The sequence below is a fragment of the Allobosea sp. 67-29 genome, from assembly GCF_001898115.1.
Taxonomy (GTDB): domain Bacteria; phylum Pseudomonadota; class Alphaproteobacteria; order Rhizobiales; family Beijerinckiaceae; genus Allobosea.
The window spans coordinates 355,440-469,246 of record NZ_MKSQ01000005.1; the positions used below are offsets into that span (position 1 = coordinate 355,440).

At 67.9% G+C, this 113,807-nt stretch carries 101 protein-coding genes and 1 riboswitch (2 of these 102 cut by a window edge); of the genes, 42 read left to right on the forward strand and 59 right to left on the reverse strand.

Translation table 11 applies throughout. The features are described 5' to 3' along the window. The 3 genes from BGO20_RS02275 to BGO20_RS02285 all read right to left on the reverse strand — a co-directional run. A protein-coding gene (locus tag BGO20_RS02275) for an ABC transporter substrate-binding protein (protein WP_291663113.1) crosses the window boundary here: on the reverse strand, positions 1–468 show its beginning. Its footprint begins 738 nt before the window's first position; only the first 468 of its 1,206 coding nucleotides appear in the window; the start codon lies at positions 466–468; its stop codon lies beyond the left edge, outside the window. Between the two features lie 63 nt (positions 469–531). Then, positions 532–1,278, reverse strand: coding sequence for an ABC transporter ATP-binding protein (locus BGO20_RS02280; RefSeq protein WP_291663114.1), 747 nt, complete (start codon positions 1,276–1,278; stop codon positions 532–534). Then, on the reverse strand, positions 1,265–2,035 hold the full coding sequence (locus tag BGO20_RS02285; RefSeq protein WP_291663115.1) for an ABC transporter ATP-binding protein: 771 nt from the start codon (positions 2,033–2,035) through the stop codon (positions 1,265–1,267). Before BGO20_RS02285 ends, BGO20_RS02280 begins: the two co-directional genes overlap by 14 nt. Before the next feature lie 410 nt (positions 2,036–2,445). On the opposite strand from BGO20_RS02285, the gene BGO20_RS02290 reads away from it, so the two are divergent. Further along, complete coding sequence (locus BGO20_RS02290) at positions 2,446–4,104, forward strand: caspase family protein (protein ID WP_291663116.1); 1,659 nt, start codon at positions 2,446–2,448, stop codon at positions 4,102–4,104. 147 nt (positions 4,105–4,251) lie between these two features. On the opposite strand, the gene bluB is transcribed toward BGO20_RS02290, so the two are convergent. The 5 genes from bluB to cbiE are packed head-to-tail and all read right to left on the reverse strand — an operon-like array spanning position 4,252 to position 8,599. After that, positions 4,252–4,863, reverse strand: coding sequence for a 5,6-dimethylbenzimidazole synthase (gene bluB / locus BGO20_RS02295; protein ID WP_291663117.1), 612 nt, complete (start codon positions 4,861–4,863; stop codon positions 4,252–4,254). Beyond that, positions 4,860–6,188, reverse strand: coding sequence for a cobyrinate a,c-diamide synthase (locus BGO20_RS02300; RefSeq protein WP_291663118.1), 1,329 nt, complete (start codon positions 6,186–6,188; stop codon positions 4,860–4,862). Before BGO20_RS02300 ends, bluB begins: the two co-directional genes overlap by 4 nt. Then, on the reverse strand, positions 6,185–6,949 hold the full coding sequence (gene cobM, locus BGO20_RS02305; RefSeq protein WP_291663119.1) for a precorrin-4 C(11)-methyltransferase: 765 nt from the start codon (positions 6,947–6,949) through the stop codon (positions 6,185–6,187). The genes BGO20_RS02300 and cobM overlap by 4 nt, the downstream gene beginning before the upstream one ends. Positions 6,950–6,962: 13 nt before the next feature. After that, positions 6,963–7,355 carry a cobalamin biosynthesis protein gene (locus tag BGO20_RS02310; protein ID WP_291663120.1) on the reverse strand — a complete coding sequence of 131 codons (393 nt, stop codon included), beginning with the start codon at positions 7,353–7,355 and terminating at the stop codon, positions 6,963–6,965. Further along, positions 7,352–8,599 carry a precorrin-6y C5,15-methyltransferase (decarboxylating) subunit CbiE gene (gene cbiE / locus BGO20_RS02315; protein ID WP_291663121.1) on the reverse strand — a complete coding sequence of 416 codons (1,248 nt, stop codon included), beginning with the start codon at positions 8,597–8,599 and terminating at the stop codon, positions 7,352–7,354. The genes BGO20_RS02310 and cbiE overlap by 4 nt, the downstream gene beginning before the upstream one ends. Here cbiE and BGO20_RS02320 point away from each other — a divergent pair. Next, entirely contained in the window at positions 8,598–9,362 is a 765-nt protein-coding gene (locus tag BGO20_RS02320; RefSeq protein ID WP_291663122.1) for a cobalt-precorrin-6A reductase, read from the forward strand. The genes cbiE and BGO20_RS02320 overlap by 2 nt on opposite strands. Here the strand turns inward: BGO20_RS02320 and cobJ are convergent. Genes cobJ through BGO20_RS02365 form a run of 9 tightly spaced genes read right to left on the reverse strand, consistent with a single transcriptional unit; the run spans position 9,305 to position 18,475 of the window. Further along, positions 9,305–10,096, reverse strand: a complete 792-nt coding sequence (cobJ, locus tag BGO20_RS02325; protein ID WP_291663123.1) for a precorrin-3B C(17)-methyltransferase — start codon at positions 10,094–10,096, stop codon at positions 9,305–9,307. The genes BGO20_RS02320 and cobJ overlap by 58 nt on opposite strands. Then, positions 10,093–10,833 (reverse strand): precorrin-2 C(20)-methyltransferase, encoded by a 741-nt coding sequence (locus BGO20_RS02330; RefSeq protein WP_291663124.1) that lies wholly within the window; start codon positions 10,831–10,833, stop codon positions 10,093–10,095. Before BGO20_RS02330 ends, cobJ begins: the two co-directional genes overlap by 4 nt. 3 nt (positions 10,834–10,836) lie before the next feature. Beyond that, positions 10,837–11,469, reverse strand: a complete 633-nt coding sequence (locus tag BGO20_RS02335) for a precorrin-8X methylmutase (protein ID WP_291663125.1) — start codon at positions 11,467–11,469, stop codon at positions 10,837–10,839. After that, positions 11,466–12,746, reverse strand: coding sequence for a precorrin-3B synthase (gene cobG, locus BGO20_RS02340; protein WP_291663126.1), 1,281 nt, complete (start codon positions 12,744–12,746; stop codon positions 11,466–11,468). Before cobG ends, BGO20_RS02335 begins: the two co-directional genes overlap by 4 nt. Next, a complete protein-coding gene (gene cobN, locus BGO20_RS02345) occupies positions 12,743–16,048 on the reverse strand; it encodes a cobaltochelatase subunit CobN (protein ID WP_291663127.1) in 3,306 nt (1,101 codons plus the stop codon). Before cobN ends, cobG begins: the two co-directional genes overlap by 4 nt. Before the next feature lie 9 nt (positions 16,049–16,057). Then, positions 16,058–17,113 (reverse strand): cobalamin biosynthesis protein CobW, encoded by a 1,056-nt coding sequence (cobW, locus tag BGO20_RS02350; RefSeq protein ID WP_291663128.1) that lies wholly within the window; start codon positions 17,111–17,113, stop codon positions 16,058–16,060. Positions 17,114–17,117: 4 nt separating this feature from the next. Then, positions 17,118–17,507 carry a DUF1636 domain-containing protein gene (locus BGO20_RS02355; protein WP_291663129.1) on the reverse strand — a complete coding sequence of 130 codons (390 nt, stop codon included), beginning with the start codon at positions 17,505–17,507 and terminating at the stop codon, positions 17,118–17,120. A 38-nt stretch (positions 17,508–17,545) separates the two neighbouring features. Next, positions 17,546–18,286, reverse strand: a complete 741-nt coding sequence (locus BGO20_RS02360) for a CbtA family protein (protein ID WP_291663130.1) — start codon at positions 18,284–18,286, stop codon at positions 17,546–17,548. Positions 18,287–18,298: 12 nt separating this feature from the next. Next, complete coding sequence (locus BGO20_RS02365) at positions 18,299–18,475, reverse strand: CbtB domain-containing protein (RefSeq protein WP_291663131.1); 177 nt, start codon at positions 18,473–18,475, stop codon at positions 18,299–18,301. A 37-nt stretch (positions 18,476–18,512) separates the two neighbouring features. Continuing rightward, a riboswitch (cobalamin riboswitch) is annotated at positions 18,513–18,698 on the reverse strand. Between the two features lie 87 nt (positions 18,699–18,785). On the opposite strand from BGO20_RS02365, the gene cobU reads away from it, so the two are divergent. Together cobU and cobO are read left to right on the forward strand one after the other, a co-directional pair. Beyond that, a complete protein-coding gene (gene cobU, locus BGO20_RS02370) occupies positions 18,786–19,292 on the forward strand; it encodes a bifunctional adenosylcobinamide kinase/adenosylcobinamide-phosphate guanylyltransferase (RefSeq protein ID WP_291663132.1) in 507 nt (168 codons plus the stop codon). Beyond that, the gene (gene cobO, locus BGO20_RS02375) at positions 19,292–19,900 is read left to right on the forward strand and encodes a cob(I)yrinic acid a,c-diamide adenosyltransferase (protein WP_291663133.1); all 609 of its coding nucleotides are present in this window, start codon (positions 19,292–19,294) and stop codon (positions 19,898–19,900) included. The genes cobU and cobO overlap by 1 nt, the downstream gene beginning before the upstream one ends. Before the next feature lie 12 nt (positions 19,901–19,912). Here cobO and BGO20_RS02380 read toward each other — a convergent pair whose 3' ends face one another. Next, the gene (locus BGO20_RS02380) at positions 19,913–20,809 is read right to left on the reverse strand and encodes a ketopantoate reductase family protein (protein WP_291663134.1); all 897 of its coding nucleotides are present in this window, start codon (positions 20,807–20,809) and stop codon (positions 19,913–19,915) included. 282 nt (positions 20,810–21,091) lie between these two features. On the opposite strand from BGO20_RS02380, the gene BGO20_RS02385 reads away from it, so the two are divergent. Together BGO20_RS02385 and BGO20_RS02390 are read left to right on the forward strand one after the other, a co-directional pair. Further along, positions 21,092–21,712 carry a TetR/AcrR family transcriptional regulator gene (locus BGO20_RS02385; protein ID WP_291663135.1) on the forward strand — a complete coding sequence of 207 codons (621 nt, stop codon included), beginning with the start codon at positions 21,092–21,094 and terminating at the stop codon, positions 21,710–21,712. After that, a complete protein-coding gene (locus BGO20_RS02390; protein ID WP_291663136.1) occupies positions 21,709–23,364 on the forward strand; it encodes an acyl-CoA dehydrogenase family protein in 1,656 nt (551 codons plus the stop codon). The genes BGO20_RS02385 and BGO20_RS02390 overlap by 4 nt, the downstream gene beginning before the upstream one ends. 7 nt (positions 23,365–23,371) lie before the next feature. Here the strand turns inward: BGO20_RS02390 and cbiB are convergent, their stop codons facing one another. Then, positions 23,372–24,349, reverse strand: coding sequence for an adenosylcobinamide-phosphate synthase CbiB (gene cbiB / locus BGO20_RS02395; protein ID WP_291663137.1), 978 nt, complete (start codon positions 24,347–24,349; stop codon positions 23,372–23,374). Here cbiB and cobD point away from each other — a divergent pair. From cobD to BGO20_RS02410, 3 genes are all read left to right on the forward strand, one after another. Continuing rightward, complete coding sequence (gene cobD / locus BGO20_RS02400; protein ID WP_291663138.1) at positions 24,348–25,376, forward strand: threonine-phosphate decarboxylase CobD; 1,029 nt, start codon at positions 24,348–24,350, stop codon at positions 25,374–25,376. The two genes, cbiB and cobD, sit on opposite strands and share 2 nt — an antisense overlap. 84 nt (positions 25,377–25,460) lie before the next feature. Then, positions 25,461–26,432, forward strand: coding sequence for a D-2-hydroxyacid dehydrogenase (locus BGO20_RS02405; RefSeq protein ID WP_291663139.1), 972 nt, complete (start codon positions 25,461–25,463; stop codon positions 26,430–26,432). A 116-nt stretch (positions 26,433–26,548) separates the two neighbouring features. Then, positions 26,549–27,766 carry an MFS transporter gene (locus BGO20_RS02410; protein ID WP_291663140.1) on the forward strand — a complete coding sequence of 406 codons (1,218 nt, stop codon included), beginning with the start codon at positions 26,549–26,551 and terminating at the stop codon, positions 27,764–27,766. A gap of 9 nt (positions 27,767–27,775) precedes the next feature. On the opposite strand, the gene BGO20_RS02415 is transcribed toward BGO20_RS02410, so the two are convergent. Both BGO20_RS02415 and BGO20_RS02420 read right to left on the reverse strand, forming a co-directional pair. Continuing rightward, complete coding sequence (locus BGO20_RS02415; RefSeq protein WP_298921658.1) at positions 27,776–28,318, reverse strand: hypothetical protein; 543 nt, start codon at positions 28,316–28,318, stop codon at positions 27,776–27,778. A 58-nt stretch (positions 28,319–28,376) separates the two neighbouring features. Then, positions 28,377–30,014 carry a GMC family oxidoreductase gene (locus BGO20_RS02420; RefSeq protein ID WP_291663142.1) on the reverse strand — a complete coding sequence of 546 codons (1,638 nt, stop codon included), beginning with the start codon at positions 30,012–30,014 and terminating at the stop codon, positions 28,377–28,379. 252 nt (positions 30,015–30,266) lie between these two features. Here BGO20_RS02420 and BGO20_RS02425 point away from each other — a divergent pair, with 252 nt between their 5' ends. Next, positions 30,267–32,306 (forward strand): NAD(+) synthase, encoded by a 2,040-nt coding sequence (locus BGO20_RS02425; protein ID WP_291663143.1) that lies wholly within the window; start codon positions 30,267–30,269, stop codon positions 32,304–32,306. A gap of 26 nt (positions 32,307–32,332) precedes the next feature. On the opposite strand, the gene BGO20_RS02430 is transcribed toward BGO20_RS02425, so the two are convergent. Continuing rightward, the gene (locus tag BGO20_RS02430) at positions 32,333–32,740 is read right to left on the reverse strand and encodes a carboxymuconolactone decarboxylase family protein (protein WP_291663144.1); all 408 of its coding nucleotides are present in this window, start codon (positions 32,738–32,740) and stop codon (positions 32,333–32,335) included. Between the two features lie 208 nt (positions 32,741–32,948). Next, a complete protein-coding gene (gene argC / locus BGO20_RS02435) occupies positions 32,949–33,923 on the reverse strand; it encodes an N-acetyl-gamma-glutamyl-phosphate reductase (RefSeq protein WP_291663145.1) in 975 nt (324 codons plus the stop codon). Between the two features lie 537 nt (positions 33,924–34,460). Between argC and BGO20_RS02440 the strand changes: the two genes are divergently transcribed. After that, the gene (locus tag BGO20_RS02440; RefSeq protein ID WP_291663146.1) at positions 34,461–35,150 is read left to right on the forward strand and encodes a L,D-transpeptidase family protein; all 690 of its coding nucleotides are present in this window, start codon (positions 34,461–34,463) and stop codon (positions 35,148–35,150) included. 107 nt (positions 35,151–35,257) lie between these two features. On the opposite strand, the gene BGO20_RS02445 is transcribed toward BGO20_RS02440, so the two are convergent. The 5 genes from BGO20_RS02445 to purU all read right to left on the reverse strand — a co-directional run bounded on the left by BGO20_RS02445 (position 35,258) and on the right by purU (position 42,107). Beyond that, on the reverse strand, positions 35,258–37,108 hold the full coding sequence (locus tag BGO20_RS02445; RefSeq protein ID WP_291663147.1) for an ABC transporter ATP-binding protein: 1,851 nt from the start codon (positions 37,106–37,108) through the stop codon (positions 35,258–35,260). Positions 37,109–37,229: 121 nt separating this feature from the next. Beyond that, on the reverse strand, positions 37,230–38,171 hold the full coding sequence (locus tag BGO20_RS02450; protein WP_291663148.1) for an ABC transporter permease: 942 nt from the start codon (positions 38,169–38,171) through the stop codon (positions 37,230–37,232). Continuing rightward, entirely contained in the window at positions 38,137–39,096 is a 960-nt protein-coding gene (locus tag BGO20_RS02455) for an ABC transporter permease (RefSeq protein WP_291663149.1), read from the reverse strand. The genes BGO20_RS02450 and BGO20_RS02455 overlap by 35 nt, the downstream gene beginning before the upstream one ends. A 147-nt stretch (positions 39,097–39,243) precedes the next feature. Then, positions 39,244–41,031, reverse strand: a complete 1,788-nt coding sequence (locus BGO20_RS02460) for a peptide ABC transporter substrate-binding protein (RefSeq protein WP_291663150.1) — start codon at positions 41,029–41,031, stop codon at positions 39,244–39,246. A gap of 212 nt (positions 41,032–41,243) precedes the next feature. Continuing rightward, on the reverse strand, positions 41,244–42,107 hold the full coding sequence (purU, locus tag BGO20_RS02465) for a formyltetrahydrofolate deformylase (protein WP_291663151.1): 864 nt from the start codon (positions 42,105–42,107) through the stop codon (positions 41,244–41,246). Between the two features lie 337 nt (positions 42,108–42,444). On the opposite strand from purU, the gene BGO20_RS02470 reads away from it, so the two are divergent. The 9 genes from BGO20_RS02470 (at position 42,445) to BGO20_RS02510 (ending at position 53,336) form a co-directional block, all read left to right on the forward strand. Further along, positions 42,445–43,245, forward strand: coding sequence for an SDR family oxidoreductase (locus BGO20_RS02470; RefSeq protein WP_291663152.1), 801 nt, complete (start codon positions 42,445–42,447; stop codon positions 43,243–43,245). A gap of 60 nt (positions 43,246–43,305) precedes the next feature. Beyond that, positions 43,306–44,304, forward strand: coding sequence for an inositol 2-dehydrogenase (gene iolG, locus BGO20_RS02475; RefSeq protein ID WP_291663153.1), 999 nt, complete (start codon positions 43,306–43,308; stop codon positions 44,302–44,304). Beyond that, positions 44,304–45,086 (forward strand): inositol monophosphatase family protein, encoded by a 783-nt coding sequence (locus BGO20_RS02480; RefSeq protein WP_291663154.1) that lies wholly within the window; start codon positions 44,304–44,306, stop codon positions 45,084–45,086. The genes iolG and BGO20_RS02480 overlap by 1 nt, the downstream gene beginning before the upstream one ends. A 104-nt stretch (positions 45,087–45,190) precedes the next feature. Further along, complete coding sequence (locus BGO20_RS02485; protein WP_440141980.1) at positions 45,191–46,228, forward strand: ABC transporter substrate-binding protein; 1,038 nt, start codon at positions 45,191–45,193, stop codon at positions 46,226–46,228. 267 nt (positions 46,229–46,495) lie between these two features. Then, positions 46,496–48,736 (forward strand): ABC transporter permease, encoded by a 2,241-nt coding sequence (locus BGO20_RS02490; protein WP_291663155.1) that lies wholly within the window; start codon positions 46,496–46,498, stop codon positions 48,734–48,736. Next, complete coding sequence (locus BGO20_RS02495) at positions 48,733–49,800, forward strand: ABC transporter ATP-binding protein (protein ID WP_465245983.1); 1,068 nt, start codon at positions 48,733–48,735, stop codon at positions 49,798–49,800. Before BGO20_RS02490 ends, BGO20_RS02495 begins: the two co-directional genes overlap by 4 nt. 160 nt (positions 49,801–49,960) lie before the next feature. Continuing rightward, positions 49,961–51,688, forward strand: a complete 1,728-nt coding sequence (locus tag BGO20_RS02500) for a Na/Pi cotransporter family protein (RefSeq protein WP_291663156.1) — start codon at positions 49,961–49,963, stop codon at positions 51,686–51,688. 131 nt (positions 51,689–51,819) lie between these two features. Beyond that, complete coding sequence (locus tag BGO20_RS02505; protein ID WP_291663157.1) at positions 51,820–53,079, forward strand: TIGR03862 family flavoprotein; 1,260 nt, start codon at positions 51,820–51,822, stop codon at positions 53,077–53,079. 35 nt (positions 53,080–53,114) lie between these two features. Beyond that, positions 53,115–53,336, forward strand: coding sequence for a hypervirulence associated TUDOR domain-containing protein (locus tag BGO20_RS02510; RefSeq protein WP_291663158.1), 222 nt, complete (start codon positions 53,115–53,117; stop codon positions 53,334–53,336). A 60-nt stretch (positions 53,337–53,396) separates the two neighbouring features. Here BGO20_RS02510 and BGO20_RS02515 read toward each other — a convergent pair whose 3' ends face one another. Beyond that, a complete protein-coding gene (locus tag BGO20_RS02515; RefSeq protein WP_291663159.1) occupies positions 53,397–56,840 on the reverse strand; it encodes a class I SAM-dependent DNA methyltransferase in 3,444 nt (1,147 codons plus the stop codon). A gap of 141 nt (positions 56,841–56,981) precedes the next feature. On the opposite strand from BGO20_RS02515, the gene uvrB reads away from it, so the two are divergent. Further along, positions 56,982–59,693 (forward strand): excinuclease ABC subunit UvrB, encoded by a 2,712-nt coding sequence (uvrB, locus tag BGO20_RS02520; RefSeq protein ID WP_291663160.1) that lies wholly within the window; start codon positions 56,982–56,984, stop codon positions 59,691–59,693. A gap of 30 nt (positions 59,694–59,723) precedes the next feature. On the opposite strand, the gene BGO20_RS02525 is transcribed toward uvrB, so the two are convergent. Together BGO20_RS02525 and BGO20_RS02530 are read right to left on the reverse strand one after the other, a co-directional pair. Beyond that, positions 59,724–61,235 (reverse strand): hypothetical protein, encoded by a 1,512-nt coding sequence (locus tag BGO20_RS02525; RefSeq protein WP_291663161.1) that lies wholly within the window; start codon positions 61,233–61,235, stop codon positions 59,724–59,726. Between the two features lie 217 nt (positions 61,236–61,452). Then, positions 61,453–61,950 (reverse strand): GNAT family N-acetyltransferase, encoded by a 498-nt coding sequence (locus BGO20_RS02530; RefSeq protein WP_291663162.1) that lies wholly within the window; start codon positions 61,948–61,950, stop codon positions 61,453–61,455. 224 nt (positions 61,951–62,174) lie between these two features. Here BGO20_RS02530 and arr point away from each other — a divergent pair, with 224 nt between their 5' ends. Continuing rightward, on the forward strand, positions 62,175–62,588 hold the full coding sequence (arr, locus tag BGO20_RS02535; RefSeq protein WP_291663163.1) for an NAD(+)--rifampin ADP-ribosyltransferase: 414 nt from the start codon (positions 62,175–62,177) through the stop codon (positions 62,586–62,588). 504 nt (positions 62,589–63,092) lie between these two features. Here arr and BGO20_RS02540 read toward each other — a convergent pair. From BGO20_RS02540 to BGO20_RS02565, 6 genes are all read right to left on the reverse strand, one after another. Further along, entirely contained in the window at positions 63,093–63,542 is a 450-nt protein-coding gene (locus tag BGO20_RS02540) for an NUDIX hydrolase (RefSeq protein WP_291663165.1), read from the reverse strand. Between the two features lie 120 nt (positions 63,543–63,662). Next, a complete protein-coding gene (gene nhaA, locus BGO20_RS02545) occupies positions 63,663–64,874 on the reverse strand; it encodes a Na+/H+ antiporter NhaA (protein ID WP_291663166.1) in 1,212 nt (403 codons plus the stop codon). A gap of 82 nt (positions 64,875–64,956) precedes the next feature. Continuing rightward, positions 64,957–65,310, reverse strand: coding sequence for a c-type cytochrome (locus tag BGO20_RS02550; protein WP_291663505.1), 354 nt, complete (start codon positions 65,308–65,310; stop codon positions 64,957–64,959). A 170-nt stretch (positions 65,311–65,480) separates the two neighbouring features. Beyond that, a complete protein-coding gene (locus BGO20_RS02555) occupies positions 65,481–66,296 on the reverse strand; it encodes an alpha/beta fold hydrolase (protein WP_291663167.1) in 816 nt (271 codons plus the stop codon). A 277-nt stretch (positions 66,297–66,573) separates the two neighbouring features. Next, entirely contained in the window at positions 66,574–67,269 is a 696-nt protein-coding gene (locus BGO20_RS02560) for a flavin reductase family protein (RefSeq protein ID WP_291663168.1), read from the reverse strand. Then, on the reverse strand, positions 67,266–67,973 hold the full coding sequence (locus BGO20_RS02565; RefSeq protein WP_291663169.1) for a GntR family transcriptional regulator: 708 nt from the start codon (positions 67,971–67,973) through the stop codon (positions 67,266–67,268). The genes BGO20_RS02560 and BGO20_RS02565 overlap by 4 nt, the downstream gene beginning before the upstream one ends. A 241-nt stretch (positions 67,974–68,214) precedes the next feature. Here BGO20_RS02565 and BGO20_RS02570 point away from each other — a divergent pair, with 241 nt between their 5' ends. The 7 genes from BGO20_RS02570 (at position 68,215) to BGO20_RS02600 (ending at position 76,579) form a co-directional block, all read left to right on the forward strand. Beyond that, the gene (locus tag BGO20_RS02570) at positions 68,215–69,783 is read left to right on the forward strand and encodes an ABC transporter substrate-binding protein (RefSeq protein ID WP_291663170.1); all 1,569 of its coding nucleotides are present in this window, start codon (positions 68,215–68,217) and stop codon (positions 69,781–69,783) included. Between the two features lie 110 nt (positions 69,784–69,893). Beyond that, complete coding sequence (locus BGO20_RS02575) at positions 69,894–70,886, forward strand: ABC transporter permease (RefSeq protein ID WP_291663171.1); 993 nt, start codon at positions 69,894–69,896, stop codon at positions 70,884–70,886. Then, the gene (locus BGO20_RS02580) at positions 70,876–71,835 is read left to right on the forward strand and encodes an ABC transporter permease (RefSeq protein WP_291663172.1); all 960 of its coding nucleotides are present in this window, start codon (positions 70,876–70,878) and stop codon (positions 71,833–71,835) included. Before BGO20_RS02575 ends, BGO20_RS02580 begins: the two co-directional genes overlap by 11 nt. A gap of 32 nt (positions 71,836–71,867) precedes the next feature. Beyond that, positions 71,868–73,067, forward strand: a complete 1,200-nt coding sequence (locus BGO20_RS02585) for an amidohydrolase family protein (RefSeq protein WP_291663173.1) — start codon at positions 71,868–71,870, stop codon at positions 73,065–73,067. 38 nt (positions 73,068–73,105) lie between these two features. After that, positions 73,106–74,569: an amidohydrolase family protein gene (locus BGO20_RS02590; RefSeq protein WP_291663506.1), complete on the forward strand. Its 1,464-nt coding sequence runs from the start codon at positions 73,106–73,108 to the stop codon at positions 74,567–74,569. Beyond that, positions 74,566–75,552 carry an ABC transporter ATP-binding protein gene (locus BGO20_RS02595; protein ID WP_291663174.1) on the forward strand — a complete coding sequence of 329 codons (987 nt, stop codon included), beginning with the start codon at positions 74,566–74,568 and terminating at the stop codon, positions 75,550–75,552. Before BGO20_RS02590 ends, BGO20_RS02595 begins: the two co-directional genes overlap by 4 nt. A 31-nt stretch (positions 75,553–75,583) precedes the next feature. Further along, entirely contained in the window at positions 75,584–76,579 is a 996-nt protein-coding gene (locus BGO20_RS02600; RefSeq protein ID WP_465245988.1) for an ABC transporter ATP-binding protein, read from the forward strand. A 115-nt stretch (positions 76,580–76,694) separates the two neighbouring features. On the opposite strand, the gene BGO20_RS02605 is transcribed toward BGO20_RS02600, so the two are convergent. Next, positions 76,695–77,126, reverse strand: a complete 432-nt coding sequence (locus BGO20_RS02605; RefSeq protein WP_291663176.1) for an OsmC family protein — start codon at positions 77,124–77,126, stop codon at positions 76,695–76,697. A 288-nt stretch (positions 77,127–77,414) separates the two neighbouring features. Between BGO20_RS02605 and BGO20_RS02610 the strand changes: the two genes are divergently transcribed. Beyond that, complete coding sequence (locus BGO20_RS02610) at positions 77,415–78,068, forward strand: alpha/beta hydrolase (RefSeq protein ID WP_291663177.1); 654 nt, start codon at positions 77,415–77,417, stop codon at positions 78,066–78,068. A gap of 117 nt (positions 78,069–78,185) precedes the next feature. Here the strand turns inward: BGO20_RS02610 and BGO20_RS02615 are convergent, their stop codons facing one another. The 7 genes from BGO20_RS02615 to BGO20_RS02645 all read right to left on the reverse strand — a co-directional run bounded on the left by BGO20_RS02615 (position 78,186) and on the right by BGO20_RS02645 (position 87,109). Continuing rightward, positions 78,186–79,841: an OFA family MFS transporter gene (locus BGO20_RS02615; RefSeq protein ID WP_291663178.1), complete on the reverse strand. Its 1,656-nt coding sequence runs from the start codon at positions 79,839–79,841 to the stop codon at positions 78,186–78,188. Between the two features lie 95 nt (positions 79,842–79,936). Next, complete coding sequence (locus BGO20_RS02620) at positions 79,937–80,209, reverse strand: formate dehydrogenase subunit delta (protein ID WP_291663179.1); 273 nt, start codon at positions 80,207–80,209, stop codon at positions 79,937–79,939. Beyond that, the gene (fdhD, locus tag BGO20_RS02625; RefSeq protein ID WP_291663180.1) at positions 80,206–81,048 is read right to left on the reverse strand and encodes a formate dehydrogenase accessory sulfurtransferase FdhD; all 843 of its coding nucleotides are present in this window, start codon (positions 81,046–81,048) and stop codon (positions 80,206–80,208) included. The genes BGO20_RS02620 and fdhD overlap by 4 nt, the downstream gene beginning before the upstream one ends. Continuing rightward, complete coding sequence (gene fdhF / locus BGO20_RS02630; protein WP_291663181.1) at positions 81,035–83,917, reverse strand: formate dehydrogenase subunit alpha; 2,883 nt, start codon at positions 83,915–83,917, stop codon at positions 81,035–81,037. Before fdhF ends, fdhD begins: the two co-directional genes overlap by 14 nt. Positions 83,918–83,927: 10 nt before the next feature. After that, a complete protein-coding gene (locus BGO20_RS02635; protein ID WP_291663183.1) occupies positions 83,928–85,493 on the reverse strand; it encodes a formate dehydrogenase beta subunit in 1,566 nt (521 codons plus the stop codon). Further along, positions 85,490–85,966, reverse strand: a complete 477-nt coding sequence (locus tag BGO20_RS02640; RefSeq protein ID WP_291663184.1) for an NAD(P)H-dependent oxidoreductase subunit E — start codon at positions 85,964–85,966, stop codon at positions 85,490–85,492. Before BGO20_RS02640 ends, BGO20_RS02635 begins: the two co-directional genes overlap by 4 nt. A gap of 228 nt (positions 85,967–86,194) precedes the next feature. After that, positions 86,195–87,109: a LysR family transcriptional regulator gene (locus tag BGO20_RS02645; RefSeq protein ID WP_291663185.1), complete on the reverse strand. Its 915-nt coding sequence runs from the start codon at positions 87,107–87,109 to the stop codon at positions 86,195–86,197. Positions 87,110–87,318: 209 nt separating this feature from the next. Here BGO20_RS02645 and BGO20_RS02650 point away from each other — a divergent pair, with 209 nt between their 5' ends. Further along, a complete protein-coding gene (locus BGO20_RS02650) occupies positions 87,319–88,350 on the forward strand; it encodes an LLM class flavin-dependent oxidoreductase (protein ID WP_291663187.1) in 1,032 nt (343 codons plus the stop codon). 205 nt (positions 88,351–88,555) lie between these two features. On the opposite strand, the gene BGO20_RS02655 is transcribed toward BGO20_RS02650, so the two are convergent. Further along, positions 88,556–89,053 carry an Lrp/AsnC family transcriptional regulator gene (locus BGO20_RS02655; RefSeq protein WP_291663188.1) on the reverse strand — a complete coding sequence of 166 codons (498 nt, stop codon included), beginning with the start codon at positions 89,051–89,053 and terminating at the stop codon, positions 88,556–88,558. 228 nt (positions 89,054–89,281) lie between these two features. Between BGO20_RS02655 and BGO20_RS02660 the strand changes: the two genes are divergently transcribed. The 5 genes from BGO20_RS02660 (at position 89,282) to BGO20_RS02680 (ending at position 94,820) form a co-directional block, all read left to right on the forward strand. Further along, a complete protein-coding gene (locus BGO20_RS02660; RefSeq protein ID WP_291663189.1) occupies positions 89,282–90,541 on the forward strand; it encodes a thiamine pyrophosphate-dependent enzyme in 1,260 nt (419 codons plus the stop codon). Positions 90,542–90,545: 4 nt separating this feature from the next. After that, complete coding sequence (locus tag BGO20_RS02665) at positions 90,546–91,562, forward strand: alpha-ketoacid dehydrogenase subunit beta (RefSeq protein WP_291663190.1); 1,017 nt, start codon at positions 90,546–90,548, stop codon at positions 91,560–91,562. Further along, positions 91,562–92,878 carry a dihydrolipoamide acetyltransferase family protein gene (locus BGO20_RS02670; RefSeq protein ID WP_291663192.1) on the forward strand — a complete coding sequence of 439 codons (1,317 nt, stop codon included), beginning with the start codon at positions 91,562–91,564 and terminating at the stop codon, positions 92,876–92,878. The genes BGO20_RS02665 and BGO20_RS02670 overlap by 1 nt, the downstream gene beginning before the upstream one ends. Positions 92,879–92,888: 10 nt before the next feature. Beyond that, positions 92,889–94,304 (forward strand): dihydrolipoyl dehydrogenase, encoded by a 1,416-nt coding sequence (gene lpdA / locus BGO20_RS02675; protein WP_291663194.1) that lies wholly within the window; start codon positions 92,889–92,891, stop codon positions 94,302–94,304. A gap of 108 nt (positions 94,305–94,412) precedes the next feature. Beyond that, positions 94,413–94,820 (forward strand): DUF983 domain-containing protein, encoded by a 408-nt coding sequence (locus BGO20_RS02680; RefSeq protein ID WP_291663195.1) that lies wholly within the window; start codon positions 94,413–94,415, stop codon positions 94,818–94,820. A 21-nt stretch (positions 94,821–94,841) separates the two neighbouring features. Here the strand turns inward: BGO20_RS02680 and BGO20_RS02685 are convergent, their stop codons facing one another. The 6 genes from BGO20_RS02685 to BGO20_RS02710 all read right to left on the reverse strand — a co-directional run bounded on the left by BGO20_RS02685 (position 94,842) and on the right by BGO20_RS02710 (position 99,648). After that, on the reverse strand, positions 94,842–95,576 hold the full coding sequence (locus BGO20_RS02685) for an amino acid ABC transporter ATP-binding protein (protein ID WP_291663197.1): 735 nt from the start codon (positions 95,574–95,576) through the stop codon (positions 94,842–94,844). Further along, positions 95,557–96,210 carry an amino acid ABC transporter permease gene (locus BGO20_RS02690; RefSeq protein ID WP_291663199.1) on the reverse strand — a complete coding sequence of 218 codons (654 nt, stop codon included), beginning with the start codon at positions 96,208–96,210 and terminating at the stop codon, positions 95,557–95,559. The genes BGO20_RS02685 and BGO20_RS02690 overlap by 20 nt, the downstream gene beginning before the upstream one ends. Continuing rightward, entirely contained in the window at positions 96,210–96,911 is a 702-nt protein-coding gene (locus BGO20_RS02695; RefSeq protein WP_291663201.1) for an amino acid ABC transporter permease, read from the reverse strand. Before BGO20_RS02695 ends, BGO20_RS02690 begins: the two co-directional genes overlap by 1 nt. A gap of 87 nt (positions 96,912–96,998) precedes the next feature. Next, on the reverse strand, positions 96,999–97,802 hold the full coding sequence (locus BGO20_RS02700; protein WP_291663202.1) for a transporter substrate-binding domain-containing protein: 804 nt from the start codon (positions 97,800–97,802) through the stop codon (positions 96,999–97,001). 70 nt (positions 97,803–97,872) lie between these two features. Beyond that, positions 97,873–98,850, reverse strand: a complete 978-nt coding sequence (locus BGO20_RS02705; protein WP_291663204.1) for a 2-hydroxyacid dehydrogenase — start codon at positions 98,848–98,850, stop codon at positions 97,873–97,875. A 36-nt stretch (positions 98,851–98,886) separates the two neighbouring features. Further along, complete coding sequence (locus BGO20_RS02710; RefSeq protein ID WP_291663206.1) at positions 98,887–99,648, reverse strand: GntR family transcriptional regulator; 762 nt, start codon at positions 99,646–99,648, stop codon at positions 98,887–98,889. A gap of 184 nt (positions 99,649–99,832) precedes the next feature. Here BGO20_RS02710 and BGO20_RS02715 point away from each other — a divergent pair, with 184 nt between their 5' ends. From BGO20_RS02715 to BGO20_RS02725, 3 genes are read left to right on the forward strand one after another with little or no spacing between them, the layout of a single operon-like run. Next, complete coding sequence (locus BGO20_RS02715) at positions 99,833–101,032, forward strand: mandelate racemase/muconate lactonizing enzyme family protein (RefSeq protein WP_291663208.1); 1,200 nt, start codon at positions 99,833–99,835, stop codon at positions 101,030–101,032. Between the two features lie 8 nt (positions 101,033–101,040). Beyond that, positions 101,041–101,808 (forward strand): SDR family oxidoreductase, encoded by a 768-nt coding sequence (locus BGO20_RS02720; protein ID WP_291663210.1) that lies wholly within the window; start codon positions 101,041–101,043, stop codon positions 101,806–101,808. Between the two features lie 54 nt (positions 101,809–101,862). Next, the gene (locus BGO20_RS02725) at positions 101,863–102,351 is read left to right on the forward strand and encodes an Lrp/AsnC family transcriptional regulator (protein WP_291663212.1); all 489 of its coding nucleotides are present in this window, start codon (positions 101,863–101,865) and stop codon (positions 102,349–102,351) included. A 15-nt stretch (positions 102,352–102,366) separates the two neighbouring features. Here BGO20_RS02725 and mgrA read toward each other — a convergent pair whose 3' ends face one another. The 3 genes from mgrA to BGO20_RS02740 all read right to left on the reverse strand — a co-directional run bounded on the left by mgrA (position 102,367) and on the right by BGO20_RS02740 (position 105,607). Further along, entirely contained in the window at positions 102,367–103,389 is a 1,023-nt protein-coding gene (mgrA, locus tag BGO20_RS02730; protein ID WP_291663213.1) for an L-glyceraldehyde 3-phosphate reductase, read from the reverse strand. Between the two features lie 94 nt (positions 103,390–103,483). Next, a complete protein-coding gene (locus tag BGO20_RS02735; RefSeq protein ID WP_291663214.1) occupies positions 103,484–104,914 on the reverse strand; it encodes an aldehyde dehydrogenase family protein in 1,431 nt (476 codons plus the stop codon). Positions 104,915–105,169: 255 nt separating this feature from the next. After that, positions 105,170–105,607 (reverse strand): Lrp/AsnC family transcriptional regulator, encoded by a 438-nt coding sequence (locus BGO20_RS02740; RefSeq protein WP_291663215.1) that lies wholly within the window; start codon positions 105,605–105,607, stop codon positions 105,170–105,172. Positions 105,608–105,735: 128 nt separating this feature from the next. On the opposite strand from BGO20_RS02740, the gene BGO20_RS02745 reads away from it, so the two are divergent. Beyond that, positions 105,736–106,794, forward strand: a complete 1,059-nt coding sequence (locus BGO20_RS02745) for an ornithine cyclodeaminase (protein ID WP_291663216.1) — start codon at positions 105,736–105,738, stop codon at positions 106,792–106,794. A 3-nt stretch (positions 106,795–106,797) separates the two neighbouring features. On the opposite strand, the gene BGO20_RS02750 is transcribed toward BGO20_RS02745, so the two are convergent. The 3 genes from BGO20_RS02750 to BGO20_RS02760 form a co-directional block, all read right to left on the reverse strand. After that, positions 106,798–108,027 carry a GTP-binding protein gene (locus BGO20_RS02750; RefSeq protein ID WP_291663217.1) on the reverse strand — a complete coding sequence of 410 codons (1,230 nt, stop codon included), beginning with the start codon at positions 108,025–108,027 and terminating at the stop codon, positions 106,798–106,800. A gap of 104 nt (positions 108,028–108,131) precedes the next feature. Continuing rightward, the gene (locus BGO20_RS02755; RefSeq protein WP_291663219.1) at positions 108,132–109,016 is read right to left on the reverse strand and encodes a LysR substrate-binding domain-containing protein; all 885 of its coding nucleotides are present in this window, start codon (positions 109,014–109,016) and stop codon (positions 108,132–108,134) included. Between the two features lie 40 nt (positions 109,017–109,056). Then, positions 109,057–110,310 carry an MFS transporter gene (locus BGO20_RS02760; protein WP_291663221.1) on the reverse strand — a complete coding sequence of 418 codons (1,254 nt, stop codon included), beginning with the start codon at positions 110,308–110,310 and terminating at the stop codon, positions 109,057–109,059. Between the two features lie 296 nt (positions 110,311–110,606). Between BGO20_RS02760 and ggt the strand changes: the two genes are divergently transcribed. Continuing rightward, positions 110,607–112,202, forward strand: a complete 1,596-nt coding sequence (gene ggt / locus BGO20_RS02765) for a gamma-glutamyltransferase (RefSeq protein WP_291663222.1) — start codon at positions 110,607–110,609, stop codon at positions 112,200–112,202. Between the two features lie 87 nt (positions 112,203–112,289). Next, a complete protein-coding gene (locus tag BGO20_RS02770; protein WP_362888808.1) occupies positions 112,290–113,303 on the forward strand; it encodes a Gfo/Idh/MocA family protein in 1,014 nt (337 codons plus the stop codon). Here the strand turns inward: BGO20_RS02770 and BGO20_RS02775 are convergent, their stop codons facing one another. After that, a protein-coding gene (locus tag BGO20_RS02775; RefSeq protein WP_291663225.1) for a Gfo/Idh/MocA family protein crosses the window boundary here: on the reverse strand, positions 113,304–113,807 show its 3' end. It continues 642 nt past the right edge of the window; the window shows 504 of its 1,146 coding nt (coding positions 643–1,146); its start codon lies beyond the right edge, outside the window; its stop codon occupies positions 113,304–113,306. It abuts the gene before it with no gap.

The window sequence follows — 113,807 nt, forward strand, 5'->3', positions numbered from 1 at the left end:
GGCGCCGCCGGTGCCCTGCGCCAGCGCGTAGGTGTCGTAGGTCCAGTGGATCGTGTTCGGGGTGCAGGCCTTTCCGGTCAGATCGGAGGTGCCCGCCCCGGAGTTGATCATGATCTTGTTCTTTTCCTTGGTGATCTGGCTCACGGCCAGCGCCACCGAGGAGGTCGGCACGTCGAGGATGAGGTCGACGCCGTCCTGGTCGTACCACTGCCGGGCGATGGTCGAGCCGACATCCGGCTTGTTCTGGTGGTCGGCCGAGACGATCTCGACCTTGATGCCCTTGTCGGCCGCCTTGAAGTCCTCGACCGCCATCCGCGCGGCGATGACCGAGCCTTCTCCGGAGAGGTCCGCGTAGAGGCCGGAGCGGTCGTTGAGCACGCCGGCCTTGATCGAGATCTGTTGCGCGAAGGCCGGGCTCGCCAGCATGGCGGCGAGTGCGCTCGTCGCGAGGAACGTCGTGAGCTTCATCTTGGTTCTCCCTGCTGTGGATGCCGGCGTTTCCCGGCGTTTTCTGTTGCGGGGGTGAGCGGGTCAGACCCCGAGATAGCGGTGGAGCTTGTCGATGTTGGCGTCGAGCTCGGGATTGGGGATCATGTCGATGACCTTGCCTTGCTCGACGACGTAGTGCCGGTCCGCGACGGTCTGGGCGAAGCGGAAGTTCTGCTCGACCAGGATGATGGTGAAGCCTTCCTGCTTCAGCTCCGCGATGGTGCGGCCGATCTGCTCGATGATGACCGGGGCGAGGCCCTCGGTGGGCTCGTCGAGCAGGAGCAGATGCGCGCCGGTGCGCAGGATGCGCCCGATCGCCAGCATCTGCTGCTCGCCGCCGGAGAGCTTGGTGCCCTGGCTTCTCAGCCGTTCCTTGATGTTGGGGAACAGCGTGAAGATGCGCTCCAGCGAGAGCCCGCCGGGGCGCACCTGCGGCGGCAGCATCAGGTTCTCCTCGACCGAGAGCGAGGAATAGATGCCGCGCTCCTCCGGCACGAAGCCGATGCCGAGCCGGGCGATGGCGCGCGAGGGCAGGCCGATCGTTTCCGCGCCCTCCATCACGACCGAGCCCTTGCGCTTGCCGATCACGCCCATGATCGACTTCAGCGTCGTGGTCTTGCCGGCGCCGTTGCGCCCGAGCAGCGTCACCACCTCGCCGGGGGCGACGTCGAAATCGATGCCGTGCAGGACATGGGATTCCCCGTACCAGGCCTCGAGCCCGCGCACCTTCAACAGCGGCGCGCTGCCTGCCGCGGCCGCCGGGGCCGTCGCGGCTTCAGTGATGGCCATGGCCGCCTCCCGAGCCGATATAGGCCTCGACCACGCGCGGATCCTTGGAGACGGTGGCGTAGTCGCCTTCGGCCAGAACCTGGCCGCGGGCCAGGACGGTGATGCGGTCGCACAGCGAGGCGACGACCGAGAGATTGTGCTCGACCATCAGGATGGTGCGATCAGCCGAGACCTTGCGGATCAGCGCCTCGATGCGCTCGATATCCTCGCGCCCCATCCCGGCCATCGGCTCGTCGAGCAGCAGCATCTCGGGTTCGAGCGCCAGCGTCGTCGCGATCTCCAGCGCCCGTTTGCGGCCATAGGAGAGTTCGCCCGCGGTCAGATCGAGGAACGGCGTCAGCCCGACGGCCTCGACCAGATGCCTTGCCTCGGCGTCGAGAACTTTCAGGCTGCGTTCCGAGCGCCAGAAGTCGAAGGAATCGCCGCGCTTGCGCCGCTGCAGCGCGATGCGGACATTGGTCAGCACCGAGAGCTGGGGAAACACCGCAGAGATCTGGAACGAGCGGACCATGCCGAGCCTGGCGATCTCGGCCGGCTTCTCGCCGGTGATGTCGCGTCCGTTGTAGATGATCGTTCCTCGCGTCGGCGGCAGGAATTTCGTCAGCAGATTGAAGCAGGTCGTCTTGCCGGCCCCGTTCGGCCCGATCAGCGCATGGATCGAGCCGCGCTTCACCTTGAGGTCTACGCCGTTGACGGCGGTGAAGCCGGCGAATTCCTTGGTCAAACCTGAAGTCGACAAAATAATGTCTTCAGGCATGCCGGTTACAAGCCTTCATCAGCCCGGTCTTTCTTGATTTATCGTTTCCCCTTGCATGTCATGCTGCACCGCGCTCGCGGCATAAGTCAACGCTCCCCGGCGGCCCGAAGGCGGTTCGAAGGCCCTTCTCATCCCTTTGTCGTAGAGGGCCGCTCTCATGCGAATGGAGGATGCGCGGCGCGCACCCGCGCGCGCAACCTGCGCGCCGCTTTCCGGTGCCGCGCTGGCCATCCTTTGAACCCGTTGGCGGGGCGCTGCGACCAAGGGAAAGTCGGTTTACCGGTGGAAGCGATTGCGGTAGAAATGCGGCAGTCTTCGACCACCGCTATTTTGATATTTTAGTCGTGCCTGTCGCGCGAACGGCCGCCACCCGCCGCGTTCCGCGACTTGATTGAGCAGGGGAGGTTGTGGTGAGCTTCGCAACTCGGATTTCGGCGTTCCGTGCTCGAATGGCTGCGGCCTTTGCGCTGGTGCTCTGTGCTGTTGCGCTCGGTTCGCCCGCCCAGGCTGCCGTTCCCGAGCGCCGCGTGGCGCTCGTCATCGGCAACAGCGCCTATACGGCGGTGCCGCCCCTGGCCAATCCGATGCGGGACGCCCGAGGCATGTCGGCGGCGCTCAAGCGCCTCGGTTTCGATGTCGTCGAAGGCTACGACCTCAAGATGGACGACATGACCAATCTGGTGCGCCAGTTCGCCCAGAAGCTCGACGGCGCCAAGGCGGGCCTGGTCTACTATGCCGGGCATGGCATCGCCGTCGGCGACGAGAACTATCTCATCCCCGTCGACGCGACCCTGCGGTCCGAGGCCGATCTCGATTTCCGCGCCGTCAATGTGCAGCTCATCCTGCGCCAGATGCAGCGCGACGAGCGGGTCAACATCGTCATCCTCGACGCCTGCCGCGACAATCCCTTCGCCAGCCAGCTCGCTGCCCGCTCGCGCTCGGTCACCCGCGGCCTGCAGCCGATCGAGACCCAGTCCGCCTCCGGCATCCTGATCGCCTTTGCCACCGATCCCCGCGCGACGGCGCTCGACGGCGAGCGGGACGGCCACAGCCCCTTCACCGACGCGCTGCTGAAGCATATCGAGACGCCCGAGGTGTCGATCACCACGGTGATGGACCGCGTTCGCGCCGATGTATGGGAAGCGACCGGCAAGAAGCAGAAGCCCTGGACCAATTCCTCGATCATCGGCGAATTCAAGCTCAACCCGACGCTGAAGCTCGCCTCCGCCGATCCGACCGATGCCAGCACCGACGCCGCCAAGGCGATCAACGCGGCGGTCCCGACGCCCTCGATGCCGGCGGCGCCGGTCTTCGATCGCAGCCAGATCGACGTCAAGACCTGGGAGGCGGCCGAGCGCGGCAATTCGCCGGCCGACTACCGCGCCTATCTCGACGCTTTTCCTTCCGGCCAGTTCGCGACCTTCGCGCGCAATCGGCTGGCGAGCCTCGAATCGGCGGCTCCGCCGGCCAATGCGGCCAGCGCCGCCGCCGCCGCCGCTCCCGGCGTCACCGACGAGGCGTTGAAGAAGGAGACCGGAACGGCGCAGACCGAGACCGCGATGAAGCTCGACGCCAAGGGGCGCCGCGAGCTTCAGACCCGCCTTCGCGCCAGCGGCTTCCAGCCCGGCAAGCTCGCCGCCAAGTTCGGGCCGAGCCAGCGCCAGGCCATCCAATCCTGGCAGAAGTCGCGCGGCATTCCCGAGACCGGATTCCTCACCGCCTTGCAGGCGACCGCGCTGCGGGAGCAGAGCGAGCCGGCCTATCAGCGGCTGCTCGCCGATGAGGCCAAGGCCGCGGCGGAGAAGAAGACCAGGACGGTCGAGCGCAAGGGCTCCGCCACCCGCAAGGTCACCTATGAGGGCGACGAGATGTACCAGCGCGATGTCGCGCGCGAACGCGGTGTCGCCTATGAGGGATCCCCCGCCCGCCGCGGCACCACCAGCAGCGGCTATCAGGGCCGTGTCCGGACGCGCGGCGGCGATTCCGGCGACAGCACCGGTGCAGCGATTTTTGGCGGCATCGTCGGCGGCGTGTTCGGTGGCGCGATCGGCGGGGGCTTCCGTCGCTGACGGATCGTTATCCGTTCATATGATCCGGAAGGCCGGCCGTCGGGCCGGCCTTCTTCGTTTCTGCCGTTGCGCCGATACGCTTCGGCGCAGAGCCGGATCGCAACCGACTGATAGGTCGTGTTCATCTCCGCCAGCGCAGCTTGACGCTCAATCGCGCTCCCAGCCGGCCCTGACCAATTCGGGCACGTCGTTGTCCTCCTCCGGCCAGCCGATGCAGAGATAGGCGATCAGCTTCCAGTCCGGCGGCGGGCCGAGCGCCGCGGCGACCGCGCCGGGGTCGAGGATCGAGACCCAGCCGACGCCGAGCCCGTGCACGCGCGCCGCCAGCCAGAACTGCGTGATCGCCGCAACGACCGAGTAGTCCAGCATCTCCGGCATCGTCCGCCGGCCGAGCCCGTGCCCGCGCTCCGTGGCCTGGTCGCAGAATACGGCGAATTGCACCGGCGCCTCCCGCAAGCCTTCGAGCTTCAGGCGCGCATACAGCGCGGCCCGCTCGCCGGCATAGGAGGCGAGGGCATCGGCATGGCAGCGACGGAAGCTGTCCTGCACCGCCCTGCGCTGTTCCGGCGCCTCGACCGCAAGCCAGCGCCAGGGCTGCGAGTGCCCGACCGAGGGCGAAAGCTGCATCTGGGCCAGCAGCGCCTCGACCAGCCCGGCCGGGACCGGATCGCGCCGGAAGCGCCGGACATCGCGCCGCCAGCGCAGCAGTTCGGCGAATTGCCCGGCGAAGCCTGCGTCGAAGACCGGCGGCGCGCTCACCGCGGTTCCGCCACGGCGATGGCGTGGAAGAACGAGCCCGTCACCCGGCCGCGCCGGCTTCCTGCCGCCGCCGGAGGCGAGCCGTGCGGATCGCTGACAACGGCGAAGGGCGGGTCCTCACCTTGCGCGACGACGCTTGCGTAATGGAATTCATGGCCGGTCAGCACGGTGCCGGCGGCTCCGAGCGGGCCGTCCGCCTCCAGCACCGCGCGGCGATAGCCGAGATTCATCTTGCGCTTGGCGAAGGAGGTCTCGACCGAGAGCAGCCCCGCCATGGCATGGGCCAGGCCGTCCGCATCGGTGAGAGTCCGCCCGAGCACCATGTAGCCGCCGCACTCGCCATGGACCGGCCGGGACTGGGCGAAGCGGCGCAAGCCGTCGAGGAAGCAGCCGGCGGCCGCGATCGTGCCCGCATGCAGCTCGGGATAGCCACCCGGCAGCCAGCAGGCGTCGCAATCCTCCGGCGGGGCCTCGTCGGCGAGCGGCGAGAACGGCACCAGCACGGCGCCCGCCGAGCGCCAGCCGGACTCGACATGCGGATAGACGAAGGAGAAGGCGGCGTCGCGCGCGATCGCGATCCGCCGGCCAGGGGCCGGAAGCGGCGGGGTGTCGCGGCCGATGTTGGCCGGCAGCGTCGTTGCGCCGGTGGCTGCAATCACCGCATCGAGATCGACGGCCGCCGCGACGGCCTCTGCCAGCGCATCGAGCCTCGCATGCAGGTCGGCCGTCTCCCCGGCCTGCACGAGCCCGAGATGGCGCTCGGGCAGGATCAGGCCCGCCTCGCGCGGCAGCGCGCCGAGGACGGTGAGGCCGATGCGATCCATGCCCTGCCGCACGAGCCGCTCGTGGCGCGCGCTCGCGACCTTGTTGAGGATTACGCCGGCGATGCGGATGCGCGGGTCGTAGGCCTTGCAGCCGAGCGCGACGGCCGCTGCCGATTGTGCGGCCCCCGAGACGTCGATCACGAGGATCACCGGCCAGCCCGTCAGCGCGGCGATGTCGGCGCTGGCGCCGGTATGCCTGTCCGGCCCCGGCACGGCGTCGAACAGCCCCATCGAGCCTTCGGCGATGACGATGTCGGCAGCGCGCGCGGCCTCGCCGGCGATCCGCCCGAGCAGCCCGTCCGTCATCGCGTAGCTGTCGAGATTGGCGCTCGGTGCCCCGGTTGCGGCGGCATGGAAGGCTGGGTCGATATAGTCGGGCCCGCATTTCAGCCCGCGCACTGTCAGGCCGCGCCTGACCAGCGCACGCTGCAATCCGAGCGCGATCGTCGTCTTGCCGGAACCCGAACGCGGCGCTGCGATGAGAAGTCCGCGTCCGCTCATGCTCCGCCCCGCGGCCGGAAGCGGCGGTCGTAGTCGAGCGAATAGAGCGCGCTCTCGCCGAAATCCTCGGCCGCCAGTGCCGGCCCGACCAGGATCAGCGCCGTGCGTTCCAGCGCGCTCGCCCGGACCTGTTCGGCGATGCCGGTCAGGCTCCCGCGCAGAATGGTTTCGTCGGGCCAGCTCGCCCGGAACACCACGGCGACCGGGCAACCCGCGCCGTAGAAAGGCGTCAGCTCCGCCACGACCTGCTCGATCACATGGATCGAGAGATGGATGGCGAGCGTCGCGCCGGAGGCGGCGAAGGTTGCGAGCGTCTCCATCTCCGGCATCGCGGAGGCGCGGCCGGAGGTCCGCGTCAGGACCAGCGATTGCGCCACGCCCGGCAATGTCAGCTCGCGCTTCAGCGCGGCGGCGGCGGCGGCGAAGGCCGGCACGCCCGGTGTCACCGTATAGGGGATGCCGAGCGCGTCGAGCCGGCGCATCTGTTCGCCGCAGGCGCTCCAGATCGAGAGATCGCCAGAATGCAGCCGTGCCACATCCAGTCCGGCGCGGTGCGCCGCTTCCATCTCGGCGACGATGGCATCGAGCGCGAGCGGGGCCGTGTCGACGATGCGGGCGCCGGGCGGGCACCAGCCCAGCATCGCCTGCGGGATCAGCGAGCCGGCATAGAGGCAGACGGGCGCGGCTGCGATGAGATCGCGCCCGCGCAGGGTGATGAGATCGGGTGCGCCCGGGCCGGCGCCGATGAAATGGATGGTCATGCGCAGCGCTGTGTCACGTTGTTGTCCTGGCCAGCGCGCAGGTGACGCGCCCCGTCGCGATCCGCGGCTGCACCAGCTCGCCGCCGGGACCCGCCGCCGCGAGCGCTGCGGCTTCCGCCACCGAGCCGACGCCGTAGAGCGCGGCGATCCGGGTCGAACGGGTCGCGCAGGCGGCTTCGAAACCCTTCAGCGCCTCGTCCGGTACCGCGACGAGCTCTGCCGAACGGGCCGCCGCCGCCGCGACCATGCCGGCCTCCGCGGCGCGGCTCGCCAGCGTGGCGAAGCGTGGCGTGGCCGCGCCGGCGAGCCCCGCGATTGCCAGCGCCTCGTCGAGGCAGGCGAGGATGTCGGCGGCTTCGGTGCCGGGCCTGATGCCGATGCCGGCGACGAGGCGGCCGGTGCTCAAGGCTTCTCGACCCGCCACTGCGTCACCGGCATGGCCGGGCGCCAGCCATGCTTGCCGCCGACGGGTGCGAGGCGGTCGATCGAGATCCGGCGCAGCGAGCCGCCATGCGCGGCGTGCAGCGCCGCGAGCCTGGCCTCGCCCTCAATGGTGACGACATTGGCGACGAGCCGCCCGCCCGGCTTCAGCGCCGTCCAGGCGGCCTCGAACAGGCCGTCCTCCGTCAGTCCGCCGCCGATGAAGACGGCATCGGGCGCCTCGCATCCCGCGAAGCCGGCCGGCGCTGCACCCTGCACCTCGATCGCCAGCCCGCCGAGTTCCAGCGTGTTGCAGGCGATGCGCTCGGCCCGGTCGGCGCGCGCCTCGAAGGCGACGGCCCGGTTGCGGAGGTGGCGCTGGCACCATTCGACGGCGATGGAACCGGAGCCCGCCCCGACATCCCAGAGCAATTCGCCGGCGCGCGGGGCCAGAGCCGAGAGCGTGATGGCGCGGATTTCGGATTTGGTGATCTGCCCGTCATGGGCGAACCATTCCTCGTCGAGTCCCGGCGCCAGCGGCAGGACGCGCGAGTCGTGGGTGGCGGCGACCTCCACGGCGATCAGGTTGAGCGGGACGATGTCGTCGAGGGCGAAGGCGTCGGCGCGAGTCTCGCGGATGCGTTCCTGCGGCCCACCGAGCGATTCCATCACCACGATCCGGCTGGCACCCATGCCGCGTGCCGTCATCAGCTCGGCGACGGCGCGCGGCGTCGTCTCGTCCCAGGAGAGGGCAAGGATGCGCGCTTCCGGCTGGAGATGCGGCACGATGCGATAGAGCGTGCGGCCATGCAGCGAGACCAGCGCGCAGTCCTCCTGTGGCCAGCGCATCCGGGTGCAGGCCATCGAGAAGGAGGAGAGCTGCGGGATGATCCGCATCTCCGCGGACGGGATCGCCCGGCTCAGGCTGTTACCGATGCCGTAATGGAATGGGTCGCTGGTCGCGAGCACGCAGACCTTGCGGCCGCGCTCCCGGAGGATCTGCGGCAGGGCGTTGCGGAAGGGCTGCGGCCAGGGACGCAACTCGCCCGGCACGGAGCCGACCAGCGCGATATGCCGCTCGCCGCCGAAGACGATCTCAGCCTGCTCGAGCGCGACCAGCGCCTCGCGGCACAGGCCCGTCGCGCCGTCCTCGCCGAGGCCGACCAGCGTGAGCCAGGGCGCATCTTGCCGGCTCGACAGCGCATCCGATTCACGTAACATTGTCGTCATGACCGTCCTCATCCTTGGCGGAACGAGCGAAGCTGCTGCGCTTGACCAGCTTCTCGCTGAGCAGGCACCGGACATTCGCGCCATTATCTCGCTGGCGGGCCACACCGTCGATCCCCGCCCGACGAACCTGCCGGTGCGGATCGGCGGCTTCGGCGGCGTCGAGGGTCTCAGGCGCTATCTGGTCGAGGAGGGCATCGTCGCCGTCGTCGATGCGACGCATCCTTTCGCCGCCGTGATGCCCTTCAACGCCGAGCATGCCTGCAAGGCCGAAGGCGTGCCGCTGCTCGCCATCCGCCGCGACTCCTGGAAGCCGCGCGCCGGCGATCGCTGGAAGTCCGTGCCCGATATCGCGGGCGCCGTGCGGGCGCTGGGGGACGAGCCTCGCCGTGTCTTCCTGACCGTCGGCCGGCTCGAACTGCCGGCCTTCGCCGACGCGCCGCAGCATCGCTATCTGGTGCGCGCCATCGAGCCGATCGGCGACCGCCTGCCGGTGCCGCATGTCGACGTCATCCAGCAGCGCGGCCCCTTCGACGCCGACGACGAGGAGGACCTGATGCGCCGGGAGGGGGTCGAGATCCTGGTCAGCAAGAATTCGGGCGGGCCGGCGACGGTCGGCAAGCTGACGGCGGCGCGCCGGCTCTCGCTGCCGGTGGTGATGGTGGAGCGCCCGCCCAAGCCCGCTGTCGAGACCGTCGATCATATCGATCAGGTCCTGCCCTGGCTGGTGGCGCAGGGCATCTTCGCCACCGAACGCGGCGTGTAGACGTAAGGCGGCCGGCCCTCGCGCGCGATCAGGCGCGTGCTCGATGCCCCGATCATGACCAGCGTCGCCATGTCGGCCGTGCTCGCGGCCGTCACAGCTTCTGCCAGCGTCAGGATGCGCAGGCTTTCGTCCGGCCGGCCGACCGCGCGGGCGAAGAGCACCGGCGTCTCGGGTGAACGCTGTTCGGCCGCCAATTCCAATGCCTTGCCGAGCTGCCAGGGCCGCGCCTTCGAGATCGGGTTGTAGAGGCAGATCACCAGATCGGCCGCGAGCACGGCCCGGAGCCGCGTGGTCACGACCTCCCAGGGCTTCAGGTTGTCCGAGAGCGAGATCGCGCAGAAATCCCCGCCGAGCGGGGCGCCGGCCCGTGCCGCCGCCGCGAGCATGGCGGTGATGCCGGGCTCGACGGTGATCGGGATGTTCAGCCATTCCCGCGGTCCGGCTTCCAGCGCCTCGAACACCGCTGCGGCCATGGCGAAGACGCCGGGGTCTCCACCCGACACGACCGCGACCCGGCGGCCATCTGCTGCCAGATGCAGCGCATGGGCGGCCCGCTCGACCTCGACGCGGTTGTCGGAGGCGTGCTTCGTCAGCCCCACCCGCTCGGGCACCCGGTCGACATAGGGGCCATAGCCGACGATGTCGGTCGCGGCATCGAGCGCGGCCTGCGCAGCCGGCGTGATCCACTGCGCCGTGCCCGGCCCGAGCCCGACGACGATGAGCGAGCCGCTCACAGCCGCCGCCCTTCGCCAGGTACCAGCACCATGGCGAAATAGGGTGCCTCGTCATCGGCCTTGTCGGCGAGGCGGGCGACCAGCTGCCGCGCCATCGTCGCGCGCTCGACATAGATCGCCCGCTCTTCCAGCCCGGCGGCGATCAGCGCGCGGCGCACCTTCGGGAGGTTGCGGCCGAGCTTCATGATCACCGCTGCGTCGGTATCGGCGAGTCGTCGCGCGAGCTCGGCTTCCGGCAGCGTGCCGGGCAGAACGGTCATCACGTCATCGCCCCAGGTGATCGGTGCGCCGGCCTCGCCCCAGGCGCCGGTCATGCCGGTCACCCCGGGTACGACCTCGGTCGGAAAGCGATGGGCAAGCCGCCGCCACAGATGCATGAAGGAGCCGTAGAAGAACGGATCCCCGTCGCAGAGCACGGCCAGCGTTCGCCCGGCCTGCATCTCCACGGCCAGCCGCTCGGCGGCCTCTTCGTAGAACGCGGCGATCGGCCCGTCGTAATCGGGCTCGCCGACGCTGGCCTCGGTCGTCACCGGGAAGCCGAGTTCGATCTCGCGGGCCGGATCGGGCGCGATGATCGCGTCCGCCGTGCTGCGGGCATTGCCGCGCCGGCCGCGCTTGCAGAAATGCACCAGCCGGTCGGCCGTGGCGATGATCTCGCGTGCCCTGACCGTCATCAGGTCCGGCGCGCCCGGCCCGAGTCCGACGCCGTAGAGCAGGGTCCTGTTCGTCCCGCTCATGGTTTATTCCTTGTCCTGCGCCAGCGCGTTGACGGCTGCTGCCGCCATGGCCGAGCCGCCGCGGCGCCCATGCACGACGAGGAAGGGCACGCGCCCGTCCTGCGCCAGCGCCTGCTTCGATTCCGCCGCGCCGACGAAGCCGACGGGAATGCCGATCACGGCAGCCGGTTTCGGCGCGCCGGCATCGAGCATCTCGAGCAGGCGGAACAGCGAGGTCGGGGCATTGCCGATGACGACGACGGAGCCGGCGAGTCGGGGCTTCCACAATTCCATCGCGGCGGCCGAGCGGGTCGTGCCCATCTGCGCCGCGAGCGCCGGCACCTGCGGGTCGTCCAGCGTGCAGATCACCTCGTTCTCAGCCGGCAGGCGCGCGCGCGTCACGCCATTGGCGACCATTTTTGCGTCGCAGAGGATCGGCGCGCCGCCCTGCAGCGCGGCCCGTGCGGCTTCCGCGAAATCGGCCGACATCTCGACGTCCTTGGGCAGGTCGGTCATGCCGCAGGCATGGATCATGCGCACCACGACGCGCTCGGCCGCACCGCCGAAACGGGCGAGATCGGCCTCGGCGCGGATGATGGCGAAGGAGCGCTCGTAGATCGCCGCGCCATCCTGGATGTAGTCGTATGCCTTGCTCAATCCCGCGATCCCGTCGAACGCGCGGCCTTCAGCCGGGCGTGAATGTCCTGTCCGGGCTGCAATCGCGTGAGCAGCGTCGCGAGGTCAAGCGTCGCGACCGGCTTGTCCCGCGTGGTGCCGCCCAGAACGATGTCGTAGCCCCCGTCCCGCCCGACCAGCGTCAGGTCGGCCGCAGCGGGATGGGCGCAGGCCTTGATGCAGCCGGAGACATGCAGCCTCACGCCTTGCGCGATCAGTCCGGCGGCGGCGTCGGCAAGCCTGGCCGCATCCGTCATGGTCGGCGCCTCGGCGCGCGAGCACGCCGGGCTGCCGGCGCAGGCCTGCACGGAAAGGCGCGGATCGTCGTCGCGCGTGATCAGCCCGAGATCGTCGGCCAGTGCCAGCAGGTGTTCGGCCTCGGCGCGGTCGAGATCGCGGAAGGCGAGCCCGCGCCAGGGCGAAAGCCGGATTTCGGCAATGTCCTCGGCAGAACCCAGCCTGTCGAGCGTCGCTGCGTCGCAACGGCCGAAAGGCAGGCCGATGACCGCGGCGAAACGATCGCCTTCCGCTGCGAACAGCCCTGCGCGCCTGGGCGGCATCCGCGGCGCCGGAGCGGCGGCTTCAGGCAGAGAGCTCAGGCTCGCCAGGGCTTCGGGCGCGAGGTCGCGCAGGCGGCGGGGGCAATCGGGTGCGGCCCGGCGCAGCGCCGCGAAGTGGCGCAGGGCGGTTTCGACCGCTGGAGCGGCTTCCGCCTCGGCAATCGGGCCGCGCCAGAGGCGATCTCCGAGGCACAAGGCCGCGCGCCCGGCCGCGACGCCGACGAGCCGGATGTCGCAGGGGAATTCATCCAGCGCCTGCGCGCCGCCATCGTCGAGGACGACGCTAAGCTTGGCCGGCAAACCGGATACGGCACAGGCGCGTGGCTCGATCTGCGCAGCCAGCGCTGCGGCGTCGATGCGAGCGGTCGGGCTCCACCCTGCCAGCGGCGAAACCAGCGTCACGCGCTGCGGCCCGTCGCCCGCATGCTCCTCGACGAGATTCTCCGCCAGCAGGCGCTCGACCAGCAGCGGATGGCTTTCGGCCCTCACGCCGCGGATCTGCAGATTGGCGCGGGCCGAGATCTCGATGAGGCCGTTGCCGTGCTCGGCGGCCAGCGTCGCGATCCGCCGCAACTGCACAGGCGTCAGCCTCGCGCCGGGCGGATGCAGCCGCACCAGCCAGCCGTCGCCGGTCTCCATCGGCCTCAGCGTGCTCGGGCACCAGCCTCGCCGCAATGCGTCTTTGGGAAGCGCGCTCATTCCGCCGCCTCCCTTGCCAGGAAGGCGCCGACCGAATTGCGCCGGCTGGTCCAGAGACCGCGCCGCGCCGCTTCGGCCAGCCGCGAGCGGATCGAGGCGGCGGCCGGCGCGTTGGCCGCTTCCAGAGCCGCCCAGACCTGCGGATCGGCGCAATAGGCCTGGAACACCGCGTCGAACAGCCCGTCCGCGACGGCATCCGTGCTCGCGGCGAAGACGAAGAGCGTATCGACCGCCTCGGCCAGTTCCGCCGCGCCGCGCCAGCCATGAGCAAGTTGGGAGGCGATCCAACGCGGGTGTGTCAGGCGGCCATGGACGATGCGGGCGATGTCCTCCGCCAATGTGCGGGCCTTCGGTGCCTCCGGCTGCGAACTATCGAGGCTGTAGAGTGCCGGATCGGCGCCGAGCGCCTTCGCCGCCGCCGCGAGCCCGCCGATCACGTCGGCAGCGCTGGTCGCTTCGAGGATGTCGCGCCCGGCCGTGTCGCTGACATGGATGAAGGCGTCGGAAGCGCGGATGCGATCCGTGAAGCCGGCATCGGCGCTGCCAACGCCTTCGGTCCCGCTATAGGCGTGGTCGGAGGCGGCGAGGTAGGCGGCGCCCAGCTCCTCGCGTCGCGTCCAGTCGCCGTCGAGAGCGCGATCGGCCATGGCCGCGCCATAGCGGCCGGGCGCGGCTCCGAAGATGCGGGCGCCATGCTCACCGCGGCGGCGGGCGGCTGCCGGCTCGTTCCAGCCGTCCGGCTCGTCCAGCGCAGCCACTGCGCGCGCCGCCTGGTCGATGAGGGCGATCTGGCCGGGGAAGGTGTCGCGGAACGTGCCGGAGATGCGCACCGTCACGTCGAGCCGCGGATGGGAGAGCTTCGGCTGCGGGACGATGCTGAAGCCGGTGATGCGGGTCGAGGCACTGTCCCAAAGAGGCTCGACGCCCATCAGCGCCAGCGCATGGGCGATGTCCTCTCCGCCGGAACGCAGGGTCGGGGAGGCCCAGAGGTCCATCACGATCCGGCGGGGATAGTCGCCATGATCCTGAAGATGGCGCGACACCACCGCCTGCGCCGCCAGGCGGCCGAGCCGGGCGGCGGCCCGCGTCGGGATCGCGCGCGGATCGAGCGTCGAGAGATTGCGTCCGGTCGGCAGCACGTCGGGCCGGCCGCGATGCGGCGAACCGGCCGAACCGGGCGGGACGAAGCGGCCATCGAGCGCGGCAAGCAGGTTCTGGCGCTCGTTGCGGGCGGAGAACGGGTCGAGTTCGGACTGTCCGAAGATATGCAGCCCGTCGCGGAAGGGCAGTTCGGCGATGTCGCAGAGATGGGCGTCGAGACGCGTCAGGGCCTCGTTCATCTCGGTATCATCAGCGACGCCGCAGGAGGCGGCGAGCCCGCTCGCCTCGGCCCGCGCCCGGATCTCGGCCGCAACGATATCGGCGCGACGCGGATCGAGCACCTGCGCCTGTGAGAACTCCTCGACGAGGTCGCGCAGCAGGGCGGTTTCGCCGGCCGCTTCCGCCTCGGCCAGTGGTGGCGGCAGATGCCCGAGCGTGACGGCCGAGAGCCTTCGCTTGGCGGGCGCCGCCTCGCCGGGATCGTCGACGACATAAGGGTAGATCACCGGCAGCGCGCCGGTGGCGAGCCGCGGCCAGCAGCCGGCCGACAGCGCCACCGCCTTGCCCGGCAGCCATTCCATCGTGCCGTGCGTGCCGAGATGGATCAGCGCGTCGACGGCCTCCACCTGGCGCAGCGCGAGATAGAAGGCGAGGTAGCCGTGCCCCGGCGGGGCGTCCGGATCGTGATAGCGCGCCTTGCGGTTGGGGCTCGCATCGCGTGGCGGCTGCAGGGCGACGGTGAGGTTGCCGTGGCGGACGGCGCGGAAATGGAAGGCGCCGTCACGGTGGGCCGGGTCGGCTTCCGGCGCTCCGTGGCTGGCGACAAGCGTTTCGCGGGCGGCGGCGGGGATCGTATCGAGCCAGTTGCGATAGGCAGCGAGCGGAATGCTGAGGCTGACCGGACCAGTCGTCAGGGCAGCCATGAGAGCCTGACCATCGGGCCGAGCCTCACCGACCTCGTATCCCGCTTCCGCCAATAGCTCCCGGATCGCCGTCACGCTTGCCGGCGTGTCGAGCCCGACGGCGAAACCGGCCCGCCCGCCGCGCGCGGGGTAATCCGACATCACCAGCGCCAGCCGCCGTTCCGCGGCGGGCTTCCGAGCCAGCGCGATCCAATTGACCGCCAGATCTGCCAGGGCAGTGATGCCGTCAATATCGGGCACGAGCTGCCGAGTGGAGAGGCCGGTTGCCAGGTCGTTTTCTTCGGCCTTGAAGGCGACTGGAATAGCGCCGATGCGCCCGTCGAATTCCGGCAGGGCCACCTGCATGGCGAGATCGGTGGCCGACAGGCCGCGCGGGGACGCCTCCCAGGCTTCGCGCGGGCTGCCGACCGGTACTGCCTGCAGGATCGGGCAATCGGCACTGTCGAGTACGAAATCGGCGCCCTCGCGAGCCGAGAAGGCGGTGGTGGTGACGATCAGGGCCGGCTTACGTGTCGCGATCAGCGCGGCGAGTTCGGCCGTGACGACCGGGTCCTTCAGGCTGGTCAGCGCGAGTGGGAGCGGGGCGAGGCCGCGTGCGCTCAGCGCAGCGGCAATCGCCTCGCCCATGGCGGTGTCGCCGGCCGCAACGCCTGAACGGTAGAGCAGGATTGAAACAAGCGGTTGGTCATTGGGCGCCGCGGCAAGCGCCTCGCGCCAGGGCAGGGGCGTACCCTCTGGGCCGAGTGCGAAAAGGGATGGCAGCGGGAGCGGCGCCAGTTCTGCGACGTCGGCACTCTGCGCCAGGTAGCTGTCTATCCGCTCCAGCAACCGCCGCATGTTTTCGGCGCCACCGCCTGCCTGAAAATAAGCCAGCAACTCACTCGCGAACTCCGCCGCCACTGTCGCATGCTCGCCGAGCCGCGGGTCGTCGCGCTCGTCGCCCGGCAGGATCGCAAGCGGAAGGCCGCGCTCCCGGCAGGCCGCCCCGAGCTGCTCGATGCCGTAGCGCCAGTAGTCGAGCCCGCCGAGGCAGCGCACCAGCACGAAGCGGCAATGCGCGGCGGTCTTCTCGATCAGGAAATCGACCGAGAGCGGATGTTTCAGGCGTCGGAGTGGCGCGAGCCGCACCGACAGGCTGCTGCTGCCTGCCGCCACCGCCAGCGCCGAGAGGTCGCTGTCGGTGAAGGACAGGACGAGCACATCTCCCGGTGGCAGGGCGAGATCGACGGCGTCTTCGCCGTCGTCGAGCCTGATCTCGCTGGTCGGGAGAAGGTGCATCGGCCGATGTTACGCCCCCGCGAGAGCCGCTTCCACGGCCTTGAGGTCGAAGCCCTTGAGGCCGATCACGGTGAGGCGGCCGTCGCGCGCTTCGCTCGCGCCCCAGGCCCGGTCGAAATGATGCCCGACGCGTCGGCCGACGCCCTGCACCACGAGCCGCATCGGCTTGCCCGGCACGGCGGTGAAGCCCTTGAGGCGCAGCACACCCTCGGCCTCGGCCGCCCTGGCGACGCGCGCCGTGAGCTCTTCCGGTGTGAGTCCCGCCGGCAGCGGTACGGCGACCGAGTCGAAATCGTCATGATCGTGGTCGTGCTCGCCTTCGCCGTGATGCGAGGGGCGGGCGGCGAGATCGTTCTCGGCGGCGGCGCCGAGGCCGACGATCAGCGCCGGCTCGACCTTGCCATGGGAGGTCTCGACGATCTTGATCGCCTTGGGCAGGTGCTCGGCGATCTCGGCCTTGACCCGGGCGCGGCCGGCCTCGTCGACGAGGTCGCTCTTGTTGAGCAGGATCAGGTCGGCGCAGAGGATCTGGTCCTCGAACACCTCTTCCAGCGGGTTGTCGTGATCGACGGATGCGTCGCCCGCCTTTTGCGCCGCGAGCGCCTCCGGATCATCGGCGAACTGGCCCTCGGCGACGGCCGGGCCGTCGACCACCGCGATGACGCCGTCGACGGTGACGCGCGAGCGGATCGCCGGCCAGTTGAAGGCCGTGACGAGCGGCTTCGGCAGGGCGAGGCCGGAGGTCTCGATCAGGATGTGCTCGGGCGGGTTCGGCCGGTTGAGCAGCTTCTCCAGCGCCGGCACGAAATCATCGGCGACGGTGCAGCAGATGCAGCCATTCGGCAGCTCGACCACGTCCTCGTCGCTGCAGCCGGCGATGCCGCAGCCCTTGAGGAACTCGCCGTCGAAGCCGAGATCGCCGAATTCGTTGACGAGCACGGCGAGCTTCTTGCCCTGCGCGTTCTCAAGCAGATGGCGCACCAGCGTCGTCTTTCCGGCGCCGAGGAAGCCGGTGACGATGGTGCAGGGGGTTTTGCCCAGATGGGCGGTTTGCGGGGCGTTCATGATGTCATCCTTGCTGGCGCGCCGGCAAAGGCGGCACGCGCGCGACCACGCCCTTGCGGAAGGACTGCGGCCGCTCTTTCCAGGGAACGATGCCGTTGGCGCTGGCGGCATAGGCCTCCGCCGCGCCGACGATCTCGTCGAGATGGGTTTCTGTGTCGAGATCGCCGATCAGATAGGTCCATTTGCCGTCGGCCGCGAAGGCGACGGTGCAGGGCCGCTTGCAGACGGCGAGGCATTCGACGGGCAGCACGGGGATCGCGCTGCCCTTCGCTGCGAGCTGCGCGGTGAGACGCTCCGCGAGCGCCAGCCCCGGCTGGTCGTAGCCTTCCGGGAGATCGGCGCGCGCGCGGCGGCAGGCCGTGCAGACATGGATGGTGAGGTCGCCCTCGGACATGGCTTGCTTTCCGGGTGCGGTTTGGCCGCGCCCCTGCCTCAATGCGCAGCGGCGCGGCGGCTCATCCAAGGCCAGAGCGTGCCGACCGCGAAGGCGGTGACGAGCCAGAGCGCCGCCTGGATGCCGAGCGACAGCGCGGTGAAGTGCGCGGCGAGCTCGGCCGGCACCTTGCTCTCCGGTGTCGGTGCATGCGGCGCCCCGACGAGATGCGGCAGCAGGATCACGGCGATTGCCAGCAGCTTGAGCCAGGGCGCCTCGTAACGCAGGAACAGGAACAGCCCGATCGCCGTGGCGATCGCGGTCGCGAGCCACCAGAGCTGGCGCGCCTGCAGTGCGGCGGAAGCCGCGCCGGGCAGTTCCGGCGCGAGTCCCATGCCCGGCGCCAGCCCGAAGGCGAGGAAGCCGCAGGCGCCCCAGATCAGCGCGGTTCGCGGGTCGATCGTGTCGCCGGCGGCGAGCATGCCGGCGAGCAACAATGCGGCGAAGCCGATCGCGGTGCCGATCGTCGCGGCGCTGGTGAAGAGCAGGCGCTGGGCGCCGTCCTGCGGCTTCCATTCGTCATGCTCCGCGCCGGCGGCATGATCGTGGCCGCCATGGGCGAGGATGATCCGCGCCCCGCCGTCGAAGGCGGCATGCGCCGGCATCGGCGCGGCAAGAGCGCTTTCATAGGTTTCCGCCTTGAGGATCAGCGGAGTGGTGGTGAGGTGCTGGAGGGTGGCGACGATCAGCCCAGCCAGAAGCCCGGCCAGGATGCTGACCGTGAGAACACGCGTGACCATGATGGCTTTCCCTCAGTGGCAGGGAAAGGCGAGGCCGTGACGGGTGTCGTGCGCGGCGTTGTGGACGTTGGTCGAGGCCGCGAAGCCGGTGGTATAGACGAGCGCGATGCCGACGATCAGGGCCGCGGTGACGGCCTTGACGCGCTCCGAGACGCTGAGGGATGAGGTGGAAACCGAAGCGGTGTTCATTTGCGTTCTCCGTGGCCGCCCCGCCGGCAGCCGGTTGGATCGTTGCGGGTCGACGGCAGGTCTCCTGGCTCGCGGGTCCGATGTCTCGTGCCGCCTTCCCGGAGCGTTGGCTCCAGTGGCCGATGGCAAAAGACACCCGCTTACAGTTGCGGGGGCAGCCGCGGTCTCGCACCGCGTTCCCTTTTCACCTCCTCGCGGAGGCACCGTCGGGGAACATCATTAGCCATCGGCGCGTCGCTGTGCAATGCACGTTGGGCGTTCCTCGGGCGGAGCGATCGTGAAACCGACGGCGCATGCGATGCAGAGCGAAATGTCCCATCTCACCCTCGTTCTCGGCGGCGCCCGCTCCGGCAAGAGCCGCCATGCCGAGGCGCTGATCGAGGCGCTGCCGGCCCCTTGGAGCTATATCGCCACAGCGCAGGCCTATGACGATGAGATGCGCGAACGCATCGCCGGGCATCGCGCCCGCCGGCCGGATGGCTGGCAGACGGTCGATGCCCCGCTCGAACTGGCGGAGGCGCTCGCCGCCCAGCCGGCCGGCCGGCCGATCCTCGTCGATTGCCTGACGCTCTGGCTGACCAATCTCATCCTCGCCGAGCGGGATACCGCCGCCGCCTGCGAAGCCCTGGTCACCGCCTGCGAGCGCGTCTCGGCGCCGCTCGTGCTGGTCGGCAACGAGGTCGGGCTCGGCATCGTGCCGGACAACGCGCTCGCCCGCCGCTTCCGCGACGAGGCCGGGCGATTGCATCAGGCGCTTGCGGCGCGGGCCGCCAGCGTGGTCTTCATGGTCGCCGGATTGCCGATGCGAGTGAAGTGATGACCGAGACCGAAGACGCCGCCCGCCACAAGGCGAAGATGGAGAAGCGCAAGGCGGTGCAGGATGCCGAGGTCGCTTCGAAGACGCTGGAGAAGGGGCTTCTGATCGTCAATACCGGCCCTGGCAAGGGCAAGTCGACGGCGGCCTTCGGGCTGATCCTGCGGGCTCTCGGCCATGGCTGGCGCATCGGCGTGGTGCAGTTCATCAAGGGTGCCTGGTCGACCGGCGAGCGCAAGGCGCTCGAAGCCTTCGGCGATCAGGTGAGCTGGCACAGCATGGGCGAGGGCTTCACCTGGGAGACGCAGGACAAGGCCCGCGACATCGCCGCCGCCGAGCGTGCCTTCGCCAAGGCGAAGGAGGTGATGGCGGATCCGGAGATCAGGCTCTTGGTGCTCGACGAGCTCAACATCGCGCTGCGCTACGACTATCTGCCGCTCGCCGAGGTCGTGGCGACGCTGGCCGCCCGTCGCCCGGGCCTGCACGTCGTCGTCACCGGCCGCAACGCTAAGCCGGAGCTGATCGAGGCTGCCGACCTCGTCACCGAGATGACGCTGGTGAAGCACCACTTCGCCGCCGGCGTGAAGGCGCAGGAAGGCATCGAGTTCTAGCGCGGGCTTGGCTTACTCCCGGTTGCTCGCTTCCATCAGCTTGACGATCACGGTCAGCAGGCGGTTTGCCGGCGTCGCGATGCCGAGCCGTTCGCCGCTCGCGACGATATAGCCGTTGAGATGGCCGATCTCGGTCCGCTTGCCCTTGGCCAGGTCCTGAGCGGTCGAGGAGAGCTGATCGGGCATCGTCGCGGCCAGGCCGAGCACCTTCGCGAGAATGCCATCCGCGATCGGGACATGGCAGGCTCGCGCCACCGCGAGGCATTCCTCGACGATGTCCTTCATGGCGGCGGTCACGCCGTCCACGCCCATCATCCGGCCATAGGGCAGCTGGGGGATGGCGGAGAGCGCATTATAGGCGCAGTTCACGATCAGCTTGGTCCAGAGATCCTCGATGACGCGGTCGGAGACCTCGGCCTTGACGCCGGCCCGCCCGAACATGTCGGCAAGCGTCTGGCTCGTCGGGCCCGCGCCGATGACGAGTTCGCCCCGGCCGTGATGGCGGACATGCCCCGGCCGCGGCATCTCGGTCGCGACATAGACCGCCGTCGGCATCACAAGCCTGCCAAGGACCTCCTCCAGGCGCGCGGCATTGTCGACGCCGTTCTGCAGGCTCAGAATCGTCGCGCCCGGTCGCAGGTGAGGCGCCATCTCATGGCCGGCCGCGACGGTGTCGCCCGATTTGACGCAGAACAGGACCAGTTCCGCATCGTTGACCCCGGACGGCTCGGTGGTCGCCGTCACCGCGAGCGATTCGGTGAAGGCGGCCGTTTCCAGGACGAGGCCATGGTCCCGGACTGCGGCCACATGCTGAGGCCGCGCGATCAGCGTAACCGCGTGCCCGGCGCGCGCCAGCATGGCGCCATAGTAGCAACCGACCGCGCCGGCCCCCATCACAGCGATCTTCATCGGTTTCCTTCCCCGCTCACGAGACGCCAGTGTGGCATCCGCTCCGCCGCCACTCTATTCCATCGCCAGCCGTCGGCGGACGCATTATCCAGAGGCGGTGCGCGCGCCCGACAAGCGATGCGCGCAGTCTCGAGACCGAGCTGGCCGGGAGCTCCCGGCCAGCTCGGTCTCTCCGGCGGAGCCGCCGGCGCCGGCCACGGTCATTGTCCGCAGTACGCTTGACGGCCGCCGATTCTCTCCTCAGATTGAATTTGAATTCAGATTCAATCTTCGGGATGAGCCATGCCTGTTGCGGCACCGAGACAACTGCGCAAGCTCGGAAAGCGGGAGACGATCCTCTCCGCCGCCCGCGGCATCGTCTCGGAGGTCGGTTTTCAGGAGACGTCGATAGCGGCGGTCGCCACCGCCAGCGGCGTCTCGACCGGCAGCGTCTATTCCTATTTCGCCTCGAAGGCCGAGCTGATGGCGGAGATCGTCGCGGCGGTGTCGTCGCGCGAGCTTGCCGTGCTGCGCGAGATCGCCGCCAGCGATGCGCCCGTCGCCGGGCGCCTGACCGCCGCGGTCGAGGCCTTCGCCCGCCGCGCCTTTGCCAACCGCCGCCTCGCCTGGTCGATGATCGCGGAGCCCGCCGATCCGGCCGTCGACGCGACACGGCTCGACTATCGCCGCGAGATCGCCGGCATTTTTCGCGCGCTCGTCGTCGAAGGCGGAAGACAGGGCGTTTTCCGTACCGTCGATTCGGATGCCGCCGCGGCGATGATCGTCGGCGGCTTCATGGAGGCGCTGATCGGCCCGCTCTCGCCCGAGCGGCCGATCACCCCCGAGCGCGGCCGCGAGATCGCGACGGCCTTGGCCGATCTCTCCCTCGCCGCGCTGATCTCCCGCGAAGGACATACCGCATGACCACGCTCGATGCTTACGGCTACGACACCCATGAGGTGCTGAACCAGGCACCCGCGCTGGCGGATTACGACGCCTTCACCGCCGATCCGGCGCTCGGGTCGATCCTCGATACCTTCGGCGCCGGCTGGTTCCGCGAGCAGGCGAGCGTGGTCGGTGGTCATGTCGGCTCGCAAGCGGTGCAGGATCTGGCGCGGCAGGCCAATCGCAATCTGCCGGAGCTGCGCACCCATGATCGCTGGGGCCGGCGCGTCGACCAGATCGAGTTCCACCCCGCCTGGCACGGGTTGATGGGGCTAGCCATGCGCGACGAGTTCCATTCCTTGTGCTGGACTAGGCCGCGCCAAGGCGCGCAGGTGGCGCGTGCGGCCGTCTCCTATCTCTGGAATCAGGGCGAGAACGGCATCTGCTGCCCGCTCGGCATGACTTATTCGGCGATCCCCGTCCTGCAGCGCGATTCCGCGCGCTGGGCCGAGTTCGGCCGGCTGATTACCTCCACCGACTACGATGGGCGCCCGCTGCCGGCGGTGCAGAAGCGCGGCGGCACGGTCGGCATGGCGATGACCGAGAAGCAGGGTGGCTCGGACCTGCGCCAGACCCAGACAGTTGCCACCCGCAATGCCAATGGCACCTACTCCCTCACCGGCCACAAATGGTTCTTCTCCGTCCCGCATTCCGACGTGTTCCTGACGCTCGCGCGTACGGAGGAGGGGGTCTCCTGCTTCGTCGTGCCGGGCTGGCTGCCGGACGGCTCGCGCAACCGCCTGCAGATCCAGCGGCTCAAGGACAAATGCGGCAACAAGTCGAATGCCTCGTCCGAGGTCGAATTCCGCGGGGTGATCGCGCATCTGATCGGCGAGCCTGGTCACGGCATCCGCGCCGGGCTGGAGATGAACCACTATACAAGGCTCGATTTCGCCGTGGGTTCCGCCGGCTTGATGCGCCATGCGGTGGCACAGGCCGCGCATCACACGGCCCATCGCCGCGCTTTCCAGAAGGCGCTGATCGACCAGCCGATCATGACGAACGTGATCGCCGATCTCGCTCTTGAAGCCGAAGCTTCCGCCTGGCTCGCCTTCCGTTTCGTCCATGCGCTCGATCGCGAGGGCGGGAGCGAGGCCGAGAAGCTGATCGGCCGCATCGGCGCGCCCATCGCGAAGTACTGGAACTGCAAGCGCGCAACGCCGGTCGTGGTCGAGGCGCTCGAATGCCATGGCGGCAACGGCTTCATCGAGGACCATCTGATGGCGCGGCTCTATCGCGAGGCGCCGCTCAACGGCATCTGGGAGGGCACGGGCAATGTCGTCTGCCTCGACGTGCTCCGCTCGATCCGCCGCTATCCCGATTGCGTGCCGGCCCTGCTCGACGAGTTGCGCGCCGCCCGCGGCAGCGATCCGCGCTACGATGCCTTCCTCGCCGAGCTCGAGACCGATCTGGTCGATGTGCTCAGGCACGAGCATCTGGCCCGGCGCTTCGTCGAGCGCATGGCGCTTGGCCTGGCGGCCTCGCTCTTGATCCGCCACGCGCCGCCTGCGGTGGCTGACGCCTATGTCGCCTCGCGGCTGGCGGGCGGCTGGTCGGGGCATTTCGGCTCCCTGCCGCAGGGCACCGATCTGCAGGCGATCGCGCGACGTGCCGTGCCGGTGCCGGAATGAGACCGGCTCAGAGCAGCGTCACGGTCGTGAGCAGGGCTGCCAGAGCCCAGAGCAGCCCGCAGGAGCGCTTGTAGAGCGCGAGCGCCCGGCGGATATCGGCTGCATTGGCCTCGGTTCGGCCATCGCCCATCCAATGGTCCTCGATGCGGGTCTCGCCATAGACGCGCGGCCCGGCGAGCCTGAGGCCGAGCGCCCCCGCCATCGCCGCTTCCGGCCAGCCGGCATTGGGCGAGCGGTGCTTGCCGGCATCGCGCTTGACGGCCTGCCATGCGCCGGCCGCATCCGCCGATCGATCGAGCGCCGCCGAGGCGACGAGCAGCAGTGCCGTCAGTCGCGACGCCGGCAGATTGACGAGGTCGTCGAGACGCGCCGACGCCCAGCCGAAGGCGAGATGGCGTGGCGTGCGGTGGCCGATCATCGAATCGGCGGTATTGATCGCCTTGTAGGCGGCTATGCCCGGAAGCCCGCCGACGCCGAGCCAGAAGGCCGGCGCGACGATGCCGTCGGAGAAGTTCTCGGCGAGGCTTTCGATCGCCGCGCGCGACACGCCGGCCTCGTCCAGCGTCTGCGGGTTGCGGCCGACGATCATCGACACGGCCTTTCGACCGCCTTCGAGCCCCTCGCGCTCCAGTCCCTCGGCGACATCAGCGACATGCTCGTAGAGGCTGCGCTGGGCGATCAGCGTCGAGGCGGCGATCGCGAGCGGGAGAAGGCCGAGCGGACCGAAGGACAGGCACAGCTGCTGGGCGATAGCCGCCAGCGTGACCGTGACGGCCAGCAGCAGCGCCAGTGCGAGCACGCCCGCTGTTTTTCGGGTGAAGAAGGAGGCGGCCTCGCGGTTGAGCACACCGTCGAGCATGCCGATCAGCCTGCCGATCCAGGTGACGGGATGGCCGATTGCGGCATAGAAGCGCTGCGGATAGCCGAAGGCCGCCTCGATGGTCAGCGCGAGCACGAGCAGCGGCAGGCTGGCGGAGAGGTTCATGCGGGGCGCGGACGCGATCGTGGCTGATGACGGTATCTGGCATGGCGGCGATCTCGCCACGGCCCGCGCGCTCTTTCCGGAGGCGCCTCAGCCCTGGGTCGATCTCTCCACCGGGATCAACCCGATCCCCTATCCGCTTCCGGTGCTGCCGTTAAGTCTCTGGACGCGCCTGCCCGGCGCGGATGACGAGGCGGCGCTGATGGCCGCCGCCCGCGTGGCCTATCGCGTGCCGGACCACGCCGGCCTCGTCGCGGCCCCTGGCACACAGATCCTGATCGAGTTGCTGCCGAGGCTGGCCCCGTCCGGCCCCGTCGCCATCCTTGGTCCGACTTATGCTGAGCACGGCCACGCCTGGCGCAAGGCGGGCTTCGCCGTCAGCGAGACGGCCGTGCCGGGCGACGCCGCGACGATCGTCGTGGTCAATCCCAACAATCCCGACGGGCGCCTGTTGTCGCTGGCGGAACTCACCAGCTTCGCCGCGCAATGCGCCGCCCGGGGCGGCCTGCTCGTCGTCGACGAGGCCTTCGCCGATTTCACCCCCGAGACCAGCATCGTGCCGGATCTGCCGCCGGGAACGGTGGTGCTGCGGTCCTTCGGCAAGACCTATGGGTTGGCGGGCCTGCGGCTCGGCTTCGCCATCGGTGCGCCCGAACCGATGGTGCGATTGACGGCGGCGCTCGGCCCTTGGTCGGTCGCCGGGCCGGCCCTGCATGTCGGCGCGCAGGCGCTGGCCGATGCCGGCTGGCTGGCACGCGCCGGGCTGGAGCGTGCCCGCGACGCTGCTCGCCTCGACGCCCTGCTGGCGCCTCATGGCCGCATCGTCGGCGGCACCAGCCTGTTCCGGCTGCTGGAGACGCCGACCGCCGCGGCGCTCTTTGCCCGGCTCGGCCGCCAGGGCGTCTATGTTCGCCGCTTCCAGAACGCGCCGGACCGTCTGCGTTTCGGCCTGCCCGGCGACGCGGCCGGCTGGGTGCGCTTGCGGGAGGCGCTCGCCGCCGATGCGCCTGAGACATCGCCGTCAGCGTGAAGCTTGCATGCGGTGGACGCGGGGACAGCACCCGGCGCGCCGTCTAACGTCGCGAAAACACCGGATTCGGGAGGAACGGACGACATGACTTTCTTGCCAGCGGAGCGCGAGCTGACGATCGGCTTCGCCCATGCCGCCTATCAGATGCAGGACGAGTTCGGGACGCGCGGTCGCGCCGCGAGGAGCTTCGAGGTGCGCAGCCTGGACGAATTGCGCGAGCGCGCGCCGGAAGCCGATGTGCTGGTCGTCTCCGGCCTCTGGCGCAACGATCTGCTGCCGCGCCTGCCGAAGCTGCGCTTCATCCAGTCGATCAGCGCCGGCACAGACCAGTTCGACAAGGCGGCGCTGGCGCAGGCCGGCGTCCGGCTGGCGAGCGCGCAGGGCAGCAATGAACGGGCGGTGGCGGAGCACGCGATGTCGCTGATCCTGGCGCTGGCGCGGCAGCTGCATTTCGGCCGCGACAACCAGACCGCCCGGCACTGGCGCCCGATGATCGGCGACCGCGCCCGGCGCGAGGACGAGCTCGGCGGCAAGACGCTGGTCGTCGTCGGGCTCGGCCGCATCGGCCTGAGGCTGGCGAAGCTGGCTGGCGCCTTCGACATGCGCGTCATCGGCGTGCGCCGCAATCCGGAGGCGCACCCGCATGTCCAGGAGATCGTCAGGCCGGATCGCCTCGCCGAGGTTGTGGCGCAGGCCGATTTCGTCGCCCTGACCTGCCCGCTCACCCCCGAGACGGAAGGGTTGATTGACGCCCGCATCCTCGGCGCGATGAAGCCCTCCGCCTATCTCGTCAATGTCGCGCGCGGCAAGGTCGTCGACGAGGCGGCGCTGCTCGGCGCGCTGGCCGGCGGCGGCATCGCCGGAGCCGGGCTCGACTGCTTCCATGACGAGCCGCTGCCGCCGGATTCGTCGTTCTGGCGGATGCCGCAGGTGATCGTCACGCCGCACAGCGCCGGCGAGACGCGGCTCTACGAGCGCAACGTCGTCGATATTCTCCTCGAGAATCTCGACCGGTTGTCGCGTGGCGATGCCGACCTGCGCAACGGGCTCGTCTAGGGTCGTTTCGCAATTCCCTGAATCGCGAACGACCCTAGGCTCTTGTTTTATCGCATTGTCTTCACGCGAACCGGTTTTCACTTCGCTCGAAAATGCTCCATCAAAGGCCGACAGGCGTGCCGTCTTCTCATCTCTTCCGGCCGGGCGGGCCGCTGCTGATCCCGGCGCTCGGCGTGACGCAGATCTTCGGCTATGGCGCGCTCTACTACGCCTTCACCGTGCTGGCGCCGCGCATCACGGCCGAGTTCGGCTGGGCGCCGGAGTGGACCTTCGGCGGCTTCGCCGTCGGCCTGCTGCTCGGCGGGGCGGTCGCGCCCGTCACCGGCAGCCTGATCGACCGCTACGGCACGCGGCTGGTGATGACGCTGGGCTCGGGGCTGGCAGGCTTCTCCCTGCTGGCGCTGGCCGAGGCGCGCGGCCTCGCCAGCTACATCGCCGCGATGGTGGCGCTGCAGGCCGTCACCACCGCGGTCTTCTACGATGCCGCCTTTGCGGCGCTGACGCAGGCACGCGGCAGCGGGGCGCGCCGCGCCATCAGCCAGCTCACCCTGATCGGCGGATTCGCCTCGACCTTGTTCTGGCCGCTGACCAGCGCGCTTCTCGGCCTGCTCGACTGGCGCGGTGTCTATCGACTCTACGGTCTCTCGCAGATCCTCGTCTGCGTGCCGCTGCATCTGGCTTTCCTGCCGGGACGCGTGCGCCGGCCCGTGTCCGCCGAAGCCGCCGTGCAGGCCGTGACGGAACCGGTGCCGGAGGTCGCTTATCTGGCGGGCGCATCGCGCCGTCGCGCCTTCCTGCTGCTGGCGCTCGCCTTCTCGCTGCAGGGCTTCGTCGTCTCGGCCATGGCCGTGCACATGCTCACGCTGCTGCGCGGCTTCGGCCTCGCCGCCTCGGTCGCCGTCGGCATCGGCGCGATGCTGGGGCCCTCGCAGGTCGCGGGGCGGCTGGTCGAGATGCTGTTCGGCCGTGCCGTGCCGCCGGTCACCACGGCCTGGGTTTCCGCCTGCCTGATGCCGATCGGCCTGCTGCTTCTGCTGGCGGGCGGGGCGCTGCCCCTCGTCGCCGGCGCCTTCGCGCTGGCCTTCGGCATCAGCATGGGGCTGAGCTCGATCGTGCGCGGAACGGTGCCGCTGCAGCTCTTCGGTCCCGTCGGTTTCGGCGCGATGATGGGCCGGCTCTCGGCGCCCGGCCTCGTCATCAAGGCGGCGGCACCGCTGGTCTTCGCCGTGGCGCTGGAGCGCGGCGGCGTCGTGCTCTCGACGCTGGTGCTGGTCGGGTTTTCCGCGCTGGCGGCGGTCGCGCTCTTCGTGCTCGCCCGCAGCCGCCCCGCCTGAAAGTCGGATTCAGGCCAGCATGGTGCGCCACCAGCGCCGCGCCGCATCGCGCGCCCGCATGGCGAAGCCATAGGCCGGCGTCGCCCTGACCCAGCCGAGCACCTTGTCGCGCACCCGCACCACCTGCCCCATGATCCAGGCGAACCAGCGATAGCTCAGGAGCTTCTCGCGCCCGGCGTGGTAGATGCGCTCGACGAAGACGAAGCTCATCAGATGCGCGAAGGCCGTCACCACCAGCCCGGCCCAGAACCGTCCATCCGCGAACAGCAGCAGGCCGACGAGCTTCAGCGGTTCGGCGATGGCGAAGGGGATGGCCAGCGCCAGCAGCACCAGCGGCCGCGGCAGGCCGGCGACCGCTTCCTCCAGCCGGCGCATGACGCGCAGGCCCGCGAGTTTTCGGATCAGTGGCCGGTAGAGCGGCCGCAGCAATTCGTCGAGGACGATGAAGACGGCGAGGACGAAGCGCAGCACCGCAAGCAGACCGCGAATGAGCGGGCCGCGCTCCGGGGCGGGCGGGGGTGGAAGAGGGTCGGACATCGCAGGGCGATACATAGGCGCGGATCTGCGGCGTTTCAAAGCCGGCGGCGCGGCGCCGCGACGAGCCGGCCCGTCACTCCCGTGCATCCTCCAGCATCATCGCCACGCCCTTCTCCGCGATCATCATCGTCGGGTTGGCGGTGTTGCCGGAGGTGATGGTCGGCATCACCGAGGCGTCGATGACGCGCAGCCCGGCGACCCCGCGAACCCGCAACCGCCCGTCGAGCACGGCGCGCGGATCGTCGTCGCGGCCCATCTTCGCGGTGCCGACCGGGTGGAAGATCGTGGTGCCGAGCTGGCCCGCGGCCTCCAGCATCTGCGCATCCGACTGCGTGGCTTCGCCCGGCAGGTATTCCTCCGGCCGGTAGCGAGCGAGCGGCGCCTGCGCCACGATCCGCCGGGTCAGCTTCAGTGCGTCGACCGCGACCCGCTTGTCCTCCTCGGTGTCGAGATAGTTCGGCGCGATCACCGGCGTGTCGTAGGGGTCGGCGGAGCGCAGATGGATGCTGCCGCGGCTGGTCGGCCTGAGATTGCAGACGCTCGCCGTGAAGGCGTCGAAGGGGTGCAGCCCCGAGCCCCAGCTGTCCAGCGAGAGCGGCTGGAAGTGGTATTGGAGGTTCGCCGTGGCGTAGTCCGGCGAGGATTTCGCGAAGGCGCCGACCTGCGACGGTGCCATCGTCAGGGGGCCGGTGCGCAGGGCCGCCCATTCCAGCGCCATCAACGGCCGGCGCCAGAGCTTGGCGTAGTCGCTGTTCAGCGTCCTGATGCCGTGGACCTTGTAGACCGGCCGGATCTGCAGATGGTCCTGCAGGTTCTCGCCGACCCCGGGCGCATCGACCAATGTCGCGATGCCGAGGTCCTGCAGCCGCGCGCCGGCGCCGATGCCCGAGCGCTCCAGCAGCAGGGGCGAGGCGACGGCGCCCGCCGACAGCACGACCTCGCCGCGCACCTCGACCCTGAGCTTTTCCGTGCCATGGGTGAATTCGACCGCCTTCGCCCGCCCCTCGGCGAAGACGATGCGCTCGACATGGACGCGCGTCTCCAGCCTGAGATTGTCGCGCTTGTCGATGACCGGCTTGACGAAGGCGTTGAAGGCCGAGAGGCGCCGCCCGCGCCGCTGGTTGACCTGGAAATAGGAGGAGCCGGTGTTGTCGCCGGTGTTGAAGTCCGGGATCTTGGCGATGCCGGCGGCCTCGGCCGCGTCGCGGATGGCGTCGAGGATGGCCCAGCGCACGCGCGGATGCTCGACGCGCCATTCCCCGCCGGCCTGGTGCAGGCCGCCGGGCGGCGGCGCGATATGGTCCTCGTGCTTGAGGAAATAGGGCAGCACGTCGTCCCAGCCCCAGCCGGTGAGGCCAAGCTGGCGCCAGCCGTCGTAATCGGCCGCCTGGCCGCGCATATAGACCATGGCGTTGATCGCCGAGGAGCCGCCGACGACCTTGCCCCGCGGATAGGCTAGGGCGCGGCCGCCCAGCCCGGCCTGCGGCTCGGTCTGGAACATCCAGTCGGCGCGCGGATTGCCGATGGCGAAGAGATAGCCGACCGGAATGTGGAACCAGATCCAGTCGTCCCTGCCGCCGGCCTCCAGCAGCAGGACCTTCGTGTCGGGATCGGCCGAGAGCCGGTTGGCGACGACGCTGCCGGCCGAGCCCGCACCGATGACCACATAGTCGAAGGTGCCGATCAGGCGGCGGTCGGAGGCGTCGGACATGGCGTTTCCCGGATGCGGCGGCTGTCCCGCCTTGTCGCCCTTCGAGGGATACCGCCTGCCCGCCGGGCCGGCAATCGCCATGGATTGCGACCTTCGCCCATGCGCGGATGGGCGGAGTGCCCGAGTTCCGCCGCGGTGAAGCCCATGCTGCCGCGTCGGCGCGGCCCTGCCGCGGCTCTCCTTGCCTCGCCCTGCGCCTCTGCGCGATAAGCGGCGAGGGCGGCCGGCTGCTCGCCGCCCGACGGAGTGTCCATGAGCTTCCGCAACATCTACGCCCAGGGCTTGGTCCGCATCGCCTGCGCGGCGCCGCGGCTGAGGGTGGCCGATCCCGCCTTCAATCTCTCCGAGACCCTCGCATTGTTGCGCCGGGCCGACGAGGGCGGTGCCGCGCTCTGCCTCTTTCCCGAACTCGGCCTCAGCGCCTATGCCATCGACGACCTGCTGCAGCAGAATGCGCTGCTCGATGCGGTGCGCGAAGCGCTGGCCCGGCTCGTCGAGGAGACGCGGACACTCGGCTGCATTGCCGTGGTCGGGGCCCCGCTCAGGGTCGACGGGCGGTTGTTCAACTGCGCCGTCGCGGTCCATCGCGGCCGCATCCTCGCCGCGGTGCCGAAAACCTATCTGCCGAACTACCGCGAGTTCTACGAGCGCCGCCAGTTCGCCTCGGGCGAGCGCGCCGGCACGCTCTATGTCGAGCTTTGCGGGCAGGACGTCCTCTTCGGCACCGACATCCTGCTGGCGGCGACCGATATCCCCGATCTCACCGTCCATATGGAGATCTGCGAGGACGTCTGGACGCCGATCCCGCCCTCCTCCTATGCGGCGCTGGCCGGCGCGACGCTGCTGCTGAACCTCTCAGCCAGCAACGTCACCATCGGCAAGTCGGAATGGCGCCATGCGCTCTGCAAGGCGCATTCGGGGCGCTGCATCGCGGCCTATGCCTATTCGGCTGCCGGGACGGGCGAATCGACCACGGACCTCGCCTGGGACGGGCAGGCGATGATCTACGAGAATGGCGCGCTCCTGGCCGAGGCCGAGCGCTTCGCCGCCGAGCCGCAGCTCATCCTCGCCGATATCGACCTCGAGCGGCTGGCGATGGACCGCATCCGCCAGAATACCTTCGGCGACAGCGCCGACCTGCATCGCGACAGGCTGAGCTTCCGCCGCGTCGAGTTCGCGCTCGACCCCGACCGCAAGAGCGATCTCGGGCTGGCGCGGGCGGTCGAGCGCTTTCCCTTCGTGCCGAGCGACGATGCCCGGCTGAACGAGCTCTGCTTCGAGGCCTACAACATCCAGTCGCACGGCCTGCGCAAGCGGCTGGAAAGTACGCGGATCGACAAGGTCGTGATCGGCGTCTCCGGCGGCCTCGACTCGACGCAGGCCCTGATCGTCGCGGCGAATACCTTCGACGCGCTCGGGCTGCCGCGCGAAAACATCCTCGCCTATACGCTGCCGGCCTTCGCCACCAGCAAGGGCACCAAGGACAATGCCTGGCGCCTGATGCGGGCGCTCGGCGTCACGGCCGAGGAGATCGACATGACGCCGGCCTGCCGGCAGATGCTGGTCGATATCGGCCATCCCTTCGCGCAGGGCGAGCCCGTCTATGACATTACGTTCGAGAACGTGCAGGCCGGCGCCCGTACCTCGGTGCTCTTCCGCCTTGCCAACAAGCACAACGCGCTGGTGATGGGCACCGGCGATCTCTCCGAGCTGGCGCTCGGCTGGTGCACCTATGGCGTCGGCGATCACATGTCGCATTACAACGTCAACGGCTCGGTGCCGAAGACGCTGATCCAGCACCTGATCCGCTGGGTCGCCCAGTCCGGGCGCTTCGGCAAAGACGCCTCGGCGGTGATGCTCGACATCCTCGCGACCGAGATCTCGCCCGAACTGGTGCCGGGCGAGGGCGACAAGCCGGCGCAGAAGACCGAGGATTTCGTCGGACCCTACGCGCTGCAGGATTTCAACCTGTTCTACACGACCCGCTACGGCTTCCGGCCCAGCAAGATCGCCTTCCTCTCCGAGCACGCCTGGAGCGATGCGACGAAGGGCGCCTGGCCGCCGAATATCGAGGCGGGCAAGCGCGTCGCCTATGATCTGCCGGTGATCAAGCGCTGGCTCGGCGTCTTCATCCGCCGCTTCTTCGAGACCAGTCAGTTCAAGCGCTCGGCCGTGCCGAACGGCCCGAAGGTCTCCTCCGGCGGCTCGCTCTCGCCGCGCGGCGACTGGCGCGCGCCGAGCGATGCATCGGCCGCGCCCTGGCTCAGGGATTGGGAACGAATTCCGGGTTAGGGCCGGGGTTTCTGATCGCAGAGCGCTCAGGCGCCTGCATCGGTGCCCGCGACCTCCGCGCAGTGCCGCAGCACCTCCGCTCCGGTCTCGTTCCAGGTGGTGATGCCGCCGGCCATGATGACCTGGACGAGCCCTTCTGCCAGCTCGGGCAAGGTAAGGCCGGCGCGGATCGCATTGGCGGCATGGTTGCGCGCGCCGGTCTTCTGGCCGATCAAGGTGTCGAGCAGCGCGAAGATCAGCTCCTTGGTCTTGAGATCGAGCGCGCCGCCATCGGGCCGGTCCCGCATGATCGCGCTGCGGATCAGGCCGTAGCCGGCGAAGGCAGCCGGGGCGTGCTCGGCCAGAAGCCTGAAATTGTCGGGCACCCGGCCCGAAGTGGCTTCGAAATTGGCGATGCCGGCCCGTGTCGCCGCATCGATCAGATCATCCCGCATCGTCGCCATCCATCCTGCGCCGCGTTCGGGCGCTCTGTCGTCGGGGCATCATGCCCCTTGGCCGGTTTCCATCAAGCCGGGCGCGAGCGGGCCAGGCACGGATGGGATCTCCGGCTCGGGCGACCGCCTGCGGCCCGCCGCGCCCCTGACGCAGAGCGGCGGTGAGCGGAGCTTGAGCCCGAAACGGCCGCTGCCGGCGTTCGCCCCGTCAGGGCCAGACCGGCAGGCCGTCCAGCCCGGCGGTCTCCGGCAGGCCGCAGATCAGGTTGGCGTTCTGCACCGCCTGGCCGGCCGCGCCCTTGCCAAGATTGTCGACCACGCCCATCGCGATCACCAGGTTGCGCTCGGGGTCGGCGGCGTAGCTGACGAATGCGAGGTTGGAGCCGGTCGCCCATTTGGTCTGCGGCGGCTTGTCGGTGACGCGGACGAACGCTCGCCCGGCATAGAAGCGCCGGGCCGCGTCGAGGCATTGGCCGGTGCTGGCGCGGCCGCGGCAATAGATGGTGGCGAGGATGCCGCGGGTCATCGGCACCAGGTGCGGCGTGAATACCAGCCCGGCCGCGCTGCCGCCGCTCAGCTGCTCGATCGTCCTCGCGATCTCGGGCATGTGGGTGTGCCTGAGCAGCCCGTAAGGCACCAGGTTTTCGTTGCTCTCGGCATAACCGAACTTGCTGTCGCCGCCCCGGCCGGCGCCCGAGATGCCCGTCTTGACGTCGATCACGATGTTGCCGGGCTCGATCAGCTTGTCGGCGAGCAGCGGCGCCAGCGCGGTCAGCGTCGCGGCCGGGAAGCAGCCGGGATTGGCGACGCGGGTCCGGCCCTGGATCTCGGCGGGCCAGATGTCGGCGAGGCCATAGGCCCACCCCTCGACATAGCGGTGGTCGCCGCCGATATCGACGATCTTCACCTCCGACGGGACGCGGGCCAGCGCCTCGGCCGAGGCGCCCGTCGGGAGCGAGGCGAACAGCACGTCGAGCTTCGGCAAGGCCGCAGGGTCCCATTTTTCGATCACCAGCCCGGCCAGACGGGCCGGCACACCGGGAAAGCGATCCACCAGGCGGCTGCCGGCACTGCTCTCCCCGGCGGCATAGACGAGCTCGAAGGAGGGGTGGCCCGCGATCAGGCGCAGCGCTTCGCCGCCGCCGAAACCGCTGATGCCGACAATGCCGACGCGAATGCTCATGGTGATGTCCTTGCTGGGTGCGGGCAAAAGAAAACCCCCGGGAGCCGAGGGCTGCGGGGGTTCGGGACGGCGGGTCGGGGTGGCCCTGGCGGCGGAAGCCTACGAAGAGGCCGCCACCGCGGTGAAGGACGCCGATCGACGCGCAGCGCGAGAAGCCGCCGCTTCGGGGCAGCGACGTCGGCGTCGATCGCAGAGCTTCGGGGTCCTGATCATGGTCGGCGACAGTGTCGCCACGCCCCTTCGCCGTCAAGCGGCATTCTCAGGCCCCCGCTTTCGGTCCGGCGGGCGCCGGGCGGGACGATCGCGCGGACGCAGCGGGCGCCTTGGCCATATTGATACCGCAATCTGACCTGCTTTGATGAGGCTGGCGAGACCATGTGGACGCGATCGGCCCGGGGGACGGACGGGTCGCGCAGCGGACGTCGCGACCTTGCCAGCCTCGCCATCTGGCGGCAATCTGCCTTCCGCAAGGACGTCCAGCGGGTGTAAGCCGGGGTGCTCCCTCGTCGGGCAACAGGACATAGGAAACTGTCAATCATGATCATGGACGGTAGGATTGCCGGCGCCGGCACGGACCGGCCTCGGGCGGGGCTGATCAGCCGCCGCTCGTTTCTGGTGGGCTCGGCCGTCGGCGTCGGTGCGCTGGGTCTGGCCGGCTGCGCCGGCGACGGCATGAGCCTCGCCGAGGCGCAGAAGCTCTACGGGCCGATGCCCGACGAGAAGTTCCCGATCCCGGCGATCGACGTCAGCAAGGTCGATCCTAAATATTTCCGCCGCACCGTCGCCTATGACAGCAAGGAGGCGCCGGGCACGATCGTCGTCGATCCGGCGAACTACTACGTCTACCGCATCGAGGGCGATGGCACCGCGACCCGCTACGGCGCCAATGTCGGCCGCGACGGCTTCCGCTGGAACGGCGACGCCTATGTCGGGCGCAAATCCGAATGGGCGACCTGGACGCCGCCGCCGGAAATGATCAAGCGCCAGCCCGAGGCGGCGAAGTATGCGCGCGGCATGCCGGGCGGCCTCGACAATCCGCTGGGCGCCCGCACGCTGCATCTCTATCAGAACGGCCGCTACACGCTCTACACGATCTATGCGTCGCTCGACGCCGACTCGATCGGAAACGGCATCACCAGCGGCTGCATCGGCCTGCTGACCCAGGACATGATCCACCTCTACGACCAGACCCCGGTCAAGACGAAGGTGGTCGTCCTGCCGGCCTGAGCTGACGGGCGCCGGCCGCTTTCGATCCGATTGCGGCCCTTTTCGAGGTCTGACGAAAAAGCCCGCGGCTCGCGCCGCGGGCTGATTTTTTCGGGGTCTGCGTAGGCTCAGGCGGCGATCGCGGCCGGATCCTTCTTCTCCCATTCCTCGCCCCAGATCATCACGGCGTGGCCGGGCGAGACCTCGCGATACTGGCGCACCGGCGGCTCGTAGTCCGGCGCGCGCACCGGGCTCTTGATCTCGTCGTTCGAAACCGGCCTCTTCTCCAGGCGCCGGGCCGGGTCGGCGATCGGCACGGCCGCCAGCAGGCGCTTGGTGTAGGGATGCTGCGGGTTCTCGAAGATCGCCTCGCGCGGGCCGATCTCGACGATCTCGCCGAGATACATCACCGCGACGCGATGGCTGACGCGCTCGACCACGGCCATGTCGTGCGAGATGAAGAGATAGCCCAGCCCCATGCGCGCCTGCAGGTCGAGCATCAGGTTGACCACCTGCGCCTTGACCGAAACGTCGAGCGCGGAGACCGCCTCGTCCGCCACGATCAGCCGCGGTTCGACCGCGAGCGCCCGCGCGATGCAGATGCGCTGCCGCTGGCCGCCCGAGAACTCGTGCGGGAAGCGGTTCGCCATGTCGGGCGACAGGCCGACGCGCTTGAGCAGATCGGCGACCTTGTCGCGCGCTTCGGAACGGCTGGCGAGGTTGTTGATCAGCAGCGGCTCGGCGATCGCCGTGCCGACATTCATGCGCGGGTTGAGCGAGGCGAAGGGGTCCTGGAAGATCATCTGCATGCGCTTGCGCTGCTCGCGCAGGTCATGCTGGTTGAGCTTCAGCACATCGACGCCGTCGAGCAGCACCGAACCGGCGATCGGCTCGATCAGGCGCATCACCGAGCGCCCGGTGGTCGACTTGCCGCAGCCGGATTCGCCCACCAGCGCCAGCGTCTCGCCGGCCTTCAGGCTGAAGGAGACGTTCTCGACCGCATGCACGCGGCCGCGGACGGAGGAGAGCAGGCCGCCGCGGATCTCGAAGCGCGTGGTCAGGCCGGCGACCTCGAGCACGGGGCGCTCGGCCTCCTTGACGGTATCGGGAACCTCGACCGGCACGTCGCTCTCGCCGGTGGTCTTGTCGACGACGGGGAAGCGCATCGGCCGGGCCTTGCCGATCATCGAGCCGAGCTTCGGCACGGCCGAAAGCAGCGACTTGGTGTAGGGCTTCTGCGGGTTGCGGAAGATATCGTCGGTCGAGCCTGTCTCGACCTGCTCGCCATTGTACATCACGACGGTGCGGTCGGCGATCTCGGCGACCACGCCCATGTCGTGGGTGATGAACAGGACGGACATGCCCTCCTCGTCCTGGAGCTGCTTGATGAGCTCGAGGATCTGCGCCTGGATCGTCACGTCGAGCGCGGTGGTCGGCTCGTCGGCGATCAGCAGCTTGGGCTTGCAGGCCAGCGCCATCGCGATCATCACGCGCTGGCGCATGCCGCCCGAGAAGCGGTGCGGATATTCGTGGAAGCGCGACTTCGCGGCGGGGATGCGCACCTTCTCGAGCAGGCGGATCGTCTCGGCCTCGGCCTCGGAGCGCGACAGGCCGCGATGCAGGATCAGCGCCTCGGCGATCTGGAAGCCGATGGTGAGCACCGGGTTCAGCGAGGTCATCGGCTCCTGGAAGATCATCGCGATCTCGTTGCCGCGGATATGCCGCATCTCGGAATCCGGCAGGGTCAGCAGCTCCTTGCCGTTGAGCTTGATCGAGCCCTCGATCTTGCTCGACTGCGGCGGGTTGAGCCGCATGATCGAGAGCGCGGTCACGCTCTTGCCCGAGCCGGACTCGCCGACCACCGCCAGCGTCTCCTTCGGCATGATGTCGAACGAGACGTTGCGGACGACCGACTTCCACTTCCCTTCCACGCGGAAGGAGGTCGTGAGGTTCGAAACGGTCAGGATCGGTGAGGTCATGGCGGGTCCTTCTCTAGAGCGTCACCGAGCGAAGCGAGCACCGGTCAGCATGAAGAAAATGCGTCAAAACAACAATTTGGAGCACTTCCGCGGGTCCGGGAAACGCGGAAGTGCTCCATGATCAGATCACGCGGCGCGGATCGAGCGCGTCACGCAGGCCGTCGCCGATGAAGTTGATCGACAGGACGGTGAGGAAGATGGCGGCGCCGGGGAACAGCGCCCAGTGCGGAGCGGTGTCGAGCTGATCCTTGGCGTCGAACAGCAGGCGCCCCCAGGTCGGGATGTCCGGCGGGAAGCCGAGGCCGAGGAAGGAGAGCGTCGATTCGGCGATGATCGCCGAGGAGACCTCGATCGTCGCGGCGACGATGACGGGCCCCAGCGCATTCGGCAGGATGTGATTGACCATCTGCCGCACCGTCGTGGCGCCCTGGGCGCGCGCGGCCTCGACGAACTCCTTCTCGCGCAGCGACAGGAACTGCGCCCGCACCAGCCGCGCCACCGGCATCCAGCGCAGGCCGCCGATGACGATGACGATCAGGACGAAGACGCCGCCCTCGACGCCGAAGACCGCCTTCAGCTGCTCGCGGAAGAGGTAGATGACGAGCAGCAGCAGCGGCAGCTGCGGCAGCGACAGGAACAGGTCGGTCACCCACATCAGGAACGGGTCGACGATCTTGCGCGACATGCCGGCCAGCGCGCCGATGATGACGCCGACCGTGGTCGCGACGACCATCGCCGCGAGGCCGACCGAGAGCGAGATCCGCCCGCCATACATCATCCGCGCCAGGATATCCTGGCCGAGGTCGTCGGTGCCGAAGGGATGCGCCCAGGACGGGCCCTGCAGCTGTGCCGAGAAGTCGATGTCGTTGATCGCCACGGGCCACAGCCAGGGGCCGATGACGACGCCCAGGACCAGGAGGGCGAGCACGACGGTGCTGGCCATGGCGAGCTTGTGCCGGCGGAAGCGGCGCCAGGTCTCGCGCCCCGGCGAAACCGCAGTCGCGGAGGCGGATGCCGCCACGGCCGGTTCAGCTGAAGGAGATGCGAGGGTCGAGCCAGCCATAAAGGATATCCGCGATGAGATTGAACAGAACGACCAGGCAGGCGAAGACGAAGGTCACGGCCATGATAACCGGTGTGTCGTTGGCGAGGATCGCGTCGATCAGCAGCGAGCCGATGCCGGGGACGCGAAAGATCTGCTCGGTGACGAGCGCGCCGCCGAAGACGGCGGGCATTTGCAGGGCGACCAGCGTCACCACCGGGATCAGCGCATTGCGCGTGATGTGGCGCAGCGTGACCTTGCGCTCGCTGAGGCCCTTGGCGCGCGCCGTGGTGACGTAGTCGAGCCGGATCACGTCGAGCACCGAGGAGCGCACGTAGCGCGTGTAGGAGGCCGCCTGGAACAGGCCGAGCACGGTGATGGGCATGATCGCCTGGCGGAACATCTCCCAGTACCAGCGCCAGCCCTCGGCCGCGATGTCTGAGCGGTAGACGAAGGGGAACCAGTCCAGCGTTACCGAGAACAGCAGGATGAACAGCAGGCCGGTGAAGAAGGTCGGCAGCGAGAAGCCGACGAAGGCCAGCGTGTTGGCGATCTGGTCGAACACCGAATAGGGCCGCGTCGCCGCGTAGATGCCGACAGGCAACGCGACGCACAGCGCCAGGATCTGCGAGGAGCCGACGACGAACAGCGTGGTCGGCAGGCGCTGCAGGATGAGTTGGTCGACATTGATGCGGCTGGCGAAGGAGAAGCCCCAGTCGCCATGCGCCATCGCGCCGAGCCAGCGCAGATAGCGCACCATGATCGGGTCGTTGAGGCCGAAGCTGGCGCGGATGGCCTCGCGGACCTCCGGCGGCACGTTCGGATTCGTCGCCATTTCCGAGAAGGGGTCGCCCGGCGCCAGCGCCAGGATCGTGAACAGGATCACGCTGATGCCGAGCAGGCTTGGAATGGCGATGAGAAGCCGCCGTATCAGATATGTTGCCATGTAGTTGTCTCTATGCGTGCGCGGCGAGGCCGTTGACCAAACGCCGGTTGCGACCGGCTAGCCCAACTGCCCTTTTCGGGCAGCCGGGGCAAGCCGGTGCGGTCGCCCTTCACACAGGGAAAGACCCCGGTGAAGGGCGTTCGAGGCTCAGGTGCGGTACCAGGCCGCGAGGTTCCAGGTGTCGACGTCCCAGCCCGAATGATCGTGCATGATGTTGTTCGCCGCCGCGGCCACGCGGGTGCGCGAGAGCAGCGGCAGGAGGACGTGGGCCTCGCAGAAGATCTCGTTGACCTTGATCAGCAGCGCGGCGCGCTTGGCCGGATCGAGCTCCTTCTGGGCGGCCTTGTAGGCTTCGTCGGCGGCCGGGTCGGAGTAGCGCGAGATGTTACGGCCCAGCCACTTGTTCTCCTTGTTGGCGATTTCCCAGGAGACGCACTGGTTGAGGAAGCGCTCCGGGTCCGGCTGCGGCTGGGTGGTGGTGTACATCTCCATGTCGACATACAGCTTGGTGTAGGTGTCGGGGTTGGCGACATCCGACGAGAAGAACACCGAGGCGGTGACCGACTTCAGCTCGAGTTCGATGCCGGCGCGCTGGCAGGCCTGCTTGATGATGGCCTGGGTCTTCTGGCGCGGGGCGTTGATCGAGGTCTGGAAGACGTATTTGAGCTTCTTGCCGTCCTTCTCGCGGACGCCGTCGGAGCCCTTCTTCCAGCCGGCCTCGTCGAGGATCTTGTTGGCCTTCTCGATGTTGAACTCGTATTTCAGCTTGGTCGACTTGAAGCGCTTCGGCTCGTTGACGAAGCTCGCGGTCGCGGTGCCGCCGCGGCCGTAGATGAACTTCTGCACCGAATCACGGTCGATCAGGTAGTTCATCGCCTCGCGCACCTTGGGGTCGCTCAGCGTCGGGTGCTTGGTCTTGACGCTGGAGCGCTCGCCGTCGACCTCGGTCCACGGATCGGTCGTGTTCAGGATGATGAACTCGATGTCGCCCGCGGGAACGGCGCTGACCTTGCCGCGTCCGCCGGTCTCCATGCGCTTGAGGACCTCGTCCTCGACCTGGAGGTTCCAGGCGTAGTCGTATTCGCCGGTCTGCAGCACGGCGCGCGCCGCCGAGACCGCGTCACCGCCGCCCTTGACCTCGAGCGTGTCGAAGAAGGGCTGGTTCTTGATGTGGTAGTCGGTGTTGCGCTCGCCGGTCAGGACGTCGCCCGGCTTGAACTCGACGAACTTGTAGGGGCCCGTTCCGACCGGTTTCAGGTTGTCGGGCGCCTCGCGCGACTTGGCGCCGACATAGTCGGCGAAGCGATGCTTCGGCAGGATCTGGCCGACGGTGCCGACGAAGGGGTCGGCCCAGAACGGCGTCGGCTGGGCGAAGATCACCTTGATGGCGTGGTCGTTGACCTTCTCGACCTTGATGTCCTTGTAGGAGCCGGTCGTGTAGGCGGCCGTCGCCGGGTCCTTGGCGTATTCCCAGGTGAAGACGACGTCGTCGGCCGTGAACGGCTTGCCGTCATGCCACTTCACGCCCTGCTTCAGCTTCCAGGTGACGCTGAGGCCGTCGGCGGAAAGCCCGCCGTTCTCCTTGGTCGGAACCTCGGCAGCGAGACAGGGGATCAGGTTGCCTTCCTTGTCCCAGCCGGCGAGCGGCTCGTAGAAGATGCGCGAGGCGATCTGGTCCTTGGTGCCCGAGGCGAAATGCGGGTTCAGCAGGGTCGGCGCCTGCCAGAGCAGCACCTTCAGCGGGCCGCCGCCGCCGGCCTTGGTCGGCTTGTACGGCAGCGTGGCATTGGCCATCGCCACGTCGTTCCAGACCAGGATCTGGCTCGCGATCGGTGCAGCGATGCCGACTGCGGCCATCCGTTGGATGAAGGAACGTCGCGACAGCGTGCCGTCCTTCACATCCGCGACGAGACCGCGGATCTGCTGCTCATTCATCGATTGCCTCCACCTTCAAAAAAACAAAAAGCATCCCCAGCGCTGGGCGCGCCATTTCTTCTGGTTGCTGCCCCAGCAAGGCATGGGCCAACGAAGGCGTCAACTGTGCGCCGCACAGTTTCTAGGCAGCTTTGCCCCCGCCGGGGAGAGCAGGGGCCCCGTGCAATCCCGTGTTTTGCAAAGAATGCGCCAATTGCGCAATTTTTTGCGAATCAGCCGGTGAAGACGACGGTTTTCTGCCCATTGAGCAGCACGCGGTCCTCGAGATGGTGGAGCACGGCGCGCGCCAGCACGCGGCGTTCGATGTCGCGGCCCTTGCGGACCAGGTCCTCGGGCGTGTCGCGATGCGAGATGCGCTCGACGTCCTGCTCGATGATCGGGCCTTCGTCGAGATCGGGCGTCACATAATGCGCCGTCGCGCCGATCAGCTTGACCCCGCGCTCATGCGCCTGGTGATAGGGCTTGGCGCCCTTGAAGCCGGGCAGGAACGAGTGATGAATATTGATGCAGCGCCCGGCGAGCCTGGCTGAAAATCCATCGGACAGGATCTGCATGTAGCGGGCGAGGACGACGAGGTCGGTCCGCGTCTCCTCGATCAGCCGCCAGATCTGCGCCTCCTGATCCAGCTTGCTCTGGCGCGTCGTCGGCAGGTGGTGGAACGGCAGGCCGCCGAGATCGGTCGAGGCGATGTGCTCGCGCGCGTGGTTCGAGACGATGCCGGTGATCTCCATCGGCAATTCGCCGATCCGCCAGCGATAGATCAGGTCGGCGAGGCAGTGGTCGAACTTCGAGACCAGCAGCATCACGCGCTTCTTCCGCGCCACCTCGCGCAGGCTGAACGTCATGGCGAAGCGCTGGGCGAGCTCGGTGACCGCGGCGGCGATGGCGTCATGCTGCCTGCCGCCCTCCAGCCGGTTGAACAGGACGCGCATGAAGAAGCGGTCGGTCTCGGTGTCGTCGAACTGTTGGGCGTCGAGGATATTGCAGCCGGCCTCGAAGAGCAGCGTCGAGACGGCGGCGACGATGCCGGGACGGTTGGGGCAGGACAGGGTCAGGATGGCGCTGTGGTCGAGCATGGCTGATGCCGCCGTATCGGCGGCCCTTCGGCAGGAATGGGACATGACGGCGGGTCGGCGGCGCGCGGCGCGCTGCCGTCAACCTCGCCCGCTCTCGGGCGTTGCGCAGGCCGGGATAAGCAGCGTTGCGGCCGGTGCCGTCGGGGGCATCGCAGGGGCTCCAGCGCGGCCGGGCCGGGCCGCAATCCTGCAACACCGTGCGGGCGCCGGCTTGTCAAGCGCGGGAGGCCCGCCGTCCTGCGCGGAACGGCTTGACTTCGCGGGGGCGAAAACGGAATATTTATTCCAACAAGTGGGAAACTAAAAAATTCCTGCCATTTCAGGGGAGAGCCGGCAGGTGCCGCAGACCGCAACCTTCAACCGCGGACTCGATGCGCGGGTGGCGATCGTCACCGGCGGCAGCCAGGGGCTGGGCGAGGCGATCGCGCGCGAATTCGCCGCCCGCGGCCTGCGCGCCGTCCTGCTGACGGGGCGCAACCGCGAGCGCGGCGAGGCCGTCGCCGCGAGCCTGCGCGCCGAGGGCTGCGAGGCGCTGTTCCACCAGGTCGATCTCGCCGATCTCGATGCTGTCAGGCAGATCGTCCCGGCCGCTGCGGCGGCCTTCAACCATGTCGACATTCTCGTCAACGCGGCCGGCGACACCGACCGCGGCACCATCTTCGACACCACGCCGGCGCTTTACGAGCGCATCATGGCGGTCAACCTGCGCGCGCCCTTCTTCCTGACGCAGGACGTCGCCGACCTGATGCGCCGGCAGGACATCCCCGGGGCCATCGTCAACATCCAGTCGATGTCGGCCCATGGCGGCCAGCCTTTCCTCTCCGCCTACAGCGTCTCGAAGGCGGCGCTGGCCGCTTTGACGAAGAACGCGGCCTATGGGCTGCTCAAGCACCGCATCCGCGTCAACGGCCTCAATATCGGCTGGATGGCGACCCCGGGCGAGGATGCGATCATGAAGCTGCGCCACGATGCCAGGGATGGCTGGCTCGACGAGGCCAACGCCTCGCAGCCCTTCGGGCGCCTGATCGACCCGCGCGAGGTCGCCAAGGCCGTGGCCTATCTCGCGTCGGACGAATCCGGGCTGATGACCGGCAGCAACATCGATTTCGACCAGACGATTCTCGGCGCGCACGACTAGCGTGCCGAGGCGGATCGCGGCAGGACGGCCGGTAGGCAGATCACGGGATTGAAGACGACCATGAAGATCGGATTGCTGGGCGCCGGCCGCATCGGGCGCATCCACGGTTTGAACGTCGCCGCGCGCGGCGATGCCGCGCTCGCCGCCGTCACCGACGCCATGCCGGAGGCCGCCGCCGCGCTTGCCGCAGCGACCGGAGCCAAGGCGACCGGCGCGGAGGCGATCCTTGCCGATCCGGCGATCGACGCCGTGTTGATCTGCACCCCGACCGACACCCATGCCGATCTGATCGAGCAGGCCGTCTCCGCCGGCAAGGCCGTGTTCTGCGAGAAGCCGGTCGATCTCGACGCCGCCCGCATCCGCCGCTGCCTCGCCACCGTCGAGAAGTCCGGCAAGCCGCTGATGATCGGCTTCAACCGCCGCTTCGATCCCAATTTCGCTGCGCTGGAGAAGCGTCTGCGCGAAGGCGAGGCCGGCGCGATCGAGATCGTCACGGTGATCTCGCGCGATCCGACTCCGCCGCCCGTCGATTATGTGAAGCGCTCGGGCGGGCTCTTCCGCGACATGATGATCCATGATTTCGACATGGCGCGCTTCCTCCTGGCCGAGGAGCCGGTCGAGGTCTTCGCGCTCGGCTCGGCCCTCGTCGACAAGGCGATCGGCGAGGCCGGCGATGTCGACACCGCCGCCGTTGTGATGAAGACGGCCTCGGGCAGGATCGCGCAGATCTCCAATTCCCGCCGCGCCACCTATGGCTACGATCAGCGCATCGAGGTGCACGGCTCGAAGGGCATGCTGCGCGCCGGCAATATCCACGAGACCACCGTCGAGATCGCGACCGGGCAGGGCTTCCGCGCCGACCCCGTGCAGAACTTCTTCCTGGAGCGCTATGCCGCCGCCTACCGCGCCGAGCTCGACGCCTTCATCGCCGCCTGCAGCGGCAAGGCAGCGGCCTCGCCGACCGGGCTCGACGGGCTCAAGGCGCAGATCCTCGCCGATGCCGCGACCGAATCCGCCCGGACCGGCCAGCCCGTCCGCGTCGATCTGGGAGACAGGTGATGACCCCGGCGGAACGTGATCTGCGCTATTATGCGGCGCTCGGGCTCGCCACCGAGGCGAGCCATCTGGCGCTGGGATATTTCAACAAGCGCGAGTCCCTCGGCACCACCATGAAGGGCGCGCAGGACTGGCTGACCGTCGCCGATGGCAAGGTCGAGGAATTCCTGCGCCGGCGCCTCTCCGCGCTCTTCCCGAACGATTCCGTCATCGGCGAGGAAGGCGGCGGCAAGCCGTCCGATGCGGTCTGGATTCTCGATCCGATCGACGGCACCGCGAATTTCGCCCATGGCGACCGCAACTGGTGCATTTCGATCGGCTTCCTGGCGAATCGCACGCCCGAGATCGGCATCGTTGCGGCGCCGGCGCTCGGCGAGGTCTACGCCGCCCGCCGCGGGGCGGGCGCGACGCTGAACGGCGAGCCGATCAGGGTTTCCGGCGCCAGCGACGTCGCCCGCGCCGCCTTCGAACTCGGCTGGTCGACCCGCGTGCCGGCCGAGCGCTATCTCGAGGTGATCGGCCGCGGCTATGCGGCTGGCGCCGCCGTCAAGCGTGCCGGCTCCGGCACGCTCGGCCTCTGCCACACCGCCTGCGGCTGGAGCGAGGGCTATGCTGAGCTCCACATCAACGCCTGGGACGTCGCGGCGGGCATCGTCATCGCCAGCGAGGCCGGCGCATACGTGAACGATTTCTTCGCTGGCGAAGGAATCGCGAAGGGCAACCCGATCCTGTGCTGCACGCCGGCACTGGCCCCGGCGCTGAGGGAGATCACAGGAATCGCTTAGCCGGCGCGTTATTTCGTTGATCTTTTTCGCGTGGTCGTTTCACTTTCGCATCAACCAGCAGAACCGGACGACAGAAGCCGGTCCACTCGATCAGGGAGGTTACCATGCAGTCCAAATCCTGGCTCAGGGCGGGGCTCTTCGCCGCGCTCGCAACGGCGGCCTTCGCCGCCTCGCCGGCCCGCGCTCAAGGGTCGCTCGTCATGTATTGCGGCGTCCAGGAGGAATGGTGCCGCGCCATGTCGAACGCCTTCGAGAAGGAAACCGGCATCAAGGTCGCGATGACCCGCAAGTCGGCGGGCGAGATCTACGCCCAGCTCAAGGCGGAATCCTCCAACCCCCGCGGCGACATCTGGTGGGGCGGCACCGGCGACCCGCATCTGCAGGCGGCCGAGGAAGGGCTGACTACCGAATACGAATCGCCGATGAACAAGGAGCTGCACGGCTGGGCCATCGACCAGTGGAAGGCCGCCAAGCACCGCTCGGTCGGCATCTATGCGGGCGCGCTCGGCTTCGGTTTCAACACCGAGCAGATCAAGGCCAAGGGCATCCCCGAGCCGAAATGCTGGGCCGACCTGCTCAACCCGAAGCTCAAGGACGACGTGCAGGTCGCCGATCCGAACTCGTCGGGCACGGCCTATAACCTGCTTGCCACGGTCGTGCAGCTGATGGGCGAGGACAAGGGCTTCGACTATCTCAAGGCCCTGCACAAGAACGTCAGCCAGTACACCAAGTCGGGCGCCGCGCCGGCCAAGGCCGCGAGCCTCGGCGAGACCGCCGTCGGCATCGTCTTCATCCATGACGCGGTGGTCTTCGCCGTGCAGGGCGACCCGATCAAGCCGGTCGCGCCCTGCGAGGGCACGGGCTACGAGATCGGCTCGATGTCGATCGTCAAGGGCGCGCGCAATCTGGAGAACGCCAAGAAGTTCTACGACTGGGCCCTGACCCCGGCCGCCCAGGCGCTTGCCGCTCCCGCGAAGTCCTATCAGGTGCCGTCGAACAAGGCCGCACCGGTGCCGCCGCAGTCGCCCAAGATGGATCAGATGAAGCTGATCAACTACGACTTCGTGAAATACGGCTCCTCGGCCGAGCGCACCCGCCTGCTCGCCAAGTGGGACAAGGAAGTCAAGGCGCTGCCGAAGTAAGGCTGCGTCTCTCCGGCGTGTTTCAGGACGATCCCGGAAACACGCCGTCATCCCGGGCCTGACCCGGGGTCCATGCCCGGACCTCCGTCGGATGCGCTCCGGCGTGGTTCCCGGATTTCCGCGGAGTTCATCCTTGGGCCGATCGGGGATCGGACCCGAGGGCCGCGTTCGGGATGACGCTGGACGTTCGGGTGCAGCACCAAGGCCGGGCCATGAAAGCCGGGGCAACCGGTTCGGGCCGACAGGAAATGTGAGGACAGGGCGACCATGGCGCCAGCGACGCGACTCGTGCTGCTGATCGGCTGGCTCGGCTACGCGCTGATGCCCTGGTACCTCGTCGAGGGCATGGGGCTGGCGGATTGGGGCTGGCTCGCCGCATACCCGTTCGGCAAGGCCGGCACGGCCCTGGCGCTCGTGCTCTCGGGCCAGGCGCCCTGGCTGCTGCCGCCTGGCCTCGCGCTCGTCGCTGCGAGCCTGTTCTGGGGCAGCGGCGACCGTCGGCGCACGGCCCGCGTGCTGATCTGGGCCGGCGTGCTCGGCCTGCTGCTGTTCTTCGCCCAGGCCTTCGCCATCGTGCTGAAGGATCAGGGCATTCCCTGGCTGGCGGCCCTGCTCGGCGGCGCCGGCGCGACGCAGCGCGGCATCGGCGGCGGCGCCTTCCTGACGCTGCTCTGCCTGCTCTTCCTGCTTTGCCATGGCCTTGCCTATCGCGGCGCCTGCCGCGGCGATCTCTTCACCGTTTCGACGATCGGCCTGATCGTCCTGCTGATCGGCATCTTCATCTTCTTCCCGGTCGCGATCATCCTGAAAAGCGCGCTGGTCGACCAGAGCGGCGCCTTCGCGCCCGCCGCCTTCGTCGAGGCCTTCTTCGATCCCGCGATCTGGGGGCTGGGCTGCGTCACCAGCAATACCAATTGCGGCGTCGCCTGGAACACGCTGATCCTCGCCGTGCTCTGCGGCGTCATCACCACGCTGCTCGGCCTGGCCTGCGCGCTCCTGATCCTGCGCACCGGCATGCCGGGCAAACGCATCATGCGAGCGCTGACGGTGCTGCCGATCATCACCCCGCCCTTCGTCATCGGCCTGGCGCTGATCCTGCTGTTCGGGCGCGCCGGCGCGGTCTCGACCCTGCTCTACGAATGGTTCGACATCCCGCGCTCGCGCTGGCTTTACGGCCTGCCCGGCGTGCTCCTGGCGCAGGTGCTGGCCTTCGCGCCGATCGCCTTCCTCGTGCTGATCGGCGTGGTGCAGGGCATCTCGCCAAGCCTCGAGGAAGCCTCGCAGACGCTCGGCGCCAAGCGCTGGCAGACCTTCCGCACGGTGACCTGGCCGCTGCTGCGCCCCGGCATCGCCAATGCCTTCCTGCTCGGCTTCGTCGAGAGCATGGCCGACTTCGGCAACCCGCTGGTGCTCGCCGGCAATTTCGAGGTGCTCTCGACCAAGATCTTCTTCGCGGTGGTCGGCGCCTCCTACAACCAGGGTCAGGCAGCGGTGCTCGCCATCGTCCTTCTGGCCTTCACGCTCGGCGCCTTCTGGATCCAGCAGCGCTGGCTCGGCGGCAAGTCGTACACGACGGTCACCGGCAAGGGCGATGCCGGCCTCCCCGTCCCGCTGCCGCGCCGCGTCTCCTGGCTCGCGACGGCGGCGATCGTGCCCTGGGTGGCGCTGACTCTGGTCATCTACATCGTCATCTTCATCGGCGGCTTCGTCCGCAACATGGGCCGCGACTACAGGCCGACGCTGGAGCACTACCGCACCGGCTTCGCCATCGACTTCAGCCACGGCCTCTACTTCGAGGGCTCGGCCTGGTCCTCCTTCTTCACCACGATCAAGGTTGCCGCGATCTCGGCGCCGCTGACCGCGCTGATCGGCCTGCTGACGGCCTATCTGCTGACCCGCCAGCGCTTCCGCGGCCGCTCGACGCTGGAATTCGCGACGATGCTCTCCTTCGCCATCCCCGGCACGGTGCTCGGCGTCGCCTATATCCTCGCCTTCAACGTGCCGCCGGTCGAGATCACCGGCACCGGGCTGATCCTCGTCATCGCCTTCGTCTTCCGCAACATGCCGGTCGGCGTGCGCTCCGGCATCGCCGGCCTCTCGCAGATCGACAAGAGCCTGGACGAGGCCTCGACCACCTTGCGGGCCCGCAGCTTCACCACGCTCTGGCGGGTCGTGCTGCCGCTGCTCAAGCCCGCTTTGGTCTCGGCGCTGGTCTATTCCTTCGTGCGCTCGATGACGGCGGTCAGCGCTGTGATCTTCCTGGTCTCGGCCGAGTACAACCTCTCCACCGCCTATATCGTCGGGCGCGTCGAGGCCGGCGAGTTCGGTCTCGCCATCGCCTATTCCTCGGTGCTGATCGTGTTCATGGCGCTCGGTATCGCCCTCATCCAGTTCCTCGTCGGCGAGCGCAGGCTCGGCCGGCGCAAGACCGGGGCCGGGAATGCGGCCGGGAAGGTTGCATTGTCCGGCTCGGTCGCCGACCCGATCACCCAGGGAGCAGCAAGTTGACCAAGGCCGGATCCGCTTCCGTCGAATTCCGCAACGTCTCGATGCGCTACGGCACGGTGACGGCCGTCGACAATGTCAGCTTCACCATCGAGCCGGGCCAGCTCGTGACGCTGCTCGGCCCCTCCGGCTGCGGCAAGACCACGACCCTGCGCATGATCGCCGGGCTGGAAATCGCCAGCGAAGGGCAGATCCTGATCGGCGGCAAGGACGTGACCAAGCTCTCGGCGGCCGACCGCGACGTCTCGATGGTGTTCCAGTCCTATGCGCTGTTCCCGCATATGAGCGTGCTCGAGAACGCCGCCTACGGCCCGACCGTGAAGGGGGTCGGCAAGGAGCAGGCCAGGCAGATGGCGCTGGAGAAGCTGGCGCTGGTCGGCCTCAAGGGCTTCGAGAGCCGCTACCCTTCGGAGTTGTCCGGCGGCCAGCAGCAGCGCGTCGCCGTGGCCCGCGCACTGGTGCTGGAGCCGCAGGTGCTGCTCTTCGACGAGCCGCTCTCCAATCTCGATGCGAAACTCCGCCGCCGCGTCCGCGAGGAGATCCGCGAATTGCAGCAGGGCCTCGACCTGACCGTGGCCTATGTCACCCACGATCAGGAGGAGGCGCTCGCCGTCTCCGACCGCATCATCGTGATGTCGAATGCGCGGATCGCCCAGCAGGGCGCCCCGCGCGAGCTCTACGAGCAGCCCGCCAACGCCTTCGTCGCCGACTTCATCGGCGACGCCAACCTGGTCGACGTCACGGTGAGGTCCGTTGCCGACGGCCGCGCCGAGGTCGGCATCGGCCCGGCCGTGCTCTCGTTGCCGGCGCGCGGCCTCGGCCCCGGCCCGGCGCGGGTCGCGATCCGGCCGGAGGCGCTGCTGCTCGGGCCGGCCGGCGAGGCTGGCGCCCTGCCTGGCACGATCCGCAAATGCGCCTATCTCGGCAACCACCTCGACATCCTGGTGGAGACCGAGGTCGGCGAGCTTTTCGTGGTGCAATATGGCGCCCGCGACCTGCTGGAACCGGGGTCTCCCGTGGCGGTTTCCTTCGCGACGTCGGGCGTGACGCTGATTCCGCCCGCCTGAGCCCGATCGAACGGCAAAACAGCGCGTGGGAACGCGGCAAATGCAGAAATTCTGCCGCATTCTCAGCACTTTCACTCTATATAGCTGTTGAGTTGGCTAATCAAAAATTGATAGATTTCGCCTAGCCTCACTCTCTGAATCGGGGAAAGACCGCACGGAAATGGCCACCAGCGAGAGCGCAACCAATATCCTGATCCATCTGGCCGGCGGCGTCGCGCTGCTGATCTGGGCGGTCAGGCTGGTGCGAACGGGGGCGATGCGCGCCTTCGGCTCGCAGCTTCGCCATGCCCTGCAGAGCTTCACCCGCAACCGTTTCGCCGCCTTCGGCAGCGGCGTCGTGGTGACCATGGTGCTGCAGAGCTCGACGGCGACGACGCTGCTGGTCTCCTCCTTCGCCGGTCAGGCCCTGATCGGCTCGGCCATGGCGCTCGCGGTACTGCTCGGCGCCAATCTCGGCACCGCGCTCGCCGCCTTCGTCATCTCGATGGATCTCGGCTGGGTCTGGGGCCTGTGCGTCGCCATCGGCGTCGCGATGTATCTGTCGAGCGAGGCGATGGAGCGGCCGCGCAACATCGGCCGCGTGCTGGTCGGCATCGGCCTGATCCTGCTCGCACTGATCGAGCTCAACACGGCTGCCGCGCCGCTGGCGCAGTCGCAGACCTTCCGCGTCATCCTCGGCGCCATCGGCTCCGAGCCGCTGCTGGCCGTGCTCGTCGCCATCGCCGCGACCTGGATGGTGCATTCCAGCATCGCGGTGATCCTGCTGGTCGCGACCTTCGCCGCCTCCGGGCTGTTCCCGCCCGCGACGGCGCTGACGCTGGTGATCGGCGCCAATCTCGGCAATGCGCTGATCCCGGTGCTGGACCAGCTCGGCGCGCCCGCCTCCCAGCGCCGCGCCGCCGTCGGCAATCTGCTGACGCGCCTGCTGCTGGCGCTCGCGGTCATGCCCTTCGTCGGCCCGCTCGCCGACTGGCTGACCAGCTTGCCGACGGCCGGCCCGCGCTTCGCCATCGAGTTCCATGTCGCGTTGAATCTCGTCGGCGCGCTGGTCTTCCTGCCCTTCGTCAGGCCGATCGCGCGGCTGGTCGAGCGCTTCATGCCGGGCCGGGAGGAGAAATCCGAGGCGGTGACGCCGCGCTATCTCGATCCCAACGCCCTCGACAGCCCGACCGAGGCGCTCGCCGGTGCGATGCGTGAGGCGCTCAGGCTCGGCGACCGCGTCGAGGTCATGCTGCGCGACACCATGACCCTGCTGGAGAAGGACGAGCTCAAGCTCTCCCGCGCCATCGCCCAGGCCGATGACGGGGTCGACACCATCCACGAGTCGATCAAGCTCTATCTCGTCAAGGTCTCGCGCAACGAGTTGACCGAGGAGGAGAGCCGCCGCCTGTTCGAGATCATCACCCTGATCACCAATCTCGAGCATATCGGCGACATCATCGACAAGAACCTGCGCGAGCTCGCCGAGAAGAAGATCCGCAAGCGCTACACCTTCTCGCCGGAGGGCCTGGCCGAGATCCGTGACTTCCACCATCGCGTCGCCTCGGCGCTGGCGCTGGCGCTCAACGTCTTCGCGACGCGCGACATCGTGCTTGCCCGCCAGCTCTTCGCCGACAAGGCCGCGATGCGTGAGGCCGAGCGCCAGGCCGCCGACAGCCATTTCCAGCGCCTGCGCTCGGGGCGGCCGGAATCGATCGAGACCAGTGCCATCCATCTCGACATCATCCGCGATCTCAAGCGCATCCACGGCCACATCGTCTCGATCGCCTATCCGATCCTGGAAAGCGCCAACGAATTGCGCGAAAGCCGCCTGCGCGACACCAAGGCGGCGGCCGAGCAGCGCGAGATGCCTGCCGTCCTGATCCCGGCCCCGCATTCGGGCGGATGAGGCCCGTTCGCCGCGGCGCCGATGGAAGCGGCGATGGCGGGCCTCTTCCCGCCGGACTTTCCCAGGATGAGAGGCCGGTCTAAAGCCAAGCCCTGCGGAAACGACATCGTCGCCAGAGGCCAGCGGAAAACATGCCCGACATCGCCATCATCGGCGCCGGCCCCGCAGGCCTCTTCGCCGCCGAGCGACTGGCCGCCGACGGGCATCGCGTCACGATCCACGAACGCATGGCCTCGCCGGCCCGCAAATTCCTGCTCGCGGGCCGCGGCGGGCTGAACCTCACCCATTCCGAACCGTTCGATGCCTTCCTGGCGCGCTATCGCGAGGCCGCCGGCTGGCTCGAGCCGGCGCTGCGCGCCTTCCCGCCGCAGGCCCTGCGCGACTGGGCCGACGGGCTCGGTGCCGAGACCTTTGTCGGCTCCAGCGGCCGCGTGTTTCCGCGCGCGATGAAGGCCTCGCCGCTGCTGCGGGCCTGGCTGCGCCGGCTCGAGGGCCTGGGGGTCAGGCTGGAGACCGGCCGGCTCTGGACCGGCTGGGACGAGACGGGCGCCCTGACCTTCAGGCTCGCCTCCGGCGAAACCGAAAGCATCCGCCCCGATGCGAGCTTGCTGGCGCTCGGCGGTGCGAGCTGGCCGCGGCTCGGCTCCGACGGCGGCTGGGTGCCGTTGCTGGCGCGGCGCGGCGTCGCGATCTCGCCACTGGCATCCGCCAATGCGGGCTTCACCGTCGCCTGGTCGCCGCTGATGCGGGAGCGCTTCGCCGGCCAGCCGCTCAAGCGCATCGTCGCCCGCTTCGCCGATGAGACAGCAGCCGGCGAAGCCATGATCGACGCGGGCGGCATCGAGGGCGGCGCGATCTATGCCCTGTCCGGCCCGCTGCGCGACGCCGTGCTGCACGAGGGCTTTGCAACGCTGCACCTCGATCTGCGGCCCGATCTCGCCGCCGAGGCGCTCGCCGCCCGGCTGGAGCGGCGCCGCAAGGGCGAGACGCTGAGCAATCATCTGCGCAAGGCGGCAGGGCTTTCCCCCGTAGCCGTGGCGGTGCTGCGCGAGGCGGCGGGAGCCGCTCTGCCGGCCGATCCACCGGCGCTCGCGGCGCTGGTGAAGGCGGTGCCGCTCCGCCTCGGCGCGCCGATGCCGCTGGAGCGCGCCATTTCCACCGCCGGTGGTGTCGCGGGTCAGGCGATCGATGCCGGCTTGATGTTGAAGAGCCTGCCCGGCGTCTTCGTCGCCGGAGAGATGCTGGATTGGGAGGCGCCGACCGGTGGCTATCTGCTGCAGGCGAGTTTCGCCACCGGCATGGCGGCCGCGAGCGGCATCGCGCTCTGGCTCGGCGGGAACCGGAGAGCAGGCGCGGTCCGGGCGTCTGCCGCCGAACCGCGGGCGAACTGACGCGTTACCGGCACGGCGGCATGGCGGAGCAAGGGATGAGCGAGCCTTTCGAGCCGGGGATCGAGGTGACGTGGCGCTGGGGCGCGCACCGCGCCTACGGGCGTGTGGAGCAGGTTTTCACCCGCCCGGTCAGCCGCACCATCAAGGGCGCGCGCGTGCGCCGCAATGCCTCGGACGAGAACCCGGCCTATCTGGTGACGCAGCCGAAGGGCGGCTACGCCCTGAAGTCGCATAGCGAGCTGGAAAGGCGCGGCTGAGGCCGGTCGCCGGCGCGGCCCCGCTCGCTTGGCCGGCTCTTGCGTAAGACGCGACCTGCCTCAGCCGGCGGCGCTGATCCTGCGGGCGAAGCGCCGGCCGGTTTCGACGGCGGAAATCTCACCGACGCGGGCCAGCGAGATCAGGATGTCGCGCACGGCACGCTCGACCTTTCGCCCCTGACGGAAATGCAGCGCGACGCTGCCGGCGTCGAGCGGAGCGGTTGCTCCGGCCAGCGCGCCGAGCACCGCGGCGACGCGGTCCACGGCATCCTGAGGAAAGGCGGGCTTGGCAGCAGCCTGCAGGACCGCCGGCAGGATCTCCGCCTCGACCTGTTCATGCTCGCCGCTCCTCGTCGCGTTGTCGTGGCGCGGGCGCTGGTAGTCGGGCCGCAGCCAGCGGACCTGCCTGCGCTCCTCGTCCTGCCGGCGCTGGCGATTGAGGGTCACGAGACGTGCCAGCACCTCTTCGTCGGGCAGCCCGGCCGGCCAGCCATAGGCGTCGGCGACGGCGTCGTCGATGGCCTGGTGATGCTCGTCCAGGATGAGGGCGAGCCCGCGGTCCCGGACACTCGCCTCGCGCGCGCTCAGGCTGCCGCGGGAGCGGATCGCCGCGCGCACATTGTAGAGCTTGGTGAGCGTGAGGTCGGGATGCCCGGCCAGCACCTGCTTGCGCAGCGCATCCAGCGCCTCCGCCGGCCGCCGGATCGCCTGCTTCTGAGCCTCGCTGGCCTCCGGAAAGGGAAAGGGGTCGAAGCAGCGGGATTTCGAGTAGCGGGGATCGTTGCCGATGCCGAGGCGGCCACCGGCGCGCAAGGCCCAGGCGACGTGGAACCGCGAGGAGAGAACGCCGAGATGGAACGCGTCCGACAGGGCGACGGCGACCAGCATGTTGTCGGGCAGGATCGAGGCGTCGAGGAACTGGAAGACGCGATGCTTCGCCGTCTCGACGGTGACGATGTAGCGCTGGAGATGGGCCAGGGCAGGCCGCAATGCCTGCCTCGGCTTGCCGAACAGCCACCAGCCCGCGCGGTACGCGGCCGCATCCTTCGTCGGCGAACGCCGGAACTGGGCTTCGCGCTCGCCTTGGACCGTTAGCATGAGATGCTGGTAGATCTCCGGAAAGCGCTCGCGCACGGCCTCGGCCGGGAGGTCGAAGAGATCGATGGCCAGGGCACCGCGGGGGCGTTCGGTCAGGTCGCGCCCGTTGCGATAGGGCCGGATATGGGCTTCCAGTCCCGGTCGTCGGCCGAGCCCGAGAGTCTCGGCTTCGGCAGGCGTCACGATGAAGCCGGCGCCGTGCAGCTTGACGCCCGGCGAACACAGCCCGGCATTGGCGCGCAGCGCCGCCGCGCGGGTGGCGTCGACGCCGACGGTCAGATCGGCATGGATGCGTCCGGCTCGCTCGGCAAGCCCGATCTGCGGCTGATCGCCGTCGAGCTCGGCTTCCGAGACGACCTCCAGCAGCTTGCCGTCATGGCTTCCGGCCTGCGCGACCGTCATGGCGATGCGTACGGCGGCGGCGTCCTTTCCGGTCTTCGTCCAGGGGTGGTCGGGAATCGCCAGCACCAGCGAGAGCGGTCGCTCGCCTTCAAGATGCCGCTCGACCGTCCGCCGCTGGAAGACCTGCGTGATCGAATTGGTGGTGACGAAGCCGAAGCGCCGCAGCTTTGTGCCCGGCCGTGTCAGAATGTCCGCGGCGCGGTCCCACCAGTACATCACGAAATCGGCGCTTTCGTTCATCTGCGGATGCGCCGCCCGAAGCGCTTCGGCATAGGAAGCGCCCAGCCGGGCGCGCAGATCCTTGCCGCCGATGAAGGGCGGGTTGCCGACGATGAACTCCGCCACCGGCCAGTCCGGCCGGCGCGGGTTGGGCCTGACCTCCCGGCCGTTGCGGACGCCGTAGAAGGGCCACTCATCCCATGTCAGCACCGCGTCGCGCTTGTGGATGTGGTCGAGCTTCTCGAGGATCGGTTCCCTGGGCGCGAAGCCGCGAGTTCGGAAATGCCATTGCAGATGCCCGATCCAGAGCACGAGATCGGCGATGGCGACCGCTCTGCGATTGGTCTCCATGCCGAGGAATTGCTGCGGCCCCACCGCGTGCCGGGCGAAGCCGCCGAGCGTCTCGGCGCTGCCGAGCTCGCTCGCCGCATCGAGTACCTCGCCCTCCAGCTTCTTCATGAGCTCCTGCGAGACATGGAGGAAATTCCCGGTGCCGCAGGCCGGGTCGAGCACACGCGTCGCGCACAGCGTCCGGTGAAAGCCCTCGACCAGCGCCAGCGCCTTCTTCGCGTCGCCGCCGTCGCGCGCCTGCTGCGCGGCGCCGAGCACCGCCCGCCAGTCCTCTCGCAGCGGCCCGATCACCGTCTCGACGACCAGCCGCTCGACATAGGCGCGCGGCGTGTAATGGGCACCGAGCCTGGCCCGCTCCTGCGGGTCGAGCGCCTGTTCCAGCAGCGTGCCGAAGATCGCAGGCTCGACCTCCTTCCAGTCGTGCTCCGCGGCGGCGAGCAATTCGCCGATCTCCGCGCGGCCGAGCGGATAGACCTTGGCCCCCTCGTAGAGCTTGCCGTTGAAGCGCTTCATGCGCTCGCGCACCGTGGTCGAGTAGGTTCCCTTGTCCATCGCCTGCCACAGCTCCGAGACCAGCGGCAGGAAGGAGTCGGGATCGTCGCGGCAGTCGCGCAGCAGCGTCTTGAAGGCATCCTTGCGGATCAGCCCGACATCCTCGGCGAACATCGTGAACAGGCAGCGCATCAGGAACAGCGCCACCTCCTCGGGATCATGGTCGCGTTCCAGCGCCTTCGACACCGCCGCCAGCCGTTCGGCAATGGCGCGGGTGACGCGCGCGGCATGGCGCGCCGGATCGAGCGCGAGCGGATCGCTCCAGATCGCGGCGAGGCGCTGGCGCACGGCCTCGTCGCGCAGATCGTCGAGATGGACGCGGTAGCTCTGCCGGTCGGGGAACTGGACGTAGTTCTTACCCTGCCCGGTGAAGTCGGCGTAGAATTCGAAGCAGTGGCCGACATCGCAGACGATCAGGAAGGGCGGCCAGCCATGCGAAGGCGGCAGCGCCTTGGCATAGTCCTCGGCCTGGCGCCGGGCGTTGAGCATCAGCACGTCCCAGGCGCGGTCGGCGCCGCGCCGTCCGCGCGGCCCGGCCGGCTCGGCGAAGGGCGGGGCGCCCCGGGCGGGCAGCAATTCCTTCGCCTGCCCCTTCCAGCGGCTCTGCTTCGCCTCCAGCACGAAGGCGCCCTTCTTGTAGAGGTCGATCCGTCCGGCGGTGTGCCCGCCCGCACCGTCGGGAAAGCGCACCGGGTACTCGAAGCGATAGCTGACCGCGGCGCCATCGCTGGTCGGCGGCTGCGGCGCCTCGACGCCGATCAGCCGGCACAGTTCGGTCAGGAACTGGGCATAGGCGGCGCGCTCCGCTCCCTCCGATACGCGCCAGCGGCCGATGAACGCCTCGACGTCATCCTCCGCCGGCGCAGGCATGCCCCCCGACATGGAACGGCTCCAGAGTTGTGGCAGCCGCATCTATGCAACTATAGGTTGTGAATTTCAATCCTGTCAACTCCTGTCATCATTCGCGCCGGCTCGCCGGCCTGCCCCCTCGCATCTCCGGCGGTTCCGCCCCATATTGCGGCCATGCCGAAAAGCTCCGACACCACCGCGACCAGGCCGAAGGCTGCCAAATCCCCGGCGAAGAAGCCGTCCTCGGCCCGCACCCCGAATTCCAAGGCGAGCAAGCCCGAGCTGAAGCCGCTCGAAGGCTATCTCGCCGATCTGCTGAACCCGGCGATCAACCGCGGCACGGCGGTGCCGGGTGGCGCCTCCGGCTTCAAGGACACGCCGCAGGCCGGCTACGAATCGAAGCCGAGCTATGCGCTGGAACGGCCGGGCGGCGAGGAGAGGCCCAAGCGCAAGCTCTCCAAGAAGGCGGATGGCGCCTTCATCGGCGCCGAGGGCGCGGCGGCCGCGACGGCGAGCTCGCTGCAGCATCTGCTGGAGACCGGCAGCCCCTTCATCCAGCCCGGCAAGCCCTGGACGCCGCACCGGCCGGAGCGCCCCGAGAAATCGGAAGGCGGCATCCGCTTTCAGATGAAGTCGGAGTTCTCCCCCTCGGGCGACCAGCCCACCGCGATCGCCGATCTCGTCGACGGCATCCGCCGGCAGGAGCGCGATCAGGTGCTGCTCGGCGTCACCGGCTCCGGAAAAACTTTCACCATGGCCAAGGTGATCGAGGAGACGCAGCGCCCGGCGCTGATCCTCGCGCCGAACAAGACGCTGGCGGCGCAGCTCTACGGGGAGTTCAAGAGCTTCTTCCCCGACAACGCGGTCGAGTATTTCGTCTCCTATTACGACTATTACCAGCCGGAGGCCTATGTCCCGCGCTCGGACACCTATATCGAGAAGGAATCCTCGATCAACGAGCAGATCGACCGCATGCGCCACTCGGCGACGCGCTCCCTGCTCGAACGCGACGACGTGATCATCGTCGCCTCGGTCTCCTGCATCTACGGTATCGGCTCGGTCGAGACCTATACGGCGATGACCTTCTCGGTGAAGCTCGGCGAGCGCATCGAGCAGCGCCAGCTCATCGCCGATCTCGTCGCGCTCCAGTACAAGCGCACCCAGCACGATTTCGCCCGCGGCACGTTTCGCGTCCGCGGCGACGTCATCGAGCTCTACCCGGCGCACTATGAGGACCGGGCCTGGCGCATCGGCCTGTTCGGCGACGAGGTCGAGTCGATCTCCGAGTTCGACCCGCTGACCGGCCAGAAGACCGGCGAGCTCGAATTCATCAAGGTCTACGGCAATTCGCACTACACCACGCCGCGCCCGACGCTGACGCAGGCGGTGAAGTCGATCAAGGAGGAGCTCAAGGCCCGCCTCGACGAGCTCAACCGAATGGGCCGCTTCCTGGAGGCGCAGCGGCTCGACCAGCGCTGCACCTTCGACATCGAGATGATCGAGGCCACCGGCTCCTGCAACGGCATCGAGAACTATTCGCGCTATCTCACCGGCCGCAAGCCGGGCGAGCCGCCGCCGACGCTGTTCGAATACCTGCCCGACAACGCCCTGGTCTTCACCGACGAGAGCCATGTCACCGTGCCGCAGATCGGCGGCATGTACCGGGGCGACTTCCGCCGCAAGGCGACTTTGGCCGAATACGGCTTCCGCCTGCCCTCCTGCATGGACAACCGGCCGCTGCGCTTCGAGGAATGGGACGCGATGCGGCCCCAGTCGGTGCATGTCTCGGCCACGCCCGGCGGCTGGGAGATGGAGCAGACCGGCGGCGTCTTCACCGAGCAGGTCATCCGCCCGACCGGGCTGATCGACCCGCCGGTCGAGATCCGCCCCGCCAAGCATCAGGTCGCGGACCTGCTGGACGAGGTCAAGGAGGTCACCGAGAAGGGCTATCGCACCCTTGTCACCGTGCTGACCAAGCGCATGGCCGAGGACCTGACCGAATACCTGCACGAGAACGGCGTGCGCGTGCGCTACATGCACTCGGACATCGACACGATCGAGCGCATCGAGATCCTCCGGGACCTGCGCCTCGGCGCCTTCGACGTGCTGGTCGGCATCAACCTGCTGCGCGAGGGCCTCGACATCCCCGAATGCGGCTTCGTTGCCATCCTGGACGCCGACAAGGAGGGCTTCCTGCGCTCCGAGACCTCGCTGATCCAGACCATCGGCCGCGCCGCCCGTAACGTCGACGGCAAGGTCATCCTCTATGCCGACCACGTCACCGGCTCGATGGAGCGGGCGCTGGCCGAGACCAACCGCCGCCGCGAGAAGCAGCTCGCCTACAATGCCGAGCACGGCATCACGCCGCAGACGATCAAGCGCGCCATCGGCGACATCCTCGGCTCGGTCTATGAGCGCGACCATGTCACGGTCGACAAGGGGCTGGTGGCGCCGGCCTCGGGCCACAACCTCAAGGCCGCGATCGCCGATCTCGAGAAGCGCATGCGCGAGGCCGCGGCCGATCTCGAATTCGAGACGGCGGCCCGCCTGCGCGACGAGATCAAGCGCCTGCAGGCGACGGAGCTGGCGATCTCGGACGATCCGCTCGCCCGGCAGGGCGATGTCGAGGCCTCCGCCGGCAAGTACAAGGGCGAGCGCAGCTACGGCTCCAGCGCCAACCTGCCGCCGACCCGCGCCCGCAAACCGACGGACGAGGACATGGGCCCGCATAACTGGGGCGGCGGCGAGGCCAAGCCGAAAGCCGGCGAGAAGCCGAACCCGCTGCTGACGGGCACCTCACGGGTGCGCAAGCCGACACTCGACGAGATGGGCCCGGTGCCGGAATCGCGGCCGAAGGGGGCGGGGGAGAGACGGCGGCGGAGGTAGCTGAATAAGTTCGGACCCCGTTGCTCTCTTCTAGTGCACGCGATCCGTAGGTTCGGACTCCTGCGCTGCCCGTTTTCTGATCTTCTCCAACAGAAATGCTGCGATTAAGCCGGGGGCCTTTCCTTCTTTTATGTCTTTAGATGGAATCAGCTTATCTGTTGGATTAAACGCCAGCTGTTCGAGTACAAGTGCTGCAATTTCCTGTTCGTATTCAGGTGCTTGCTTCTTGAAGCCTTCGACCGCAACGGCCATCGAGTATTTGTAGGCGTAGTGCTCTCTTAGACGAAATAATGACGAGTGGCGGATCGCCGCAAAAGACACTAGCCATGCCGCGGGAATAAGTATGGCGATTCGGGAAAATATTTGAGAGAGATACTGCCAGACATTTTGTGGAATTGGTTGGGCCTGTTGCAATGCGTCTGCAATTGATGGATATTGAATCTTTAGGAATGGTACTGCAATAGGAACCGTAACCGATGCAATAAGTGGTATTGATGATATTATTAGTATTAATATTCCGGCATAGAATGCTGACCTAGCCCAGAATAATTCCGAGGTCAGTTTGCGCTGCATTTTATCAAAATTCGAGGCGAGACCCGAAACCGTCGCGGACGACAACATCTGTGTCGATTTTTCGATCAGATTATCGACAGACATATCTTTGGCTTCGAGGGCTGAAATGAGGGCTCTAAGGCGGGTTTCTCCGTCGGCCGCGGCCTGATTTCTGCTATCTAGCTTTTTTTGAAACTCGACAAATTGCTCCGTGTAAGACGCTATATCACGGTCAAATCTCTTCGCTGACTCGACTATAGGGTCAATTTCGGAAATATGATTCGTTATTTTCCCTAGATAAGATGAAATTTCTGCCTCAGAAGAACGAGACTTATCCTTGAGTTCAATTATATCCGCGAGAGCAGATTCGGCGGCGGATTGTTTTTCGGATATATTTCGCTCTTGAGTGATTGCCTGTTTTTGCAAATTTCGCGCGTCTTTTAGAGTGTCGCTCGCCTCAGTGACGATGGTAGTTATCGCGGAGGAAGCGGATTGGAAGCTATAGCCAGACTTTGGCCTCAAAACAAATATAGCTCTATATGTTCTTTCAAGTAGAAGCTCTGTTCGATCAAAAATTGACTGAAACAAAGAAAGAAACTCTATGCTGTTCCCGTTTGTTGAAGAGGCATAAAAATTATCATAATTGAACGTGTTCAAGCCGCCGTTGCTCTTCACGTTATCGACAGCGGAGAGGATGTTATTAGCAGAAGATATCAATTCGGCGATCGAGGCATTTAACTCGACGAGGAAATGAAGCGGTGTTGTGTCAACATTCTGAGATTTCTCAACTTGATTAACGAGGCCGATGGCGGAAAATATCCGAGAAATTACGTCCGCGGTAGAGCTGTCTTTGTTTGGAATGATTTTCTTGAGGTTAAATGGAGAAGACGAGGCGTCAGTGAAATTATTAAGAGATTGAAGAAGTCTATTGTTAATTTCTCCCAATGCAGATGCAGTTTTTGTTATAGTCTGAAGCGATTGTTGCCTCACCTTAGTGACTCCCCAGTGCTGAAATTTTACTACTTATCACGCCTTCGGACGATTTGAGCAAGAATCCGATACGCTTAAGGCGCTCCCGCCTTTGAGTTGGGCTCGCGATCTCGATCTCTTTCTGCTTAACGCGGAGAATGAAAGTCAATCTGGAGAACCCCTCTCCCGGATGGGAGAGGGGTTGTCCTCGCGGTTCGGGAGGTTTGGAATCCCGGGCTCAGGCTCCGTCGAAAGCCGCGTGATAGCGCACCGTGCCGGCCGGCAGCTCCGCGCCGAAACCGAGGCGCATGAAGTACTCGGGCGGCACGCCCTCCAGCACCAGCGCCGGATCGTTGGCGAAGCCGAAGCGGCCGTAATAGGCGGGGTCGCCGAGCAGGACGCAGCCAGCGGCGCCCATTTCGCGCAGGCGCCGCAGGCCCTCGCGGATCAGCTCCGAGCCGATGCCGCCGCGCTGCCGGCCCGGCCGCACCGAGACCGGCCCGAGCCCGAACCAGCCGCGCTCCGCCCCGTCGATCGTCACCGGCGAGAAGGCGACATGGCCGACGATCCCTCCGTTTTCGACCGCGACGAGCGAGAGCGTCAGCGCCCCGGCCGCGCGCAGGCCGTCGACGATCGCCGCTTCGGTGCCGCTGCTATGCGGCGCCGTCGCGAAGGCCTCCGTGGTCAGGGCGCGGATGGCGTCGGAATCGGCGGGCTGCTCGGGGCGGATTTGCATGCGGTCTCCTGAACCGGCGCGATGCCATGCCGCCGGCCCGGCCGCACCGCCTGCGGCAGCCCGCGCGCAAGCCATTGCGCAGGATCGGCCTGCCGGGATTGTCGGGGAGGGCGGCACGGTCGGTCCCTGCCACCATCATCGTCTAACCCGGGACGGGGCTTGCGGCAAGCCGGGGGGGCTGGTCCATGAAGGCTGCCCCCGATTCGACCCAAGGGAGCAAGCCCATGTCGACCGTTGAAACCACCCTGCCGCAGCGCTTCTACCACGGCACCCGCGCCGACCTAAAAACCGGAGACCTGATCGTCGTCGGCCATGGCTCGAATTTCCGGGAGGGCCGGCCGCTCTCCTGGGTCTATTTCACCGCCACGCTCGATGCCGCGATCTGGGGCGCGGAGCTCGCCCGCGGCGCCGGGCAGCAGCGCATCTACATCGTCGAGCCGACCGGGGCCTTCGTCGACGATCCCAACCTGACCGACAAGAAGTTTCCCGGCAATCCGACGCGCTCCTATCGCTCGCAGCAGCCGCTGCGGGTCGTCGGCGAGGTGACGGACTGGCAGGGCCATCCGCCGGAGCAGCTGCGGCAGATGCGGGAGAACGTCGCCCGGCTGATCGCCGAAGGCGCCGAGATCATCGACTGAGAAACTTGTCCCCGCTCCTTCCGCCGCGCCTATGATCGCCGCACCTCGTCCCCGAGGGGCAGCCATCCGGAGGTATGCCGTTGGTGGGGGCGGGGGCGGCGCCTGCGGGTGGGGTTACGACCCACTCCCGGGAGGCTTCGGGGCACCGCCCTGGGGACATTACGATCCCTGTGCGAGGAGCTCGCTGGAAGGCTCGGCCGTGACGGATTGCGTAAGCGAGGGCGCGACAACCCGATGAGGGGAACTGGCGCCCGGACCCGCAGCTCCCGACCGGCCCGGCCGTATAAGCGCGGCCCGAAGACTTAAGAACGCCGGCAGGCGGAGCGCCACGGGGCGTGCGGAGGGTGGCTCAATCCTTCCGCGCCGCATCCTGGCTCAATGGAAGCGGCCCTAGACCCTTGCGCCTCGCGGCGCTCCGCTGCCCCTCATGACAGCCGAACGCGCCCCGGCGCGGGCGGGCGAAGGCGCTTGCGGCAAGGAAATGTCGTCCGGGCGCCGCGCCGCTCAGGCCGCGAGCGAGACCCGGCCTTCGAGCTTGCGCAGGGCGGTGCTGAGCTCGGGCTCGTCGACGATGTCGGCGGCGTCGGCGAGCTTGAACCAGTGCAGGTCGCGCTGGTGCTGTTCGCGGAAGGCGTCGAGCTGCTTCTCGACCTCGAGCAGGTAGAGCTTCACCTCGCACAGGGTGAAATGGTCGCTCATCCGCTTCCAGTAGCTGTAGCGCCCGGCCGGCTTCTCGCTGACGCGGCCGACCACGCCGGCCTCCTCATAGGCCTCGCGCGCGGCGGCGTCGCGGTCCTTGACGCCCTTCATCGGCCAGCCCTTGGGCACGATCCAGCGGCGCGTCGTCCGCGAGGTCACCAGCAGGATCTCCGTCGAGCCGTCGGCAGCGCGGCGGATCGGCATCGCAGCGATCTGCGACCGCTTCTCTCCCGTTTTCCGCTTGGCCTTCTTCATCGGCGCTGGGTGGTCCTTTCCGGGCGGCAGCTTCGTCCGGCGCCGAATCAGTCCGGCCGCCGGAACGAATAAATATTGCATCGGATCGCAAAAATGGAAGATGTGTTCTGCGAAATCACATCAGCTTTTCGATTCGTGCATCACGCGGTTGCGGACATCTTCCGGTTGCGCCAGCCGCAGCAGCAGCCAGCCGCCGACGCCGGAGAGCAATGAGCCGGCGAGCACGCCGATCTTGGTCTGGTCCTGCAGCGCGGCCGAGTCCGGGAAGGCGAGCAGCCCGATGAACAGGCTCATGGTGAAGCCGATGCCGCAGAGCAGGGCGATGCCGTAGAACTGCGCCCAGGAGGCCTTCGCGGGGAGGTCGGCGAGCCCAGCGCGGATCGCCAGCCAGCCGAAGCCGAAGACGCCGATCTGCTTGCCGAGGAACAGCCCGAGCATGATGCCGAGCGGCACGGCCTGGCCGAGCGTCGACAATCCGAGCCCGGCAAAGGAGACGCCGGCATTGGCGAAGCCGAAGATCGGGATGATCAGGAAGGCGACCCACGGATGCAGGCCGTGCTCCAGCCGGTGCAGCGGCGAGGAGGCGCTGTCGGGCTTGGCGGGCGAGGGTGTGAGCGGGATGGTCAGCGCCAGCGCGACGCCGGCCAGCGTCGCATGCACCCCGGATTTCAGGGTGAAGTACCAGAGCGCCGCCCCGAGCAGCAGATAGGGCGCGAGCCGGGCCACGCCGAGCCGGTTCAGCGCGACGAGTGCGACGAGCGTCGCAGCCGCGAGTCCGAGATAAAGGCCCGAGAGATCGGCAGTGTAGAAGATCGCGATGATGATGACCGCGCCGAGATCGTCGAGGATCGCCAGCGCCGTCAGGAAGATCTTGAGCGAGGCCGGCACGCGCGAGCCCAGCAGCGAGAGCACCCCGAGCGCGAAGGCGATGTCGGTTGCCGCGGGAATGGCCCAGCCGCGCAGCGTCTCGGGCGAGCCGAGATTGAAGCCGACATAGACCAGGGCCGGCGCGATCATGCCGCCCAGCGCGGCGAATCCGGGTAGAACGCGGCGGCTCCAGCTCGAGAGCTGTCCGTCCAGCATCTCGCGCTTGATCTCGAGGCCGACGAGCAGGAAGAACACCGCCATCAGCGCATCGTTGATCCAGTGCAGGACCGACAGCCCGAGCACATAGCTCTTCAGCACGCCGAAATAGAATGGCGCAGCCGGCGAGTTGGCGACGACGAGGGCGAGCGCGGCGACGACCATCAGGACGATGCCGCCGGCCGCTTCGCCATGCAGGAAGTCCCGCAAGGCGGAAAGGGGTTTCGTCCGGGTCGCGGGCGCGGCCATCAAGCTCTCCTTCGTCGATCAGACGTGGAGAGATACGACAGACGGCCGCGGATGACCAAGTTTGCCGATGCCGCAGCCGGATTCAGAGCTTCTTGCCGTCCTTGTCGAACTGCTTGAGGAAGGCGGTCAGATCCGCGATCTCCTTGTCGCTCTTGATGCCGGCGAAGATCATCTTGGTGCCGGGAATCTTGGCCTTCGGGTCCTTGATGTACTCGGCGAAGGTCGCCTCGTCCCAGGTCAGGCCGGAGGCCTTGTTGGCGCTGGAATAGCTGTAGCCGGCGACGGCGCCGGAATGCCGGCCGATCAGGCCGTTGAGCTCGGGGCCGACCAGGTTGCGCGCGCCCTCGCCGATCTGGTGGCAGGCGCGGCACTTGTTGAAGGCGCGCTGCCCGGCCTCGAGGTCCTGCGCCGCGGCGGGGCAGGCGGCGAGCGGCATGGCGAGCAGCGCCAGTGCAAGAAGGCTGAGGGGGGCTGCACGCATGGTCTCGTCCTCGGGCTCGTTCGGGTCGCGCTTCCCGCGGCCGCGGCGGCCCAGTCAGGAAGCCTTCTCGTTTAGGCCGCGCCGGCGCCGCTTGGACAGGGGGCCTTTCGCCGCGGGCGCCGGGCTCAGAGGTCGCCGATCCACTCCGCCACCGCGGCGGTGAAGATGTCCGGCCGCGACACCGGGAAGAGATGCCCGCCGGTCTCCATGATCGAGCGGCGGGCGCCGGGCAGCGCCGCGATCAGCGCCTCCTGGTGGTAGACCGGCACGACCATGTCGTCGCGCGCCCCCATCACCATGGTCGGCATCGGCAGGGCCTCGATCTCCGCCGTGCCGTCGAAGCCGAGCAGCGCGTCGATACGCTCGCGCATCACGGTCTGGGCCTGCTCGCTCGTCGGGGCGGCCTCGATGGCGTCGTCGTAGATGTGCCAGTTCGCCTCGATCCAGCGCGGTTGGTAGGCGCTGAGGATGGAGAGCGCCGCGAAGGCCTGCGGGTCGCAGCCGAGGATGGCGCGCCGCGCGCCGAACAGCGCGGTCATGTAACGGCAGGCCTTGAGCCAGCTGCCGCTGAGGATCAGGCCGTCGAGCCGGCCGGGCGCGAGCTTCGCCATCGCCTGGGCGATGCAGCCGCCCGTCGAATGGCCGAGCACCACGGCCCGGTCGAGCCCGGCCGCGTCGAGCACGTCCAGCCCGTCGCGGGCCAGCCGCTCGATGTCGCAGGGCGCCGCGCCGCGGCTGCTGCCGCCGATGCCGCGCTGGTCGAAGCGGATGATCTGGAAGGAGCGCCCGAGCGTCGCGGCGATGTCGGCCCAGAAGCCGGCGGTGCCGCTGAGGCCGCTGACCAGCAGCAGCGGCCGGCCATGGCCTTCGCGGAAGCCGTGGAGCGTGGCCCCGTCATCCGTCTCGGTGCGGAAGTCGATGATATCGGTGGTCGTCGTCATGTTTCACCCAACGGCCTGCGCCGCCCGTCGCGCGTTGCCCGCGCGTTCGAGAGCCCTGGACCGTCCTTCCCCCTCTTGCGGCGGGCAAGCCGCCCCGCTGTTCTCCGGCCCCGCTCCGCGGAGCGCTGCCGTCAGGTAAGGATGGCCCATGCGGCCCCCAGGGACCATGGCCTGAGCGGGAGGGGCGGGATGCTTTGGACGCAAGGCGGAAAGGGACTGGACTAACCGTTACGCATCCGTTGCATGCAGGGCGGTGTCCTGGCGGGCCTTGAGCCCGTCAGCGGCGGCGATTGGCGGCATCCGGGTCGGCGCGCCAGGTCGCGAGCGGCATGGTCGGCAGGTCGAAATAGTCACGCGTGGTCGCGTAGCCGTGGCCGCCCATCCGGCCGACGGCATCGAGCGCGGCGGGGTCGACATGCAGGCGCTCGTCGACGGTGTCGCCGCGGAAATGGGCATAGACGATCTCGCCGAGGATGATCTCGCGGGAGCTGCCGATGCCGAGCGTGGTGTGGTGGCGGCATTCGAAGGCGGCGGGCGCCTGGCCGATCCACGGGCACGGCACCTTCGCGCCCGGCATCGCGGTGAGCCCCGCCTCGGCGAGTTCGTCCGTGCCGGGCTCGAACGGCACGGCGCAGACGTTCATGCCGGCGACCAGCGCGTCCGAGACGATGTTGACGGTGAAGGCCAGCGTCTCGCGGATGTTGCGGCCGGTATCCTTCTGTGCGCCGGTCGGGCGGTATTCGACGCCGAGCGCGAGGATCGCCGGATCGGCGGAGAGGCAGTTGAAGAAGGAGAAGGGTGCGGCATTGACCTTGCCCTGGGCATCGACCGTCGTCACCAGCGCGATCGGCCGCGGCACGACGGCGCCGATCAGCAGCTTGTAGCGCTCGCGCGGCGAAAGCGCCGCGAAGTCGAAGGTGACGATGCCGGGGGCTTCCTCGGCGCGCGGCGTCTCGATCGTCTGCGCTGTCATGACGGGTTCAGTCCTTCGCTGAGGGCATAGGGCGCGAGCACGGCCCGGATGTCCGGCTCGACGCGGGGGGTGAGCAGCGCGCGCGTCACCACGGAGCGCAGATGGTGGTCCATCAGCTCGGCGGCGCGGGCGGCATCCCCGGCACGCAGGGCCTCGATAAGCTGGCGGTGTTCGGAGACGGCGCATTCGGAGGAGTGCGGCCGCCCGTAGATCGCCAGGATCAGCGAGCAGCGCGACGAGGATTCCTGGACATAGCGCAGCAGCAGGGCGTTGCCGGTCATCTCGGCGAGCTTGATGTGGAACTCGCCGGACAGCCGGATCGATTCCGGTCCGTCCTGCCCATGCGCCTTTTCCTCCTGGCGGACATGCGCCTCGAGTTCCGCCGCCTGTGCCGCGGTGAGGCGCCCGGCGAGATTTTCCGCGACCAGCCGCTCGAGCCCACGCCGGACTTCGAAGACGTCGCGCGCCTCCTCCAGCGTCGGATAGGCGACGGAGGCGCCCCGGTTCGGCTTGAGCTCGACCAGTCCCTCGACGGCCAGGCGGTTGAAGGCCTCGCGCACCAGGGTGCGGCTGACGCCGAGCTGCTCGCCGATCGAATCCTCCGGCAGCTTCATGCCGGGTTTGAGCGCCTGCTCGATGATCGCGCGCCGGAGCGCTCTGTATGCGGATTGCGCGCGCAATCCCGGAGTCCGCTGCTCACCCATGACGGCCTTTCCTCTTCGCGACGGGTCCTTGCCGGGGACCGTCAATGTCACGAGCCGTGGCTCCATTCCAGTTTCCGCTTGTGTTCAATAATCGTATACAATACGATCATCACATCGCATGCAAGATTGAACATTAATCGCACACGAGATGGCGCCTAAAGCGCCACGATGCGCAAAGAGGTGGCAGTGACGACCGTGCGGCTCGCTTCCGGGCCGCGCCGACAAGAAGGGGAGAGTTCCGATGAGAAAGGCCTGGTTGCTGGCGGCCGTAGCTGCCTTCGCGCTGAGCGGCGCAGCCGAAGCGAAGACGTTGAAATGGGGGGCCGGCCGCGAGATTGCGTCGCTCGATCCCTATTCCTACGGCGAGACCTTCACGCTGTCCGTGCTGAACCACGTCTATGAAGGTCTGGTGCGCTATACCGGCGACCTCAAGATCGAGCCCGCGCTGGCGCAATCCTGGGAGACGGTGACGCCGACGACCTGGCGCTTCCACCTGCGCAAGGGCGTCACCTTCCACAATGGCGACCCCTTCACGGCCGACGACGTGCTCGCCTCGCTCGCGCGCGTCTCCGACGATGCCTCGCCGCTGAAAGGCAACCTGCCGGCCTATAAATCCTCGCGCAAGATCGATGACTATACCGTCGAGATCGAGGTCAATGGCCCCTATCCGCTGCTGCTCAACGACCTCACCAACATCTTCATCTTCGACAAGAAGTGGCTGGAGGCGAACAACGCCCTGAAGCCGACCGATGTCGGCAAGGGCGTCACCGGCTATCCGACGGACCATGCCAACGGCACGGGGCCGTTCATGGTCGAGAGCCGCCAGCCCGACGCCAGGACGGTGTTCGTCAAGAACCCCGGCTGGTGGGACAAGCCGCAGCACAACATCGACCGCATCGAATTCATGCCGATCGCGTCGTCCTCGACGCGGGTCGCCGCGCTGCTGTCCGGGGAGATCGACTACACCAATGTCGCGCCGCTGCAGGACCTGCCGCGCCTGAAGGCCTCGCCGGAGGTCAAGGTGCTGCAGACCAACGAATTGCGCTCGGTCTTCTTCGCCCTGAACCTTCGGGACAAGCTGTTCGAAAGCGACGTCAAGGACAAGAACCCCTTCAAGGACATTCGCGTGCGCGAGGCGCTCTACCGCGCCATCGACATCGACGCCGTCCAGAAGCGCGCCATGCGCGGCCTCTCGCGCAACACCGGCGCGCTCGTCGCGCCGGCCATCCCCGGCTATGATCCGTCGCAGGACGCGCGCCCGTCCTTCGATCTCGGTGCCGCCAAGAAGCTGCTCGCCGAGGCCGGCTATCCGAACGGCTTCAGCTTCCAGATGAACTGCCAGAGCGACGCGCTGGTCAACGAGGAGGAGTTCTGCCAGGCGGTGGCCTCGATGTGGGCGCGAGCCGGGCTGAAGCCCAATCTCAGCATGGCGCCGCGCGCCCAGCAGACGCCGAAGCGCACCCGGGGCGATTTCGACGTCATCTCCTTCGGCTGGGCCAACGAGCCGATGATCGACGCCTATTCGCTGCTGGTGCAGGTCATCCATTCGAAGTCCGGCACGGCCGGCGTCTTCAACTGGGGCAACTGGGGCGATCCGAAGGTCGACGCGCTGATCGACCAGGCCGGCGTCGAGCTCGACACGCCCAAGCGCGTCGCGCTGATGAAGCAGGCGCTCAAGCTGGTGAAGGACGAGACCCTGTTCATCCCGCTGCACCAGCAGCCGATGGCCTGGGCCATGCGTGCCAATGTCGAGACGATGGTGCAGGCCTCCGACAACAAGCCCCGACTGTGGCTGACCAGGCTGAAGTGAGCGGCTGACGCACGTAACGTCTCTCAGTCCTCATCCTTCGAGCCGCAGGCACGATGGCCTGCTCCTCACGATGAGGGCTGAGAAACACTGGCTGAATCGGAGTTGTCCAGATGCCGGCCTTCCTCCTCAAGCGCTTCCTGAACGCCGCCGGCGTCATGCTTGCCGTGGCCTTCCTCGCCTTTCTGAGCTTCCGCTTCGTCGGCGACCCCGTCGACCTCATGCTGAACGAGCAGGCGAGCCAGCAGCAGCGCGACGAATTGCGGGCCCACCTCGGTCTCGACAAGGGCTTCGCGCTGCAATTCGCAACCTTCGTCAAAAACGCCGCCCAGGGCGATTTCGGCATCTCCTACCGCAATCAGCAGGATGTCTTCGCCCTGATCTCGGAGCGCTTCCCGGCGACCTTCGAGCTCGTCCTGGTCGCGACCTTCCTGTCGCTCGCCATCGGTATCCCGCTCGGGGTCTACACCGCGATCCGACGAGAGAGCCTGCTCGCCAAGGCCTTGCAGTTCGGCTCGGTGCTCGGTGTCTCGCTGCCGAGCTTCGCGCTGGGCATCATGCTGATCCTGGTCTTCTCGGTGACGCTGCAATGGCTGCCGGCCTTCGGCCGGGGCGAGGTGGTGAAGCTCGGCTGGTGGAGCACCGGCTTCCTGACGCCGTCCGGCCGCGCCGCGCTGATCCTGCCCGGCATTACCCTTTCGGTCTTCCAGGTCACGCTGGTGATGCGGCTGGTGCGGGCAGAGATGCTCGAGACCATGCGCACCGATTTCATCCGCTTCGCCCGGGCGCGCGGCCTGCCGGCCCGCTCGATCCATTTCGGCCATGCCCTGCGCAACTGCCTGATGCCGGTCATCACCGTCACCGGCCTGCAGATCGGCAATCTCATCGCCTTCGCGCTGGTCACCGAGACGGTGTTCCAGTGGCCGGGCATGGGCATGCTCTTCGTCCAGGCCGTGACCTTCGTCGATATCCCGGTGATGGCGGCCTATCTGATCATCGTCTCCTTCATCTTCGTCGCGCTCAACACCCTGGTCGACCTGACCTATGCCTGGGTCGATCCGCGCCTGCGCGAGGACGCGCTCTCGGGAGCCGCCAATGCCCGCTGACACCGCCACGACCGTCACCGCAGATGCGGCTCCGGCATCCGGGCGCATCCGGCGCTTCCTCGACAGCGATATCGGCTGGAGCTTCCGCAAGACGCCGGCCGCCTGGATCTCGGCGCTGGTGTTGACCCTGCTGATCGTCACGGCCTTCCTCGCCCCGCTGATCGCGGCGCAGAACCCCTACGATCTCTCGCAGATCTTCATCGACAAGGCCGAGATTCCGCCGATCTGGCAGGAGGGCGGGGAATGGCCCTTCCTGCTCGGCACCGACCCGCAGGGCCGCGACGTGCTGTCCGCCATCCTCTATGGCTCGCGCATCTCGCTCATCATCGGTTTCGCGGCGGTGCTCGTCTCGATGCTGATCGGCGTCGGCGTCGGCCTGCTCGCCGGCTTCCACGGCGGGCGCATCGACAACCTGCTGATGCGGCTCGGCGACACCGTTCTCTCGATCCCGACCCTGCTGATGGCGATCCTGGTCTCGGCCGTGTTCCGCGGGCTGCTGCCGCCGGAGCTGCGCGATCCCTTCGCGGCGATGGTGCTCGTGCTCGCGATCTCCCTGACCAACTGGGTGCAATATGCCCGCGTGGTCCGCGCGCTGACGATGGTCGAGCGGCGCAAGGAATACGTCCTCGCCGCGCGCATCATCCATGTTCCGGCGGCCCGGATCATGCTGCGCCACATCCTGCCCAATACGCTGACGCCGGTGCTGGTCTCGGCGACGCTCAATCTCGGCCTCGCCATCCTCTCGGAGGCGACGCTCTCCTTCCTCGGCGTCGGCATGCCGATCACGCAGCCTTCGCTGGGCACGCTGATCCGCATCGGCAACCAGTATCTGTTCTCGGGCTCCTGGTGGCTCGTCGTGTTCCCCTCGCTGCAGCTCGGGCTGATCGTGCTCTCGGTCAACCTGCTCGGCGACTGGCTGCGCGACGCGCTCAATCCGAAGCTGCGCTGACCATCACAAGAAACCACGAGGATACGCCTGCGATGACCGCCTCCCTGCTGATCCGCAATGTCCGCCCGAATGCCGGCACAGCCCTCGACATTCTCGTCGAGGATGGCCGCATCGCCCGAATGGCGAAGGACATCGCCGCGCCGGCCGGCGTGCCCGTCGAGGACGGGCGTGGCGAGATCGTCATCCCCGGCCTGGTCGAGGCCCACACCCATCTCGACAAGAGCCTCTGGGGCCTGCCCTGGTACGTCAACGAGGTCGGCCCGAAGCTGCTCGACAAGATCGACAACGAGCGCGAGAGCAAGAAGCGCCTCGACATCGACCCGGCCCGCCAATCGGCCCGGCAGTCGGTCCAGTCCTCGCTGATGGGCACGACCCATATCCGCAGCCATGTCGACGTCGACACCGAGCACGGGCTCTGGGGCGTCGAGGGCGTGATGGCGACCCGCGACGAATACCGCGACATCGTCGACATCGAGCTCGTCGCCTTCCCGCAATCGGGCCTGCTGCGCCGGCCCGGCACGCTGGAATTGATGGACCAGGCGATGAAGGCGGGTTGCGAGATCGTCGGCGGCCTCGATCCCTGCGGCATCGACCGCGACCCCAAGGGCCATCTCGACGCGGTCTTCGGCCTCTGCCAGAAATACGGCAAGCCGCTCGACATCCATCTGCACGAGCCCGGCGAGATGGGTGCATTCTCGACCGAGCTGATCATCGAGCGCACCCGCGCGCTCGGCATGCACGGCAAGGTCACGATCAGCCACGCCTTCTGCCTCGGCTCGCCCGACATGGCGCTGGTCGATCCGCTGATCGGCGAGCTCGCGGCGCTGGACATCGCGATCATGACCACGGCGCCGTCGCGCAGCGCCGCCCCGCCGGTCAGGAAGCTGGTCGATGCCGGGGTGCGCGTCTGCTCCGGCTCGGACGGCATCCGCGACACCTGGGGCCCCTATGGCAATGCCGACATGGTCGAGCGGGCGATGTTCGTCGGCCTGCGCAACAATTTCCGCCGCGACGACGAACTGAAGATCGCCCTCGACGTCTGCACGCAGGGCGGCGCGCAGGTGATGGAAATCGCCGATTACGGCCTCGCCGAAGGCAAGGCCGCCGATCTCGTCATCATGCCCGGCGAGACGCTGGCGGAGCTGATCGTCACCCGTTCTCCCAAGCGCCGCGTCGTCAAGCGCGGGCGCATCGTCGCGCGCGACGGCGTCTCCGTCAGGGCCGCGCCGTGAGCCTCGAGCCGGCAAAGCGCCCCGAAGGCCGCATCCTGATGACGGCGCGCTGGGTCGTCGGCCACAAGGACGGGCGCCACCGCCTCTACGAGAACGGCGAGGTCGTCTTCGAGGATGGCCGGATCGTTTTCGTCGGGCATGGCTTTGCCGGCGAGGTCGCCCGCCGCCTCGACTACGGCAACGCCCTGATCGGTCCGGGCTTCGTCGATTGCGACGCGCTTTCCGACCTCGACACGACAATCCTCGGCTATGACAACCAGCCGGCCTGGAAGAAGGGCAGGGTCTGGCCGCGCAGCTATCTCGCGGCCGGCCCCTACGAGATGTACACGCGGGACGAGCTGGCCTTCCAGAAGAAGCATGCCTTCGCCTCGCTGATCCGCAACGGCATCACCACGGCGCTGCCGATCGCCTCGCTGTTCTACCGCGCCTGGGGGGAAACGGTGCAGGAGTTCGAGGATGCGGCCGAGGCGGCGGCCGCGCTGGGCCTGCGCGCTTATCTCGGCCCGGCCTATCGCACCGGCAACCAGCTGGTCGAGGCCGATGGCCGGATCACCACCCATTACGACGAGGCGCGTGGCCTCGCCGAGCTCGATGCCGCGATCGATTTCGCCAAGCGTCATGAAGGCGCGGCCGGCGGCCTGATCCGGGCCATGTTCGCGCCCGACCGCATCGAAACCTCGACGGCCGAGCTGCTGCGCCGCACGGCGGCGGTCTCGCGCGAGCTCGATATCCCCGTCCGGCTGCATTGCTGCCAGTCGAAGATCGAGTACGACCTCGTCCTCGCCCAGCACGGCATGAGCCCGCCGGAATGGCTGGAGAGCCTCGGCTTCCTCGACAATCGCTGCCTGCTGCCGCATGGCACCGTCGTCTCCGGCAGCCGCCTGATCGACCGCCCCGGCCGCGATCTCGAGATCATCCGCGATTCCGGCGCGAGCATCGTGCACTGCCCGCTCGTCTCGGGCCGGCACGGCAATGCCATCGACCATTTCGGCCGATATCGCGCCATGGGGCTCAACATCGCCATGGGCACCGATACGAGCCCGCCCGACATGGTGATGAACATGCAGACCGGCATGATCCTCGCCCGCACCATGGCCGGCAATGCCGCCGCCGTGCGCTCGGAGGACTACTACGACGCGGCGACCATCGGCGGCGCCGATGCGTTGCAGCGGCCCGATCTCGGCCGCCTCCAGCCGGACGCCCGCGCCGACATCACGGTTTTCGAGCTCGACCGGCCGCATAGCGGGCAGGTCATCGACCCCATCCAGACGATGATGCTGACCGGCCATGGCCGCGACTTTTCGACCGTGGTGATCGACGGCCGCTTCGTCATGGCGGACCGCGTCATCCCCGGCATCGACGAGGCCGCCGACAACGCCCGCGCCCAGGCCCAGTTCGCAGGCCTGATGGCGCGCTATCCCGAGCGCACGCTCGGTCACCCGCCGGTGAGCGAGATCTTCTCGTCGAGCTATCCGGTCGAACGCAGCGAGGCCACCGCATGACCGCATCCGCCGCGCCTCTTCTGTCCGTGCGCGACCTGCGCATCGTCTTCGACGGCCGCCGCGGCCCACTGACCGCGCTGGACGGCGTCTCGTTCGATATCCAGCCGGGCGAGATCCTCGGCATGGTCGGCGAATCCGGAGCCGGCAAGTCCCTCACCGGTACGGCGGTGATCGGCCTGCTCGATCCGCCCGGCCGCATCGCCGGCGGCGAGATCAGGCTCGAAGGCCAGCGCATCGACAATCTGCCGGCGGAGAAGATGCGCCGCCTGCGCGGCCGGCGCATCGGCGCGATCTTCCAGGACCCGCTGACCTCGCTGCATCCCTTGCTCACGGTCGGCGACCAGCTCGTCGAGACCATCACCACCCATCTCCCGGTCGGCAGGGCCGAGGCGCGCGGGCGCGCACTCGACCTGCTCAGGGAGGTCGGCATCCCCGCTGCCGAGACGCGCATCGACCATTACCCGCATCAGTTCTCCGGCGGCATGCGCCAACGCGTCGTCATTGCGCTGGCGCTCTGTGCCGAGCCCACGCTGATCATCGCCGACGAGCCGACGACGGCGCTCGACGTCTCGATCCAGGCGCAGATCACCACGCTGCTGAAGCGGCTTTGCCGCGAGCACGGAACCTCGATCATGCTGGTGACCCACGATATGGGCGTCATCGCGGAGACGGCCGACAGGGTCGCGGTGATGTATGCCGGCCGCATCGTGGAGATCGGCCCGGTCGAGGACGTCGTGCGCCGGCCGCGCCATCCCTACACGGCCGGGCTGATGGCCTCGATCCCGAGCGTCCATGCCCGCCACGCCCATCTCAACCAGATCGACGGCGCCATGCCGCGCCTCGGCGCGATCCCGCCGGGCTGCGCCTTCAATCCGCGTTGCGGCCGGGCCGAAGCCTTCTGCCGCGACCACAGGCCCGGCCTCGCGCCGGCCGCCCACGCGGCCGCCTGCCACTTCCCGCTGCAGGAGCTGGCCGATGCATGATATTCTGACCCCGCCCGCAAGGGAGCTGGCCATGCCGAAGACGGCGACCATCGCGGCGGAGGCCGCCGCCGACGTCATCCTCGACGTCGCCGCCGCTTCCTGCCGCTTCGATGTTTCCGCGCCGACGCTTTCGCGCCTGTTCTCGCACGAGCCGCGCCGCATCCTGCGCGCCGTCGACAATGTCTCCTTCAGCGTCCGGCGCGGCTCCACCTTCAGCATCGTCGGCGAATCCGGTTGCGGAAAATCGACGCTGGCGCGCATGGTCGTCGGGCTGCAGCGGCCGAGCGCGGGCAGCCTCGATTTCCGCGACGGGCGCCGCGCCGACGGCTCGTTCGGCCCGCCGCGCGTGCAGATGATCTTCCAGGACCCCTACGCCTCGCTGAATCCGCGCTGGCGTGTCGGCGACATCATCGCCGAGCCGATTCGCGAACTGAAGCTGCGACCCGACGCCGCGAGCACGCGGCAGCGCGTCGGCGACCTGCTCGAGACCGTCGGGCTGTCGCGCACCGATGCGAGCCGCTACCCGCACGCCTTCTCGGGAGGCCAGCGCCAGCGCATCTCGATTGCCCGCGCGCTCGCGACCGAGGCGGATTTCCTGGTCTGCGACGAGCCGACCTCGGCACTCGACGTCTCCGTGCAGGCGCAGATCCTCAACCTGATGGTCCGGCTGCAGAAGGAACTCGGGCTGACCTATCTCTTCATCAGCCACAATCTCTCGGTCGTCCGGCACATGTCGGACGATCTCGCGATCATGTATCTCGGCCGCTTCGTCGAGACCGGGCCGGCCGAGGCGATCTTCAACGCGCCGCGCCACCCCTATACGCGCCTGCTGCTCGACACCATTCCCGATGTCGAGCGCCCAGATCGCGAGCGCAGGCCGATGTCGGGCGAGGTGCCGAGCCCGATCAGCCCGCCGCCTGGCTGCAGCTTCAACCCGCGCTGCACGCTTGCCGCCGATCGCTGCCGTGTCGAGCGGCCGGAGCTGCGGCCGCTGGACGATGTCGCGGTATCCTGCCACCTGGCTTGAAACGCGCCGCTTTCGTCATGGTCGGGCTTGTCCGGCCATCCACGTCTTCGCTGGTCCGGGGCGCGCCGAAGATGTCGATGCCGCCGCCAGGTCGAGCACGACCATACCCGGCATGTCAGCTCAGCAGCGTCGCTTCCAGCGTGATCGGCGCCTTGAACAGCTTCGAGACCGGGCAGCCGGCCTTGGCCTTGTCCGCCAGAGACTGGAAGGTCGTCTGGTCGGCACCGGGAACCTTGCCTTTGAGGGTGAGGTGGATCGCGGTGATGGCGTAGCCCTCGCCCTGCTTGTCGAGCGTCACGCGGGCCGTGGTATCGAGCGCATCGGCCTTGAGATCGGCCTCGCCAAGGATCAGCGAGAGCGCCATGGTGAAGCAGGCGGCATGCGCCGCGCCGATCAGCTCCTCGGGGTTGCTGCCGGGCCTGCCCTCGAAGCGGCTGGAGAAGCCGTAGGGATAGGCATTGAGTGCACCGCTTTCGGTCGAGATCGCACCCTTGCCGTCCTTGATCCCGCCTTCCCAATGGGCCGAGCCCGTCTTGTTGATCGCCATGGTGTGGTCTCCTCTGCCGAGTGGAGTGGGCCGTGCCCGGAGGCCGGTCCTTGGATAACGGGCGAAGGCCCATAGGGTTCGCTCGTTGCGAGCGGACGGAAGCGCGTCAGCAGGGCTATAGAAGAAAACAGCGCGGGGCGTGTCGACCTGACGGCGGTTTCGTCGGGTCCCGTCCCGAGGCGGAGGTGCAGCGAATCGCCGAACCCCATCCGGGGTGGCCCAGATGATATCCTGGTCCCGGTTCGAGGGCCTCGGATCTTCAACGACACCATGTTAGGAACCAATGGCATGGCCACCTTTATCCTTATTCCAGGAGGCTGGCAGGGCGGCTGGGTCTACGACTCCGTAGCAGAAATGCTCAATGCCCGAGGACACAACGCATTACCGATCACCTTGGCCGGGCTCGGTGATGCCCCGGCCCCAACCGCAAATCTCGATACCCACATCGGCGAGGTTCTTGATGCCGCGGAGCGGTGTGACGGTGAATTGGTGATCGTTGGACATTCATACGCCGGGATGGTCGTAAGCGGCGTTGCCGACGCGGTTCCGTCACGAATCAGGGCGTTGGTCTATGTCGACGCGTATGTGCCCGATTCCGGGGACTCGATGTGGTCGCTGACCACGCCGCGTTTTCGCGAACTCATCATCGCTGGCGCGCAGGCCGACGGCCTCACCAGCGCACCGCCTGCCAATAGCGACCCGCGTTTCCGGCCGCACCCCCTGGGGGCGTTTCTCCAGTCCATCAGACTCAGCGGGCGTTGGCGCGACGTGCCGCGCAAGATTCACATCGGCGCATTTGGATGGGATGGCAGTCCCTTCCTGGATCTCCATCAACGCCTGAGCGCCGACCCGGAATGGTCGACATTTGCTTTGGATTGCGGACACAACGTCGCGCGGCTGAAACCCGAGGTGCTGACCGATATCCTGCTGGCGCAGGCTTGAGCGCCGGACGTCCATTTCCTGGGGGAGGCGTTCGTCGCGGCGAAGCATCTCCCAAGGGAAAAACCCGCACCGGTCTCCCGATGCGGGCTTCCTGCCTTGGCCGGGCTCAGCTTCGGGTCACTTGAACAGCGTCAGCGACTTCGACAGCGTGATCCAGATGCCCCAAGCGAGCGGTATGCCGACCACCGCCCAGGCCAGCGCAGCGGTGGCGTCGAAGCCGCCCTTGCCGATGCCGAAGGAGCCGGTCGTCTCGCGGGCGGCGGCAGCCCTGCTCGCCGCCTGCAGCTTCGCGACCTCCTCCTCCTTCATGAACCATTGCGGGCCGAGCGGCCTGACCAGCGCATTGGCGACGAGGCCCGCCGCCAGCATGCCGGCGAGGATGTACATCGTGCCGCTGTACAGGCTGGCGCCGGTGACGCCGGCCGAGACCTGCGCCTCGCGGATATAGTTCACCACCACCGGGCCGATGATGCCCGCCGTCGACCAGGCCGTCAGCAGCCGGCCGTGGATGGCGCCGACGAACTGCGTGCCGAAGACGTCGGCGAGATAGGCGGGCACGGTGGCGAAGCCGCCGCCATACATCGACAGGATGATGCAGAAGGCGGTGACGAACAGCACCTTGGACTGGATGCCCGCCGCCCAGGGCGCCATGGCATAGAGCGCGATGCCGAGGATGAAGAAGGTGTAGTAGGTGTTCTTGCGGCCGATCCTGTCCGACAGCGAGGCCCAGAAGAAGCGGCCGACGATGTTGAACAGCGAGAGCAGGCCGACGAAGCCCGCCGCGATCGCGGCGACCGAAGTCTTCTGGCCGGCATCGAGCGCCGAGAAGGCGGTGCCGGGCTGGCCGATCAGCGCGCCGCCGAAGATCTCCTGAAGCATCGGCGAGGCGATGCCGAGCACGCCGATGCCGGCCGAGACGTTCAGCGTCAGAACGGCCCAGATCAGCCAGAACTGCGGCGTCTTGTGCGCGTCGCGCAGGTGGACATGGCCGGAGGTGATCATCTTGTTCTGCGTGGCCGGGGGCGTCCAGCCCTCGGGGCGCCAGCCGGCCGGCGGGATGCGGTAGCCGAAGGCGCCGGCCATCATGAAGACGAAATAGATCGCCGCCATGACCAGGAAGGTCTGGAACACGCCGACCGAGCTCGGGGTCCTGAAACCGTTCATCAGCATGTCCGCCAATGGCGAGCCGATCATCGCCCCGCCGCCGAAGCCCATGATCGCCATGCCCGTCGCCATGCCGCGCCGGTCCGGGAACCATTTGATCAGGGTCGAGACCGGCGAGATGTAGCCGAGGCCAAGACCGATGCCGCCGATCACGCCGGAGCCCAGCCACATCATCCAGAGCTGGTGCCAGTAGACGCCCAGCGCCGAGATGACCATGCCGCCGCACCAGCAGACCGCCGCCGCGACGCCGGCCTTGCGCGGCCCGGCCTTCTCCAGCCAGCCTCCGAACAGCGCCGCCGCCGCTCCGAGGAAGACGAAGAACAGCGTGTACATCCAGCCGAGATCCGCCACGCGCCAGTCGCAGGTGGTGGTGAAGAGCGCCGTGGCCAGTGTCATGTCCGGGCAGGCCTTAGGCGCAGTGACGCCGATGGCGCGCGAGAGCGGCAGCCAGAACACCGAGAAGCCATAGGCCATGCCGATGCACAGGTGGATGCACAATGCGGCGGGCGGCACGAGCCAGCGGTTGAAGCCGGCCTTGGCGATGATCCTTTCGCGGTCGAGCAGGCCCGAGCCTCCTCCGACCTGTCCGATATCCTGTGCGACGCTCATTCCCCGTTTCCTTTCCCCAAAGCTTCGCCGTTCGGCCGGGTACACTCCCGGCTCGTTGAAACCCGTGACGCGTTCCCCGGGGAACGCCTGCTGCGCTAGCTTCCGCGCGCCGGCCTGATCCGCGGCAGGGCGCGGCGCAGGAGCGGTGGAAGGTCTTCCGGGCGGGCTGAGAAGGCGGCGAGGAAATCCTCGCGCATTCGCCCGGTCCAGAACTGGTTGATGTGGTCGGCGATGGCGGGCACCGCCTCGGCCTCGGGATAGGCCTTGAAGAAATCGGTGATCTGCCCGGCCATGCGCCGCAGTTTCTCGACGTTCTCGGCGTGGTGATCGGCCGCGTTCTGCCCGGTGGTCAGCGCATCCTCCGTCATCGGGCGATGGCCTCGGGTTCCGGCGCGAGCGCGCCGGTGAAGACGATGCAGCCGTCGCGCCGCGCCACGGCGGCGAGCGTCAGGCCGAGATGCCGGGCGCGCTCGATCGCGAGCGAGGTCGGCGCGGAGATCGCAACCAGCGTTCCCGCGCCGAAGATCGCGGCCTTCTCGACCATCTCGAAGGAGGCGCGGCTGGTGACGAGCAGGAAGCCGTCGTGGGCATTTGCCCCGGCCCGGAGCCGCGCGCCGATCAGCTTGTCGAGGGCGTTGTGGCGACCGACATCCTCGCGCACCGCCAGGATCGCGCCGGAGGCATCGCACCAGGCGGCGCCATGGACGGCGCGGGTCAGCTGATTCAGCGGCTGGTGCTTGTCAAGCACTGCGAGCGCGGCCTCGATCGCCGCGGCCGATACGGCGCGTGAAGCCCGCGTCGCCGCATCGGCCATCGGAATCTCCTCGATGGTCTCGACCCCGCAGAGCCCGCAGGAGGTCCGGCCCGAGAGATTGCGCCGCCGCGCCAGATGCTCGCGGAAGCGGCCGGGCGCGAGCTCGACGGTGACGATCACGCCTTCGTCCTTCGGCTCGACCGCGATGCTGCGGATCTCATCCGCGCCGCGCACGATGCCCTCGGTCAGGCTGAAACCGGTGACGAAATCCTCGAGGTCCGACGGGCTCGCCATCATCACCGCATAGGGCATGTTGCCATAGACGATGTTGATGGGGGTCTCCACCGCGACCTCGATCTCGCGTGCATCCGCCCGCTCCGCGCCGAAGCGCAGCGGCTCAGCCGTGACGGCGGCCGAGGCCGGCGGCTGGGCGGACGGATTATTCCGCGGCATCGGGCAGGCGCTCCGCGATCCGGCGCAAGGTCACGTCCTCCTCGAAATTCTTCTCCTGCCACTGCGAGTAATGGTTGGTGCGCCTGACCTCCACCGCCGTCACCTTGTATTCCGGGCAGTTCGTCGCCCAGTCCGAATAGTCGGTGGTGATGACGTTGGCGCCGGTCTTGGCATGGTGGAAGGTGGTGTAGACCACGCCCGGCTGCATCCGCTCGGAAATCACGGCCCGGAGCGCGATATCGCCCGAGCGGCTGGCGAGCGCGACGAGGTCGCCGTCGCGGACGCCGCGGCTTTCGGCGTCGAAGGGGTGGATTTCCAGCACGTCCTCGTCATGCCAGGCGCCGTTCTCGGTGCGCCTTGTCTGCGCGCCGACATTGTATTGCGAGAGGATGCGGCCCGTGGTGAGCAGCAGCGGGAAGCGCGGCCCCGTCCGCTCGTCGGTCGGGACATATTCGGTGATCATGAACTTGCCCTTGCCGCGCACGAAGCGGTCGACATGCATCAGGGGCGTCCCGGTCGGCGCCTTGTCGTTGCAGGGCCACTGCACCGAGCCGAGCTTGTCGAGCTTGTCGTAGGAGACGCCGGCGAAGCTCGGCGTCAATCGCGCGATCTCATCCATGATCTCGCTGGGATGGCCATAGGCCATCTCGTAGCCGAGTGCGCGGGCCAGATCGATCGTGACCTGCCACTCGTCCTTGCCGGCAAGCGGCGCCATCACCTGCCGCACGCGGTTGATGCGCCGCTCGGCATTGGTGAAAGTGCCGTCCTTCTCCAGGAAGGAGGCGCCCGGCAGGAAGACATGGGCGTATTTCGCCGTCTCGTTCAGGAAGATGTCCTGGATGACGACGCATTCCATCGAGGCCAATCCTGCCGTGACATGCTTGGTGTTGGGGTCCGACTGGGCGATGTCCTCGCCCTGGACGTAGAGCCCCTTGAAGGTGCCCTCGACCGCCTCGTCCAGCATGTTGTTGATGCGCAGGCCCTGTTCGGGATCGAGCGGCACGCCCCAGAGCATCTCGAAGACCTGCCGTGTCGAATCGTCGGAGACGTGGCGGTAGCCCGAGAATTCGTGCGGGAAGGAGCCCATGTCGCAGGAGCCCTGCACGTTGTTCTGCCCGCGCAGCGGATTGATGCCGACGCCGTCGCGCCCGATATTGCCGGTCGCCATGGCGAGGTTCGCCATCGCCATCACCGTGGTCGAGCCCTGGCTGTGCTCGGTGACGCCGAGCCCGTAATAGATCGCGCCATTGCCGCCGGTGGCGTAGAGCCGCGCCGCGGCGCGTACATCGGCCGCCGGCACGCCGGTATAGGTCTCGCTCGCTTCCGGCGAGTTCTCCTCGCGGGCGACGAAGCGGGCCCAATGCTCGAAATCGCCGAGATCGCAGCGCTCGCGCACATAAGCCTCGTCGATCAGCCCCTCGGTCACGACGACATGGCTCAGCGCATTGAGCAGCGCGACATTGGTGCCGGGGCGCAGCGGCAGGTGGTAATCCGCCTTCACATGCGGGGACTGCACCATGTCGATCCGGCGGGGATCGGCGACGATCAGCTTGGCGCCCTGGCGGATGCGCTTCTTCATCCGCGATGCGAAGACCGGGTGGCCGTCAGTCGGGTTGGCGCCGATGACGAGGATGACGTCGGACTTGGCGACGGACTTGAAGTCCTGCGTGCCGGCCGAGGTGCCGAGCGTCGTGCGCAGCCCATAGCCGGTCGGCGAGTGGCAGACGCGGGCGCAGGTATCGACATTGTTGTTGCGGAAGGCGGCGCGCACCAGCTTCTGGACGAGGAAGACCTCCTCGTTGGTGCAGCGCGACGAGGTGATGGCGCCGACCGATTCACGGCCGTACTTGGCCTGGATGCGCTTGAACTCGCTGGCCGCGTAGTTGATCGCCTCTTCCCATGACACTTCGCGCCATGGGTCGGTGATCTTCGCCCGGATCATCGGCTTGGTGATGCGGTCGGTATGGGTCGCATAGCCCCAGGCGAAGCGGCCCTTCACGCAGGAATGGCCCTCGTTCGCCTTGCCGTCCTTGTAGGGCACCATGCGGATGACGCGGTCACCCTGCATCTCCGCCTTGAACGAGCAGCCGACGCCGCAATAGGCGCAGGTCGTCACCACCGAATGCTCGGGCTGGCCATGCTCGATGACCTTGTTCTCCATCAGCGTCGCTGTCGGGCAGGCCTGCACGCAGGCGCCGCAGGAGACGCATTCCGAACCCAGGAAATCGGTCGGCCCCGCCGCGACGCGCGAGTCGAAGCCGCGGCCCGTAATCGTCAGCGCGAAGGTGCCCTGCACCTCCTCGCAGGCCCGCACGCAGCGATTGCAGACGATGCATTTCGACGGGTCGTAGGTGAAATAGGGGTTGGAGGTGTCCTTCGCGAGCCAGTTCTCGTTGGCGAGGCCGTCCTGGCCCTTGGCGAAGACGTGGTTCTCGCCCTCATAGCCGTAGCGCACTTCGCGCAGGCCGACGGCGCCGGCCATGTCCTGCAATTCGCAATCGCCATTGGCCGAGCAGGTCAGGCAATCCAGCGGATGGTCGGAGATGTAGAGCTCCATCACGCCCTTGCGCAGGCCGGAGAGGTTCTCCGACTGGGTGCGCACAATCATTCCGTCTTCTGCCGGAGTCGTGCATGACGCGGGCGTGCCGCGCCGCCCCTCGATCTCGACGAGGCAGAGCCGGCAGGAGCCGAAGGGTTCGAGCGAGTCGGTGGCGCAGAGCTTGGGGATCTTGGTGCCGAGGCTCATCGCCGCCGCCATCACCGAAGTGCCGGCCGGCACCGTGACGCTCTGGCCGTCGATGGTCAGCGTCACCGTCTTCTCGGAGAGCCGGATCGGCGTGCCGTAGTCGATTTCCTTGATCAGACTCATTCTGGCCTCCTCACTCGGCCGCCAGTGGCAGCGGAGGACGGTCGAAATCCTCGGGGAAATGGTTGAGCGCGCTCAGCACCGGCATGGGGGTCAGGCCGCCCATGGCGCAGAGCGAGGCATCGGTCATCAGCTTGGAGAGATCGCGCAGCACGGCGATGTTCTTGGGAACCTCAGTGCCGGCGATGATGCGGTTCATCGTCTCGACCCCGCGCGTCGCCCCGATGCGGCAGGGCGTGCACTTGCCGCAGCTTTCCTTGGCGCAGAATTCGAAGGCGAAGCGGGCCTGCTTGGCCATATCGACGCTGTCGTCGAACACCACGATGCCGCCATGGCCGAGCATCGCGCGCATCGCCGCGAGTGCCTCGTAATCCATCTGTACGTCGAGCTGTTCAGCCGTGAGATAGGCGCCGAGCGGCCCGCCGACCTGCACGGCCCGGATCGGCCGGCCCGAGAGCGTGCCGCCGCCCATATCCTCGATGATCTCGCGCAAGCTGATGCCGAAGGCGAGTTCGATCAGCCCGCCGCGCCTGACGTTGCCGCCGAGCTGGATCGGCAGCGTGCCGCGCGAGCGACCCATGCCGTAATCGGCATAGGTCTGTGCGCCATGGTCCATGATCCAGGGCACGGCGGCGAAGGAGAGCACGTTGTTGACGACGGTCGGCTTGCCGAACAGGCCCTGCAGCGCCGGCAGCGGCGGCTTGGCCCGGACGATGGCGCGCTTGCCTTCTAGGCTTTCCAGCAGCGAGGTCTCCTCGCCACAGATATAGGCGCCGGCCCCGAGCCGCACTTCCAGATGGAAGGCATGCTCCGAGCCCAACACCGAAGCGCCGATCATTCCGGCGGCTTCCGCCTTCAGGATCGCGCGCTGCAATGTGCGGTGGGCATGCGGATATTCGGAGCGCAGGTAGATGTAGCCGCGCGTCGCCCCGACCGCGATCGCGGCGATCACCATGCCCTCGATAACCAGATAGGGGTCGCCTTCGAACAGCATCCGGTCGGCGAAGGTGCCGCTGTCGCCCTCGTCGGCATTGCAGACGATGTATTTCTGCTCCGCCTTCGCGTCGTGAACGGTCTTCCACTTGATGCCGGTCGGGAAGCCGGCGCCGCCGCGGCCGCGCAGGCCCGATGCCTTTACCGCATCGACGATCTCGCCGCCGGTGAGCGCCAGCGCCTTCTCCAGCCCCTTGAAGCCGCCATAGGCGCGGTAATCCGCGATCGAGAGCGGGTCGATGACGCCGACGCGCTCGAAAGTGAGGCGCTGCTGGCGCTTCATCCAATCGAGTTCTTCGGTCTTGCCGAGGCGCAAGGCATGCGCGCCGCCCGAGACGAAGCCGGCATCGAAAAGCGCAGCGACGTCCTTCGCCGTGACCGGCCCGTAGGCGATGCGTCCCTCAGTCGTCTCGACCTCGACCAGCGGCTCCAGCCAGAGCATGCCGCGCGAGCCGTTGCGGACGATCTCGACGGAAAGCCCGCGCGTCGTCGCTTCGCTGGCGATGGCCTGCGCGACAGCTTCCGCGCCGACCGACAGGGCAGCGGCGTCGATGGGGACGAAGATGCGGACCGGTGCGGCGCTCATGAATGCGCCTTTCCGTGCTGGCAGAGCCCGGCGATGCGGGCGGCATCGACGCGCCCGATCAGTTCGCCATCGACCAGGGCCGAGGGCCCGAGCGCGCAATTGCCGAGACAATACACCGTTTCGACGATGGCGTCGCCGGCATGGTGGTCGTCGACCGCGATGCCGTGGTTGCGGGAAAGCTCGTCGACGACGCTTTCGCAGCCGAGCGCCTGGCAGGCTTCGGCCCGGCAGAGCTTGACGATGCGGGCCGGCTGCGGGGCGGTCTTGAAGTCGTGATAGAAGGAGATCGCGCCATGGACCTCGGCGCGCGACAGGTTAAGCGCTTCCGCGATCAGCGGCACGGCCTGCGGGTCGACATAGCCGAACTCGTCCTGCAGGGCATGCAGCATCGGCAACGTGGCGCCTTCCAGATGCGCCAGCCCCGCCACGATCATGCGTGCGCTGTCCTGATCCCAGGCCGGATAACCCGCCATCTTTCCTCCGCAGGCCCGCTTTGCGCGGCATATCTTTCAGCGAAAAATGGGCGTTCTTGGAATGATTTCAAATCGTTTCTTTCGAATGCGTGATAGTTTATAGCTATCAATATGCGCGATATAGGCGTGCGTCCGCCATGCGGCGGGTTTGGGCGGCTCCTAAAATTCTCCCGGAGGGCCATTTTGCGCTGCACAATGCTGCGCTGCTTCTAAGACGATAGGCGAAGGCTATCGAATGATGGGGCGGCGAGGCAGCCCGGCATCGGTGACCGGCTTCGTCATCATCAGGAGGTTGCGCGCGAGCGGCGCCACCGGCTGCCGGTCCGCCACGATCAGCCCGATCGTGCGCTGCGCCTCCGGCTCGACCAGCGACAGCGCTTTCGTGCCGAGGGGCACGCCGAAGAACTCCAGCAATTGCAGCGAGACGATGCTGGCGATGCCCTCGATGCCGGCATGCGACACCAGGTTGAAGATCGAGTTGGTCTCGATGACCGGGCGCGGGGAGGCACCGACCGAGCGGAAGATGCCGTCGATGATGCGCCGGTTCTGCATGTCTCCGGTCAGCAGGCACAGCTTCAGCTCGGCCGCTTCCGACCAGCCGATGGTCTCGCGCGCGCCGAAAGGTCCGTCCTCGCGCGTCAGCAGCACATAGGATTCCTGGTAGATCGGCTTGGAGATCACCCGGTCGAGCGGTTCGTTGTCGAGATAGGTCAGGCCGACATCGAGCTCGAAATTGTCGATGCGTTCCTGGATTTCCTGCGAAGTCAGCGACAGCACCGTCAGCGAGACTGCCGGGTAGCGCGCCGAGAAAGGCGCGGTGATGTGCGCGATCATCGGCAGCGCGGTCGGGATCGCGCCGAGCCTGATCCGGCCGGAGACGCCCTCGCGCAGTTCGGCGATCGAATCCTTCATCACCTCGGCCTCGGCCAGGATGCGCCTGGCATGGGCGAGCACGACCTCGCCCTCCTTGGTGAAGCCCTGGAAGCGCCGCCCGCGCTCGACGATCATCACGCCGAGCTCCTCCTCGAGCTGCACGATCGCGGCCGAAAGCGTCGGCTGCGAAACGTGGCAGGCCTCGGCGGCGCGGCGGAAATGCTTCTCGCGCGCCAGGGCATCGAGATAGAGGAGCTGGCGGATGATCATGAAATCGGCTCGGGAGCGGCTGACGTCGCCGCATGTCGAGCATCGGCATAGCGCGCCCGGCTTGCAAGCCGGGCAGTTGCATCGCTGCAAACAGGCTGTTGCCCCCGCGGCAACGCCCTGACGATTGCGCGCAGGGAGCCCCGCCCCTAACTGCGAGGGGCCGGGACGACCGGCAGGCAAACGGGCCGGGTGCGGCCCCGGGGCAAGTCATGGCGCAGGAACTCGAATTCGGGCTCGACACCTTCGGCGATGTCACCAACGGGGCGGATGGCAAGCCGCTGCCGCATGCGCAGGTGATCCGCAACCTCGTCGCGGAGGCCGAGCTGGCTGACAGCGTCGGCATCGACTTCATCGGCGTCGGCGAGCATCATCGTGCCGATTTCGCAGTGTCGGCGCCCGAAACCGTACTGGCCGGCATGGCCACGCGCACCAGCCGGATCAAGCTGGGCTCGGCGGTCACGGTGCTGAGCTCGGACGATCCGATCCGCGTCTTCCAGCGCTTCGCGACGGTCGATGCGCTCTCGAACGGCCGCGCCGAGGTCATCCTGGGCCGCGGCTCCTTCACCGAATCCTTCCCGCTCTTCGGCTTCGACCTGCGCGACTACGAGAAGCTCTTCGAGGAGAAGCTCGACCTGTTCGCGGCGCTGTTGCCGCAGGAGCCGGTGAGCTGGCAGGGCTCGATCCGCCCACCGCTCAAGGACCAGCTCATCTATCCGCCGGTCGAACATGGCCCGCTCAAGACCTGGATCGGCGTCGGCGGCAGCCCGGAATCGGTGGTGCGCGCGGTGCGCTACGACCTGCCGATGATGCTCGCCATCATCGGCGGCGACCCGCTGCGCTTCAAACCCTATGTCGATCTCTACCACCGCGCCTACGCGCAGCTCGACAGGCCGGCGAAACCGATCGGCGTCCATTCGCCGGGCTATGTCGCCGCGACCGACGAGCAGGCGAAGGAGGAGTTCTTCCCGGCCTTCAAGCAGATGCGCGACCGCATCGGCGCCGAGCGCGGTTGGCCGCCGATGGGCCGCGCCGAGTTCGAGCAGGAGGTCGCGCGCGGCTCGCTCTATCTCGGCTCGCCCGAGACGGTGGCGCGCAAGATCGCCTCAACGGCCAAGGGGCTGGGCATCGCCCGCTTCCAGCTCAAGTACAGCGCCGGCCCGCTGGCGCATGAGAAGCTGATGGCGTGCATCCGGCTCTATGGCGAGCAGGTCATCCCGCTGGTGCGGGAGATGCTGGCTTAAGGAGCTGCTCGGTCTCTGGAGCCGCGACGCGATTTCCTTCTCCCGGATGGGAAAAGGTGCCCCGGAGGGCCGGATGAGGGCCCGCCCTCACCACTAAAGGGCGCGCCGGCGCAGCCCCGTTTCAACGATCAGCGGCAGGCTCTCACCCCTGCCCCTCTCCCATCCGGGAGAGGGGGGTCCCTACGCCTGTCATCGACGCCACCGCTCATCCCACGACCTTCAGCGGATCGACCGATAGCGTCCGCTTCAGCGCTCGGAGCCCGAAGGTCGTGCGGGTCTGGCGCACGCCGGGGATGCGGTAGATCGTTCCGCGCAGGAAACGCTCGTAATGATCGGTGCCGCTAACGACGACCTTGGCGAGATAATCGTATTCGCCGGTCACCAGATGCGCCTCGACCACCTCGGGTGCCCGCGTCAGCGCCTCGGCGAACTGGTCGAGCACCTTGTCGTCATGCTTGTCGAGGGTGATCTCGACGAAGACGACATTGTTGTAGCCGAGCGCCTGATGGTCGAGCAGCGCGACATATTTCTCGATCACACCCGCCTCTTCCAGCCGCTTCACCCGGGTCCAGCAGGGAGAGGGCGAAAGGCCGACCTTTTCGGCCAGGGCTTGGGTCGTGAGCCGGCCGTCCTCCCGGAGTTCCGCCAGGATCTTCCGGTCGATCGCGTCGAGAGCAGGGTTCTTCTGGCTCTTCTTGTTCATCGGAATGGCATTCTGCAGTTTCGAAGAAAGGCAGAAGGATCATCTGCCATGACTGGAAGGCGCAGGCAAATTCGAAAGGAACCACCGGCGCTTCGGGCCTAGCTTGGTTGCAGGGGAAACGATCGTCCTGCCGGCCGCAGCCGCCGTGCGGGACGATGCCGCTGACGAGATGCCTTGCCGGAGGCCGGTAAAGGCGGAATGCTGGCGGCGCCAGGGATGGAGGCGCTCATGAGCAGCGACAAGGCCGGCAGCGCGCCGGCAGCGGTCCAGCCACTGCAGTTCCATGTGCCGAAGCCGGCCAGTCGACCGGGCGAGAAACCCGATTTCTCCGATGTCGTGATCCCCAAGGCCGGCTCCGTCGCGCGTCCGCCGGTCGATGTCGACCCCAAGGACATCCGCGACCTCGCCTATTCGATCATCCGCGTCCTCAACCGCGAGGGCGAGGCGGTCGGTCCCTGGGTGCCCGATCTCTCGCAGGAGGAGCTGATCCGGGGTCTGCGTCACATGATGACGCTGCGCGCCTTCGACGGGCGCATGCAGATGGCGCAGCGCCAGGGCAAGACCTCGTTCTACATGCAGCACACCGGCGAGGAGGCAGTGAGCTGCGCCTTCCGCATCGCGCTCCAGCCCGGCGACATGAACTTCCCGACCTATCGCCAGGCCGGCCTGCTGATCGCGCACGATTACCCGCTCGTCGACATGATGTGCCAGATCTATTCGAACGAGCGCGACCCGATGAAGGGCCGGCAATTGCCGGTGATGTACTCCTCAAAGGAGCACGGCTTCTTCTCGATCTCCGGCAATCTCGCCACCCAGTTCGTCCAGGCCGTCGGCTGGGCGATGGCCTCGGCGATCAAGCAGGACACCCGCATCGCCGCCGCCTGGATCGGCGACGGCTCGACGGCGGAATCGGACTTCCACGCCGCGCTCGTCTTCGCCTCGACCTACAAGGCGCCGGTCGTGCTGAACGTCGTCAACAACCAGTGGGCGATCTCGACTTTCCAGGGCATCGCGCGCGGCGGCTCCGGCACCTTCGCGGCAAGGGGGCTCGGCTTCGGCATCCCGGCCCTGCGCGTCGACGGCAACGACTACCTCGCCGTCTATGCGGTCGCGCAATGGGCGGTCGAGCGTGCCCGCCGCAATCTCGGGCCGACGCTGATCGAATACGTCACCTATCGCGCCGGCGCGCATTCGACCTCGGACGACCCCTCCGCCTATCGTCCCAAGCACGAATCCGACGACTGGCCGCTGGGCGACCCGCTCGTCCGGCTGAAGCAGCACCTGATCGCTGTCGGCGCCTGGTCGGAAGAGCGGCACAAGCAGGCCGAGGCCGAGATCCTCGCCAGCGTCATCGCCGCGCAGAAGGAGGCGGAAAGCTTCGGCACGCTGCACTCCGGCGGCAAGCCCTCGGCGCGCGACATCTTCGAGGATGTCTATGCCGAGCTGCCGCCGCATCTGCGCCGCCAGCGCCAGCAGATCGGAGTCTGACGCGATGGCACGCATGACGATGATCGAGGCGATCCGCTCCGCCATGGACGTCTCGATGGGGCGCGACGACGATGTCGTGGTCTTCGGCGAGGATGTCGGCTTCTTCGGCGGCGTCTTCCGCTGCACCCATGGGCTCCAGCAGAAATACGGCGTCTCGCGCTGTTTCGACGCGCCGATCAGCGAGGCCGGCATCGTCGGCACCGCGATCGGCATGGCGGCCTATGGCCTGAAACCCTGCGTCGAGATCCAGTTCGCCGACTACATGTACCCGGCCTATGACCAGATCGTCTCTGAGGCCGCCCGCCTGCGCTATCGCTCGGCCGGCGACTTCACCTGCCCACTGGTGATCCGCATGCCGACCGGCGGCGGCATCTTCGGCGGCCAGACCCACAGCCAGAGCCCGGAAGCGCTCTTTACCCATGTCTCGGGGCTGAAGACGATCGTCCCGTCCAACCCCTATGATGCCAAGGGCCTGCTGATCGCGGCGATCGAGGACCCCGACCCGGTGATCTTCCTCGAGCCGAAGCGGCTCTATAACGGCCCATTCGACGGTCATTACGACCGGCCGGTCACGGCCTGGTCGAAGCATGAGCTCTCCGAGGTCCCGGAAGGCCATTACACCGTGCCGCTCGGCAAGGCGGTGACGCGGCGCGAGGGCTCCGCCGTCACCATCCTTGCCTATGGCACCATGGTCCATGTCGCGCTGGCGGCAGCCGAGGACACCGGCATCGATGCCGAGGTCATCGACCTGCGCACGCTGGTCCCGCTTGATCTCGATGCGATCATCGCCTCGGTCCAGAAGACCGGCCGTTGCATCGTGCTGCACGAGGCGACGCTGACCTCCGGCTTCGGCGGCGAGCTCGCCGCGCTGGTGCAGGAACACTGCTTCTATCATCTGGAGGCGCCGGTGATGCGCGTCACCGGTTGGGACACGCCCTATCCACATGCGCAGGAATGGGACTATTTCCCCGGCCCCGCCCGCCTCGGACAGGCGCTGCGCGACATCATGGAGGCACGCTGATGGCCGAGCGCATCATCAAGCTGCCGGATGTCGGCGAGGGCATTGCGGAAGCCGAGCTCGTCGAGTGGCACGTCAAAATCGGCGATATCGTCCGCGAGGACGACCTGCTCGCCGCCGTGATGACCGACAAGGCGACGGTCGAGATTCCCTCACCGGTCGAGGGCGAGGTCACCTGGGTCGGCGCCGAGGTCGGCGACACCGTCGCGATCGGCTCGGCCATCGTGAAGTTGAAGGTTGCAGGGGAGGGCGGCGCGGCGGCGGAGCAATCCGTCGCGGAAGAGGGCGCGCAAGAAGCCCCGGCCGAGAAGCCAGCCGCGCCGCCGGCCCCGCCCAAGGCCGAAAAGCCCGCCGCACCCGCTGCTCCCGCCAAGGCGGCCGCTCCGCCTCCACCGCCGCCGAAAGCCGCGCGCGCCGACGCCGCCCCCGCCCAGCGCCGCGCGCCGGGCGAGAAGCCGCTCGCCTCGCCGGCCGTGCGCTTGAAGGCCCGCGAGGCCGGGGTCGATCTGCGCCAGGTCCAGGGCACGGGCCCCGCCGGCCGCATCACCCATCAGGACATCGATGCCTTCCTGCTGCGCGGTCCGGAGCCGGTCCGCGGTGGCGGGCTCGTCGAACAGAACGCCGTCACCGAGGTCAAAGTCGTCGGCCTGCGCCGCCGCATCGCCGAGAAGATGGCGCTGTCGAAGGCGCGCATCCCGCACATCACCATCGTCGAGGAGATCAATGTCTCGCCGCTGGAGGACCTGCGCGCGACGCTGAACAAGAAGCCGACGCCGGAGCGGCCGAAGCTGACGATCTTGCCCTTCCTGATGCGCGCCATGGTCAAGGCGCTCGCCGAGCAGCCGGCGCTGAACGCGCTCTATGACGACGAGGCGGGGATCGTGCGCCAGCACGCCGCGATCAATATCGGCATCGCCACGCAGACGCCGACCGGCCTGATCGTGCCGGTGGTCAAGCATGCCGAGGCGCGCGATCTCTGGGGCTGCGGCATTGAGCTCAATCGCCTCGCCGAGCGCGGCCGCGACGGCACCGCGACGCGCGACGAACTGACCGGCTCGACCATCACCATCACCTCGCTCGGCGCGCTCGGTGGCATCGCGACGACCCCGGTGATCAACCACCCGGAAGTCGCCATCGTCGGCGTCAACAAGATGGTGGTCAGGCCCGTCTGGGACGGCACCACCTTCGTGCCGCGCAAGATGATGAATCTCTCCTGCAGCTTCGATCACCGCGTCATCGACGGCTGGGACGCCGCTGTCTTCGTGCAGCGGCTGAAGGAGCTGCTGGAGAACCCGGCCACGCTCTTCGTGGACATCTGAGGAGCGTGCCATGACGGACATCACCTGCAAGCTGCTCGTCATCGGTGCCGGCCCGGGCGGCTATGTCTGCGCCATCCGCGCCGGCCAGCTCGGCATCGACACGGTCATCGTCGAGAGCACCAAGCTCGGCGGTTCCTGCCTCAATGTCGGCTGCATCCCCTCCAAGGCGATGATCCATGTCGCCGAGGAATTCGAGAAGGCGGCGGAAGCCGCCGCTGGCAAGACGCCCTTCGGCCTGACGGTCTCCCAGCCCGCGCTCGACCTCAGGCAGGCCGTGGCCTGGAAGGACGGCATCGTCCAGCGCCTCAACAACGGCGTCGCCGGCCTGCTGCGCAAGGCCAAGGTCAACAAGATCCTTCATGGCCGCGCCCGCTTCCGCGACGGCAAGACCGTCGTGGTCGAGACCGAGACCGGGCCGAAGACGGTTCATGCCGAGGCCATCGTCATCGCCACCGGTTCCGCTCCGGTGGAGCTGCCCTTCCTGCCCTTCGGCGGCAATGTCATCTCCTCGACCGGCGCACTGGCGCTGACCGAAGTGCCGAAGCGGCTCGTCGTGGTCGGCGGCGGCTATATCGGGCTGGAACTCGGCACCGCCTTCGCCAAGCTCGGAGCCAAGGTCACGGTGGTGGAGGCGCAGGACCGTATCCTGCCGCTCTACGATGCTGAATTGACCGGACCCATCTCCAAGCGCTTGACCGCGCTCGGCGTCGAGGTGCTGACGGGCGCCAAGGCGCTCGGGCCTACGCCCAAGGGCGGTGCGCAGAAGGGCGACGGCCTGCGTATCGAGACGGCAGACGGCAAGGAGCGCGCGCTGTCGGCCGACAAGATTTTGGTCACGGTCGGCCGCAAGCCGTTCACTGACGGACTCGGCCTCGAAAACCTCGTGCTCGAGATGGATGGCCGCTTCATCCGTATCGGCGAGCGTTGCGAGACAGCGATGCGCGGCATCTACGCCATCGGCGACGTCACCGGCGAGCCGATGCTGGCCCATCGCGCCATGGCGCAGGGCGAGATGGTGGCGGAGATCGTCGCCGGGCTGCCGCGTGCCTGGGACAAGCGCTGCATCCCGGCGATCTGCTTCACCGATCCCGAGATCGTCTCGGTCGGCCTCTCGCCGGAGGAGGCGAAGCGCGCCGGCCACGAGCTCAAGATCGGCCAGTTCCCCTTCGCCGCAAATGGCCGCGCCATGACCCGCCATGGCGAGGCCGGCTTCGTCCGCGTGGTCGCGGAGGAACGCAGCGACCTCGTGCTCGGCATCCAGGCGGTGGGCTCAGGCGTCTCGGAACTCTCGGCCGCCTTCGGGCTGGCGATCGAGATGGGCGCGACGCTGCAGGATATCGCCGGCACGATCCACGCCCATCCGACGCTCGGCGAGGCCCTCCCGGAGGCCGCGATGAAGGCGCTCGGCCACGCGCTGCATATCTAGCCGGCGCGGCGTTTCGGCGCAGCGACAGCATGGCGCCTTGATGGGCGGTTCCGGCGGCGCGATCTGAAGCACGCCGCCAGCAAGGGCGGCGCTTTGCGAGTTCCCATCATGCCTGCCGAGACCGACTGGCCGACCCTGTCCCCGCTCCAGACCGGCCTGCGCGGCCGCTGCCCGCGCTGCGGCCAGGGCCGCATGTTCGAGGGTTTCCTCAAGATCAAGCCGAAATGCGAGGCTTGCGGGCTCGACTATTCCTTCGCCGATCCGGCGGATGGCCCGGCCTTCTTCGTGATGATGTTCGTCTGCATCCCGGCGGTCGCCTTCCCGCTCTGGCTGGAGCTGACCTACAGCCCGCCGACATGGGTGCATCTGGTCACGACGCTGCCGCTGATCCTGCTGACCTGCATCCCGCCGCTGCAGCCGCTCAAGGGCTGGCTCGTGGCTTCGCAATATGTCCACAAGGCCGAGGAAGGCCGTCTCGCGAGCCCGGCGGCAGGCTCGGGCCCCTCCGGGGGCTGAGCCGGCGCGAAGGCCGGCGCGCTATTCGCGCGCGCCCGCTTTGACGAAGCCCTGCAATTCCGGCGTCCGCGGGTTGGCGAAGAGTTCCTTCGAGGGGCCTTCTTCCCAGATCTTGCCCTGATGCATGAAGATGGTGTTGTTCGCGACATTGCGCGCGAAAGCCATCTCATGCGTCACCAGGATCATGGTCATGCCGCCCTTGGCAAGCTTCTCCATGACCAGCAGCACCTCGCCCGTCAGCTCGGGGTCGAGCGCCGAGGTCACCTCGTCGAACAGCATGACCTTGGGCTTCATCGCCAGCGAGCGGGCGATGGCGACGCGCTGCTGCTGCCCGCCCGAGAGATTGTCGGGGTAGCTGTCGAACTTCTCGGAGAGGCCGACCTGCGCCAGCACCTCCTTGGCGAGTGCCAGCGCCTCCGCCTGCGGCACCTTCTTGGTGATGCGCGGCGAGAGCATGATGTTCTGCCCGACCGTCAGATGCGGGAAGAGATTGTAGCTCTGGAAGACGATGCCGACATCCTTGCGCAGGTCGCGCAGGCGTTTCGGGTCCTGGTCGACGACATGGCCGGCCACCTCGATGCGGCCGGACTGGAAGGCCTCGAGCCCGTTGATGCAGCGCAGCATGGTGGATTTGCCCGAGCCCGAGCGGCCGATCAGCGCCACGACCTGTCCGGTCTCGACCGAGAGCGAGACGCCCTTCAGGACCTCGAGCGGGCCGTAGCTCTTGTGGACGTCTTCAATGAGGACGGCTGGCATTCATCACCTTTTCGAGATGGCGGCTGAGCCGGGAGAGGGGGAAGCAGATCGCGAAATAGATCAGCGCGACCAGCCCGAAGACCCGGAAGGAATCGAAGGTTGCGTTGTTGACGAGCTGCCCGGCGCGCGCGAGCTCGACGAAGCCGACGACCGAGACGATCGAGGTGTTCTTCACGAGCTGGACGAGGAAGCCGACCGTCGGCGGCAGCGAGATGCGGATCGCCTGCGGCAGGATGACGTAGCGGTAGGTCTGCGCCGGCGAATGGGCCAACGAGGCCGAGGCCTCCCATTGCTGGAACGGCACGGACTCGATCGAGCCGCGCCAGATCTCGGCGAGATAGGCGCTGACATAGATCGCCAGCGAGGCAGACGCCGCCAGGAAGGGCGGCAGCTCGACGCCGAAAAGCGACAGCCCGTAATAGCTCATGAACAGCACCATGAGCACGGGGATCGACTGGATGACGAGGATGTAGGTCGCGGCGATGCGGCGCAGCAGCTTGATCCGCGACAGGCGCATGATCGCGAAGACGCCGCCGATCAGGCTGCCGATCAGGAAGGCGATCGCGGTGAGCAGCAGCGTCCAGCCGGCTGCGCGCAGGAGGAAGAGGGCCTCGGGCCAACCGAAGGTCGTCATCAGGCGGCCTCCGCCCTGGCATCGAGCCGGTCGACGCTGGAAACCCGCGGGAAAACCGCCCGGCCGAGCCAGTTGAGCGCGACCTTCAGCGTCAGCGCCAGCGCCAGATAGATGATGGTGACGACGATATAGGTCTCGAAGCTGCGGAAGGTGTTCTGCTCGATGATCGCGGCGGTGCCCGAAAGCTCGGGGACGGCGATGAAGGAGCAGATTGAGGAGGCGAGCAGCATCAGCACGAATTGCGAGGACAGCGCCGGCCACACCCGGGCGAGCGCCGGCATCAGCACGACATGCTGGAAGACCTGGCGCTTGGTCATGGCCAGCGACAGGCCGGCCTCGAGCTGCGAGCGGTGGATCGAGTCGACGCCGGCGCGGATGATCTCCGTCGCATAGGCGCCGAGATTGAGCGTCATGGCGAGCAGGGCGGCTTCCGTGCCCGGCAGGCGGATGCCGATCAGCGGCAGGCCGAAGAACAGCATGAAGAGCTGCACCAGGAAGGGGGTATTGCGCATCAGCTCGACGTAGGCGTCGACGAGCAGCCCGACCCAGCGCCCGAGCAGGCTCTTGGCCGCGACGAGCAGCACCGCGAGGACCAGCCCGAGCACGATTGCGCCGAAGGACAGGCCGAGCGTCAGCAGGACGCCGTCGATGATCCGGTCCGACTCCGCGAAGATCGGCTCGAATTGAAATTGAATCGGCATGGATCTCCTGCCTGGCAGAGCGCCGTGGCCGACGGGGCGAGCCCCGTCGGCGGTCGGTGGTCAGATGTCAGATCGGAAGGCGGATGCTCAGAAGGTCGGGAGCTGCGGCAGCGGGCCGCCGACCCACTTCTCGGAGACCGCGTTCAGCTCGCCGTTCTGCTTGATGTAGTAGATCAGGTTGTTGAGCCACTGCTTCAGCTCGTAGGCGTCCTTGCGGACGGTCATCGAGTTCGGCTGCATGCCGAAGAAGAACTTGAGCTCGGTCTCGGTCTCGCCGCGCGCCTTGATGGCTGCGTTGGCCTGGGCGTCCGGCCCCGCGATGGCCTCGACCTGGCCGGAGAACAGCGCCTGCATGGTGGTGGCGTCGTCCTCGAAGCGCAGGATCTTGAGGTTGAGCTCCTTCTCGCGGTTGGTGAACTCGCGCTCGACGCTGGAGCCGCGGTTGACGCCGACGGTGCGGTTGCGCAGGTCTTCCCAGGTTTTGATCGGGGTGTTCTTCTTGGCGTAGATGCCGGTCTGGAAGGCGCTGTAGGGGATGGTGAACATCACCGCCTTGGCGCGCTCGGGCGTCGGCGCCAGCGTCGCCACCAGGAAATCGACCTTGCCCGCTTCCAGCGCGGGGATGCGGGCGGGCGGCGTCAGCTGCACCACCTCGACCGGGACGCCGAGATATTTGCCGACCAGCGCGGTCACGTCCGCGTCGTAGCCGATGGCGTTGCCCTGCGCGTCGACCGAGCCGTAGGGCGGGGCGCCGATCAGCACGCCGACCTTGACCTTGCCGCGCTTGACGATGTCGTTGATCGTCTGCGCCGAGGCGTGGCTCGCCGCGAGCATGCCGGCGCCGAGCGCGAGAGCCATGCCGGCGATCTTGATATGCTTGAGGATATTCACTGGACGTCTCCCGTTATGCTGCATTCGCGCGATTGATCCCCGGCTTCTGATGGCCGGTTGGAGGCAAGGCTCAGTTTCCCTTTCGGACGACGTTCTCCAAGGGCTCGCCGGAGAAGCGCCGCCTGATGTTACCAGCTATGACTGCTTGGCGCCGCCGGATCGTTCCGTTGGTCCAGCCGGACATATGAGGGGTCATTAAAACGTTTGAAAGATCCTGGAAAGGCAGTTTCGACGGCAAGGGCGCTGCGTCGCCGGCCTGTGGATAACGGTACCAGGTGTCGATGATCGCCCCGCCGATGCGCCGGCTCCTCAGCGCCTCGTACAGGGCCTCCTCGTCGACCGTCGGTCCGCGCCCGACATTGACGAGGACGGCGTCGGGGCGCATCGCCGCGAAGGCGGCGGCGCCGACGATGCCCTTGGTCTCCTCCGTCAGCGGCACGGAGACGACGACGACATCGACCGAGCCGAGGAATGCGGCGAGCTGGTCGAGGGTGAAGGCCCGGTCGACCAGCGGCGACGTCGCGACGGGGCTGCGGTTGGCGACATGCACCTGCATCTCGAACGCCTTGGCGCGGGCCGCGATCGCCTTGCCGATATGGCCGAAGCCGAGGAGCCCGATGGTGCGTCCGGCGATCTCGTCATGCACGCGCTCCGGCGCCCCCGCCCACCAGGCCCAGTCGCCCTGGCGCAGCCGCCGGTCGGCATCGGCGAGCGGGATCGCGCGGGCCAGCAGCGCGCTCATCACATATTCCGCGATCGCCTGCTCGTGCCCGAAGCAGTTGCACACGGCGGCAGAAGCCGGCAGCAGCTCGAGATCGACCGCGTCGTAGCCGGCTCCGGGAACGTGGAACAGCCGCAGCCCCGCGGGCGTCGGCAGGCTCGCATCGAACTTCACCCCGATGATCGCCTCGGCCTGCGCATAGGCCGCCCTGTGCTCATCGCTCGCCAGCACGTCCGGCAGCATGCGGATCTCGGCTCCGGGGCCGAGCAGCTCGGCGAAACCCTGGGAGAAGCTGGCGGCATTCTCGCCGTGGAAGATGATGCGCATGGTTTTGGACGTCCGGCAGGTCGATAGGGCGGAAGCTCAATGGGACAGCAGCGGTTCGACGCTGCTGTCGAGCAGGGACGGGTCGATGGTCTCTTCCATCTCGTCGAACATGCGCTCGACGAAGGCGATCAGCCCGTCGGAGGCCGCGATGGCGCGCTCGGGCTGAGACGAGGCGATGCCATTCAGCAAGGCGAGATGCGCGTCGACCGTGCCGTCCAGGCTATGCTGGCCCGGCATGTGGCTATGATAGATCGAGCCGATGCGGCGGAAGATGGTGTGCAGCGGTCGCAGCGTGTGCTCGAGGAACGGCTCGCCCGCGGTCGACAGGATCATCTGGTCGATCCGCCGGTCGAGACCGTTGAATTCGGCCAGGGTCAGGCTCTCGCGGCGGTCGCGCAGCAGGCGAGCCATATGCAGCATCTGGTTTCGGTGCATGGGCCCGGCGCGCTCGGCCGCGAGCCGTGCGACGAAGCGCTCCAGGTCGCGGCGGAGTTTCAGCAGCACGCGCTCGCGCGCCAGATCGATCGGCGCGATCTGCAGCCCGTGCCGGGGGCGGATGGTGATCAGCGTGTCGGCCGACAGGCGGTTCACGGCGTGGTGGATCGGCGTGCGGCCGAAGCCGGTCATGTCCTGCAGATCCTGCATCGTCAGCAGGCGGCCGGGCTTCAGCGTGCAGTCGATCAGCATCGCCTCGATGCGTTCATAGGCGAGTTCGAAGAAGTTCAGGCGGTTGCGGCGCGGCGGCGGCTCGAGGGCATCGAGCGCGGCAAGCTTCGGCTTCTCTTTGCGTGCTGCCATGGTTCCCTCCGCAGGGGCTCTTGCCGGCCCGTTTTGCCGGTACGATAAACATGTTGTGATATTTTACAAGCTCTCTTATGGTCGGCGCATCTCGGCACCAGCTTAGGCCGGTCGAGGCGCAGGCAAAAGGATGGGCCCGGCCCGACGAAAGTCGCAAAGCCGGCCCTCGCCAGGGGAGGCGACAGTGAAGATCACCGCGATCGAGACCTTGCGGACGGACGAATTCGCCAATGTCCTGTGGGTCCGGGTCCACACCGATGCGGGGCCGATCGGCCTGGGCGAGACCTTCTACGGCGCCGCTTCGGTGGAAGCGCATCTGCACGACACGCTCGCCATGCGGCTGCTCGGCAAGAATCCGCTGCATATCGAGGCGCTGCACAAGGAGATGACCAACCTGCCGATGGCGCAGGCCTCGACCGGCGCCGAGTCGCGCGCGACCTCGGCCGTCGACATCGCTCTCTGGGACATCTTCGGCAAGGTCTGCGGCCAGCCGGTGCATCAGATGCTCGGAGGCCTGTGTCGCGACAAGCAGCGCATCTATAACACCTGCGCCGGCTACAAATATGTCCGTTCGCACAACATCAAGCCGGTCTCGACCTGGAATCTCGGCGAGGTTGCCGGGCCCTACGAGGATCTCGACGGCTTCATGAACCGCGCCGACGCGGTGGCCGAGAGCCTGCTGGAGCAGGGCATCACCGCCATGAAGATCTGGCCCTTCGATCCGCCGGCGATCGAGAACCAGGGGCTGTTCATCACGCCCGAGCAGATGCGCAAGGCCTGCGAGCCCTTCGAGAAGATCCGCAAGGCCGTCGGTGACAAGATCGAGATCATGGTCGAGTTCCACTCGCTCTGGAACCTGCCGACCGCGATCAAGATCGCCCGCGTGCTTGAGCAGTACGAGCCGAGCTGGTACGAGGACCCGATCCGGATGAATTCGCCGCAGGCGCTGGCCGAATTCGCGCGCTCGACCAAGGTGTCGGTGACGGCGAGCGAGACGCTGGGCTCGCGCTTCCCCTACAAGGACATGCTCGACCGCGACGCGATGCATGTCGTGATGGCCGATCTGTGCTGGACCGGCGGCCTGACCGAGGGCCGCAAGATCGCGTCCATGGCCGAGACCTATCACCGCCCCTTTGCGCCGCATGACTGCATCGGCCCGGTCGGCTTCATCGCGGCGATCCACGCCTCCTTCAGCCAGCCCAACACGCTGATCCAGGAATCGGTGCGCGCCTTCTACACCGGCTGGTACAAGGAGCTGGTTACCGAGATGCCGCGGATCGAGGGCGGCTATGTCTATCCGATGGAGGCGCCCGGCCTCGGCGTCGAGTTGCTGCCGGCGGTGTTCGAGCGCCCGGACCTGACGGTCCGCCGTTCCGACCTGTGAGGGCACCCATGAGCAATCCTCTCTTCGATCTCACCGGCCGCACGGCTCTCGTCACCGGCTCGTCGCGCGGTCTCGGCCGCGCGATGGCGGAAGGGCTCGCGGCGGCGGGAGCACGCATTCTCGTCAACGGCACCGATGCCGAGCGTGTCGCCACCGCGGTGAAGGAGATGCGTCAGGCCGGCTACGAGGCCGACGCAGCGCCCTTCGACGTCACCTCCGAAGATGCCGTCGCGAAAGCCTTCGCCGGCTTCGACGCGGCCGGCGTCGCCGTCGACATCCTCGTCAACAATGCCGGCATCCAGTTCCGCAAGCCGATGGTCGAGCTCGCCACGGCCGACTGGCAGCGGGTCATCGACACCAACCTGACCTCGGCCTTCGTCATCGGCCGGGAAGCGGCGAAGCGCATGATCACCCGCGGCCACGGCAAGATCATCAATATCGGCTCGCTGACCTCGGCGCTCGCCCGCGCGACGGTCGCGCCCTATACGGTCGCCAAGGGCGGCATCAAGATGCTGACCCAGGCGATGGCGGCCGAATGGGCCGAACACGGCATCCAGGCCAACGCCATCGGCCCCGGCTACATGTTGACCGACATGAACCAGGCGCTGATCGAGAACCCGACCTTCGACGCCTGGGTGAAGGGCCGCACGCCGGCGAAGCGCTGGGGCAAGCCGGGGGAGCTGATCGGCGCCGCCGTGTTCCTCGCCGCGCCGGCCTCCGACTACGTCAACGGCCAGATCATCTATGTCGATGGCGGGATGCTCGCGGTCCTGTAAAAGAGCCGGGCCGATGCATCGGCCAGTGAAGCCGATGCGCGCCGGAGGAAACGGATGGCCCGCCCGCGCCTTGACGCGCTCGACCGCAAGATCATCGCCGAGCTGCAGATCAACTCGCGCCTCTCGGTGCAGGATCTCGCCGAGCGCGTCGGTCTCTCCGCTTCGCCCTGCGCCCGGCGCATCCGCATCCTGGAGGAGGCCGGCGTCATCCAGGGCTATGCCGCGATCATCGACCAGACCAAGGTCGGCCTGCCGATCAGCGTCTTCGTCTCGATCAAGCTGGAGCGCCAGCGCGAGGACGAGCTCGACCGCTTCTCGCAGGCCGTGGCGCGCTGGCCCGAGGTGGTCGACTGCTACCTGATGACCGGCCAGCGCGACTATCTCCTGCGCATCGTCGTGCGCGACCTGCCGGCCTATGAGCGCTTCCTCAAGGACAAGCTCACCCGCCTCGACGGCGTCGCCTCGATCGAGTCGAGTTTTGCGCTGGGGCAGGTGAAGCGCTCCAGCGCGCTTCCGATCGCGGCGGCGCCTGAGGAGGAGTGACGGCGACGGAGCGGTCTATCGCTCTGCCGAAGCCGCCCAGATATTGATGCCGCCATCGACCGCATGCTTGTCGATCGCCGCCAGCTCCTCGGCCGAAAACTCCGTGTTCTTCAGCGCCGCGACGCAGTCCGTCACCTGCTCCGGCCGGCTCGCCCCGATCAGGGCGGATGTCACGCGCCCGTCGCGCAGAACCCAGGCGATCGCCATCTGCGCGAGGCTCTGGCCGCGCGCCCTGGCGATCTCGTTCAGCGCCGCGATGTGGCTGATGTTGTCTTCGCTGAGGAAGCCCTCGCGGAAGGAGGGGGCCTTCTTGTCGGCGCGGCTGCCGGCCGGGACGCCCTTGAGGTACTTGTCGGTCAGCATGCCCTGCGCCAGCGGCGAGAACACGATCGAGCCGATGCCCTCGGCATCGAGCGTGTCGAGCAGCTTGTCCTCCTCGATCCAGCGGTTGAGCATCGAGTAGCTCGGCTGGTGGATCAGGCACGGCGTGCCGAGCCGGCGCAGGATCGCGACGGCCTCCTGCGTGCGCTTCGAATTATAGGAGGACAGGCCGACATAGAGCGCCTTGCCCTGCCGCACGATGGCGTCGAGCGCGCCCATCGTCTCCTCCAGCGGTGTGTTCGGGTCGAAGCGGTGCGAATAGAAGATGTCGACATAGTCGAGCTTCATCCGCTTCAGGCTCTGGTCGAGGCTGGAGATCAGGTATTTGCGGCTGCCCCATTCGCCATAGGGGCCGGGCCACATCCGGTAGCCGGCCTTGGTCGAGATGACGAGCTCGTCGCGATAGCCGGCGAAATCCTGCTGGAGGATTTCGCCGAAAGCGGTCTCGGCCGAGCCGGGCGGCGGGCCGTAGTTGTTGGCGAGGTCGAAATGGGTGATGCCGAGATCGAAGGCGGTGCGGCAGATATCACGCATGTTGGAGCGCGAGCCGGTCTCGCCGAAATTCTGCCAGAGGCCGAGCGAGAGCGCCGGGAGCTGCAGGCCGCTGCGGCCGCAGCGGTTGTAGCGCATCGCGTCGTAGCGGTTGGGATTGGCCATGGCTGAAGCCTCTCAATCGATTGAAGCGGATATAAAATGAAGGCCCGGTGGCGTTTGGTCCACCGGGCCTCGCTGTCGTCAGATCGCTATCCGATCAGGCGGCGGCGTAGCCGACCGTGCCCTTGATCTCGAGGAACTCCTCGAGGCCGAAATCGGCGTATTCGCGGCCGTTGCCGGACTGCTTGTAGCCGCCGAAGGGCGCGCCGGCGTCCCAGGCCGGGTAGTTGATGTAGACATTGCCCGCGCGCATCTGCGCCGCGACCTTGCGGGCGCGCTCCTGCGAGCCGGACTGGACATAGGCCGCCAGGCCATAGGGCGTGTCGTTCGCGCGCTCCACCACCTCGTCGTCGCTCTTGTAGGGCAGGATCGAGAGCACGGGGCCGAAGATCTCCTCGCGGGCGATGGTCATCTCGTCGGTGACGCCGCCGAACACGGTCGGGCGGACATAATAGCCGCGATTGAGGCCTTCCGGACGGCCCGCGCCGCCGGTGACCAGCGTCGCGCCTTCCTTGATGCCGGCCTCGATCAGGCGCTGTACCTTCTCGTATTGCGCCTCGCTGACGACCGGGCCGAGGAAGACGCCGTCAGCGGAGGGAGCGCCGACCTTGAGCGGCTCGGCCACCTGCTTGGCAATGGCGAGCGCCTCTTCATGCAGCTTCTCCGGCACGAACATCCGGGTCGGCGCGTTGCAGGACTGGCCGGAATTGCGCATCACGCTCTCGACGCCGAGCTTCACCGACTTCCTGAGGTCGGCATCGTCCAGGATGATGTTGGCCGACTTGCCGCCGAGCTCCTGATGCACGCGCTTGACCGTATCCGCCGCCGCCTTGGCGACGAGAATACCGGCCCGCGTCGAGCCAGTGAAGGAGACCATGTCGACGCCCGGATGGCGCGAGATCGCTTCGCCGACCGTCGGCCCGTCGCCGTTGACGAGGTTGAACACGCCCTTCGGCACGCCGGCCTCGTCCATCGCCTCGGCGAAGATGATGGCGTTGAGCGGGGCGATCTCGGAGGGCTTCAGCACCATGGTGCAGCCGGCGGCGAGCGCGGGCGCGACCTTGCACATGATCTGGTTGAGCGGCCAGTTCCACGGGGTGATCATGCCGACGACGCCGATCGGCTCCTTGGCGATCAGGGTGGTGCCGCGCAGCTCCTCGAACTCGAAGTTCTCGAGCGTCTCGATCATCTTGGCGAGATGGGCGGTGCCCATCGCGGCCTGCGCCCGGTGTGCCAGTTCCTTCGGCGCGCCCATCTCGCGCGAGAGGATGTTGGCGATGTCGTCGTAGCGCTTCCTGTAGGCCTCGGCGAGGCGGCGCATCAGCGCCAGGCGCTCGGCCTTGGAGGTCGCGGCGAAAGCCGGGAAGGCGGCCCGGGCCGCGGCGACGGCCTTGTCGACATCCGCCTGCTCGCCGAGCGCGATCGTGGCGAAGACCTCTTCGTTCGACGGATCGATCACGCCCAGCGTGCGGTTGCCCGACGGCTTCACCCACTGGCCGTCGATATAGAATTCGAGCTCATGCGCCATGGTCTGGTCTCCTGCCTTGGTCTTGGCTCGTGGCGCGGACAGCCTGCCGGAAGCGGCCGGATATCGATGCCCCGAGTGGGAACTGTGGGCGTCAGACGCGAACGGGCGGCCTTGCGCGATCATGCATCGCCGGCCGCCACCAACGCTGTATCTGACGAGGCATAACGTTAGGGGGCGAAGGCGCGCCTGTCACGGGGCGCCGCGCCGCGTTTGCGGATGGCCGCCATGCAGCGGTACTCGTTGCGGCGAACCCGGCTAGAGTCTCGCCTTGACGCTGCGCGGCGTCGCCAGGAGCAGGCTGGTCTCGCTGTTGGTGACACCGGGGATCATGCGGATGCGCCGGAGCACCTGGTCGAAGGCGATCAGGTCGGAGGTGCCGAGTTCCACGACGAGGTCCCAGTTGCCGTTGGTGGTATGGATGCTGGAGACCTCGCTGAATCCGCTCAGCGAGGCGATGACGGCATCGGCCGCCTGGCCGGCGATCTCGATCATGGTAATGCCGCGTACGGGCAGGTCGATCGCGTCCGAACGCAGGATCACGGTGAAGCCGATGATCTCGCCGGACTGCTCCAGCTTCTCCAGCCGCGCACGCACCGTCGCCCGCGTCAGGCCGAGATCGATGGCGAGGTCAGAGATGCTGCGGCGCCCATCATGGCGCAGCAGGGTGATCAGCTTGCGGTCGAGATCGTCCATCGTCCGAAATGGATAGATCGCTTTATCGTTTCGATCAATCTCAGCGCCGATCTGGTCGTTTTGGCTTCTTTCGCCTGCCGCCGAAAACAGGGACAATCGTTCCTTCAACGAGAACAGCGCGGGGACCCATGATTCAGCAGCTCAACGTCGTGCCTTTCGTCAGCGTCGACCACATGATGAAGCTGGTCCATGCGATCGGTATCGAGCGGATGCTGTCCGATATCGCTGCTTATATCGAGGACGACTTCCGGCGCTGGGAGATCTTCGACAAGACGCCGCGCATCGCCTCGCACAGCCTCGAAGGCGTGATCGAGCTGATGCCGACCAGCGACGGCAAGCTCTATGGCTTCAAATACGTCAACGGCCACCCCAAGAATATGAAGGCCGGCCTGCAGACGGTCACAGCCTTCGGCCTGCTCTCGGACGTCGCGACCGGTTATCCCGTCCTGCTCTCGGAGATGACCATCCTGACGGCTTTGCGTACCGCAGCTATGTCGGCGGTGGCGGCCAGGCATCTCGCGCCGAAGAACGCCGCGACCATGGCGATCATCGGCAACGGCGCGCAGTCCGAATTCCAGGCCTTCGCCTTCCGCGCGATCCTCGGCATCGAGAACCTCCGGCTTTACGACGTCGATCCCGCTGCAACCGAGAAATGCGCCCGCAACCTCGCCCGCCACGGCTTCAGGATCACGCGTTGCGCCACCGCGATGGAAGCGGTCGAGGGTGCCGAGATCGTCACCACCGTCACCGCCGACAAGCAGTATGCGACCATCCTGACCGACAACATGGTCGGCGCCGGCATCCATATCAACGCGGTCGGGGGCGACTGCCCCGGCAAGACCGAAATCCATCGCGACGTGCTGCTGCGTTCCTCGATCTTCGTCGAGTATCCCCCGCAGACCCGCATCGAAGGCGATATCCAGCAGCTCGACCCCGACCATCCGGTCGAGGAACTCTGGAAGGTCATCACCGGGGCGGCGCCGGGCCGCACCGACGCTCGGCAGATCACGCTGTTCGACTCGGTCGGCTTCGCGATCGAGGATTTTTCGGCGCTGCGCTATGTCCATGAACGCATCCGCGAGGCCGGCACCTATGTCGATCTCGACCTGATCGCGGACCCCGATGATCCGCGCGATCTCTTCGGCATGCTGATGCGCGCGGCACCGGAGACCGCGGCGGCGGCCTGAGCCTCAGGCGGCGTCGCGCTCCCAGCGCGGGAAGGGATCTTCCAGGCCGAGCAACGCCTGCGTCAGCCCGGTCGCCGGGCTGCCGGCCAGGCAGGCGTCGAGTGCGGCGCGGATCGCCGCCTCGTCCATCTCCGGCCCGCCGATGAACACCATCTCCTGGCGCCGGTCGCCCCAGGTCGGTGACCAGTGCCTGTGCATCAGCGACTGAAATTCCGCGGAGCGCGGCCAGCGCTCCTTCGGCACCGCCGCCCACCAGCGCCCCATGCCTTCGGTGCGGGTGATCCGCCCGGCGAGCGAGTACTCACCGACCCAATGCGGTCGGGTCGCCAGCCAGAAATGGCCTTTGGCCCGGACGACGCCGGGCAGGCGCCGGTCCATGAATGCGTGCAGCTTCGCTGGATGAAACGGCCGCCGCGCCCGGTAGACGAAGGAACGGATGCCGTATTCCTCCGTTTCCGGCACATGGTCGCGGAAGCCGTAGAGTTCCTTGTGCCAAAGCGGATGGGTCTGGGCCTTCTCCTCGCTGTAAAGCTTCGTATCCAGCACTTGATCGAGCGACACGCGCCCGAAATCGGCGTCGACGATGCGGGCATCGGCATTGAGTCCGCGCACCACCTGCCGGACCTTCTCCAGTTCCTCGGCCGGGACCTCGCCCGCCTTGTTGATCACCACCACATCGGCGAACTCGATCTGCTCGACGAGAAGATCGACCAGCGTGCGCTCGTCGCCCTCGCCGGCGGTCTCGCCGCGATCGCCGAGGAAGTCGCGGCTGTCATAGTCCTTCAGCAGGTTGAGCGCGTCGACCACCGTCGCCATCGTGTCGAGCCGGGCGACATCGTCGAGCGCGCGATCCTCCTCGTCGCGGAAGGAGAAGGTCGCCGCGATGGGCAGCGGTTCCGCGATGCCGGTGCCCTCGATCAGCAGGTAGTCGAATTTCCCCTCCTCGGCGAGGCGCCGTACTTCCAGGAGCAGGTCGTCGCGCAATGTGCAGCAGATGCAGCCATTGCTCATCTCGACCAGGCTCTCCTCGGTCTTGGAGAGGTTGGCGCCGCCCTCGCGCACGAGATCGGCGTCGATGTTCACCTCGCTCATGTCGTTGACGATGACGGCGACGCGCCGGCCCTCGCGATTGTTCAGGATATGGTTCAGCAGCGTGGTCTTGCCGGCGCCGAGGAAGCCGGAGAGGACCGTGACCGGCAGCCGCCGGTCGATGAGGAGGGAAGACGCAGCCATCGGAGAGCCCCGGTTCGGACAGAAGATAATTTGTTACAGTATAACATATCATCAATGTCAACCGTCCCATCGCCGTCCCATCGCCGTCCCGTGGCTGGCCGACGTCAGCGCCCGCCGTTGCTTGCCAAGGCCAGGAAGGCTGCGGCCGCCTTCGCGAGATAGCGTTCCTTGTGTCTGAGGGCGAGAAAGCGGCGCTTCGGCAGGGGCAGGTCGACGGTCGCGAGGCGCCCTGCCGCGATGGCGTTCGCCGCCACGAGCCGGGAGATCGCCGTCGCGCCCGCACCGGCGGCGACAGCTGCGCAGATCGCCTCGTTGGACGGCAGCTCGAGTGCGATCGCGAGGTCCCCCGAGGCGAGGCCGAGGCCAGGCAGCGCCGCCTCGAACATGGCGCGTGTGCCCGAGCCCGGCTCGCGCAGGACCCAGGCGCCGCGCCGCAGCTCGGAAGCTGGCGGGCGGGCCCGGGCCCAGCCATGACCGGCGGGCACGACGATGACGAGCTCGTCCTCGGCGACGGCGGTCATGGCGAGGGCCGGGTCGTCGACCTCGCCCTCGATGAAGCCGAGATCGGCCTCGCCGTCGCGGATGGCGGCGCTCACCGTCTCGGTATTGGCGATCGCCAGGGATACGGTGATGCCCGGATGGTCCTGGCGAAAGCGCTGGATCAGCGGCGGCAGCCAGTAGTTGGCGACCGTCTGGCTCGCCGTCAGGGCGAGCGATCCGCGCGCCAGCCCGGAGAGATCGGAGAGGACGGTTTCGGCAGCCGCCGCCCGCGCCAGCACGGCGCGGGCCTCGACGAGAAAGAGCCGGCCGGCCTCGGTCAGCACGATGCGGCGGCCGATGCGGTCGAACAGCCGCGTCGCGTAGCGCGCCTCCAGCGTCGCCACCGCCGAGCTGACCGCCGATTGGGTCAGGTTGAGGGCCCGCGCCCCTTGCGTGAGGTGTTCCCGTTCCGCGACGGCGACGAAGATGCGGAGCTGTTCGAGCGTCATGCCTCGCTCTTATAGAGCGTTTTCGCGCGAAGCGGGCGCCTCAGGCGAGGTCGGCGGCCGGCTCGTTCCGGCGCCCTCGCCTTGCTCTCTGCTCCCAGGTGAACAGCATGAGCATGACGAGGCCGAGCGCCATGCCGCTCAGCGCCGTGAGGTTCCAGCCGCCCGCATGATAGGTGACGGTGCCGAGGATCGAGCCGATGGCGCCGCCCAGGAAGGTGATCGTCATGTAGATCGCATTGGCCCGTCCGCGCAGCGCCGCGGGCACCGAGAAGATCGCGCGCTGGCTGACGACCTGGTTGATCTGCACGGCCGAGTCGATCAGCACGACCAGCACGACCAGGGCAGCCATCGCCATCGCCGCCACTGCCCAGTCGGAGCCGAGAAAGCAGAGGCCGAGGGCCAGCATGGCGCCCGCCGTCGCCAGCCGCGAATGGCCGCGGTCGGCCATGTGGCCGGCCAGCGGCGCGGCGAGCGCGCCGCCCGCGCCGGCCAGGGCGAAGAGACCGATGCCGCGTTCGCTCAGGCCGAAGCGCTCGGCCAGCATCAGCGGCGCCGCCGTCCAGAGCATGTTGAAGGCGGCGAACATCAGGGCCTGATAGGCGGCGCGCCAGCGCAGCACGGGGACGTCTCGCAGGAGCCCGGCCATCGAGGCAAGGACCTGCCCGTAGTGCAGCCCGCCATGGGGGCGGTATCTCGGCATCAGCCGCCACAGCGAGATCCCGATCACGACCATCAGCCCGGCCGAGACGATGAAGACCGCCCGCCAGCCGTAGCTCGCCGCGATGAACAGGGCCGCCGGCCGCGCCAGCATGATGCCGGTGAGGAGCCCGGCCATCACCTTGCCGACGACGCGTCCGCGCCGCTCGTCCGGCGCCAGATGGGCCATGAACGGGATCAGCACCTGCGCCCCGGTCGAGGAAACGCCGATGAGGAAGCAGGCGACCAGCAGCGGCATGGCCGAATCCGCCAGAGACACGGCGATCAGCCCGAGCGTGGTGAACAGAACCGTCGACAGCACGAGCAGCTTGCTCTCGACGAGATCGGCCAGCGACACGAGGAAGAACAGTCCGGCGCCGTAGCCGATCTGGGTCGTGCTCACGATGATCCCGGCGAAATCGGGCGAGACCCCGATCTCGGGGCCGATCGCGGCGAGCAGCGGTTGCGCGTAATAGAGATTGGCGACGAAAGCTCCCGTCGCGATCGCGACCACGATGATGAGCGTCGACGACAGAGCGGGAGTGTCCGGCGGGGCGGCGGACTGGCCGGTGGCGGATTGGCTTGCGGACGAGGTCATGGCTGGCTTGGGCGATCCGAGGGCGCGCCGCCTGGGATCGGCGCGCCGTTGATGTGCTCGGCCTGTGGCGATGCGGCAAGGTCGGCCGGCGCTGTTCTGCTATGCACGCATGACGCTTCACAAGGATGTGTTGCGTCATGCGTTTTGAGAAAAGCTGCGGCCGAAGGATCCCTGCGGCCGCGGCGGGCACGTGCCTGCCGGCCATGCGTCGCGCGGGATTGTCAGCCCTGGCCCGACGCGCCAAAGCGGGACCGGAGAATTGAGCGCGCAGCGCCGAAACCGGGATGGAGCGGGATATGAGCTGGGGTGATCGCGATTTCATGGTGCCGGGCCGTTCGGTGGCGGTCGGCGAGCGCGGCATGGCCGCGACGTCGCATCCGGCGGCGACGCTGGCGGCCGTCGATATCCTGCGCGCCGGCGGCAATGCGGTGGATGCCGCCCTTGCGGCGGTTGCGGTTCAGGCGGTGGTCGATCCGCACATGACCGGCATCGGCGGCGACTGCTTCGCGATCTACGCCCCCGCCGGCGGCAAGATGGTCGCCATCAATGGCTCGGGGCGCGCGCCCGCCAAGGCCGAGCTCGGCCGGCTCCTCGGCCAAGGCCTGACGGCGATCGCGCCGGATTCGCCCCATGCCGTCACCGTCCCCGGAGCGATCGATGCCTGGTGCCGACTCAATGCCGACCATGGCCGCAAGAGCCTGGACGAAATCTTCTCGGCCGCAATCCGCGCCGCGGAAGAGGGTTTCGTGGTGACGCCGCGCGTCGCGCTCGACTGGAACCGCTATCGCGGCCGCATCGAGAAGCACGGCCTCGGCAACGCCGTCTACCTGCCCGGCGGCAAGGCGCCGGTGGCGGGTGACAGGATGGTGCATCCTGCGTTGGGCCGCATGCTGCGCCGCGTTGCCCGCGATGGCCGCGCCGCCTTTTACGAGGGCGAGGCGGCCGAGGAGATGGTCGCCGTCCTGAACAAGGCCGGCAGCCTGATGGCGGTCGAGGACTTCGCGAGCGCGAAGCCCGACTATGTCGAGCCGATGGGTGCCGACTATCGCGACCACCGCCTCTGGGAATGCCCGCCGAACGGTCAGGGCATCGCGGCGCTGCTGATCGCGCGCATCCTCGACGGCTTCGACCTCAAGGACGGCAAGCTGAGCGAGGCCGATCGCATCCATCTCCTCGCGGAAGCCAGCAAGGCGGCCTATCGCCAGCGCGACGCGCTGGTCGCCGATCCGGCTGTCAGCCCCTTCGACACCGAGGCTTTCCTGTCGGATCAGTTCGTCGGCCGGCTGCGGGCACAGATCAGCCTCGAGAAGGCGTCGGCGCCGCAGGCCTTCGACATGCCCTTGCACAAGGACACGATCTATCTTTGCGTCGTCGACGGCGACGGCAACATGATCTCCTTCATCAACTCGCTGTTCTCGGCCTTCGGCAGCGGCATCTATGCCGAGAAATCCGGCGTCATGCTGCAGAACCGCGGCTCCGGCTTCCGCCTGATCGAGGGGCATCCGAACGCCATCGCGCCGCGCAAGCGCCCCTTCCACACCATCATCCCCGGCATGCTCGCCAGGAACGGCCGCGCCGTGATGCCGTTCGGCGTGATGGGCGGCCAGTACCAGTCCACCGGCCATGCCCATTTCATCTCCGGCATCCTCGACCGTGGGCTCGATCCGCAGCAGGCGAGCGATGCGCCGCGCAGCTTCGCCTTCGACGGCAAGCTTTCGCTCGAGCCGACGATCCCCGAGAGCGTCGCGGCCGATCTCAAGGCGCGCGGCCATGACGTGGTCCGGGCCGACGAGCCGCTCGGCGGCTGCCAGGCGATCTGGGTCGACCACGCGCGCGGCGTGATGTTCGGCGCCTCCGACCATCGCAAGGACGGCATCGCGCTCGCCGTCTGAGGAACGCGCCCTTAACGCGCTGCCGCTATCGCTGGCGGCAGCGACGGAGGGCGCGTGGCGCGGGAACGGTCATTCGGCTGGGGGATCATGGGCACCGGCGCCATCGCCGGGCTCTTTGCCGCCGATCTCGGCCTGTTGCCGCAGGCGCGGATCGTCGCCGTCCATTCGCGTTCGTTCCAGAAGGCGCAAGGCTTCGCCGCCCGCTTCGGCGCGGCCGCCTATATGGACGAAGCTGCCTTTCTCGCCGATCCGGCGGTCGAGGCGGTCTACGTCGCGACCCCGAACCATCTCCATGCCGTGCAGGCGCTGAGGGCGATCGCCGCCGGCAAGCCGGTCCTGATCGAGAAGCCGGTCGCGTTGAGCAGCGATGATGTCGATGCGATCGCGCAGGCAGCGCGGGAGCGCGATGTCTTCGCCATGGAGGCGCTGTGGAGCCGCTTCCTGCCGGCGGTCGATGCGGCAAGCGAGCAGATCGCGGCGGGGCGGATCGGGGCGCTGCGGCGCATCCGCGCCGACCTGTCCTACCGGCATCCCGAGGAAGCCGGCAGCCGCTTCTTCGATCCGACACTGGGCGGCGGCGCTGCCTTCGACCTCGGCGTCTATCCGCTGTCGCTGACGTTGCATCTGCTGGGGGAGCCACGATCGGTCGGCGGGCGCTGGTTCGCGGCGGCGAGCGGCGTCGACCTGCGCAGCGAATTCCGGCTGACCTATCCGGAGGCCATCGCCGAACTCTCCTGCGGTTTCGACCGGGACGGCAGCAATCGCTTCCTGATCGAAGGCACGAACGGGGCGCTGCTGCTCGAGGCGCCGTTCCTCAAGGTGCAGCGGCTGCGCTTCGACGCCGATCCGGCGCGCGCCCTGGCGGCCTATGAGCGTGGGCAGGGGCTTGCAGCGCGCCTCCTCGATCGCATTCTGAAACCCGCGCGCAGCACCGAAGCCTTCGCCTTTCCGGGCAATGGCCTGCAGTTTCAGGCGCAGGCCGTGATGGCGACGGTTCGCGCCGGTGAGACCCACTGCGTGACGATGCCGCTCTCCGACAGCGCCGCCGTGCTGCGCATCATCGAGAGCGTGCTGGCCCGGCCGCCGCACGGGCAGGGCTGATCAGAAGCCCGAGCGCGGACGATAAGGCTGCGGCAGGTCGCGGGCGTTGCTCAAGGCCAATGCCAGTTCCGTGATGTGCAGCGCCAGCGCGCCGGAGAAGCGCGGCGCCTCGCGGCGTGCGATCGCCTCGGCCTGATCGGCGACGCCGCGCATGAAGTCGATCTGCGAGGGATAGTTCGGCAGGCCCTTGCTCGCGGGCTGCGCCGGATAGGGCAGGCGGCGGCCCGGCGTCGGCTTCCACGGCAGGGCGCGGCCGAGCTTCGCCTCGGCGCGGGTCAAGAGCCGCCCCAGCAGCGGCCGTGGCGCATCGACCTCTTCGATATGGATCGCCGAGCGGTTGTCCCAGAGGTCGCGCACGGTGAGCGAACCCTTCTCGGCGAAGACCTGCAGCGAGCGGTCGCGTGGCGCGGCGAGGCCGCTGGTCAGCCGGGCCACAACGCCGGAACGGAAATTCAGGCAGCCGACCGAGAAATCCGGCGCCATCGTGATGTGCCCGGTGCCCGG

Coding starts and splice junctions, on each gene's coding strand:
- BGO20_RS02655 (WP_291663188.1), bottom strand. CDS start 89,053: ATGAACAAGAAGAGCCAGAAGAACCCTGCTCTCGACGCGATCGACCGG.
- BGO20_RS02415 (WP_298921658.1), bottom strand. CDS start 28,318: ATGTATCGCCCTGCGATGTCCGACCCTCTTCCACCCCCGCCCGCCCCG.
- BGO20_RS02610 (WP_291663177.1), top strand. CDS start 77,415: ATGGCCACCTTTATCCTTATTCCAGGAGGCTGGCAGGGCGGCTGGGTC.
- BGO20_RS02355 (WP_291663129.1), bottom strand. CDS start 17,507: ATGTCCGAGGGCGACCTCACCATCCATGTCTGCACGGCCTGCCGCCGC.
- BGO20_RS02515 (WP_291663159.1), bottom strand. CDS start 56,840: ATGTCGGGGGGCATGCCTGCGCCGGCGGAGGATGACGTCGAGGCGTTC.
- BGO20_RS02530 (WP_291663162.1), bottom strand. CDS start 61,950: ATGCAAATCCGCCCCGAGCAGCCCGCCGATTCCGACGCCATCCGCGCC.
- BGO20_RS02750 (WP_291663217.1), bottom strand. CDS start 108,027: ATGGCTGCGTCTTCCCTCCTCATCGACCGGCGGCTGCCGGTCACGGTC.
- BGO20_RS02755 (WP_291663219.1), bottom strand. CDS start 109,016: ATGACGCTCGAACAGCTCCGCATCTTCGTCGCCGTCGCGGAACGGGAA.
- BGO20_RS02560 (WP_291663168.1), bottom strand. CDS start 67,269: ATGACAGCGCAGACGATCGAGACGCCGCGCGCCGAGGAAGCCCCCGGC.
- cobW (WP_291663128.1), bottom strand. CDS start 17,113: ATGAACGCCCCGCAAACCGCCCATCTGGGCAAAACCCCCTGCACCATC.
- BGO20_RS02690 (WP_291663199.1), bottom strand. CDS start 96,210: ATGACGACCTTCGGTTGGCCCGAGGCCCTCTTCCTCCTGCGCGCAGCC.
- BGO20_RS02725 (WP_291663212.1), top strand. CDS start 101,863: ATGGCCCGCCCGCGCCTTGACGCGCTCGACCGCAAGATCATCGCCGAG.
- BGO20_RS02710 (WP_291663206.1), bottom strand. CDS start 99,648: ATGGCAGCACGCAAAGAGAAGCCGAAGCTTGCCGCGCTCGATGCCCTC.
- BGO20_RS02365 (WP_291663131.1), bottom strand. CDS start 18,475: ATGAACACCGCTTCGGTTTCCACCTCATCCCTCAGCGTCTCGGAGCGC.
- BGO20_RS02555 (WP_291663167.1), bottom strand. CDS start 66,296: ATGACGACGACCACCGATATCATCGACTTCCGCACCGAGACGGATGAC.
- BGO20_RS02390 (WP_291663136.1), top strand. CDS start 21,709: ATGACCACGCTCGATGCTTACGGCTACGACACCCATGAGGTGCTGAAC.
- cobO (WP_291663133.1), top strand. CDS start 19,292: ATGACCGAGACCGAAGACGCCGCCCGCCACAAGGCGAAGATGGAGAAG.
- BGO20_RS02600 (WP_465245988.1), top strand. CDS start 75,584: ATGCCGAAGACGGCGACCATCGCGGCGGAGGCCGCCGCCGACGTCATC.
- BGO20_RS02510 (WP_291663158.1), top strand. CDS start 53,115: ATGAGCGAGCCTTTCGAGCCGGGGATCGAGGTGACGTGGCGCTGGGGC.
- BGO20_RS02585 (WP_291663173.1), top strand. CDS start 71,868: ATGACCGCCTCCCTGCTGATCCGCAATGTCCGCCCGAATGCCGGCACA.
- BGO20_RS02650 (WP_291663187.1), top strand. CDS start 87,319: ATGGCGCAGGAACTCGAATTCGGGCTCGACACCTTCGGCGATGTCACC.
- BGO20_RS02565 (WP_291663169.1), bottom strand. CDS start 67,973: ATGGGTGAGCAGCGGACTCCGGGATTGCGCGCGCAATCCGCATACAGA.
- BGO20_RS02620 (WP_291663179.1), bottom strand. CDS start 80,209: ATGACGGAGGATGCGCTGACCACCGGGCAGAACGCGGCCGATCACCAC.
- ggt (WP_291663222.1), top strand. CDS start 110,607: ATGAGCTGGGGTGATCGCGATTTCATGGTGCCGGGCCGTTCGGTGGCG.
- BGO20_RS02615 (WP_291663178.1), bottom strand. CDS start 79,841: ATGAGCGTCGCACAGGATATCGGACAGGTCGGAGGAGGCTCGGGCCTG.
- BGO20_RS02640 (WP_291663184.1), bottom strand. CDS start 85,966: ATGGCGGGTTATCCGGCCTGGGATCAGGACAGCGCACGCATGATCGTG.
- BGO20_RS02745 (WP_291663216.1), top strand. CDS start 105,736: ATGATTCAGCAGCTCAACGTCGTGCCTTTCGTCAGCGTCGACCACATG.
- cobU (WP_291663132.1), top strand. CDS start 18,786: ATGTCCCATCTCACCCTCGTTCTCGGCGGCGCCCGCTCCGGCAAGAGC.
- BGO20_RS02425 (WP_291663143.1), top strand. CDS start 30,267: ATGAGCTTCCGCAACATCTACGCCCAGGGCTTGGTCCGCATCGCCTGC.
- BGO20_RS02770 (WP_362888808.1), top strand. CDS start 112,290: ATGGGCACCGGCGCCATCGCCGGGCTCTTTGCCGCCGATCTCGGCCTG.
- mgrA (WP_291663213.1), bottom strand. CDS start 103,389: ATGGCCAATCCCAACCGCTACGACGCGATGCGCTACAACCGCTGCGGC.
- BGO20_RS02420 (WP_291663142.1), bottom strand. CDS start 30,014: ATGTCCGACGCCTCCGACCGCCGCCTGATCGGCACCTTCGACTATGTG.
- cobD (WP_291663138.1), top strand. CDS start 24,348: ATGCGGGGCGCGGACGCGATCGTGGCTGATGACGGTATCTGGCATGGC.
- argC (WP_291663145.1), bottom strand. CDS start 33,923: ATGAGCATTCGCGTCGGCATTGTCGGCATCAGCGGTTTCGGCGGCGGC.
- iolG (WP_291663153.1), top strand. CDS start 43,306: ATGAAGATCGGATTGCTGGGCGCCGGCCGCATCGGGCGCATCCACGGT.
- arr (WP_291663163.1), top strand. CDS start 62,175: ATGTCGACCGTTGAAACCACCCTGCCGCAGCGCTTCTACCACGGCACC.
- BGO20_RS02300 (WP_291663118.1), bottom strand. CDS start 6,188: ATGAGCGGACGCGGACTTCTCATCGCAGCGCCGCGTTCGGGTTCCGGC.
- fdhD (WP_291663180.1), bottom strand. CDS start 81,048: ATGCCGCGGAATAATCCGTCCGCCCAGCCGCCGGCCTCGGCCGCCGTC.
- nhaA (WP_291663166.1), bottom strand. CDS start 64,874: ATGGCCGCGCCCGCGACCCGGACGAAACCCCTTTCCGCCTTGCGGGAC.
- BGO20_RS02635 (WP_291663183.1), bottom strand. CDS start 85,493: ATGAGCGCCGCACCGGTCCGCATCTTCGTCCCCATCGACGCCGCTGCC.
- BGO20_RS02590 (WP_291663506.1), top strand. CDS start 73,106: ATGACGGCGCGCTGGGTCGTCGGCCACAAGGACGGGCGCCACCGCCTC.
- BGO20_RS02480 (WP_291663154.1), top strand. CDS start 44,304: ATGACCCCGGCGGAACGTGATCTGCGCTATTATGCGGCGCTCGGGCTC.
- BGO20_RS02430 (WP_291663144.1), bottom strand. CDS start 32,740: ATGCGGGATGATCTGATCGATGCGGCGACACGGGCCGGCATCGCCAAT.
- BGO20_RS02500 (WP_291663156.1), top strand. CDS start 49,961: ATGGCCACCAGCGAGAGCGCAACCAATATCCTGATCCATCTGGCCGGC.
- BGO20_RS02740 (WP_291663215.1), bottom strand. CDS start 105,607: ATGGACGATCTCGACCGCAAGCTGATCACCCTGCTGCGCCATGATGGG.
- BGO20_RS02680 (WP_291663195.1), top strand. CDS start 94,413: ATGCCTGCCGAGACCGACTGGCCGACCCTGTCCCCGCTCCAGACCGGC.
- BGO20_RS02320 (WP_291663122.1), top strand. CDS start 8,598: ATGACCGTCCTCATCCTTGGCGGAACGAGCGAAGCTGCTGCGCTTGAC.
- BGO20_RS02575 (WP_291663171.1), top strand. CDS start 69,894: ATGCCGGCCTTCCTCCTCAAGCGCTTCCTGAACGCCGCCGGCGTCATG.
- BGO20_RS02580 (WP_291663172.1), top strand. CDS start 70,876: ATGCCCGCTGACACCGCCACGACCGTCACCGCAGATGCGGCTCCGGCA.
- BGO20_RS02460 (WP_291663150.1), bottom strand. CDS start 41,031: ATGAATGAGCAGCAGATCCGCGGTCTCGTCGCGGATGTGAAGGACGGC.
- BGO20_RS02705 (WP_291663204.1), bottom strand. CDS start 98,850: ATGCGCATCATCTTCCACGGCGAGAATGCCGCCAGCTTCTCCCAGGGT.
- BGO20_RS02450 (WP_291663148.1), bottom strand. CDS start 38,171: ATGGCTGGCTCGACCCTCGCATCTCCTTCAGCTGAACCGGCCGTGGCG.
- cbiE (WP_291663121.1), bottom strand. CDS start 8,599: ATGACGACAATGTTACGTGAATCGGATGCGCTGTCGAGCCGGCAAGAT.
- BGO20_RS02660 (WP_291663189.1), top strand. CDS start 89,282: ATGAGCAGCGACAAGGCCGGCAGCGCGCCGGCAGCGGTCCAGCCACTG.
- fdhF (WP_291663181.1), bottom strand. CDS start 83,917: ATGAGTCTGATCAAGGAAATCGACTACGGCACGCCGATCCGGCTCTCC.
- BGO20_RS02490 (WP_291663155.1), top strand. CDS start 46,496: ATGGCGCCAGCGACGCGACTCGTGCTGCTGATCGGCTGGCTCGGCTAC.
- BGO20_RS02455 (WP_291663149.1), bottom strand. CDS start 39,096: ATGGCAACATATCTGATACGGCGGCTTCTCATCGCCATTCCAAGCCTG.
- BGO20_RS02330 (WP_291663124.1), bottom strand. CDS start 10,833: ATGAGCGGGACGAACAGGACCCTGCTCTACGGCGTCGGACTCGGGCCG.
- BGO20_RS02685 (WP_291663197.1), bottom strand. CDS start 95,576: ATGCCAGCCGTCCTCATTGAAGACGTCCACAAGAGCTACGGCCCGCTC.
- BGO20_RS02735 (WP_291663214.1), bottom strand. CDS start 104,914: ATGGCGCATGAGCTCGAATTCTATATCGACGGCCAGTGGGTGAAGCCG.
- BGO20_RS02570 (WP_291663170.1), top strand. CDS start 68,215: ATGAGAAAGGCCTGGTTGCTGGCGGCCGTAGCTGCCTTCGCGCTGAGC.
- BGO20_RS02605 (WP_291663176.1), bottom strand. CDS start 77,126: ATGGCGATCAACAAGACGGGCTCGGCCCATTGGGAAGGCGGGATCAAG.
- BGO20_RS02540 (WP_291663165.1), bottom strand. CDS start 63,542: ATGAAGAAGGCCAAGCGGAAAACGGGAGAGAAGCGGTCGCAGATCGCT.
- BGO20_RS02505 (WP_291663157.1), top strand. CDS start 51,820: ATGCCCGACATCGCCATCATCGGCGCCGGCCCCGCAGGCCTCTTCGCC.
- BGO20_RS02760 (WP_291663221.1), bottom strand. CDS start 110,310: ATGACCTCGTCCGCAAGCCAATCCGCCACCGGCCAGTCCGCCGCCCCG.
- BGO20_RS02385 (WP_291663135.1), top strand. CDS start 21,092: ATGCCTGTTGCGGCACCGAGACAACTGCGCAAGCTCGGAAAGCGGGAG.
- BGO20_RS02665 (WP_291663190.1), top strand. CDS start 90,546: ATGGCACGCATGACGATGATCGAGGCGATCCGCTCCGCCATGGACGTC.
- BGO20_RS02645 (WP_291663185.1), bottom strand. CDS start 87,109: ATGATCATCCGCCAGCTCCTCTATCTCGATGCCCTGGCGCGCGAGAAG.
- lpdA (WP_291663194.1), top strand. CDS start 92,889: ATGACGGACATCACCTGCAAGCTGCTCGTCATCGGTGCCGGCCCGGGC.
- BGO20_RS02280 (WP_291663114.1), bottom strand. CDS start 1,278: ATGGCCATCACTGAAGCCGCGACGGCCCCGGCGGCCGCGGCAGGCAGC.
- cobN (WP_291663127.1), bottom strand. CDS start 16,048: ATGCACCTTCTCCCGACCAGCGAGATCAGGCTCGACGACGGCGAAGAC.
- BGO20_RS02285 (WP_291663115.1), bottom strand. CDS start 2,035: ATGCCTGAAGACATTATTTTGTCGACTTCAGGTTTGACCAAGGAATTC.
- uvrB (WP_291663160.1), top strand. CDS start 56,982: ATGCCGAAAAGCTCCGACACCACCGCGACCAGGCCGAAGGCTGCCAAA.
- BGO20_RS02720 (WP_291663210.1), top strand. CDS start 101,041: ATGAGCAATCCTCTCTTCGATCTCACCGGCCGCACGGCTCTCGTCACC.
- BGO20_RS02670 (WP_291663192.1), top strand. CDS start 91,562: ATGGCCGAGCGCATCATCAAGCTGCCGGATGTCGGCGAGGGCATTGCG.
- BGO20_RS02550 (WP_291663505.1), bottom strand. CDS start 65,310: ATGCCGCTCGCCGCCTGCCCCGCCGCGGCGCAGGACCTCGAGGCCGGG.
- BGO20_RS02595 (WP_291663174.1), top strand. CDS start 74,566: ATGACCGCATCCGCCGCGCCTCTTCTGTCCGTGCGCGACCTGCGCATC.
- BGO20_RS02445 (WP_291663147.1), bottom strand. CDS start 37,108: ATGACCTCACCGATCCTGACCGTTTCGAACCTCACGACCTCCTTCCGC.
- cbiB (WP_291663137.1), bottom strand. CDS start 24,349: ATGAACCTCTCCGCCAGCCTGCCGCTGCTCGTGCTCGCGCTGACCATC.
- BGO20_RS02360 (WP_291663130.1), bottom strand. CDS start 18,286: ATGGTCACGCGTGTTCTCACGGTCAGCATCCTGGCCGGGCTTCTGGCT.
- BGO20_RS02485 (WP_440141980.1), top strand. CDS start 45,191: ATGCAGTCCAAATCCTGGCTCAGGGCGGGGCTCTTCGCCGCGCTCGCA.
- cobG (WP_291663126.1), bottom strand. CDS start 12,746: ATGAGCGCGCTTCCCAAAGACGCATTGCGGCGAGGCTGGTGCCCGAGC.
- BGO20_RS02440 (WP_291663146.1), top strand. CDS start 34,461: ATGATCATGGACGGTAGGATTGCCGGCGCCGGCACGGACCGGCCTCGG.
- BGO20_RS02695 (WP_291663201.1), bottom strand. CDS start 96,911: ATGCCGATTCAATTTCAATTCGAGCCGATCTTCGCGGAGTCGGACCGG.
- BGO20_RS02405 (WP_291663139.1), top strand. CDS start 25,461: ATGACTTTCTTGCCAGCGGAGCGCGAGCTGACGATCGGCTTCGCCCAT.
- BGO20_RS02380 (WP_291663134.1), bottom strand. CDS start 20,809: ATGAAGATCGCTGTGATGGGGGCCGGCGCGGTCGGTTGCTACTATGGC.
- cobM (WP_291663119.1), bottom strand. CDS start 6,949: ATGACCATCCATTTCATCGGCGCCGGCCCGGGCGCACCCGATCTCATC.
- purU (WP_291663151.1), bottom strand. CDS start 42,107: ATGCTCGACCACAGCGCCATCCTGACCCTGTCCTGCCCCAACCGTCCC.